Genomic DNA, 115,343 nt, shown 5'->3' on the forward strand with positions numbered 1-115,343 from the left:
AATTATGACAGGTTTTTCAAGGCCTCAACAACCTCATCTGGCTCGGAACGTATTCTATAATCAACATTAACATAGTTCCATTGTACGACTCCATCTTTTCCTAACACAAACGTAGCCGGTATTGGTAAAATATGACCATTACCATTATTTATTTTTTCTAAATCTAGCTCGCGATCTACACGCATATGTTCTGCTAAAAACTCAGGAACTTCCCAAGCTATACCATATTGCGAAGCAACTTTTGCATCTTGGTCAGACAATACAATAAAACCCATATCATTAATTTCATTTTTTGTCATAGATCCATCGGGTACTTGCGGACTTATGGCAACTAATGTAGCACCTAGTGCATGAATATCGTTTAATCGGGCTTGCAAGGCTCTAAGTTGTAAATTGCAATATGGACACCAATTACCACGATAAAAGGTGATAACAAGAGGACCTTTGTCTAATAAGCTATCTAGAGAAATCAGTTTTCCTTCAGGATTAGGTAGTTCAAAAATTGGAGCTTTTTCGCCAACTTTTATGGCATTATTTCCTTGTTGAAATTCTTTTGCTTTGTTAATAATAGCATCAACACCTTCCATGAACTCTGGATTAGCTTTTCGTCCAGCGGCAATTTTAGCATCAGTTTGTTCTCTTAAGTTTTTCATTATTTTGTATAATTATATAATGTTGTTCTTTACTGTTTTAATGTAAAATTCTATGACCTAATACATTAAGGGATTGTAGCCATAGGAGGCTAAATTTTAATCTTTATGATCAATTACGTGTTTGCTTTCGATAATTTTCAAAGGAAAACAGGGGCAATATAATAACACAAATTTTTCTAGGGGCGACTAAAGTAAACATTTTCGAAACATGTTATGGTTAAACGTTTCATACCCTAGAGTTCCAGTTCCTTAGTATTGTCCTTTTAAGATACGCGTAATTGTTCGCTAAACAGGTGTAGGTAAAATGTTTTTACAGTTTTATAAAGATCAGCGTAAATGCCTATTAGATAGTGCGCGTAAAAGTCCGTTTGGAATTTAAGGAGTATTTATTTTTTCTAATTCCTAATTAGGTTTAGAAGTTACCAAGTCAATTTTTAAAGAGATTATGTATTTTTGCTCCGGTTCTTAAGAATATATAATCTCTTACCGTTTATTTTTTATGGAAATTAAATAAAAACTATAAGCATCGTTTATTTTAAATGGTGTTTCAATTTTATTGGCGTAAGAGCCATGAAAATTAAGATTAATCACGTAAATGCTACTATTTTCATCTATTTTTTAGGGTACCAAGACACTTAAAATAAGCGTTATGCGGGGTTGAAATTCATAGAGTTTCCAACCTCGCACTTCGCATAATCTTTTATTATAATTTGTTCTTTAAAAAAATTAAATTCAATTTTTTTAAGGTTTAGCGTTACAGGCCAAACCCATTGGTTTAACACCTTAGGCTATCTTGTCTACAGCAATTAGCGGTAGTTTTTATGTATCGTTTTAATAAGCCCTTAGTATATGTTGAGAACTCTATTTCAACTATTTTTTAAGGTCTATTTTAGAATCATAAAGTCCTAATTGTTTTCCTTAAGAAAATAATCTTGTAATACAAAAAAGGCTTGCTTTTTCATTCCTTGTTCAGAAATTAATCCTTTTCTATTAAAGTCATCTTGAATTCTTTTTAAAGGGCGTCTTGCAGAACGGAAATCCATCAAAATCCATGGAGACAAACCGGCTATAAAATCAATATTCCGCATCATCTCAATATTGGTTCTGTAAACCTCTGCTTGGTATTCCTCCGTCCAACGTTCATTCTTTTCACCATGTAAACCAAAAAGGGCACCTCCACCAACTTCGCTCATAATCATAGGCTTATTATAGGCACTAGCCCATTTTATTGAAGCACAGCTTTCTGTAGTACCAGCATACCAACCACAATAGTTATTAATGCCGATAACATCAACAACTTCTCCAAGAGGATCTTCAATTAAATTACCCGCTTCACCGCGTCCTTGGGTATCCAAAGCTGCTGTGATGAGACGTGTATCATCAAATTTTCGCGCCTGTTCTGCCAAATTCCCTATGAAATTTAATCTAGATGTGCCTTCAGGTGTTTCGTTCGCCATAGACCACAATATTACTGCTGCTCGGTTTTTATCTCTTGAAATCATCTCTGTAAGCTGGTTTTTAGCATTCGCATAAGTGTCTTCATTATCAAACTGAATAGTCCAATATACAGGTATTTCAGACCAAATTAGAAAACCCATTTTCTCTGCCTCACGTACCATAGCTTCACTATGTGGATAGTGTGCTAAACGAATAAAATTACATCCCAATTCTTTAGCCCATTGTAATAATATTCTACATTCTTCTACAGAAACTACACGTCCGGTTTTAAACGGTGCTTCTTCGTGAATACTTATTCCTTTTAAGAAGATTTGTTTTCCGTTTAATAAGATTTTAGACCCTTCTGTAGCGATGGTTCTAAACCCAATCTGATCGGTAATTTCATCTGTTTCTGTTTTTACAACAACTTCATACGTTTTAGGACTGGTCGGGCTCCAAAGTTTAGGCTTCGCCTTAATCGAAAATTCAGCTTTACCGTCTTTTAGAACTGCACGTACAGTCTTTTTTAGTTCAGGAATAGCTATGCTTACCGCATCACCATTTTTTCCATTAGTAACAGAAACCCAACCTGTAATAACATTAGTAACCCCTTTTGGTAACTGAATTGAATAATCATCAATATGTGATTTAGGCGTGTTAATTAAATGTACAGCCCTTGTAATTCCACCATAATTCCACCAATCTTGGTTTACCGTAGGTAGATTCTCTGCTTTTCGTTTGTTATCTACTTTTACTACGACAAAATTATTACCTTCTTTTAATTTATCGGTAACTTCAAATTGAAAAGGAGTATACCCTCCAACGTGAGAACCTAGGCGTTCCCCATTAAGGTATACGATAGCCTCATAATTTACAGCTTCAAAATACAAGTAAGCTAGTTTATCGGTATCTATAGTATACTCGAAATCTTTTTTGTACCAAACAGTACCTTCGTAATAGTACAACTTATCTAGCTGTGTATTCCAATCTCCAGGAACCATTAACTGTTGGCTGGTCTCAAAATTATATTCTATAAGGTCTGACGGAGACTCCATTTGGGCATTCATGAAATAACCATTATCCATTGGTTTTAGCCTATGGTTGTAATATCCATTCTCAAGTGGATCAACAATCATATCCCACATACCATTTAATGACGTTTTTTCTCTTGAATCAATATTTTGTAATAGTTCAGAAAATCCGGTTTCTTGTGCCGTAAGAAGGGTACTTAAGCTTGTGAGTAAAACTAGTACTGCGTTTTTTATTAGTTTCATAGTTAGATTTAATTAATATTTATGTTTTTCGATGCCCACCCATTTCTGCTTCTTAGGTTGAACTAGAGATTCAATACGTTTTATGATGTTGAAAATAACAGTTTAACATTGAATAGTAGTCATGTGGTTCTTATATTTTTTTTTAATTGTAATTGTTTATAAAAAGAAGAGTGGGTTTTTTGGCTCCACGCTTCAAAAGATTTTCTAAACCTGTAATGGAGTAGGGGTTTAGCAAAATAAACGTTCAACTATATTTAAATTTTAAATACAAATATTTCTGAGCGTTACTACGCTCAGAAATATTGAATTGTTGTTCAAGAAAGGCGTTTACAATTTCAGTAGTCTAAAAGACTTTACAGAAAAGTTCCAGGAAACTATTCTAACATGGTAGGAACAATATCATACGTAAATGCTGTTGCATTAGAATTTATTAAGCCAAACCATCCTCTGTCATCCCATACGGTAAAAGACATGGATTGCCCCAATGTGGCATTCGCAAAGGTTTTATAATACCCTCTAACGATAGCTGTATTTCGTTCCTCAACATTTGTTTCTCTTCCAACACCAAACTCTCCATAGTTTACAGGAACATCTAATGTTGCTGCATGGACGCTTACCTCTTGTATACCTGTTTCGAAAAAAGAATTGCCAGGGAAAGCTGCATTACTACCAGTTTCACCACAAAAAGCCCAAGGAGAATAACTATGTACTTGTATCGCTAAAAAAGCATCTTCTCCTGCTCCTGGAAGACTAGCTTTATCAGGATACACTTCATCTATGTATAAGGCATTACCTTGACTATTTACTCCAACCATTACAAGACGGGTGGTATTATTGCTTCCCGTGCTTCTAATAGCATCGTAACCTATTTTATTTACTTTTCTAGTATACGCTAATGCTGTAGGATCTGTTGGGTCTGGAAATGGACCTGTACCATCATTTTCACCTAAATTACCTTCTGGTTCATTGAGCACTTCAAAAATTAAAAAACTTGGATAATCTTTGAAATAAGTAGCTATTCCAGTCCAAAGAGTTTCAAATTTAATATCAAAACTAGAAGATCCGTCATAATTATCTTTCAACCAAGATTCATGATGTGTATTTAGTACCACATACATTTCTTGACTAATAGCATAATCTATAACTTGAACAAGCTCTAAAAACCTTGGGTGATTAACATTAATATTCCCATCGGCATCAGCAAGATGATCACCCTCAAATCTATCCATCCAAGTCGTTGGGATTCTAACATGGTCCATACCCGCTTCCTTATAGAAGTCTATAATAGGTTTTACACTACTAAAAGTTGGATTGTTAACGTTGTTATCAAACGTATTCCCTACATTAAAGCCTGCATTCATTTCTAGAATTATCTTTTTTGCCGTAAGCAAATTAGAATTATTTGATGCTAGACTAGCTTCATCTCCATTTACAAAAACAATCTTTTCATCTTGAGAACAAGAGCAGGATGTTAATAGAAAAACTAAGCTTAAAAATTTTAACCAATGTGTCATTAATTATAGTATTTATTTGTTATTTATAGTTGTTTTTTTCGGGGAATTTAAATTCCTATTTCTGAATTAATAGCCAATATTAAATTGAGAAGCATTTTCTCCCATAATATCTATTTGGCTTTGTGGTACTGGACAATTGATAAAATGCGATTGCCATGGAGTAGCACTATTATTTTCATCATTTGCTTCTGCTCCTGTATTATCTCCATTGCGGTAATAAAGAGAAACACGTTCTCCCAGTTTACCAAGACGTTTTAGTAAAAACCAACGGTTATTTTCAAAAGCAAGTTCTCTTGCAGATTCCTCTAAATAGGTGTCAAGAGTCCAAGAAGTAAAATCTATACTTGGTGCAGCAGTATTAGGATCTAGACCATAACCTCTTCTTCTAATTTGGTTGATGTATGATAAAGCTACACCATCTTCGCCTAAATTATGATGTGCTTCTGAGGCAAGTAATAATGTTTCTGCAAACCTGTAATAGATTAAATCTTTATAGCTTTCATTTGAGTTAGGTAATTTTGTTTCAAAATCTGCGTATTTTTTTAGACTCCAATGAAACCTTCTATAGTTATCTTCTGGTTCCGTTATCGTTTGTCCAAAATTTGGATGCGCAGGATTATTCACCAAATAATCAGTATATTCTTTTGGCCAATAATACGTAGTGTATCTCAGGTCATTGTCTTTTTCATAAAGCGATTCTAAATAGCTATTTGGAAAAAACCATCCTAATGATTGTCCGCCATAAGCTACATCATTAATAATTTCACCCCCAGCAACAGCATCAGAGCCAGATTGTTTTTCATAAAGTCTTTGATTAAAGACACTCCCTAACCAAAAGCCACTACCACCAGCAAGATCATCTCCTTCTCCTAGAGATTGATTTTTTTGATATACAAATAGTGCCTCTGCGTGATTGGCATCTGCGCCAAATACTTGGTTTAAAGCGACCAAGCTATGTGTTCCATTACTTATTATAGCATCAAACTGAGTAGCAGCTTCTTCCCAATCATTAATCCACATAGCAGCTTTACCTTTTAAATGTCTTGCAACCCCTTGTTGGTATCTACCTGTTGGTTCTTGCCAATCTAAATGTGCAATTGCAAAATCAAGATCTTGATTTATAACACCGAAAATAGCATCTTCACTAGCTACTTCATAAACAATAGGATCATTAATATTTTGTGGAGTAGTAGGGGTTGTATCCAGAATAATACCTCCATACATACGTACTAAATCTAAATATAATTCTCCTCTAATTACTTTTGCTTGCGCAACTAATTTATTTTTTTCGGTTTCATCCATAGACACAGAACGTGCACTTGTAATAATAGCAGAAGCTCTATCTATGATATTGTAAGCGTTGTTCCATTTATCTGCAGGAAACCTCGCGGGGGTGTGTTCTGTACTTCCGTAGGGTGTAAACCATGTTCTGTGAAGCCCTAAATCTGTAGCGGCTAAGAAAAATACATTTGCTTGTAAATTGGTGCCATCGCCTTCAGGAGAATTGTACATTCTCATTCTATTGTAAAGTGCGTTTACTCCAACCTCTAAACCTTCTCCAGAGTTGTAAATATAATCTACAGAAACTTCATCCAGAATCTCTTCCTCTAGAAATGATTCACAGGAGACCATAGTAAAAGCAATTAGTACGAGTGATAAGATTAAATGCTTAACGTTTTTCATAATTTTTGATTTAAAATATTCTTTTTTTAACTTTTTTATTAAAATCCTACTTGTAAACCAATAGCCACCGTAACCGCTTCTGGATATTGATCAGGGTTTCTTTCTGGGCTATACGATTGAAAATCTGTAATCGTAATTAAATTACTACCGGTTACATATAGTCTTAATTTCGTTAAGCCAAATGTTGTTAGTAAATCTTCAGGTGGAGTATACCCTAAGGTTACATTTTGTAATCGTACATAAGAAGCATCTTGTAATCCTAATGAAAATATGTTGTTTGGATCATTACCTTCTCTTGGTCTTGGAAAATCACCTCCAGGATTTTCAGGAGTCCAATAATTTTGTTTGATTCCATTTTTAACTCCTCTAAGAGAACCCCCTTCTGAGTATCCATATAAAAAAGGATTGTTTCGTGTTACACCTTGCACGGCATATACATCTGCAGAAAAATCTAAGCCTTTATATTCTGCTCCAAGGGATATGGTTCCGTACCAGTCTGGTGTTTGGGATGTGATAACACGATCATCATCATTAATGACATTATCTCCATTTACATCTCGTAATTTGATATCTCCAGGCAACGCTAAAGGTTGTGCAGAGTTTACAATGTTTTCGCCTTCTTGAAAAATACCTGTAGGCTCATATTGATAGAAAACATTGATTGGCTCACCAATGAATCTTCGGTTTAAAACATCATCATCTTCAATACCATCATTATCAGCATCTTTACCATACAAGCTTATAATTTTATTATTATTTTTCGTGTAGGATAGGCCTAAATTTACTTTTAGATCTTCCTTTCTTATGATATCGGCATTGAAGGTTACTTCTATACCTGTGTTCTCTACTTCGCCAAGGTTGGTAAGTTTAGAGGCATAACCAGAAGAAGGATCTAATCTTTCTAAGACCAATAAATCGTTTGTTCTTGTATTGTAATATTCAACGGTAGACGTAATTCTATTTTTGAATAATCCAAAATCTATAGCGGCATTGAAAGTAGTTGAAGTCTCCCATTTTAAGTCTGGGTTAGGCAACACATCTCCTGGTATATATCCAGATACCTGGTTTCCATTAATGATATAATCTCTTTGGTCTGCGGTACTCTGACTCTGACCCGGATTAATACCTTCGTTACCAACACTACCGTAACTTAATCTTAATTTTAAATTACTTATTTCTTCCACCTCACTTAAGAAGTTTTCTTTGTAGATATTCCAACCAAAGTTTGTTGCAGGGAAAAATGCCCATTTATTATTTCTACCAAATACGGTAGAACCATCTGCTCTACCTGATGCTGTAAAATAGTATCGATTATCATAATTATATTCTACTCTACCTACGGCAGAAACGATACCTCTTTTATTTGCAGAAACTGCTTGAGTATTTAAAAAAGCACCTTCAAGGCCATTAATGCCTAAGATATCATTCGGAATTCTTTCTGAAGCATTTTCAAAACTATAATACTCCGTTTCAGAAATACTTTGCACAGCGGTAAAATCAAAATGATGTACATCTTTGATATCTAATTTATAGGTAAGTATGTTTTCTAGTTGCCATTCTACATTATCTTGAAATTGCACACTTCCGCTACCTTGCCCATTGTTTGCTATTCCAGATAAAGACTCCGTAGTATTGTATGATTTTCTTTTGTAATTCCAAGAGCGTCTACTTGCATTTAAACGGTAATTAAACCCTTGGAATGGACTCACATCTACAAATAGATTTAAGATATCATTTCTTTCATTTACTAAGTTTGTAGTTTCGTTTAAATCTATTAATGGGTTTTTGTTTTCTTCAAATCCGCCCGGTAAGTAACGTAAAGTACCATCAGCATTATAGGCATTACCTAGGGGAGCTGTGGTAATTGAATTTAAAATGACACCATCATTATTAGGATTGTTAGTTTCAGAAAATTGAAAAGATGTATTTAAGCCCACTTTAAGCCAATCATTAATTTTCTGATCGGCATTTAAACGCAATCCAATTTTATTATAATCTGAGTTAGGAACAACGCCCTCCGTGTTTATATAATTAATACTACTAAAAATGCTAAACTTATCCGTACCTGATGATACATTAATAGCATGGTTTTGAGTATGTCCTGTTCTTAGGATTAAATCTTCCCAATTTACATACGATCCTGTTTGAACACTTTCTAATTCTAAAGCAGAAAATATTTCATTATCAGGTCTAAATTCACCCCCATTATTGGTTCTAAAAGCTTCTCTTTTTAATTGAGCAAATTCAGCACCGCTATAGATATCAAAATTTCTATTAATCGTTTGTATTCCTGAAAAGCCATTATAAGAAAGACTTATTTTTCCTTCTTTTCCTCTTTTTGTAGTAATTAAAATAACTCCGTTAGAAGCTCTTGCACCATAAATAGCTTGTGCCGCAGCATCTTTTAATACCTCTAAAGAAGCTATGTCATTTGCATTGATATCATTTATACTACCTATTCGTACCCCATCTGCTATAACAATAGGCTCATTACCTCCAGTAATAGAACGTTGCCCTCTAATGGTAATAGAAGAAGAACCTCCGGGAGCTCCACTAGCTAAAGTAACTTGTACCCCAGCAGCTTTTCCTCTTAGCATTTCACCAACATCAGAAGTTGCTACTTTTACTAGATCTTCTGGAGCTACAGTAACTACAGAACTAATAATGTCACTTTTTTTCTTTGTTCCATAACCAACGACGACTACTGCATCTAATACCGCATAATCATCTTCTAGGGTAACATCTATGGTGCTTTGGCTCCCTACTAAAATACTTTTTTGTTTTAATCCAATATAGGAGAATACTAAGGTTTGAGTAGATCCTGCTTGTATGGTATATGCACCATCAAAGTCAGTTTGAGTTCCTGTGGCTGTGCCTTTTACTACAATATTAACTCCAGGAAGTGGTGTGCCTGTATTATCTAATACCTTTCCTGTTATTGAAGTTTCTTGTGCATTAGAAGTTGAAAATATAAAACACAAGCTTAATGCTAGAATTAATTTAGCATGTTCACTAAATCGTAAAACAGCGTTTTTCTGTTTGCTTTTTTTCATGGTGTAAAGAAAGTTTGTTAGTATTTATGTTACTGATGACACAAATATGCTTTAATAAATTGCACAGGAAGGGTTCAATATATTCGTATATAGGGGTATGAACGTATTTACGTTGTTAACCAGTTGCTTTACAAGTGTTTGTGTTGTGTGTATCGCTGTTTTTTACAATAATTTGTGTTTAATAAGGATGTTTTTTAAGGAAAGAAAACACCAAATTATCGTTAAGTAGGTTTAAATAATATAAATTTCAGTAGCCTATTTATACACTTGTTTAAGGTTGATGCAAATTTGCTTTGATGGGGTAAGGTTCCTATTTTAAGAACCTAAATTTAGTAAGGAGCTCTAGGAATCCGTTTTTTCTTTTGTAAAATCTGTAGGATTAATGTGGTATAGCTAATGCCTTGCATATTGCTTCTTAAATTTTTAAAAAACTAGTCTGTGGACGCTTTAGAATTTTTATAGGAAGTAGGGGAGAAGTTGTAGATTTTTTTAAATTCTCTACTAAAATGTTTTCTATCGTTAAAGCCCACCATAAAGGCAACTTCCGAAATAGGATATGTAGTTTTTAGAATAATATCTGCTGCTTTTTTTAACCTCATATGTTTAATTAAACTAGCAACGGAATGATTGGTAAGTGTATTTACTTTCTTGTATAAAATAGTTCTACTCATGCCTATTTTATCAATAAGCATATTTACATCAAAATCAGAATTTTCTAAATTCTCTTCTATAATTTTCATCAGTTTTTTTAGAAACAATTCTTCTGGGGTCGTTAAGGTATCAAGGTCAGAATCCACAATAAAATTACCACTGTATTTTTGACGAAATATCTCTTTAGTTTTTAAAAGGTTTTGTACGCTTAAGATTAAGACCTTAGTACTAAAGGGTTTTGAAATATATGCATCTGCCCCAATAGAAAGCCCTTCAATTTTATTATCTGTAGATGCTTTGGCGGTTAAAAGAATAACCGGAATATGATTGGTACTTTCATTAGTTTTCAGGTGCTTACAAAACTGAAATCCGTTCATTTCAGGCATCATAACATCACTAATAATGAGATCTGGAATTTCTTTTTCCATGTATAAAATGGCCTCCTTAGCATTAGAGAAATCTAAGATATTAAAGTCCACGTTTATAATATTGATAATGAAATTTCTAACTTCATCATTATCTTCTACGATTAATATGGTTTTTTTGTCAGGATCATATTCATTAGCACTAAACTCAATCTCACAATCATCATCAATAATTATTTTTGAAGGAATAGCATCAGCATCTATGAGGTTATCTTGGTCATTGGTCTCCTCTTCATTAATTTGATCTGCGGTTAAATGTTTTTTACCTTTTAATAACGCTATTTGGAAAACCGTGTTTGCCCAGCTTTCCTTTTCTTCTGGCATAGTAATCTCTCCTTTATGCAGTTCTACAATACTTTTAGAAAGTGCCAAGCCAACGCCACTTCCCATATTGTGAACGCCTCGGTCATCTACTTGAAAGAAGCGATTGAATATATTAACTTTACTAGCCTCGGGAATACCAATGCCGTTATCTTTTATTTTTATTAAAACCTTTTTACTATGATCGCTTTCTAGTTCTACAGCAAATACTATTTTACCATTTTTTTTAGTAAATTTAAATGCATTTGAAAGTAAATTAAAAATGACTTTTTCCATCTGGTTTTTGTCAAAATAGACGTGAATGGAATTAGAGTTTAGAACAAATTTATACTCAATATTTTTTTTAACAGCGAGTCCTTTAAAAGATTCAAAAATTTCAAAACAAAAAGCGACAATATCTTTTTTCTCACAGTAAATACGCATGTGTCCTTTTTCAGACTTTCTAAAATCTAGCAATTCATTTACTAATTTTAATAAGCGATCTGAGTTTTGTTGAATAGTCTTTAGCTTTCCTTCTGTTTTAGTATCATTAGGAGCTTCTAGAAGTTCTTCAACTGGCCCTTTTATTAATGTTAGCGGCGTTCTAATTTCGTGAGAGATATTTGTAAAAAAATTGAGTTGCATATTAAGAATCTCTTGCTTTCGCTCACTTTCTACGTGTTCTAAAAATAATTCTCTTTTTAATTTCACTCTGTTTTTTATAAACTTAGAAATTATATAGGTACTTAAAATGAATAAGAAAAGGTAGATAAGGTAAGCCCACCATGTTTTCCACCAAGGTGGCAATACCTTAATTTTTAATGTTTTTATTTTAGGATTCCAACCACTATCTTCATTGGTAGATTTTATGGATAAGATGTAATTTCCAGGATTTAAATTAGAGAGGTTTATTCTATTTTGTGTGCCTGTATTGTGCCAGTCATCATTACGTAAATCATCATCTAATTTATACGCATACCTGCTCTTTTTAGGGTTTACAAAGTTTAGACTGCTAAACTCCAGCCCTAAATAACCTTGGTCGTAGTTTATTGTAATTTCTGAGGTTTCTGAAATGGGCTTATTTAATATTCCGTTTTTTTGGTTAGAGGCTATAACTTCATTATTTATAATAAGGGTTGTAAATACTATTTGCCCGTCATTAGGTACTTTGTATATAGTAGAAGGATCAAATAGGGTGATCCCTTTTGTTGCTCCAAAAACAAGTTGTTTTTCATTAAGTAGTAGACTGGCATTGTAAGAGAATTGTTTTATAGAAACGCCATCTTTTTCTGAAAATTTAGTAATCCCAAAATCAGAGTTCTGCGCCGTTCTGCTATCATTTTTTATTTTTACTTTAAAAAGGAAACCTTCAGAACCTACCCATATATTGCCTTGTGCATCCTCATTAATGCTTTTAATAGTGGCATTTGTTAATCCATTTTCTTTATTTAAGACAAAGAATTTTTTAGCAACTTCATCAAAGTAAAATAATCCATCATAATCGCCTCCAATCCATAATCGTTTTTTAGAATCGGTAAATAAAACCGTTAGGCTATTGTTTAATATGGCAGGCTCACTTGTTGTTCGGTATGTTTTAGTTACTTTTTTTAAAGCTTTATCAAAATAATTCAGTCCGTTTTGCGTAGAAATCCAGATACCATCTTTTCTGTTTTCTAAATCCATAATAAAATTATCCGATAGCGAACTAGAAGATTTATCGGCTAAATAGTTTTCTACAGTACCATTTTTTAAAACACATTTTAAACCATTACCGTCTGTTCCTACCCATATATTTTCATGGTCTACTAATAGCGCGGTTATTGGGCGTTCATCTTCTATTAAACCATTAGCCGCTAAAGAAATTTGATTAAATTTTTTGGTGTTCTTATCAAAAGAAAACAAACCATTAAAAGTACCACAGATAAGGTTGTTTTTATCTTTTTGAGCTAAAGCTGTAATTAGATTTTTAGTCTTTTTTTCATCTATGGCATCTACCATAAAATAAGAAGCTGTGTTTTTCTTTAGATTCAAATACGTTAATCCGCCGCCATGAGTACCCACCCACAATGCATGATCATTTTCCTTTACAAGAGCACTGGCAATAGCATTGTTTAGTCCAAAATTGGGGGCTATAGTTTCACTTATGTTGGTGAAGTTTGAATTGGCTTTGTTGTAAAAATTAATTTCACCAGCTTTAGTTCCCAACCAAATACACCCATGCTTATCTTTTAAAAAACATTGTAAATTATTATCCGATAAGCTAAAATTATTTAGTGAATTGTGCTTATAGCGTTCAAACGTTTTTTTAGTTTTATTATACACATTCAACCCATCTTGACTCGCTATCCATAGGGTATTAGCATCAACAGCAATAATATCATTTATCCAATTAGAAGAAAGGGAGTTTGCATCGTTATAGTCGTGCTTAAACTGAGTTAAAGTATTCTCTGCTTTTGAGTACAAAAAAACACCCATAGTTTCAGTACCAAACCATAAATCGCCATTAGGTTCTTTTAATGTTTTCCATACCTTAGCTTTTAAAAATTCCTTATTTTCAGCTATGACCTTAGGGAATTTCTTTACTTCAGAAGTAATAGGATCAAAACTTTGTATTCCTGTAGCTGTACCTATAATTAGACCGTATTCTTCATCATAAAACAAGGACAACACCCTGCTTTTATTTAATATAAAGTTAGCATCACTTTTAATAGGTTCTAAAAGCTTACTTATCTTATTTATTTTTTTTACGCCACCAAATGTACCTACCCAAACGGTGTGGTCATGATCTTCTACTATGGAGCTTATATAATTCCGACCTCCTTTGGTACCCGAAACATCAATTTTTGTAAAATTATTTGCGTTTTTATTAAATAGATTTACTCCGTGGTTGGTACCAATCCATAGATTTCTTTGGCTATCTTCAAAAATTACATTAACATGGCTATTGCTAAGGCTGCCCTCATTTTTATCTCTTACATACCTATTAAAACTGTAGCCATCATATTTAAATAATCCATTTTCGGTACCTATCCATATAAAACCTTTATCACTTTGTACTAAACTGGAGATCATACTAGATGAAAAATCTTCATCATAGTTTATCTGGTCAAAATATAATTTAGATTCTTGGGCATTCAGAGTATAAAAAACGAAGGCAAAAGTTACTAAAAAGAGTATGTTTTTAATAGATTGCTGCATGTAATGTTGGTTCTTATTTTACAAGGAGCTAGGCAATAGAATGCTCCCTATAATTTCTTTTCTTCTAATCAAAATTGATTTCAAAACGCTCCAAATAGTTCGTAATACGTGGTTTGTAATATACTTATAAAATCTACTTAAAAGCATTGGTATTCTTTTTTTTTACAACCGTGATGCTATTTATCTTCGTTTAAATTAGCCTTAGATTTTAAAAAATTAAACGGTACTTACTTTGTTACAAAAATAGGGGGTAAAGACAAAAAAAAGTTCGTTCATACATACTTTTTTAGGGGTTAAAATGTCCCATAAAAATAGAAGAAAAGGCTGTATTTATATGTATAGTATTGGTTATTAGTGGTATATAATTGTGAATATTTTTTTTCAACCATCTTAGCTCATAAATATTGAAAACGTACATTTTACCCCCTAAAGAGAAATTATTAGCATCCTTTTTATCCTAGATAATATACATATTTGTGGTGTAGAACTAAAACCAAACTCCATGATGAATTTTAAAAGCAATATATTTTTAAGTAGCAGGTATTTAATTTTATTTTCTCTTGTGGTCTTTTCATCTTGTGATGAGGAAACTAGAGAAGTAACCCTATATGATAAAGGGCAAACGGAATCTAATGCATCTACTACTAGTATAGCATTTGGAGAAGCTGTTTCTTTTACCAGCTCATCTACAAAGGCCGTAACAACAGATTGGACTTTTCAAGGAGGAACACCGGCTACATCAATAAACTCAGATGTATCTGTAGTGTATAACACGCCGGGAACGTTTGAAGCGGTACTTGTTGTAAAATATATAGATAATAGCATTGAAACTAAAAATTTTACCATCATAGTTGATGGCGTAGATGAACCCTTACCATTTGGAGGCATTGCTGTAAGCTTAGAAGGAGTTATAGAAGCAGAGAATTATGATTTAGGAGGAGAAGGTATTGGATATCATGATGTGGAAGAAGAAAATCTTGCCGTGACTAATGGGAGTGCTGTATATCGTGATGATGATGGGATGGATATTGCAGTAGGAACAACAGTTACTAATGTTGGGTATATTAATGAAGGAGAGTGGGCAAATTATACTGTTTCTATTTCAGAAGCTGGCACATTTAATTTTGATTTTGTTGTTGCATCGGGCGCCACTACAGGAGGAAATTCTATAAAACTACAAGCTGTAGATCAAGAAACAGGAGAAATTACAGCTTTAGGCGAAACGGGTAATTTTGCGAATACTGGCGGATGGGGAACTTATACCACCATAACAGTTCCTCAAATTAGCTTAGAAGAAGGTTCCCATACGTTACGATTATATTTTACGGGAGGTGGTACTAATTTAGATAAAATAAACGTTTCGGCAATTACCCCAGCAGGCCCTATTGATGGATTAGCAATTTTCTCAGAGCAAGCTATTATCAATGCTAATTTAGGAGAGACTCCTGTAAATAATGGAAGTTTTGTGATTACAAAAGTCACCGAGAATGTATATGAAGGTACTGAAGCGTATTTGTATGAATTTGACCCTGTTAATTCAGGAAATACAGGAAATGGCTTTGCGTTGTCTATAATGGCGCCTACGACGTCTCCAATGGATGCTACTGGAAATAATTTTTATAATATAGCTCTTAAATCATCTTCAACTAAAAATTTAAGATTACGTATAAATACCAGTGCAGGTAATTATTGGGTAACCTTATCGGTAGCTACGCCTGAATATGGATTGTTAAGAGATGGTGAATGGCATCTCTTAAAAATACCATTTACAGATTTTAAATTAAATGGTTCAGGACCAGATGATATTACAGCAAATTTAGATAAAATAACAGGCTGCCTTGTGATGCGTTCAGACGATGGAGATTTTGCTACCTATAGCACAACTCCCGGAGCATTTAACTGGTATGTAGACAATGTATATATGTCTGTAGAATAAGTAAAGATTTTAAGTTGAGTAGTTAGGAAAGCCGTAAAGAAATATTCTTTGCGGTTTTTTAATGTAAAAAAGTCTAGGATGTTTTTTAGTTTCAATTACGTAATAGGTTATATTTTCACTATTGTATTGATGTTAAATTTTGAAATAGTCTCTTTCAGATAATGAGAATCATTGCTGTTTTTTCTTTGGAAATTCTGTAGCCATTATTCCCATATTACGTGTAGAAACCGATTAAAATGAACCACTTCGGTTACTGACTTATCCATTTTGGGGTTAGGGTTTCATTTCCTATGGAAATATTCTTGATAGTTCGTTGTGAGGCGTCAGTCTTTTTTTGTAATTTTTGTTTTGGGTTCAAAAACAAATTGAACAATTAAAATACTCAAAGATATTAGAAGGCCTAAAATAGAAACACCTTGCCAACCATAGTGTTGCCAAGCGTAAGCGCCTAAAAAAGTACCTAAAGCACCACCTATAAAAAAACCGACCATGTACACTGTATTCACTCGGTTTCTAGCTTCTGGATTCCTAGAAAAAATAGTCACTTGATTTGTAATGTGTAATACTTGCATCCCTAAATCTACTATAATTACCCCTAAGGCTAAACCGATTAGAGTGTATCCTGAAAAAAAGAGAATGACCCAAGAAATCATCAATAATAGAGTAGAAAAAATAATCATACTTTTTCTATCATATTTATCATTCATTTTACCGACTACTGTTGCGCCAAGGGCTCCAACAATACCAAAGACACCAAAAGCTCCAGCAATATCACTATCGTAATTAAAATGATCTTCCATCAAAAAAACAAAGGTGGTCCAAAAGACACTTAGTCCTGCAAAACCAAGACCACCACGTAAAGCAGCTAATCGCAATGAAGGTTCTGTTTTAAAATAATGTCCTATAGATTTTAATAAACTGCTGTAACTTCCTTTATAATTGGGTTTAATTTTCGGTAGTTTATATTGGAGTAGAATAAACAACAACACCATGAGTACCGTTGCAGCAGAAAACATAGAGCGCCACCCAAACCATTTTCCTATAAGACCACTGAGTACACGACTCCCTAAAATTCCAATTAGCAATCCGCTCATTACAATACCAATAGCGCGTCCTCGTCCTTTATCGTCGGATAATTGAGCAACCATAGGCACAAACAATTGTGGTAAGGCTGATGAAAAACCAATAAAAAAACTACTTATTATTAACAGATATAAAGTACTTGATACTGATGCGGCAATTAGTGATAATACCATTAAAGCAAAATCAAACTGTATTATTTTTTTATTGGAAACCTTGTCTCCCAAAGGAACAATAAATAACAAACCAAAAGCGTACCCCAATTGTGTCGCTAATGGTACATTACTAATAGCAGATTCACTAACTCCAAATTCTACCACCATTTGGTGTAAAAGAGGTTGGTTGTAATAAAGGTTGGCAACAACAAGTCCAGAAGATATACTCATTAAATAGAGTACGGAATTGGATAAATTTTTACTCATATTTTAAAACTTAACAAGACCTTTAAATAAAGGTAACAAAGGTATTAAACTATAAAAAGGTATAAGTGATTAAATGCTTCATTAATGTACCATTGGTTCCCTTTATTTCGAAATTGAGTAGCGGTAGCGCCTGTACTTGTTTAAAATAACGGTTAAAATTAACCACTTCATTAAAATCTAATCTTTGTTTCTCTATAAAAAAGTAAAAGAAAAAAGAACATTAAACACTTCAAATTAATGCTTTAGAAAAATTAATGAAATGCATACAGGCACTTTTAGAATGTACATCAACCACTAATTATACCCATGTGCTTACGTCTCAAAGCAATTTAGTATCAGTACAATTAGAAAGTAGAAGTAATTGACAACAAGAGCTGCGAGCAGTTATCTAGTTGTAGAGTAGTAGGAGTAGGGGGTAATTTTTTTTATGTTACAAAACATTAGTGTAGATAATAATGTTATTTTTAATGGAAAATTATAAGGTACAGAATGGCTTGGATTACATTAGAAGATCAAAATATATTTAAACCAATACTGTTAAAGAAAATTATAAGGCTTAATCCAAATAATATAAACTATACTATTGAAGCTGTTAAACCGAATAAAAATTTAGAAATCCAAGAAGCAAATGATTTGTTTTTTGTAGTAAATGTAAATGATTTTTCAGTTTTAAAAGCATTTTTTTTAATATGGTTTTTTTTAACATTGATGATCTATTTAATCACTTTCGATTTGTATATAACACTATTCACTTTACCGCTTTTGGTTTTTGTAGTATGGGGAGTAGCCTTTAATTATTTAAACCCTGTTCAAGAAATTGTATTAGATCGTTTAAACGGAACAATTACTTATCCCAAGCGGTTTTTTTATAAAACACCTCATACTGTTCTTTTTTTTGAGGTTCAGTTTTTTGAGAAATTAGATAGATTTGAGAGTACGGATAGTGATAGGGACCGGTCGCAGTTTTTATATTTAAAACATCCAAGCAATAAGAAAAAGTTAAATTTGGCTACTATAAATATTTACGATCGTAAAAATGACCCTTTTGGTAGTCGATTAAATGAAGTGATGTCTTTTTATATTTGGTATATGGATAAAAACAGGCCTTTACCTCCAGGTACAGCTTTTGATCCTTATCGGAAAAATGATTTTGATAGAAGGCGTGATGAAGGTTTTTTAGCTCCTTTATATCCTAGTAGTATTAAAACCAGCGAAGCAAATAGTTATCAAGCAAAAGTTAAGTCAGATTATATTAAAAATAATAATTCTTAATTAAAAAACCTCGTAAATATCACGATTACGAGGTTTTTTTGTGGAGCAATTTAAATAAACAGTCGAGATATTTATTGAAGAATTTTAACCAAATAACTCCTAGTATTTTAGATTGAAATCTGAGTGAATAGGACAGGATGCTTATAGTAGATTCCAGTTATTTAATAAGTTATTTAATAAAAAAATAATTTTCTTCATATCCGAGTAATATCGAGGCTTCTTAATTCAAGGTTTTGTCTATATTAATTATAGCAATCAGATCACTTAGGATATCTCAAAGTCCGTAGTACGAAGGAGTAATCTTGGTTGTAATTTTTTGTTACCTTTTATACTTTGGTTTCTCTAGTACAATTGGATTTGGATTAAGTAATACCCATTTTGTGGCTAATTCACATAAATAATTAAGATCATCAATCTCTGCATCTCCATTTTTACGAATATCTTTTATAAGAATCGCTGTTTTTTTAAGTTCATCATTAGGTAATGAAATACCTATGGATAAATAGTCGAAGAAGATGGCTAACATTTTTTTAAAATCAATATCCCAATTTCCACCACCATTTCTATATATTTCATCCCTAACTTTTCCCGAAATACGAACAACTTCTCCTTGTATTGTTTTAGCACTTCCGCTTGATGGAATTAAAAAATCCCATAATTCTTCATATTGCTTTTGCCAAGTAGTATGCTGAACAGTAATGATAGAAATGCCATCATGCAGTATGCGTTTATGAATAGGGGTAACATCAAACAGTTCATAAAGTGTGTTTAAAGCTTTATCGGTTTCAGGTAGAAATTCTTTGCTAAAATTCGCTCTATGAAATTCAAAATTTATACCTAACTGATGAATAGAATCTTTCATCGTCTGCGTTATTGTAGCATTTATTTCAAGAAATATCTTTGAGATTTCAGCTAATTTTATGAGGTTGATATTATTTGCTCTTTTTAACGCATAATCAAATGGCGTTTGCCCAGCTTTATTCAAAACATTTGGAGTAGCACCATGCTCAAGTAATTTTTTTACATTAATACTATTAAATCCGCCTCCTGCGGCATAATGAAGTGGGGTCTCACCGTTATTGTTTGGTGCATTAATCGTTGCTCCTAATTCTAAAAATACGGTAATATCACCACTGTGAAAACTTGCATGTCTATGAAGTGCTGTACAACCATAAATATCTACAGCATCTATATCTGCTCCTTTTTCTACTAACCAACGAACCAGTTCATTAGGAATATAATAGGTGCTAAGCGCGGTAGCTTTAGCGTAACCACCTCTGGCCTCAATTTCGCACGTATCAAATATTTTTTTAAGGTTTTCTATATCTTTAGCCTTAATTAAATCTTCAAAAATTTTAGGAAGAGTTTTTCTTTTTTTAGCCATTTTTAAAAGTATTTTTTTTGTGATGCATAGCACGGTAGTTTTGCCTAGTATTTTGGATTAAAAACAAAATATTTAATTGTAATCGGTCCCTTTTTCAGATAAGGTGTTTTTTTGTTTTTAAACCGATTTCCCTATGGCGGTATTATTCTTCTATTCGGTTTTATGGTCCTTATGTTTGTTTATGTATAAATAAATAGGAGTTCTTTACTACCTTAACAAGTATGCCATACCGGTGAAAAGATGTTAATTATACCTATTAAATAAACATACTTTCAATTATGGTAATAAGTATTTCATTCCCGTTTTTCCATTGAGTCCAACCGTCATAATTTTCTGATGCATCAAACATATTTTCTCTACCGGTTGCTTTTTTTAGTTTGATCCAGTCGCCCTTAACTTCCACCACATTAAAAGGTAAAAAGCTATGGTCATTATTTTTAAATATGATGTCTCCATTTGGTTTGTCATAAAGTATTAAGTTAGGTTTTTCTATATAGTGTACTCTTTTAAGATAGCGTTCCCAAGTTTCAAAAATAAACCACCTTGGATTGTAGTTCGAATCAGCACAATTTGAACAACTATTTTGAAAAAGCGCGCCCTTCGTCTTATAATAAACATGCTGCTTTTCTCTTTTTATAAAGAAAGCTTCGTTTGTTTCTTTATTGGTGACAACCTTAAAATAATATTCAGAGGCCTCTGTAACGATAAAATTTAATTGCTTGGATGTTGGTGCTAACCCAGATTTTATAAGTTTCCTATCCGCTTTATGAGTGCCTCCTTCTGATATTGAATTGGGTTTTAAATCCAATGCGGTGCTTATTGTAGTAGTTCCAGATTTGTGCTTTTTAAATACTATATCAGCGAAAGGAAGCGTGTCATTTATGCCTTTATAAAGATAAATAGGATAGGTTGTATTTACGTGCAATATTCCAATGCCTATAATTATTTCAGACGCTTTATTTTCTTGTCCGTATACATAGGGGAGTACTAAAAAAGAAAAAATAATAAAGGCTTTTTGCATGGTATCGTTTTAAATGTTTATTTGTTCACGTACCGCTCCTATTTCTACAAGGGATAGGTACAAGACATCACTTTTTTGTTACTAACTAAACCTGTAGCTTTTATTGAAATTTATTTTATTTCTGTTTCAGTTGCTCAATGAGCTCTAATCTTTTTACAATAGCGTTTTTCTTAAGAATAGTTCCGGGAGATAAAACTCCGTTTGCACCAATTCTAGAATTATCGCCCACTAATGCTCCGAATTTTTCGACGCCAGTAGCTATGATAGCATCATGATAGGTAACCCAAATTGTTTTGTCTTCTCTTTCATTATAATGGTTAGCCGCAATGGAGCCTGCCTCAAAATTAACCTGTTCTCCTATGATGCTATTGCCAATATAATTTAAATGCGCTATGGCAGTTTTAGTACCTATAATGCTACTTTTTATTTCAGAACATGGCCCTATTTTTACAGACCTATCTAAAAAAACACCCTCGCGAAAATAGGAGTTTGCTCCCAGGTGGCAGTTTTCCATTGCAATAAATGGACTTTTAATCGTAACACCGGTTTCTATAACAGTAGTTTTATGAATAGCAATTCCGTCTGCTATAGTAAAATCCGCACCTAATTTCGGTAGTATTTCCTCGATAATTGCTTTTAAGTTATTCGTTATATCCCAAGGAGCTAAGTGTTGTACTGCTTCAAAATGTTCAGAAATAGTAGCGATGAAATCCTTAATAGCTATTTTTTGTTCCATAGAGATGAACTTTATATATGTTGAAACTTAAATTTTGTAAGCTTAAATTTCGTCTTTTTTCTTTGCAAAAAAAAATCGACTTTATACAGCTATAAAAGCTTTGAGTTTATTATCAAATACCACAGTACTTCATTGGTTTTGGCGTAGTATTTTTTTTATTTCGTCATTTATTAAGAGACTAATCTCTTCTGCTTTGTCAACGATCATGAAATGCGCGCCATTTTTAATTACAAGAGTATTTTCTCCTTTTGGAGGAAGTAGTTTGTCTTTTGAGCCTCCTATTTTAATTAAGTTAGGTACTGTCGTTTGATTTTTCCAATGGAGCAATTCTCTAAGGGCCCATTTGGTAAAGTTCAAATCCGTTTCATCAAGGATAGACGCTAATAACTCTTTCTGATCAGTTCCGAACATATAATAAGCAATGGCCTTAGGTGGATTCAATAATTTTTTTGGGACGAATGATATTAGTTTGGTTCTTCCAACTATTTTTAGAATAACACTTAATTCTCTCCTAGTCTCAATGCTAGAAATTAAAATTGTAAATTTTGGATTCGTTATTTTACTAATCTCTGTTGCTATAAGTCCGCCAAAACTTACTCCTAAAATTCCAAAATTAGGCTCCTCTCCAATACCATATTTTTTAATTAACCGTTTGGCATAGGCTACAATAGATTCCTTTTTTTTAGGGGTAATCCATTCAATGGGGACTAATTCCTGGTCAAGCGTTAAGTAGTTAAAAACCCTTTCATCTGCTCCAAGTCCACTAATTCCATAAATTTTCATGTAGTATGATTTATCACTGTAAAATGAATTGTAGCACTAAGCTATATTTAATTCAGGAATTAAAAGGATACTATTTCAATGCTTTAATGTACTAAACGTATAACTGAAAAATCACCTTTTTTCTTTAAGCATTTCTGATAATTGAGGTACGCCTACAATATTTTCTATTTCGCCATTTTTTACCACAAATAGATCTTCACAAAGAAATTCTAAAGCTTCATTTTCTTGTAGTACAATCCCGCTATGCATGTTTAAAAAATCGCCAAAATCTTCATCAGAAATATTTTTTGAACACACAAAGATTAACCCTTTTCTAGGAATAGAGACCAGTAATTCGTCTACACCTAACTTCTTATGAGCTTCTTGCAGGTGTTTTTTACTTAGTATTTTTTCGGAAGAAAATTGAGATATAGCACAAGATAGCACCTGGAAATTTAGTTTATTATCTGAATAATTCCAATCAATAAAAGGGATTTCAAGAGCATCTAAATTTATTTCACCAGTCAATCTTAGCTCTTTATAATCCTCTTCATTTTTGTTTGAAGTCCGCACTTGATAAATTGCGGGTTCACCATCTTCTACATCCTTTTCATCGACCATAACATGACCAATTGCAATCGGAGCAAAAAGGCCTTCCCTTTCATGCATAATTGCAACAAGTTCATTTACCAAATCAAACGATTTTGTTTTTTGTGATAGTACCGTAGGATATATTTTTCTATGTTCAATATCAGATACATCAACGATGCTTTCTTTTCTTTTTGTTTGAGAAGGATTAGCTCTTGGTCTTACATTCACAAGTTCTTTGGGGCCTAAACCAAGTAATTTTCTAAAAAAATTCAACTCTATTTTTATATGAAAGCGTTATAATTCATTCTTAACGAATGTTTTGAGTATAAATGTATGACTTCTCTTTTTAAGAGAAATAAACTCTTAAAGAAGCTACTTCATCCTTTAAAACCTACTGTTTAATAATCGTTTTTGCGCTTACGCCATTCATCGCATGAAATTTAATAAAATAAACGCCTGTACTCAAATCAGATAGATCTATCGTCATTGTATCACCAGCCGTAGCCATACTTTTAATTAAACTACCCGAAGTACTGAATATTGAAATATTAATGACATCAGAAATATTTTGTACTATTAAGTCATCCTTTACAGGATTTGGGTACATATAAATACCTTCATTAGAACTATTGGTAACAAACAAAGCCATGGCTGCCGCAAGATCTGCAGTAGCCCTATCTACTTCGTTTTGGGTGGTAGCATGATCACGTGATGCTTCGGCCGCTGCCACTGCAGTATTGGCTGCAGCTACTACGCCTTTTGTATATTCGCCATCTGCATCACCAATAGTAACCGCTGCAATTGCCGTTTGTGATGAAGTAATAAGAGCGATAAGTTCATCGGTATTAATGGTAGGATCACTCGAGGAAGAATTAAACTCATAAGCACCAATATCCCAAGAACCAGCATTTGGTTTTATAACCCCATTAGCATCAATTTTTATGCTCAAACCATAATTAGTTTCAAATAGTTGGTACGTAGCATGTACCATTCCAGCATCTATCGCGGGTGAAGCTGCTTGTAGTCTAAAATCAATCTTTTCTGGGTAGATAAACAACGGGTCTTCTTCCATACTCCCAGCACCTTTGCCTGTATTGGTCATAAACTCCGCTACGTTATAAGAGTTAGACCCCCAATTAATCTTAACAGCACCATCTGGCTGATAAAAAAGGTTATTCTCAAAAACCGAATTAGCCATAGTAGATGAGCCGCTAATAGACATATGATAGCCATTTTCACTTATATTAGAAATAATATTGTTAGCAGCATATAATGCTGCGTTAGCATTATTAACATTAGAATTTATTCCATTATCTAGATCGTAAAAAGTATTATTTATCATATAAACTTTTTGACTAGACCAAGAAATATACCCTTTGGCAGTATGAGATGCGTTATGAATATCATGTATTAAGTTTCCAATTAAATAGACATCATAAACTTGATCTCCACCTACTTGAATAGCGGAAGAATTACAATCAAATATCTCATTGTTAATCAACCATACATTTTTAGGCGAAACGTTAGGTCCATAATGCATTACTACCCCAGCACCGTCACTACCAGAAGACCAACCTTCATAGTTGAACATTACATTTTCTGAAACAATTACTTTATCTACCTCTTTTATATCCACAGCATTTTCTCCGCAGGTATACATTATATTTCTTCCCACATAATAATTTTTTGCGGTATAATTTGCTGCATGGCCATTTCCTACAGCATCACCACCAGCTCTTGTGATGATATTATCTATAATCCATACCCCATTAGAGCGGCCATTGATACCAATTCCCATACCATCATCCTCGTCAAAATCTCCGTCTGCAGGATCAAATTGATCACGATTAACATAATTACCATAAAAAACTACATTATCGGCAGAGGCACCTTCATTGTAAGAAACTGCAGATAATGTTTTTGCTTCAAAATTTCTAATAGCAACATGGTGTGCTTTTTTTTCGGTATACGAACGAACCGTTAAGCTCATTTTTAAATTCTCCATGATCACATATTCACTATTTAGATAAAAAGCACTGCTCGTAATTTCTACCCGTTCATTTTCTGATGCACCTCGAATAAATATGGGCATTGCTACTGTACCTGTTAGTTTAAGAACCGTATGTCCTCTCTCATAGGTAACGCCATGAAATTCTATCACTGATCCTTCAGGAGTGTCTGTTGCACTAGGTAAGGAAATTCTCGGTTTGGCGGCAGTACCATATTTATTACTAGAATCGGTAGCATTAGGGTCTGTATTGTCTATGTAATGGGTATAATAGCCTCCTTCTGCATTCTGACTATAGGTAAGTGCCGTATTACGATTCGCAACAGCATCATACATCCGATAGGTTTCAAAAATTCCGAATTCAGGAACAGGGATCCCAGCAGCGGGCACCCATTTTTCAAAAACAGCAGTGACTGTTTTATTACTGGTCATAAGCACATCTGCAATAAGTCTTTTTCCTGTAGCATCTCCGGTCCAGTGAGAAAATTTATATCCTGCAGCAGGTCGGGTAATTAGCCTTACGGTTTCTCCTTCCTCGAAAGATGTTAGCGTAGATTCCTCATTATTAATTAATTTTATAACCGAGCCATGTGTAGCATTAATGCTAAGAGTGTATGTTGCGAATACAGTTGAAGCGGACGGTAGAGATTCATTTTTACTAGCATTTGAAAATAGGGGTATAGCAAAAAAACCTATTATAATGATTAAAAATACTTTTTTCATTGGTGTGTGTAATTTTTGATATGGATTCAGTTGTGGTATTCTGGTTATTATAAAAATATTGGGTGCTGTGATCCTAAAACCTATGGGTGATAGATTTGGGTATGCTCCCTGTGCACTATGAAAACATCAGAGAATCATGATCATTCTACATTTTCAGTTTGCCAATTATTCCTAAGGGTATAACTCCATTTATTTTGTATTAGTATACCATGGTTACGCAATCTGGAGTAGGGGAGTTAACGTGCATCTTAATGCTGTATTTATTTACTTCAACTCCATACTTTTTACAAATGTATAGGAGGTTTTATTGTCAAGAATTAGACATGTATTTTAGTACAACATACACTAATTTATACTTGCTTTAAGGCGATTTTAAACTGCTTTTAAGACAAAATATAGTATTTCTGTTTTTAAAGAAGGCAAATTAAATACGATAACAATTGTTCGGAAGTACCAAACAGTGCAATAAGAAGCAGTTATGATACTAACTAGAAATATGAATTTGTATAGGCTTTGTGAGTTCTGTAGCGCTATTTATCAGTTGTTTAGAGGTAATTGAATTGTAAGCGAGACTAACGGGAAAAGTTTTAAGCCTATTCAAGTCTCCTTTTTTGTAAAAATTGAGTTTTTAGATGCACATATACCTATAGTTTTCTATAATTATAGAAGCTCCTGGGTATTTCCCCATAACTTTTAATTAAATTTATAGCATAAATGCTTGATTCATTATGGTAAACATAGATAAAAAGATTATTCAATTATTATCAAAAGGCTATATCACTCCCGAGATATCAGCCTATTTTGTAGAAAATGGGTTGGCACCTAGTTCCGTATCGTCTATTGAAAAGAAAATAAAAATGATTAAGAAAAAATACGGCGCTAAAACACTTTTCCATTTAGCAGTGCTGGTAACTAAATCTAAATAAAGGTGCTTTTTCTAAAACAGTTTGGCTATTATTTTTAACGATTATTTCTTTTTATAAGATTTGCAATTATCTAATTTTATACTATTTAACGTGAATACTTTCAATAAAAAATACAATAGGATTAGACGATATAATTATACGAGTGTAAACTTTACATCTAAACAAAAAACGAGTGTAAATTTTACATATATGTACACTCGTTTACAATACAAACGTAACTGTTACCCTTGTATAAAATGACAAAATTCAATAGAAATATACCCTATAATGATCTTCCTGTGCTTCCTCCAAAGGATAGCTTAGAAACCATTAGAGTTTTACGTAAAACAATAATTGCAAGTAGAGCATTAGCACAATTAAATGGTATGCTCACTAATTTACCAAATCCAATTTTGTTTTTAGATACCATTCATTTACAAGAAGCCAAAGCAAGGTCTGAAATAGAGAACATTATTACGACCAATGATGATTTGTATAAATCATTAGTGGCAGACAAAAAAAATGATAACCCTGCTACAAAAGAAGTAATTAGCTATAAACAAGCTTTGTGGAATGGATTAGAAGATATAGAAAAACATCCTTTTATTTCTACAAACTTATGTATTGAAATAGTACAGAGTATAAAAAAAAATACGGCAAGCATAAGAACAACTCCTGGGATTGCATTAAAAAAATGCCAAAGGAGAAACAATTTATACCCCACCCACAGGAGCAGCTGTTATCAGAGAGAAAATGGCCAACCTTGAAGCCTTTATAAACGTAGAAGATACTATAGATCCATTAATAAAAATGGCTTTAATGCATTATCAATTTGAGGCTATACACCCTTTTAGTGACGGTAATGGTAGAACGGGTCGTATCTTACTCCTACTTTATCTTAAGCTTGCAAAATTGCTTGATACTCCTGCTATATATTTAAGCGAGTATATCATAAAAAATAAAGCCGACTATTATAAGAAATTGCGTGGGGTTACTGAAAATAATGATTGGGAATCTTGGATACTCTATATGTTAGAAATGGTAGAATTCACTGCTAAAAAAGGATTACAACGTTTGAAAGATGTAACCGATTTGATGCAAATAATGACTACTGAAATAAAAGAAACCCTGCCGAATGTCTACACAAAAGAGCTTGTAGAAATATTATTTAGATTGCCCTATACCAAACGACAATTTTTAATTGATGAAAAACTAGGAACCCCAAAAACGGTCGGGAATTATTTGATAGCATTAGAAGATGCTGGATTTCTAATTTCTGAAAAGGTAGGTAAAGAGAAACTATACCTCAATCATAGACTAATGGCTGTTTTAGAAGCGCTATAAACGTTGCGCTGGTTTGTCGCGTTTTAGTTCATTCTAACTAAATTTACTAGGTAGATATAAATTTGAGAAAAAAAATAATAAGTTCCGATAACAAGTATAATTTAAGTTATGATAAAGAGCATATTTTTAAATTTATTCTTACTAGTTTTTGTAAGTAGTTTTAGTAATGTGTCATCTAAATTTTTAACATCAATCGCTACTGTGACAGATTTCTTCTATCTTGATGAAAATGGGTAACGATTAAAAATTCAGTTGTTGCAAAATATGCGACAACTGCTATAGATGGAAAAAAAATATAAAAAACGCATTGTAATCTAGGCGTAATCTACAGAGGATAACAAACGTATAGCTGCCTTTATTTTTGTATGGTTCTTGGAACGTAACCATTTACTGTATGCTAAAAATGGTGAAAAATTGTGGCAGATACCACGGTAGTAGCCCTTACCGTAATGATAGCGCAAAGCCACCCTAACGATAAAGACATGATGGTTAAAGTGGTCGTAAACCTACTGGCTTAAAAACAATAAAATGTAGTATAAATAGCTATTTGATGTTCAATGAATACTTTAAAGCAACTGCTAAAGTTTTTGCTATTTTTACACAATTAAGATATAGTAGAATTAACTGGGTTTTTACGCTCAATTTCTCCATTATTTTATAAATTAATTTCAAAACTGCGGTTTTCCACATAGGGGTGTTATTTCTTTTTATGATATTTGGTTGTAAGTATTGATACTACTTTTGTAGTAAATAGATATCTTTAAATAATGATAGAAATCCCCTCGAAAATCTCTCACTGAAAGCGAAATATGATTACGATGCTAAATATGAAAGCATTCATAAACGATTAATGGAAAAAGACCCGTTAACCGATAGTGAACGCAAATTGTGTGACACTTTAAAAGTTCTAAAAGTAGCTGTAGTTGCAGAAATTCAGCAAAACGCTAAGCGTTTAGAAAACGAAAGTTATGTAGAAAGAATGGTAATGCGCTTGGTAATCAACCAATTTAAAACAGCGCAAAAAATAGACATTAATACTACCGACGTTAGGCGTATCAATAGTAGTATAGTTAAAGAATATAGGAACGAATACAACGGTAACGTTGCTTAATAATTATTAGAAAGTAACTGTCGCATATCTTGCGATAGTTGAAAATTTATGGAGATTAAAAATCAAATAGAAATTTATCAAGCTCAAGATGGCTCTACTCAAATTAATGTGCAATTTGAGGAAGAAATGGTTTGGCTTACACAAGCGCAAATGGCCGAACTCTTTAATAAAGGAAGGACGACCATAACAGAGCATATTAATAACATCTTTAAAGAAGGAGAGTTAATGGAAGATATGGTATGTCGGGATTTCCGACACACCACACAACATGGCGCTATTAAAGGAAAAACACAATCTAAAAACGTTAAATACTATAATTTAGATGTTATCATATCTGTGGGTTATAGAGTAAAGTCAAAACAAGGCACACAATTCCGTATTTGGGCAACTCAAACCTTAAAAGATCATTTGGTTCAAGGCTATACTATAAACCAAAAACGTTTAGAACAAAAGGAACAAGAGGTAAAGTTACTAAAAGACGGGATTCATATTCTAACCAGAACAGTAAGTAAAGCTATAGAAGATAAAGCATCAGACACTATAATTTTAGAAACCTTTGCTAAAGGTTTAAGCTTGTTAGATGATTATGATCATGAAGAGCTAGATGCTAAAGGTTTAACTACAAAAGAAGCCAATTACCCAAGTTTAAATGATTATCAGGAAATAATTAACCAAATGCTAACGGAGTTCGATTCGGATGTTTTTGGAAAAGAAAAAGATAAGAGTTTCGAGAGTTCCGTGGCGCAAATAGGAAAAGGGTTTGGAGCCGATGATTTTTACCCAAGTTTAGAAGAAAAAGCAACCATGCTTTTATATTTTGTAGTAAAAAACCACTCGTTTGTAGATGGCAACAAGCGTATCGCAGCGGCTTGTTTTTTAAAGTTTTTACAACAAAACAGCATGTTGTTTAATAGTGAGCAGCAACCCATAATTAGTAATGATACATTAGCCAGTTTAACATTATTCATAGCTTCTAGCAAACCAGAAGAAATGCAAATGGTAACACGTTTAGTAATTAGTGTTCTGAATAGAAATAAATAATTTAAACATAAACTTTTAAAGGGGTAGACCTGTATACAACTACTGAAGAAAAAGCGGAGCATTTGCTTTATTTTGTAGTCAAAAACCACTCGTTTACAGACGGTAATAAGAGTATAGCTGCCTTAATTTTTGTGTATGGTTTTTAGAGTGTAATCATTTATTGAATAAACCAAATGGCAAAAAAATAGTGGCAGATACTACCGTAGTTGCCCTTATCGTAATGATAGCGCAAAGCCACCCTAACGATAAAGACATGATGGTTAAAGTGGTCGTAAACTTACTGGCTTAGAAACAATAAGTGAACTTGAATTCTCTATAATGGATTGTAATGGCACAAATGCTGTTATAATATAAATTCGAGCGTTCGCATTCATGTCCAGCTTTTAAAACGCGCTTATTTTATAATTATTGAATTACAAACATAGACCAAAACAAGGCGAATAAGAATAACGTTTATTCGGTATACTCTAGTGACATGAAACTAATTGGGGCTGAAATATTTTCATAGCAATAGGATGGTGTCTGTGTAGGAATCTTTAATCAAGTTCTAATAGCACGTAAAATAGGGTTAATTAAAAAGACTGAGAATAAAACAGAGATTATAGTAAAAGAAACAAAGATTAGGTTTAAATAAAAAGCATTGAGAAGAGAAATGATATATTTGTTTGGTAACGAACTAATTTTATGACACATAAAAAAATAAAAGATTTTATTAATGAATATAAAGATTATCAAATTCTTTTCATTTTCATTTTTACATTATTAGGAGGACTTACTCAGGTTTTTGAATTAGCTTTAATTTCTACTTATTATATCAGGTTCTTTTCTATAACACAGGTAATTTCAGATGGTTTGCTTTTTGTTTTTCTATTGTCTCTTATAAGTTTAGTTGCATATTTATTCTATCCATTCCTTATAATCTTAGATAAAACCGAAATAAACAAAGGAGTAACACCCATTCAAAGAATCAGAAATGTTACTATAAGTGGGCTGAGTAAGTTTTTTATTTTGTTTACTTTAATATTATTAATTACAGGGGGAATTCTTCTTTTTAGCCAACCAGCAAAAGCTTTATTAAGTCATTTATGGATTTTAATAATTTCATGTGCAATACTGACTATATATTTTGTCCTATATTTTAGAATAGCTTCATATATAAATGGAAAACCATCTAAATCAAAAGATTTGTCTCGAAACACGATATTCAAGAAAATAAAAGGAAATCGATTAATAGTTGTGCTATGCTCTTTTTTTATTGTTATTCTTTTTTACATGTATAAAGCTACCTTGACTCAGCCTAAGGGTTTTACAAACAACAAATATATCAAGTGCTTTATTCAGGAGAAATATCCAGATACTAAATATGAAATTCGTTATTTTAATGATAAATATATTTTCATTGTTATAAAAAATATAGATAAAAATGAACTCACTAATGAAGAAACCTTAGTTTTAAAGTTTGATAAATTATTTGATTATAACGCTTGTAATTAATTATATGTTCAATGAATATTTCAAAGCAACTGCTAAAGTTTTTACTATTTCTCACACTGAAAACATAGTAGCATTACTAGGCCTTCACACTCAATTTCTCCCTTATTTTAAAAATTATTTGCCATACTGCGGTTTTCCACATAGGGGTGTTATTTCTTTTTATGATATTTGGTTGTAACTAATGATATGGTATTTCTAGTAAATAGATATCTTTAGAGCTTTACTTATTTTTACGAATAGTAATATGAACAAAAAAAATCTTTCAGAAAGAGATATTTGCTCCAAGTTTATAAATCCAGCAATAGAAAAAGCAGGGTGGAACATGAGAACCTAAGTAAGAGAAGAAGTTTCTTTTACAGATGGTAGAATTATAGTTCAAGGAAATTTATATACAAGAGGAAGAAACAAACGAGCGGATTACATTCTATATTATAAGTCTAATATTCCAATTGCAATTATTGAAGCTAAAGACAATAAAAAAGCAGTTGGTCATGGCATGCAGCAAGCCTTAGAGTATTCCGAAATTCTACAAATTCCGTTTGTGTTTACTTCCAATGGAAGTTCTTTTGTTTTCCATGATAAAACAAGAACAGACGCAATTTTAGAAGAAGAGTTGTCATTAGATAATTTTCCATCACCTGAAACTTTATGGCAGAAATATTTAAAGTTTACAAATATTGAAACTCCAGAAGCAAAAGAAATAGTTGAGAATGATTATTACGCTGATGATAGCGGAATGACGCCTAGATACTACCAACAAAACGCCGTTAACAGAACATTGGAGGCTGTAGCCAAAGGTCAAGATAGAATTATCTTGGTAATGGCAACTGGTACTGGTAAAACCTATACTGCTTTTAATATTATTTGGCGTTTGTGGAAAACAGGCGTAAAGAAACGCATCTTATTTCTTGCAGATAGAAATGCGTTACTTACACAAACTAAAAATGGAGATTTCTCGCCTTTCGGTAATGATATCATGCATATTATTAAAAACCGAAAGATTGATAAATCCTACCAAATATATTTTGCACTTTATCAAGGTCTTACAAGTACAGATGAAGATAAAAATGCATACAAAGAATTTAGTCCAGATTTTTTCGATTTAATTGTTATTGATGAGTGCCATAGGGGTAGCGCTTCTGAAGCTTCTGCTTGGCGAGCAGTTTTAGATTATTTTAAAGGAGCTACTCAAATCGGTCTAACAGCAACACCTAAAGAAACTAAGGATGTTTCTAATATGGACTATTTTGGAGAACCGGTTTATAATTACTCTTTAAAACAAGGTATTGATGATAGCTTCTTGGCACCTTATAAAGTAGTTAGGATTACTACAAGCGTAGATGACGGTTGGCGACCTACTGCAGGGTTAATAGATAAGTATGGTAATGAAGTAAAAGACCGTATTTATAACCTGAAAGATTACGATAGAACATTAGCGATAGATGAACGTACAGAAGTTGTAGCAAAAAAAATTACAGAATATCTTAAAGCAACAGACCGTTTTGCTAAAACTATTGTTTTTTGTACAGATATTGACCACGCAAACAGAATGCGACAAGCATTAATAAATGAAAATGCAGACTTAGTAGCTAAACATTGGAATTACTGTGTTAAGATAACGGGTGATGATGAAGTAGGTAAACAGGAGCTTGATAATTTTACAGATGTAGAAGAACGTTTTCCTGTAATAGCAACAACTTCTAAAATGCTGACTACGGGTATAGATACCAAAATGGTGAAGTTTATTGTTTTAGAATCTAACATACAATCGGTTACGGAATTTAAACAAATTATTGGTCGTGGTACTCGTATTCGTGAAGCAGAAGGCAAAGTCTTCTTCACTATTATGGATTTTAGAAAAGCAACAAATATATTTGCAAGACCTGATTTTGATGGTGATCCTGTTCAAATTTATGAACCAGAACCAGATGATCCAGTGGTGCCACCAGATGAAATAGTACCAGCAACAGAGGGTACAGAAACCAAAGGGGATCCGGGTGATTTTCCACCAACACCTCCGGATATAGGTCTAAAAGGAGAAGATGAAATTAAAAAGTTTTATGTTAACGATATTCCTGTATCTGTTGTTCATGAGCGTGTTCAGTATTACGGTAAAGATGGTAAGCTGATTACAGAATCTTTAAAAGATTATTCTAAAAAAAATATTGAAAAAGAGTTTTCGTCATTGGATGATTTTATTCAAAAATGGAATGATTCCGAAAAGAAAGAAGAATTAATAAAAGAATTGGCAGAACACGGTGTTTTATTAGAAGCACTTCGTGAAGATGTTGGTTTAGATTTAGACGATTTCGATTTAATATGTCATATTGCATTCGATCAACCTGCATTAACGCGACAAGAACGCGCAAACAACGTACGTAAACGCAACTACTTTACTAAATACAGCGAAACCGCACAAAAGGTTTTAAATAGTCTATTAGATAAATACGAAAAAGAAGGCATTACATCCATAGAACAAGGTTCTGTATTAAAAGTACAGCCTTTAAGCCAAATGGGTTCTCCTGTAGAATTGGTAAGAGCTTTTGGTAAAAAGAAAGATTTTGACCAAGCGATTAAAGAATTAGAAAACGAAATATATAATATAGCGTAATTGAGTATTCAAACCAAAATACAACAACCAGAAGGTAGGCGTCTTGAATTTAAAGAGATTATGCCAACGAATGCCGATTTAGCAAAAACTATAGTTTCTTTTGCTAACGATGCAGGAGGCGAGTTATATATTGGAATAAAAAATAACCCAAGAAATATTTTAGGTTTAGCCTATAATCAGCTAGATATTATTGAAAATCAAATTAGTAATATTGTAAACGACCAATGTACACCAACTGTTTTACCAGAAATCACTTTTATAGAAGAGAACGGTAAGCATATTATTAGAGTGTATATCCATAAAGGTAGTAAACCTCCTTATTTTATAACGTCTAAAGGAAAAGAAAAAGGAACGTTTATTAGAGTGGGTTCTTCAAATAGATTGGCTAGTACCGAAATTATTCAAGAATTAGAAAGACAAGGACAGCATATTTCTTTTGATTCCGAATTATACTTCAATAAAAACTATGAAGATTTAGATATTGATAGTTTTGAAAAGGTGTTTAAAGAAAAAACAAACGAAATATTATCGCCTCAAATATTTAAAAAACTAGAACTTGTAAAAGAAGAACAAGGTCAAACATTACCAACTAATGCTTTAATATTATTGTCCGAAGATAAAGTTCGAAATCAAATTTTCCCTAATGCTAAAGTAGAATGTGCACGATTTAAAGGCAGTATTCCTGGAACTTTTATAGATCAAAAAACAATTAAGACAAGTATCGCTTTACAACCAGAGCAAGCGTACCAATTTGTACTACGTCATATTTCACAAGGAACAGAAGATTATGAAGGTGTTTATAGAAACGATCGTTGGGAATATCCTATTATAGCCATTAGAGAAGTGATTAGAAATGCAGTTATACATAGAGATTATTCGCTTACAGGAAAAGATATTAAAATTGCTATTTTTGATGACAAATTAGAAATTACCAGTCCAGGAAAATTATTACCTACGGTTGATTTTAACGAAATGGATGCAGGCCAATCAGATGTTAGAAACAAAGTGCTGGCACCTGTTTTTAAGCGCTTAGGTATTATTGAGCAATGGGGAAACGGTTTGCAATTAATAGCAGATAATTTAAAAGAATATCCAGATATAGAATTAGCTTGGAAAGAACCAGGAATGGCTTTTAGAGTGTCTTTTGTTAAGAAAAATTATCAGTCACAACTAGAGTCACAGCTAGAGTTACAGCAGGAGTTACAGCAGGAGTTACAGCAGGAGTTACAGCAGGAGTTACAGCAGGAGTTGCAGCAGGAGAGTTTATATTCTAAAACATTACAAATAGTCGCAGTTAAAACAAGTGCCACCAAAGAAATAGCACTAGCTTTAGGTCAGAAAAGTATATCAGGACAACTCTATCAAATCATAAATCAACTTAAAGAGTCAGATTTAATAGCTTGGACAATTCCTGAAACTCCAAAAAGCTCTAAACAACAATATAAAATAACTAAAAGAGGTATTGCATTTTTGCAACTCCTTTCTAAAAAATAAAAATGAGTAACATAACAACAAACATAAAAGGCATACGCGATATTATGCGTAAAGACACAGGAGTAGATGGAGATGCACAACGTATCTCGCAAATGGTGTGGATGCTTTTTATGAAAATATTTGCCGATAAAGAAGAAGAATGGGAAATTACCATAGACGATTACCAATCGCCAATTCCAGAACACTTAAAATGGCAAAATTGGGCAGCAGATGATGAAGGTTTAACAGGCGATGCTTTAATGGAGTTTATAGAAACTGAACTTTTTCCTGCGTTAAAAGAACTAGATATTACACTAAGCCCACAAGCTAAAATTATACGTTCGGTTTTTGATGACACGTATAACTTTATGAAAAACGGAACACTCTTCCGTCAAGTCATAAACGTGATTAACCAAATAGATTTTAACGACTCTAAAGAAAGTCACGTATTTAACGATCTTTATGAAACCATATTAAAAGACCTACAATCTGCAGGTTCTTCTGGTGAGTATTACACACCAAGAGCCGTAACGCAGTTTATGGTAGATATTATTAATCCGCAATTAGGCGAAAGCGTATTAGATCCTGCATGTGGTACAGGTGGTTTTTTAACTTGTACGATTGACCATGTTAGAAATCAAGTAAAAGATTATACCCAAAGAGACGTATTACAAAAATCGATACGTGGTATTGAGAAAAAACCATTGCCACATTTATTATGTACCACCAATTTAATGCTACATGGTTTCGATTTACCAGTAGTGCGTAGAGATAATTTACTAAGCAAACCCTATGCAGATTGGGGAGCCAAAGACAAGCTAGATATTATACTCTCTAATCCGCCTTTTGGAGGTGTAGAAGAAGATGGTACAGAAACCAACTTCCCTAAAAAATTTAGAACCAAAGAAACAGCCGATTTATTTTTAGCCTTAATTATTAAGCTCTTAAAAGATAAAGGACGTTGTGCTATTGTATTACCAGATGGAACTTTGTTTGGCGAAGGGATGAAAACACGCCTAAAAGAAGAGTTGTTAGACAAATGTAACTTACATACTATTGTTCGTTTACCTAATGGCGTTTTTAACCCTTATACAAGTATTAAAACTAACTTGTTGTTTTTTGAAAAAGGCACACCTACCAAAGACGTTTGGTATTACGAACACCAATACCCAAAAGGAGCAAAAAGCTATAACAAAACTAAACCTATTAATATTAAAGAGTTTGATGTAGAAAAAAAATGGTGGAACAAACGTGTAGAGAATGAATACGCTTGGAAAGTATCTATTGAAGATATTAAAAAGCGTAATTACAATCTAGATATTAAAAACCCACACCAAGAAGTAGATAACTTAGAAAGCCCAGAAGTGATTTTAGAAAAATTTAGAACTACGGAACAAAAAATTTCTAGCATACAAGACGAAATTATTAATGTATTAACCGAAGCTTTAAAATAAACGTCATTGCACGCGTCCGTCATTGCGAGGGACGAAGCAATCTCATCACCATATGAAATTACTACAACACTTTAAAGAATTAACCATTCGTCCTAAAAATGCCAAAGAATTAAAAGGATTGATTTTGCAATTGGCAATTCAAGGGAAATTGACTGCAAATTGGAGAAAAGAAAATCCAGATATTGAACCTGCTAATGAATTATTAAAGGAAATAAAAAAGGAAAGAACTAAATTAATTAAAGAGAAAAAAATAAAAAAGGAAAAATCATTACCTAAAATAAGTAAAGATGAAATTCCTTATGAATTACCTGACAGTTGGGTTTGGTGTAGATTGAACGATATTTGTGAGTATATTCAAAGAGGTAAATCTCCAAAATATACAGAGATACCTAAGATTCCTGTTATATCTCAAAAATGTGTACAATGGTCTGGTTTTGATATTTCTAGAGCTAGATTTATAACAGAAGAATCACTTGAAAAATATGTTGAAGAAAGATTTTTACAAAAAGGGGATTTGTTATGGAACTCTACTGGCGATGGTACTATTGGGAGAGTAATATCATATCCAGGAACCAATTATGAAAAAGTTGTCGCAGACTCTCATGTTACAGTAGTTAGAGGTTTTAAAAACTTCATTATTACTGAATATTTATGGATTTTTACAGCAAGTCCATTAATTCAAGAGTTAGTTGTTGGAAGAGTAACAGGTAGTACAAAACAAACGGAACTTGGAACTGGTACTGTAAAATCTATGGAATTTTCTTTTCCTCCACTAGAAGAACAAAAAGAAATCGTAAAAGTAGTAGAAACCCTTTTTAAAGAAGTAGAACAATTAGAGCAATTAACCGTTGAGCGTATTAATTTAAAAGAGGACTTTGTAACATCTGCATTACACCAACTCACTACCAATAACGCTAACCAAGAATGGACTTTTTTACAAGACCATTTTAAAAGTTTCTTTAATGAAACTACAAACATTAAAAAGTTACGAGAAACGGTTTTGCAATTAGCAGTACAAGGAAAGTTAACTGCAGATTGGAGAGTAAACAATCCAGATACTGAAGATGCAAGCCAACTCTTAAAACGCCTACAAGAAGAGAAAGCACAACTTATAAAAGATAAAAAAATAAAAAAGGAAAAAGCCTTACCAAAAATTACTAAAGAGGAAATTCCTTATGAGTTACCTGAAGGTTGGGTTTGGTGTAGAATGATTGAACTATGTCAATATATTACAGATGGTACGCATCAAACACCAAAATATACTGAAGAAGGGAGAATGTTTCTTTCAGCTAAAAATGTAAAGCCTTTTAAGTTTATGCCAGAAAAGCATCGATTTGTTTCTGAGGAGGATTTTGAAGGTTATAGAAGAAATAGAAAACCAGAATTAAACGACATTTTACTTACCCGAGTTGGAGCTGGAATTGGAGAAGCTACATTAATTGACCAAGATTTAGAATTTGCTATTTATGTAAGTGTTGGATTATTGAAAATGTTTCCAAACAAATTAGAGCCTAATTATATTGTAATGTGGTTAAACTCACCTGAAGGAAGACAATATTCTTCAAAAAACACTTATGGAAAAGGTGTTTCTCAAGGTAACTTAAACTTATCATTAATTAGACAATTTGTTGTTTCACTTCCACCAATAGAAGAACAAAAAGCCATTGTAGAAAAAGTAAATGCTTTAATGGGTTTGTGTGATACTTTAGAGCATGAAGTACAACAAAGCCAAGAATATAGTGAGATGTTGATGCAGAGTGTTTTGCGTGAGGTTTTTGAGGGCAAAGAGCGTAAAGTAGAAATTTAGGATTAATAATGATGAAATACACAAAAGAGTTAAAGTCAAAACTTTTTAGAAAAATAAATAATTATCCTAATGCTTTTAACGCTAAAGACGATGGATGGTATAATGGAGTTATAAATTTTTTAAATAATATTTGGGACTTAAAAGCACTTCCAAGAGTATCTCCTGATGATAGATGGGATAATGCTTATGATGATGCTGTACAACATTTAGTTAACAACCCTGAAGATTGGACTTTTGAACAAACCTTTATAGATTATTTTAAATTATTAGAAAAAGACGAAGATTTTACTAAGTTTTTAGAAACTGTAGTTCATCCAGATTTTAGGAACGATTTACAGGAAATAGAATTTTATGTATCTGTAATTAATTCTGAATTATCAAGTATCAATTATACTTTAGCTGTTTCAGATTATAAAGAAGATTTACCTATTTATACTTTACGAGAAAGTAAGAAAAATGATAAAATTAATGTTTTAGAAAATTCAATTCCATTTATAGTAGGTAGTCATAGCCATACTAATGAATACCCATATTTTTATTTAAAAACTAATGATTGGGATGATTATGGAAGTGAAACTACGTTTAGATTATTTTACTACATAAATTCCCAAGAAGTTGAAAAAATTGGAGATGTAAAAATAACAAATGGAGAAAGCGATAAAACAAGAGAAGTAATTGAAAAACAATTTACATCTTTAAATGATTCTTTCTGTTCGTTAGGTCAGGAACAGGAATACTATGAAAACCTTCAAAGAATATTTAACACCAAATTAGCAAGTGTTTTATTTGCCTTAAAGGATGCTGCCTATTTTGTTGAAATAAATGATAAATTTTCCTCTAACACTATATATAGGGATTCTTTAACAAGAGGAGATGAGGCAGAACAGCTTTCAAGAAATATTAAGTTAATTTTACAAGGAATAAGTCTTGAAAATAAATACAATTTCATCTACACTTTTACACCTAACTATGCATCTACTCCTGTTGAGATTGATTTAGAATTTAATGATACTTTAGAATTTTCAGATAGAATTTTTGCAATTATAGGTAAAAATGGTGCAGGAAAGACTCAATTAATAACAAATTTACCCATAGATATATCTGAGTCTAAAGCCGAAGCTTTTATACCTCATAAACCAATATTTAGTAAAATTATAGCTGTCTCTTATAGTGTGTTTGATAGTTTTAAAAAACCTAATGAAAAAATAGATTTTAACTATGTATTTTGTGGCTTGTTGAATGATGATAAAACTCTTCCTTCAAAAGCAGAGAAGAATCAAAAACTTATTGAAGCTTGTAAAAAAATAACATATCATAAAAGGGTTAAGAAATGGAAAGATGTGTTATCAAAGTTTATTGACGAAGATGTTATAGAAGATGCTTTTATTATTAACGAGTTTTTATCAGGTTATAATAGTGATCAAGGTATTGAGATAAATGAAGCTAATTTGATTCATATTGTAGATAAATTAAGTTCTGGACAAAGCATTATGTTAGAAATAATGACTAAAATAATCGCTAATATTAGATATGACTCCTTAATATTATTTGATGAACCTGAAACCCATTTGCACCCAAATGCGATTTCTCAACTTATAAGTTCAATATATGAATTGGTTGAGTCATTTGATTCTTATTGTTTAATTACAACACATTCTCCAATAATAATTCAAAGCATATTTGGTAAAAACGTTTATGTTATGGAAAAAGAAAGTAATACTCCAATTTTAAGAAAAATTGGAGTTGAGAGTTTTGGAGAGAATTTAACGGTATTAACTGAAGATATTTTTTCTAATAGCGAGATAAATAAACAGTACAAAGTGATACTTGATAAGATGATTGAAAGGTATTACAATTACGAAACTATATTAGAAAAACTTGAAAATGATAACCTCCCTTTAAGTTTGAATGCTAAAATTTATCTTAAAAGTAAGTTATTATGAAGAATATAAAGTGCTTCCCTGGAGATGCTTTAACTTTTCATAAAAGTTTAGTGAATGATAGTCTTAATAAAGAGGATATTAAAAATAATTTAATTCAAAATGAGCATATTATAACCACTAAATATGCTGACTATAAGCTTAAATTTGATAATAATAATTTATTTGCTATTTCTGCTCATGGCTTTGATGGAGAGGATAAAATAAATCTTTTAAAGCTTTATTCTTCCCAAAGAAAATCAATAATTAATCTAAAAATAGAGTTAACAACTAACGAGTTTAATCAAAGAATAAACAACTGTCCTAATTGTACAATAGAAAAGGTAGCATCATTAGATCATTATATTCCTAAGGATGAGTTTCCTGAGTTTTCAGTTAATCCAATAAATCTAATTCCATGTTGTTCTACTTGCAATTCGAAAAAGAAGGAGAAATGGAAAGATGACCAAAACTTATTGTTTCTTAATCTATACTCTGATATTATTCCTTCGGCGCAATATTTATTTGTTAATATAGTATCGAAGACAGAATTTATATTTGAATTGAAAAATATGTCGCATATTGATTTAAACCTGTTTAAAGTTATAGAGAGTCATTATGATAAATTGAATTTGTTACAACGTTTCAGGGAAGATTCTGACGAAGTTATTTCAGAATTAGATATACTAATTTCAAGTTGTAGAGATTCAATTATTGATGATATAGAACTTCAAAGATTTATTGAAAACCATTATTCAAAAATTGAAGCTAGAGATGGTATGAATAATTGGAAAATTGTCTTAGTTAAAGCAATGATAAATAGTAGTATCTATTTTTAATTATAATAAAAAGAACTTATGTCTAGACCAAAAACCATACAGATATTTTTACCAGACGTTTCACCAACTAGTATATGTTAAATGGTCGCTATGTAGTATAGTTAAATTAAGAGAAATATGGATGAATTATTAATAGAAGTACGTGATCAATTAGAAATTTGCAATCTTGCAAGGGAAACCAGATTAAACCTAATGAACAGAAACAGTTCTAAGGCGTTTCTTGTTTGCTTCATGTTAGTGTCTGATAGATTTGAAAATTTAGATCAATTATTAATAGCTATTCAAAATTGTCTAAGTGATATGAATATTATAATAAGTAGAATTAAAGATAATAAGATTTCTATACTACCAGCTTAATCAAATAAAACACATGATTTTGACTATTATTAAATAATGTAAAACTGCTATAATTTGAAAGTAAAAGAAAAAATAATACAGGCAGAAATAAAAAAGGTAAATGCTGTATTGAGTCAAAATTTACAAATACCAGTGTATCAAAGACCTTATCGTTGGAAGCCTAAAAATGTCGCACAATTATTAGAAGATATTTATGGTAGTTGGAAACAAGTAAAAAGTGCTTATAGAATTGGTAGTGTTATTTTATTTGAAAATTTAAAGAATAAAGATGATGGCTTTAAAATTATTGATGGGCAACAACGTATTACAACATTACTTTTAATTTTATGCCAGTTAGACTCTCCAGAAGCTATAGCTTTATCTAAAAAACTAAAATTTAACCATAGCGATTCTGAAAAATGCATTCGTACCAATAACGAATTTATAACCTATTGGTTACAAGAAAATGTAGCGCAGGAAAAAGCAGACTTTCTAAACTATATTACTAAATTCTGCGAGTTTGTAGAGGTGAGAGTAACAAAACTTTCAGAATCTTTTCAAATGTTCGATTCTCAAAATAGTCGTGGTAAAACATTGGAACCTTATAATCTTTTAAAAGCCTATCATATTAGAGCAATGGAAGATGAACAAGCTACCAATGCAGATAAAATGAATAGCGACCGAAGATGGGAAAATGCGACGCGTTTTGTTATAGACCCATTAAACACTAAAGCCACACCACAAGATATTTTAAAGCAGCTCTTTAATGAGCAATTGTATAGAACAAGAATTTGGAGTAAAAAGCAAGCTGCTTTTGATTTCAGCAAAGATACTATAGACGAGTTTAAAGGGCACACCATTAGGTCAAAAGAAGAAATGGAATATCCGTTTCATAATAGTAATCTACTTCACTCCGTTGCGCTAAATTATTTTAATGGTTTACAAGTTCAGGTTAAAGGAATGAAATCTCGTTTTAACCAAAAACACTTAGCTAACGTTAATGATTTTGTATCTATAAATCAGCCCATTTTAAACGGGAAGTCTTTTTTTGATTACATAGAGTCTTATGTAGAAATATACAAGCAACTTTTTATCCATAATGAAGAAGTTTCTTTCTTAAAAGAATTTAAAGGCTTTTATGAGGTGCATTGCAATTATCCAAAAAGTTATAGAACAGGAGACCAGTACTTAAAAGAGCTTTATAAATCGCTTGTTATATTACTTTTTGATAAATACGGAGAAGATGGTGTAAACAAGTATCATAAAGAATTGTATGCCGTTGTGTATCGTTTACGTCTAGAAAAACAACAAGTAAAATATGCTGCGGTAGCGAAGTATCCATCAGAGATGGAAATTTTTACTATCATAGAACAAAGTAAAAACTATTTTGAATTAAGAACGCTAAATGAGATTGCAAAAAGGGATATTATCTGTACTAAAGAAGAAGATGTAATTATTCGTTTCTTTTTAGATTTTGGAGTTAAAATAAGCTCAGGTAAAAGTGAAATAGATTTATCAAAATTCAATCTTGATAACTAATGGAAGTAAAATATTTAAATAAGAGTATTCGCGAAATATTTCAATCTAATTATGTGGTGCCTTTATATCAAAGAAACTATGCTTGGGCAGATGATGAAATACACCTATTACTTAGAGATATTTACGAGAACTATAGTAAAAACCCAAAAGGATTTTATTTTATTGGTACACTAGTCGTTTTAAAAAGAAAAAATGGAGATTTTGAAGTTATAGATGGTCAGCAAAGACTAACAACACTCTCATTAATAGCTAAGAAACTAGATTCTAGTTTACATACCTCTAAGTTACAATACGATTCTAGACCAGAAGTAGAAAGCTTTCTAAGCACCTATTACCAAAGAGGAGAAGTCGCAACTACAACTACCAATCATTTAGTATCACACTTTAATGAAGCTATTGAGTATATAGAAACAGTAGATTTAAAAGTAAAAGAACCAAATGAAACACTGCGATTTATAGATTTCTTAAAAGAAGATGGTATAACAGGTTTTAAAGAATATTTTTTTAACCAAGTACAGTTAGTAAAAGTAGAAATACCTTCAGATATTGATGTAGCTCATTATTTTGAAGTGATGAATAATAGGGGAGAGCAATTAGAAGAACATGAAATAGTAAAAGCAAGGCTTTTAGACAAGATTAAAGACAATAAAAGCGGTACTGCTCAATTTGCAAAAATATGGGATGCTTGTTCACAAATGAATAAACCAATACAACGATTATTTAAAAAAGATAGAGCTCATTTTTTTGGAGAGAATTTTAATAGTTATCATTTTAAAGCTGATGAAGACATCAATGAAGATGATTATAAAGACACTTTCTTAAGTATCCATCAAATTTTATCTGGAGCATCTATTTTAGACATAGAGGAAAGCAAAGATGTAGATAAGAAAGAAGATTTTGAAGCTATTATTGATTTCCCTAATTTTTTAATGCACGTTTTAAAACTGTATTTTTCAGAAGTTAAAGACATTCCATTAAATGGTGATGAATTATTAAAACGGTTTGAAGGTTTAGAAGACGAAATAGATGCGTTAAAGTTTATTAATAAGCTTTTGTTTTACAGAGTTGTTTTTGACCGATTTATAGTAACCGTTATAGAAGATGAAAAATCTGAAGACAATACAAAATGGGTTTTACAGAAACCTAAAATGTATTATTACGAAAAGAAAAAAACTAAAAAGTTACAATACGAAAACACGTTTAAAGATTTGCAAGAGTCTATTATTAAATGTCTCTCCATGTTGCAAGTAACCTTTAGAACAAAGAAGTATAAAAATTATTTACAAGAGATTTTAAGTTGGTTTGGTGATGCAGAAGATTTAGAAATAGAGTCTAAAGAATTCTTAAAGAAATTAAATACTTTGGTGATTAATACGTTTAACGAGAATAGAAATTATGATGAAGTTGTAAAAGAGCCTCATTATAATAAAGGAACAAGTACACCTCACTTTCTTTTTAATTTTATAGATTATTTATACTGGACAGAAAATCAAAGCAATTATAGTTTTGAATTTAAATATAGAAACTCAGTAGAGCACCATTTACCACAATCCTATAGAAATGAATCTAATATAGATGTTTTGGACTGTTTAGGTAATTTATGTTTGGTTAGTAAAAGTGGAAATTCTAAAATGAACGATGAATCTCCAAAAGGAAAAGCTGACGAGACAGGAAAATATTACAAGGAAAGTTTACCTGCAAAACAGCTAATTATGTATAAAGAAACTAATCAAAAGCATAAATGGGAGCGAGGAGAAATTTTAAAGCATTATTATGATGTATTAGAGTTATTGGAAAGAAGAAATGAAATTTTAAGCCTATAGATTTTATGATTTCATTTAAAATAATTATGCTTAATTAAATTAAAAAAATGCGACCACAAACCATACAAATATTTCTACCAGACGGTTCACCAACGAGTATTCGTGAAGCAGAAATAACAAGCAGATTAGTTAAAGCTATATTATTTCCTAGGAATAAAATGCAAGAAGTAAGCCAACGTGAAATGGTGCATTTCACAGGGGTGTATTTTTTATTTGGTACCTCAGAAGATGGGACAAAACCAATGGTTTATATTGGAGAGGGTGAAGATTGTTTTAAGCGTATCCAATCGCATAATAGAAATAAAGATTTCTGGACCCATTGTGTTATTGTAGCTTCTAAAACAAATGATTACAATAAAGCAGATAGTAAGTTTTTAGAGCATTACTGCATAGATAAAAGTAAGGAAATTGATAGGTATAAATTAGATAACGATACCGGTTCTAATAGATTATACATTTCTGAAAGTAGAGAGCACGATTTACTTGATAACTTTGAAACTGCAAAAATTTTACTGGCTACTTTAGGATATCCAATATTTGAAGAAAAACGAAAAGCAAAAAGTAATAAAGAGTTGTTTTATTGTCAAGGTAAAGATGCATACGCAGTTGGTGAGCTAACAGATGATGGCTTTTTGGTGTATAAAGAAGGGAAAGTAAACCTAGAGCCAACCAAAGGCATGAATAAATGGATAGGGATATTAAGAAATCGCTTAATTGAAGAGGAAATTCTTAAAAGAGATAATAATGTTTATGTTTTCCAGCAAGATTTTATATTTAATTCCCCCAGTGCTGCGGCTGCAACAATTTTAGGGCGCTCGGCTAATGGTTGGACCTCTTGGAAAGACAAAAACGGCTTGACTTTGGATGAAATTAAAAGAAAATAATTTTTAATTAAGGCTAATAGAATTGAGTGATAATTTTGCAAACATTTAATAATCAAGTTAAATTTAGAAGAAGGAGGGATTCACTTCGTGCATCCCTTGATCTCCACACCTTACAATAAAGCTCAAATTGCTAACGCAATTTATGGGCTTTTTTATTTTAATTAATTTACAAAAACGATGTTTTTGACATTTCTTAAAATAAAAAAGCCCAATACCTTTCGGTATTGAGCTTTGCTCTAAGCGGAGAATGAGGGATTCGAACCCCCGGAGGTGTGACCCTCAACAGTTTTCAAGACTGCCGCATTCGACCACTCTGCCAATTCTCCTGAGTGCCTCATCAGGTATTCCCTGATTGCGGGTGCAAATATATAAACCTTTTTTAAATATTAACCCTGCTTTTGAAAATATTTTCACATTTTTTTCCTTTAAAATGCTAATGCAGCTTTAGCAGTCTATTTTTTAGCGAATTACGAAGGCGTATCATTTAAAAAAAGTAATTTTACAGCAAGGCATTGTACTATTTACGCTGCTTATATTTAAAATTAGTTAATGAATTCGAGTATAGACTCTCTACAATGGCGTTATGCCGTTAAAAAATTTGATGCCACTAAGCTTTTAAGTGAAACTAAAATAGACCTTCTAAAAGAGGCTTTTAACCTCACGGCAACTTCGTATGGCTTACAGCCTATAAAACTTGTGGTAGTACATAATAAAGAGCTTCAGGAGAACTTAGTGGCACATTCTTATAACCAACAGCAAGTAGCACAAGCTTCGCATCTTTTGGTTCTTTGTATTGAAACCGATATCTCTGAAGCCTACATTAGAAATTATTTCAACTTAATTAAAAAAATCCGAAACACCAGTGATGAAATTTTAATGCCGTTTCAAGACTCGTTAATTAGCTCATTTTCAAAAATGTCTGGAGAAGAGAAAAAAGCTTGGGCCATCAAACAAGCGTATTTAGCCCTAGGAAACTTATTGACGGTGTGTGCCTTAGAAAAAATAGATGCTTGCCCTATGGAAGGTTTTATTCCTTCTAAATATGATGAACTTTTAGGGATAGAGGATATGAACTTAACTTCAGTATTAGTACTGCCAGTAGGGTATAGGGCAGTAGATGATTTCTTTGCTACTTTACCAAAAGTTAGAAAGCCATTAGCAACGGTAATTATAGAACGCTAATTAGTTGCCATATTGGTTTGAAAAACGCTGCAAATCCGTTTAATTTGCAGCCGCAATTTATGTTAACTTAATAATAGAAAAAAATATGCCAGGATTTGAATTATTCGGAGATGCGGAACGTAAAGAAGTCAATGAAGTTTTAGATTCTGGAGTACTCATGCGGTATGGTTTTGACGGAGCCCGTAACGATTGGAAAGCTGTTAAGTTAGAAAAACTTTTAGCCGAGCGTATGCAAACGCAATATGCGCAATTGGTAAGTAGTGGTACTGCTGCTTTAAGCGTAGCACTAGTCAGTGCAGGTGTTGGTGCTGGTGATGAAGTGATTATACCTACATTCACCTTTGTAGCTACTTTTGAAGCGGTCTTGGCCGTTGGTGCTATTCCTGTTTTAGTAGATGTAGATGAAACACTAGGCCTAAACCCCAAAGCGGTTAGAAATGCCATTACAGAGCGTACAAAGGCCATTATGCCCGTACATATGTGTGGCTCTATGGTAGACCTAGATCCTTTGGTGGTATTGTGTAAAAAATACAGTTTAGTTTTAATAGAAGACGCCTGCCAAGCTATAGGAGGTTCTTATAACAACAAACCACTAGGGAGTATTGGAGATATTGGTTGTTTTTCTTTTGATTACGTAAAAACAATTACCTGTGGTGAAGGTGGCGGATTAATTACGAATAACAAGGATTATTATAGGCATGCCGATCATTATTCAGATCACGGACATGATCATATCGGAAAAGATAGGGGAGCAGAGGGGCATCCTTTTCTAGGGTATAATTATAGAATATCAGAATTACATGCTGCTGTTGGAGTAGCCCAAATTCAACGCTTGGATGAATTTCTAGCAACTCAGAAAAAATATTATTTAATTTTAGAGGAAGCCTTAAAAACGATTCCTGAAGTTACCTTCCGAAAAATTCCAGAGGGTGGTGTGCAAAACTACTCTTTTATTAGTTTCTTTCTTCCTACAGAGACCGAAGCAAAAGCTGCCCATACCTCGTTAGGGCAACATGGCGTAGATGCCTCTTTTTATTGGTTTGATAATAATTGGCATTACCACACTAAATGGGAGCATTTAAAAGAATTGAAGTCTTTAAATCAGTTTTCAGACAGCATAGAAAAAGCTGTTTTTAGTTCTGAAGAAAAAGATTTCTCTGCTTCTGACCAGGTAATCTCACGCACCATATCTTGCCTAATAAAATTAAGCTGGACGGAAGCGCAAGTACATGCCAGAGCAAAAGCTATGGTAGCTGCTATTAACGTAGTTTTGGGTTAGTACGAAACGTACTCCACAATTTCTAATCCGTAACCAATAATACCTACACGTTTAGATTGTACCGTATTGGTTAATAATTTTACTTTAGAAATATTAAGGTCATGTAATATCTGAGCGCCAACGCCAAAATCTTTGGCATCCATTTCTATTTTGGGTGCTTTAATTTCACCTTTAGCTTGTAGCGCTTTAAGGCTTGATATTCTGTTTAATAGATTCAAGGATTTACTTTCTTGATTGATAAATAGAAAGGCGCCTTTGCCTTCTTTGTTTATCGCATTAAACATATCTTCTAGCTTCTTATCAGGGTTGTTTGTTAAGGTGCCTAAGATATCGTTGTTGATTAACGTAGAGTTAATTCTAGTTAGAATTTTATCTTCCTTTTTCCAGTTCCCTTTAGTTAAGGCTATGTGTATTTGATCGTTTGTGGTTTGTTGGTAAGCACGCAATCTAAATTCTCCAAAACGTGTGGTAATCGTGAAATCTTCTTTTTTCTCGATCAAACTATCATGCTCCATACGATAGGCAATTAAAGACTCAATAGAAACAATTTTTAAATCGTGTTTCTTGGCTACTTCCATTAATTCTGGAAGGCGCGCCATAGAACCATCTTCGTTCATGATTTCTACAATTACACCCGCTGGTTCTAAACCTGCTAAGCGTGCAAAATCTATGGCTGCTTCGGTATGCCCTGTTCTGCGTAAAACACCACCTTCTTTAGCTACTAAAGGAAAAATATGACCAGGACGCGCTAAATCAAAAGGTTTGGTTTCGGGATCTGTTAATGCTAAAACCGTTTTAGCTCTATCTCCCGCAGAAATTCCGGTAGTAACGCCTTTACCTCGTAAATCTACAGAAACTGTAAAAGCGGTTTCCATATGGTCTGTATTGTTGCTTACCATCATAGGTAAACCTAACTCTTTGCATCGGCTTTCGGTTAAGGGAGTACAGATAAGTCCGCGACCTTGTGTAGCCATAAAATTGATTACTTCAGGAGTAGCCAATTCTGCCGCTGCTAAAAAATCGCCTTCATTCTCTCTATTCTCATCATCAACAACGATAATAACTTTTCCGTTCTTGATATCGATAATAGCTTCTTCTATAGAATTTAGATGCGTCATATTTTCCATACTTTTTTATTTTCTACTAGGCATTAGTTTTTTAAAGCCATTTTTAAACAGGTCTATCACCACTCCAAAACTGATTAAACCTTTGTCTTCTGTTGCTCTTTTTGTTAGAAAGACACCTAAGGGTAACATAATTAACGTGGAGGTCCAAGCGCCAATAATGGGGCTCATATTCCCATCTTTAGCGTAGTTTTCTGAAAATACGCCAATAAAATAATAGGTTAGAAATAAGAGAATAGCCACGACCATAGGTACTCCAAGTCCGCCTTTACGGATAATAGCTCCTAACGGTGCTCCTACAAAGAATAGAACGATACAAGATAATCCTAAAGCAAATTTCTTGTGTAAGGACACAATATGCATATTGTATATTTTGTAGCGTTTATCTAATTCGTCTTTCTTACTGCGTATAGAAGCTAAAATATTGGTAGTGGTATTTTTTGCTGCGTTTAAGATTTGACTTTTCTGATATTCTGGATAAAGACTAACAATATTCAAGGTATCAAACATTGCTTTTTGTAATAGCAATGCATCTTTACTCAAAGGTTTAAAATTAGCATTGTCTAGACTATCTTTTTTTGATAAAATGGCAAAAGCTCCCGCTCTGTTGTAAATACTTTTAGAAAAGGTTTCTACAATGATAAGGTTATTCTTTTTGATAGAATCGGCATCTTTTATCAACCGCATTACATTTTTCATCTTATCGGTTGTCACCGATCTATCTTCTTCTAAATTAACATCTAATTTAGAGATATCTTGGTTAATAGTATAGATTTCAAAACTAGACTTAGCAAAAGGATATTTGCGATTCTCTGTAGATTTCTTTTTGGTAATATCTTCATAGTAATGGCCATCTCTTAACACTAATTTTAAAATATCAGACCCTTCACTACTTACTAATTCTCCCGTTTTGGCTTTTATTACGGTATTATTTATGCTATTATCAGATTTTCTATGAATAATAACATTTTCTAAGAAACGATCATTATCTCCGTACTTACGGTCTACCTTCATATTCATATTAGTGCCTTCTAAATCACTAAAAGCACCTTCGACAATAGCGGTAGACGGTTTAACTTGACCTATATTTTTTCGAAGATTGTAAATTTTTTGCTCTGAAGCAGGGATAACACTATTGGCAAAATAAAATACGACTACGCCCAATATGCAAACAAAAATAATTAAAGGACGCATAGAACGTTGCAAGGAAATACCTGAGGCTTTCATCGCGGCAAACTCATAGTTTTCTGCAATAGAACCAAAGGTTAATATAGAGGCTAATAGCACAGTTAATGGAAGTACCTTCTCCATAAGATTAGGCATTATATAGAATAGAAATTTAAGGATAATCATGACATCCAGACCTCTACCAGCCAAATCGTCTATAAACAGCCAAATCGTTTGAAATACGAAGATGAGCATCAGTATTGCAAACGAGCTGAAGAAATTGTATAAGAATCTACTTAATAAATAACGGTCTAATATTCTCAATGCTTAGTTTCTTATGATGTAGTAGCCTTCTTTTTTGTACTTAGCTTCATCAAATGTAAATAAGCTTTTTGATAAAGGTTGGTTTGTTTTAAAAGAATTAACAGTGATGGTTGTTTTAGTCCCGTTTTTACCCGTTTCTATTAATTTATAGATATGTTTTGTTTCGGCATCAATACCTAATAAGATATTTTTAATTTCAGAATTAGTATCAATAGGTGTTAATTTCACGAATTGAATTTTTCTACCTTGAATATTCTGTAAAATATCCATTTCATAATTGTGTCCTTTTTTGTAGAAAGTCAACATTTTTGATGGCGTAATGGTATTTTCTTCTGCAGACTTGTCTTCAATGGTTACCTCTTCATTTTCAGGAACAATAGTGTATACTTTTGCCCCGTCAAACAATTGTTGAGATCCTAAATAATTAAATAAATATTTATCGCCTTGCATGGTAACATCACCACGCGTTTCTTGGTTGATATTCGCTTCTTTATTATTTAAAGCATATTTAAAATCTACGTAAATATTGTCATAACTTTTTACCTTGTTGTATACATCATCCAACAACGTTTTTGCTTTTGCTGAGTTTTGAGCCATAGATAGGGCAGAGGAAAAAAGTGCTACTAAAACAATAATCTTTTTCATAATCAAATTTTATTTTTTTTCGTTGTTAAAAATTACTTCAAGAGCGGCCATATCTGAAACATACACCTGTCTGGCTTTACTGCCTTCAAAAGGTCCTACAATTCCTGCGGCTTCTAATTGATCGATAATCCGACCTGCTCTATTGTAACCTAATTTCAATTTTCTTTGGATTAAAGAAGCTGATCCTTGTTGTGCAATAACTATAACTTCTGCAGCATCGCGGAATAAAGCATCTCTATCTGTAATGTTATTATCAAGACTTGTGCCAGATTCATCACCTTCATACTCTGGAAGTAAATGTGCATCCGGATATGCTCGCTGAGACCCTATGAATTCTACAATTTTAGCCACTTCAGGAGTATCAACAAAAGCACACTGAATACGTGTCACATCATTCCCTTGGGTATACAACATATCACCACGACCAATAAGCTGATCTGCGCCTTGTGCATCTAAAATAGTACGTGAATCTATCTTAGAGGTTACTCTAAAGGCAATACGCGCAGGGAAGTTAGCTTTTATAATCCCTGTAATTACGTTTACAGAGGGGCGTTGTGTGGCAATAATTAAGTGAATACCAATGGCACGCGCAAGTTGCGCTAAACGAGCAATAGGTGTTTCTACTTCTTTACCAGCCGTCATAATCAAATCTGCAAACTCATCAATCACTAAAACAATGTACGGTAAGAACATATGGCCATCATTCGGATTTAATTTACGCGCTTTAAACTTTACATTGTATTCTTTAATGTTACGTACCAATGCCATTTTTAGCAATTCATACCGATTATCCATTTCTATACAGAGGGAATTTAAGGTGTGAATAACCTTGGTATTGTCTGTAATGATAGCATCTTCTGAATTAGGTAGTTTCGCTAAAAAGTGACGTTCTATCTTATTAAAAAGTGTTAATTCCACCTTTTTTGGATCAATCAAAACAAATTTAACTTCCGCAGGATGCTTTTTGTATAATAAAGAAGTTAGTACCGCATTTAAACCTACAGATTTACCTTGACCGGTAGCTCCTGCCATAAGCAAGTGAGGCATTTTGGCTAAATCTACTACGAAGGTTTCATTACTAATGGTTTTACCAAAAGCAATAGGCAATTGCATTTCTGCTTTTTGGAATTTACTAGAGGTGATTACAGAACGCATAGAAACAATAGTTGCATTCTTATTGGGTACTTCTATACCTATAGTTCCTTTTCCTGGGATAGGTGCTATAATTCGAATCCCTAATGCAGCAAGAGATAATGCAATATCATCCTCTAAGTTTTTAATTTTAGAAATACGTACCCCTGCTTCTGGAACAATCTCATATAAAGTAACCGTAGGACCAATAGTAGCTTTAATTTGAGCTATTCCTATTTTGTAGTTTTTTAAAGTTTCTACAATTTTATTTTTATTCTCTTCTAACTCTTCTTGGTTGATGGTAATTCCTCCTGTTACTCCATGTTGATCTAATAAATCTATGGTTGGGAATTTATAATTACCTAACTCTAAAGTAGGATCAAATTCTCCGTAATCTTCTACCAACTTACTGGCTAAATTATCAGTTTCTTCTCCTTCCTCTACTATTTTTTCAACCTGCATTGGAAGTTCTTCCTCAATAACTTCTTCTTCAACAGGAATGGTAACCTCAAAATCTTTAGTTATAATAGTTTTAGTTTCTGGCTTAGCTTCTGCCTTGGTTTCTCTTTGGGTTTCCATTGCTGGAATATCCTTTTTATGGGTATAGGTATCTATTACTTTTTGTTTTTCTTCTTTTTTGATAAGCGCTTCTATTTCTTCATCAGAATAAGTTTCCGCAGCATCATCTTCAAACTCCTTTGAAAGAGAACTTTTCTTTTTCTGATAATATGCGGTAAGATGATCTGGTGTGAGTTTAAATAAACGTACCATAATTACAATAAGACCAAATAACAAGAGAAGAATTACGCCTAATTTACCGACATAATCTTGCATAAAATCATTCATTTCATAACCTACCAAGCCACCTAATAGCGGTCTTTTTTCGGCAAAGAAGCCTAAGGTTAAAGATATCCATATAATAAATACTAATCCCCATATCCATTTTCGGAGTAACCCTGTATCTTTTAAACTTAAAAACAGACGCAACCCACTTACAAAGAAAAGAAAGGTAAAAATTAAAGAAGCAATCCCGAAGCCTTTATAAACGAAGAAATGACTTATGCCCGCTCCAAATTTATTCAGTAAATTTTTTGCTTCTTGATTTCGGTTAGAAAATTCTGATAGCAAGCTTTGATCATCTTGCCAAGTAAAAAAGAAAGAGATGAAAGCAAAAAAAAGTGCTACACTAAAAAGCATGATTAAGCTTCCGAGTATAATTTTATTTTGTTTTGATAAATTTAAAGACACCTTTTTCTTAGGAGGCGTTGATTTTGAGCTTTTTGACTTTTTTGCCATTAAATCTTTTATTCTAGAGGGCTAAAATACAAATTTACCTTGTATGCGAAAGGTAATACTGTTCTAAAAAAACTTAGGGAGGTATATAATTAATCCAATAATGGTAGAAGCTATAGAAACTAGCATTACAGCACCAGCAGCAATATCTTTTATAAACCCAATTTTTTCATCAAATTCTGGTTGAATATAGTCTGATATTTTTTCAACAGCGGTATTCATCCCCTCAACACCAAGCACTAAAGCAATAGCGAATATTTGTAAAATCCATTCTGTTTTGGTAATCTCAAAATAGAAACCAGCACTCGTCATTACAATAGCAATAAAAACTTGAATTTTTATACTTGCTTCTGTTCGGATTAAAAGCATGGCTCCACGTAATGCGAAGCCAACACTTTTTATTCTATTTACTAAAAAAGATTCTTTTTTAGGCATTTACTAAGGCTTCAAGTGCAGCTTTGTAATTAGGCTCTTCTGTTGTTTCTGCAACCTGCTCTGTGTAGATTACTTTTCCTTCTTCATCTAAAACAACTACTGATCTAGAAAGTAAAGGCGCTAATGGTCCGTCTGCAAAAGATACTCCATAATGAGTACCAAAATTACCATCTTTAAAATCAGATAACATTTCTACATTATTTAAGCCTTCTGCACCACAAAAACGAGCTTGTGCAAAGGGTAAATCTTTAGATACACATAAAACTACAGTGTTCTTTAATTCTGATGCTTCTGTATTAAACTGACGTACAGATTGTGCACAAGTACCCGTATCTACACTTGGGAATATGTTTAAAACTACTTTTTTTCCTTTGTACTGTGCTAAATCTGCACTTGATAGATCGTTTTTAGTAAGTGTAAAACTTGGAGCAGAAGAACCAACTGTTGGTAAACTTCCTATAGTATTTAATTTATTTCCTTTTAAGGTTACAATAGCCATAATTATATTTGTGTTTAATTCTGTGTGAAATTATAAAATTTATCTTTTAAATGTTAAAATTGCTTTGAAAAATTTTAAATAAAAAAAAGCCCATTCGGAGTACAAATGGACTTTATAATTTTAAGAGGTTTTATTATTTATCTATTGACCCCATTACTCTTTGCATGAAACTATTTAAAGCCTCTTTTTGAGTAGCTCCGTTTTTAATGGTTTTATGTACTTCAAGTGCACCGTACATGTTAGAGATTAATTCTCCGATTACATCAAGTTCTTCATCTTTTAGAGAAGAAACTTCTGTAAGTGCTTCAAGTGTTTCTATAGTTTCTAAAACGTAATCTTCATCATTTTCCTGTATGAAGTTCGTTAAATGTTTAATTACTGGTAACTTCACTGATCAATTCTTTTAATACATCATACTTATTCGTTTGTACCTGCTTTTTTAATTTCCCGCCAGAGAAAGCAGCAAATGTTGGAAGGTTATCCACATTAGCTAATTTCCTAGATTCCGGAAATTTCTCAGCATCAGCGATTACAAACGTGATGTTTTCGTTTGTAGTTGCTTCTTTTTTAAATTTAGGCTTCATAATACGACAATTACCGCACCAAGTAGCAGAATACTGAACCACAACATTTTCATTCTGGTCAATAATTTCTTGTAAATTATCTTGTTCTAGTTCTAAAATCATAAGACAGATTTTTAAATTAACCCCAGAACCATAAGTAATGGGGTTTTTAAATTTAGTTAATGTGATTTGCTAAATAATCTTTAGTTCCTTTAGCATTAGCTTGCATAGCATCTTTACCTTCTTCCCAGTTTGCAGGACAAACTTCGCCGTGTTTCTGTACGTGTGCATATGCGTCAATCAAACGTAAAAATTCATTCACGTTTCTACCTACTGGCATATGGTTAACGCCTTCATGGAATACAGTACCTTCTTCATCGATTAGGTAAGTAGCTCTATAGGTTACATTATCACCTTCTACAGTAACAACACCTGTTTCATCGTTGTATTGCTCGTTAGTGATATCTAAAATACCTAATGTAGAAGATAAATTTCTGTTGCTATCTGCTAATATTGGGTACGTTACCCCTTCAATACCTCCATTGTCTTTTGCCGTACTTAACCAAGCAAAGTGTACTTCAGGAGTATCACAAGAAGCACCAATTACTATAGTGTTTCTTTTTTCAAATTCTCCTATTGCAGCTTGAAAAGCATGTAATTCTGTAGGGCAAACAAAAGTAAAATCTTTTGGGTACCAGAAAAGAACAACTTTCTTGTTATTTTTTTGAGCCTCTTCTAAAACATTTATTTTAAAAGTATCTCCTAAATCATTCATTGCATTTACGCTTAGACTTGGAAATTTTTTACCTACTATTGACATATTCTATATAATTTTATGTGTTATTATCTACGGTAAAATTAAGATTAGAAAAGGAGAATAGGCGCAATAAATATTTAAAAAATTGATAGGTCTATACTATTTATTGATGGTGGAAACCACATCCAACAAATAGTACGGAGTTGCTATATTTAAGCGTGGAATTTTACGATATTAGTAAAAAGGAGCTTATTATACGGCGATTATCACAGCATGGTAGTGTTCTGGTTTTGAAGAATTTTTATTTCGTAGTATTTTCTTTCTTCTCTCCGGTTACTAATCGTTTGATTTTGATGTTGAAACCAGCAAAGATTAAGGTCATAATAGGACTCAACCAGTTAAAGATGGCAAACACGAGGTAATCTACGACAGGAACTCCTAAAACACTACTGTGGTAAGCACCACAAGTATTCCAAGGGATTAATACAGAAGTAACCGTTCCAGAATCTTCTAGAGTTCTACTTAAATTTTCAGGAGCTAAACCTTTATCTTTATAAGCTTTAGCGAACATTTTTCCAGGGACTACAAGAGCTAAATATTGATCTGATGCAGTTACGTTTAGTGCGATACAGCTTGCTACCGTACTAGCGAATAAACTAAAAGTAGATTGTGCTAAGCTTAGTAAAGACCTGCTTATTCTTGCAAGAGCACCAATCCCATCCATAATACCCCCAAATACCATGGCACAAATAATTAACCATATGGTTCCTAACATACCCGCCATTCCTTTTGACGCAAATAAATCGCTCAAAGCAGCATTTTCTGTTGCAATAGCTGTTTTTACCGTGATAGCATTTAAAATACCTTTGTAAGCGGACTCAAAAGTTAATGAGGTTGCCCCCGTAAGATTCATTACAATCTCTGGCTGAAAAATAATAGCAAAAACGCCCCCTAATAAGGTGCCTACTAATAAGGCTAAAAGAGGTGGTGCTTTTTTTAATATCAATACAATAACAACGACAGGAACTAAAAAAAGCCATCCTGTAATATTAAAGGTAGCGTCTATGGAATTTAAAATAGATTGTGTATCTGCTGTTCCTGTAGTGTCAATATTAAACCCAAGAATTATAAAAACGATAAGTGTAACGGTTATGGTGGGTACCGTTGTGTAAAACATATATTTAATATGCGTAAACAACTCTCCTCCGGCCATAGCAGGCGCTAGGTTAGTGGTATCACTTAAGGGAGACATTTTATCCCCGAAGTAAGCTCCTGAAAGTATAGCGCCGGCAGTCATCCCTAAAGGAATCCCTAAGGTATTACCAATACCGATTAGTGCAATACCTACAGTTGCAGAGGTCGTCCAAGAACTACCTGTAGCCACCGAGATTACCGAACAAATAATGACACATGCCGCCAAAAATATAGTTGGATTTAATACTTGTAATCCGTAATAAATCATTGATGGGATGATACCACTCACCAACCAAGTACCAGAAAGAGCGCCCACCATAAGTAATATAAGTAGTGCCCCTGAAGTCGATTTTAGATTTTCGGCAACTTCAGCCATCATCTGTTCGTAGCTAACTTTATTAAAAAAACCTACAATAGCTGCGACTGCACCTCCTAATAACAAGATAAACTGATTAGAGCCACTCAGCGCATCATCACCAAAAACAAAAACATTATAAGCTAACATGCCTACTAATATGAATACCGGGATTAAAGCTTCCCAAATGCTTAACTCTTTATTTTCTACAATGTGTTCATTTTCAGGCCCCGAAGGATTCAAGCTTTGATTTTGCATTAAAAATGTGATTTGTTATTCCGTAATAATACGATTTTGACGGTATTCCTGCAAGTGTGTTAAACGGTATTTTATGCGATTACATTTTCTGAAGTTAGAATGTTAAGTTCTTCCATGCATGCTTTCATAATTTTATAGGTGCGCGTAATATCATCATCTAAACCAATGGAAAAACGAATTAAGCCTTCGCCTAGTCCCATTTCCTTCTGTTCCTCCATAGGAATTTCTGAAGAAGTAGAGCTGCCAGGAGCACTAAAGAGGGTTTTGTAAAAGCCAAGGCTTACCGCTAAATAGCCTAGGTTTTTATGTTGCATTAATTCCATTAAGCTGTTCGCCTTTTCTAGGGTGCCAACATTTAAAGTAAGCAGGCCACCATACCCATAAGCACTATTCATTTGTTTGTTCATGGTTTTATGACCGGGATGCGATGCTAAACCAGGATACGAAACGGTTAACCCATCTTCCTGAAACTTTTGGGCTAAATAAAGTGCATTCTCCGCATGTTTTTTCATTCTAATGTGTAGCGTCCGCATGTTTTTCAAAATAGAAGCAGCGCGTAAACTATCTAAAGTACTACCTAATAACATGGCAGCGCCGCTATTTACATCTTTTAAACTCGTACAGAAATCTGTAGTACCACAAACAACACCAGCAACACAATCACTAGTCCCATTAATAAATTTTGTTAAACTATGAATCACCACATCGGCACCTAATGTACCAGGTGTAATCGCTAACGGAGAGAAGGTATTGTCTACGATTAAAGGGAGCTTATATTTTTTTGCTAATTTTGATAGCGCTGCAATATCTGCTACTTCTAATAACGGATTGCTTACTGCTTCACAATAAATCATTTTGGTATTGGCGGTAATTGCTTTTTCTACAGCCTCAAGACTTGTGGTGTCTACAAAAGAGGTTTTTATATTGAATTTTTTAAGGAAATTCTTCATAAAAGCATAAGTCCCTCCATAGATGGTTCTACTGCTTACAATATGGTCTCCAGCATCGCATAGTTGTAGGATCACGGAAGTAATTGCGCCCATACCGCTAGCATATACATTAGCGGTTTCTGTACTTTCTAATGCGGCTAAAGCCTCGCCCAAGTACAAATTAGAAGGAGTGGAGTGTCTGCTGTATAAGTAACAACCTTCCGTATTTCCTTCAAAGGTATCAGACATGGTTTTTGCTGACATAAACGTATAGGTAGAAGAATCTGATATAGATGGATTTACTCCTCCAAACTCTCCAAAATACTGTACATCTTGTAAACGATCTGCTGCTTTGTGGCTCATAGCTAATTTTTTATGTGGTTATTATAAAATTGTAATCCGCCAATCCAAATAGTAACAAACAATAAAAAAAAACAGTCTTGGCGGATATATCAACATTCTAATCTTTTATAAAATTAGTCATACCCATAAAATATATCAACGTTTACTGTTATTTACAGATTATAAAACTATAAATAATATATTTTGTAGATTTATAGTTTAAATAAGATGTCAAAATTCTTAAAATGGTGAAAATATATCCGTATGAAATTAGATGAAATTGATGCAAAACTGCTCAACCTACTTCAGGCAAACAGTAAAAAAACAACTAAGGAGTATGCAAACAATCTAAATCTATCTGTTACAGCAGTTTATGAGCGGATTAAACGCTTAGAGAAATATGGTGCTATAGAAAAATATGTAGCCTTAGTTAGTAAGAAAAAGGTGAATAAGGAATTTACGGTGCTATGCCATGTAAAATTGGCACAGCATACCAAGGACTATGTTACCGATTTTGAAAAGGAAGTTGTAAAATTAAAAGAAGTGGTAGAATGTTACCATATAAGTGGTGATTATGATTATATATTAAAAGTACACGTTACCAATATGGAAGCGTATAGAGATTTTATGGTTTCTAAATTAACAGCCATTAGTCATATCGGGAGTACACAAAGTTCATTTGTTATTACAGAAGTTAAGCATACCACAGCAATTGCCATATACTAGTTTAATATAACAGAAGTTTAGTGTTTTGAAGGCTTCTATGCCAGAAATTAATACTAATTTTGTTATGTTTATAAAAATTAATTCAAAATTATGAGTTTATACGATGTAGCCATTATTGGTTCTGGTCCAGGTGGATATGTTGCAGCTATACGCTGTGCGCAATTAGGAATGAAAACTGCGATTATTGAAAAATATAGCACTTTAGGAGGAACTTGCTTAAATGTAGGGTGTATTCCTTCTAAGGCTTTATTAGATTCTTCGCATCACTATGAGGATGCTATAAAGCATTTTGAAGAGCATGGAATTGAGATTTCTGGTGAAATAAAACTGAATCTTGAAAAAATGATTTCTCGCAAGCAAAGCGTTGTTGATATGACAACAAAGGGTATTGAATTTTTGATGAGTAAAAATAAAATTGATGTTTTTACAGGAACAGGAAGTTTCAAAGATGCTACTCATATTAACGTTGCTAAGAATGATGGTACTACGGAAACGATAGAAGCAAAAAATACGATTATTGCTACAGGTTCTAAACCGTCTACATTACCATTTATCAAATTAGATAAAGAGCGTGTTATTACCTCTACAGAAGCGCTTGAGCTAAAAGAAGTGCCTAAACACATGATTGTTATCGGTGGTGGTGTTATAGGTTTAGAGCTAGGGCAAGTATATAAAAGACTTGGAGCAGAAGTTACGGTTGTTGAGTTTATGGATCGTATAATTCCAGGAATGGATGGTGCATTATCTAAAGAATTGATGAAAGTGCTTAAAAAGCAAAAAATTAAATTCCAACTTTCTCACAAGGTAAAATCTGTAGAGCGTAATGGGAATGAAATTATTGTAAAAGCTGATAATAAAAAAGGGGAAGAAATTACCTTTACAGGAGATTATTGTTTAGTTGCAGTAGGTCGTCATGCCTATACTGATGGATTAAACCTTGAAGCTGCTGGTGTTAAATTAGAAGAAAGAGGTAGAGTAGCGGTAAATGGGCAGCTACAGACGAATGTTTCTAATATATATGCTATTGGAGATGTTATTAAAGGTGCAATGCTAGCGCACAAGGCAGAGGAAGAAGGAACTTTAGTTGCTGAAGTATTAGCGGGTCAGAAACCACATATTGATTATAACTTAATTCCAGGTGTTGTTTACACATGGCCAGAAGTTGCAGCCGTAGGGCAAACAGAAGAGCAATTAAAAGAAGCTGGTATTGAATACAAAGCAGGTTCTTTTCCTATGCGTGCTTTAGGACGTTCTAGAGCAAGTGGTGATACAGACGGATTTGTGAAGATCCTTGCAGACAAAAAAACAGATGAAGTTTTAGGAGTGCATATGATTGGTGCTCGTGTTGCAGATTTAATTGCTGAAGGTGTTACAGCAATGGAGTTTAGAGCTTCTGCTGAAGATATCGCAAGAATGAGTCATGCACACCCAACTTATGCTGAAGCGGTAAAAGAAGCTGCACTTGCAGCGACTGAAGATAGAGCGCTACACGTGTAATCTAAAATAGAATTCATATAGGCCTATCGAAATTTATATACTCGTTTTATCAGTATTTAAATTTGATAGGCTTTTTTATTTTTAATAAAGTGCTTAATTTCTTTAAAAGAATGTTGAGTTCATAGAATAAAAAAATAATAGGAAGGAATATTTAAAATCTCATAGATGCAGATAAATGACAAAACAGGAATAAAAAACTACCTAGCTCAGCCCAATAGGTATGATTCTATGACGTATAATCGGGCAGGTAAAAGTGGTGTTTTGCTTCCTGCAATATCATTAGGCTTATGGCATAATTTTGGTTTTGTAGATAACATTCAGAACGGACGTGAGGTTTTAAGAACGGCCTTCGATTTGGGAATAACCCATTTTGATTTAGCTAATAATTACGGACCACCTTATGGTTCTGCAGAAGAAAACTTTGGAACAATCTTTAAAAAAGATTTTCAATCGTATCGCGATGAGTTGTTTATTGCCTCTAAAGCAGGTTACGATATGTGGCCTGGCCCATATGGTAATTTAGGATCACGTAAATATTTAATCGCCAGTTTAGATAAAAGTCTAAAAAGAATGGGATTAGATTATGTAGATATTTTTTATCATCATAGACCAGATCCAGATACTCCTTTAGAAGAGACAATGGGAGCTCTTGCAGATATTGTACGTCAAGGAAAAGCACTTTACGTTGGTATTTCTAATTACGAACCAAAAGAGACTAAAGAAGCTGCCAAATTATTAAAAGAAATGAAAGTTCCTTTTATACTGCACCAAGCTAAGTATTCTATTTTTGATAAATGGGTAGAAGATGGGCTGCTAGATACTTTAGATGATGCTGGCGTTGGTTGTATTGCTTTTTCTCCGTTAGCGCAAGGAATGCTTACCAATAAATATGTAAATGGTATTCCAAAAGATTCTAGAGCAGCTAAAAACTTTACGTATTTAGAAACTACGCAAGTACAAGAGAATCTTGAGAAAATAAAAGGATTAGCAAAAATAGCTGACGAACGTGGCCAAAAATTATCGCAAATGGCGATTGCTTGGTTATTAAAAAGACCAACAGTTGCATCAGTACTTGTAGGAGCTAGTTCTTCCAATCAATTAAAGGAAAATGTTGCAGCCTTAAATAATCTTGAGTTTTCAGATAAGGAAATAGAAAAGATTAATCAGTTTTCTTAAACTTAGATAAAAATCATAATTAAGCATAAAAAAAACCATCTAATTAGATGGTTTTTTTATACTATAAATTTTTGTGAGTACCATCGCAATACGGAGGGTTACTTGTTTTTTTACACGTACACAAATAAGCTTTTTTGTCTTCTTCTACTGAAAATCTCAGAGAAGGTGTTGCATTATGTGCTTTATGAGAACCATCACAAAATGGTTGATTACTACTATGGCTGCAGGTACACCATCCGTAATTTTTATCTTTTTCTAGATCTACTGCAATAGGAGAATATGTCTCTTCACTCATATATTTTTTTTTTATAAAAAAGTGAAGATAATAGAAATTGTTATGCGAAAAAAAATGTGAGATTAATCTTTAACCAGTCTAAATAACTTAAGGGTAGCCGTTCTTAATTTTACAAAAAGATGCTTACTCAATTTTAAACCAAAAGAAGTCCATGGTGCTGCTATAGCGCCTACTTGTTTTGCTTTAGTGCCTATCGCAGCTTTAATAACTACTTTACGCTTTTCATATTGCAATGCTAAAAAGGTACAGGCAATCATAAAAGCAATAGCACCTGGTATAATAATAGTAGGTGAGAGCGTATGATTTAAAAAGTAGTACAAACCTAATCCTATAAAACTACCGTACAGTATTATATAATGAACAACATATATAGACAAGGTACTCTGTCCCATTTTAAGTAACGTACTATTGGTCATAAATTTTCGCAGTATCATAAATATTGCAAAGACTAGAAATACATCTCCTAAACGAATAAATAAATAATTATTAAAGAATACATCTGCAAATAACTGAACTTTAGTTGTTTCAGCGAGGTATAAAAATACAGGAGAAGAACCAAATAGTAATCCAAAACCAAGAAGTACCGCTATGGTTATAGCCCCTGGATATAAATACTTTGCCTTTTTAAATTTAGCGAATAGTAAAGATAAAAATGCCCCACATGTAGCGTAACCAAACCATGGGAAGATTGTAAATACAGAACCATTTGATCTCGTAAAGTAATTTGCAAAGGTTTCTGGTAAATAGGCGTGTGTCCATTTGCTATAATTAGGTTCAAAAATAAAAAGCAAGATGGTTATAGTCATTAATGCTACTGGGAATAGGAATTTTCTCTTTTCGGTTACAACATAAAGCGCTATAATTCCTAATAGCGATAAACCAATGCAGTGTAGTACATCAATTAAATAAAATGCATCATAAATATGACCTATTAATAAACCCCAAAAATTTAATCGCAACAAATACCCAATAAAGAGTAATTGCAGACCACGCTTAATTCCTTTGGCAACTCTAGGATTACTAAAGCCTGTTTTATCGCCTTTAGTTAAAAGAAAAGTAAAAATAAAACCTGATACCGTAAAGAATACAGGGGCTGTGATACCTCTAAAATAAAGCCAAATAGTGTAGCCTAAGTGAGAAGTGTCTCTAAAAGCATTATCTAGTAAACCATCTACAAAATGTCCTTGTAGCATCATTAATATTGCCCATGCGCGCATGGCATCAATAAAGTAAAGTCTATCTGGTTTATTTATCATTTCATAAATAATTTACTGTATATACTTGTTAAACAGTAATTTTAGATGTTTAGTGCCGCAAAATTAGCTAATTTTTAGACATGTTGGTACTATTTACTTTATTTTCGTTGTAATAACCCTAAAATAAAATGCATGTCGACAATTTTAGCTTTTGCAGGAAGTAATTCATCTTCGTCTATAAATTATAAATTAGTACAGTATACTGCTAGTTTAGTAGAAGATAAAGAGGTACAACTTATTAATTTAGCCAATTATCCTTTTCCTTTATATAGTGTTGATGAAGAAAAAAATAATGGATTTATCAATTCACTTGTAGAATTTAATAGTGAAATTAAATCTGCCGCTGGTTTAATTATTTCTGTGAACGAGCATAACAGTAATCCTTCTGCTTATTTTAAAAATCTTTTGGATTGGTTGTCTAGAGTTGACAAAACGTTTTTGACTGAAACTGAAATATTCCTAATGGCTACTTCTCCAGGAAAAAGAGGAGGGATGAGTGCTTTAGAAATTATAACGAATCTATTGCCACGCTTTGGAGCTACGGTTGCAGCTACATTTTCTCTTCCTTCATTTCAAGAAAATTTTGATGAAGTAAAAGGAATTGTTGATGCTGACCTAGCAAAACAACACCAAGAAGCCTTAAACCAATTTTTAGCTAAACTATCTTAAGTATTGCGAAAAAAAATTACGTACTCCTTTAAGGATTTACCTTTTCTAAAAGATTCCATGTTACAATGGGCGCAACAGTATTATGAAGTTGTTTGGCTAGATAGTAATACGCACAAACAGAAGTATGATTCTTTTGATGCGCTTATCGCTGTTGATGCATTAACCTCTATAAAAACAGATCATAAAAATGCTTTTGAAGATTTAAAAACCTATCAAGAGCAAACCAAAGATTGGATTTTTGGATATTTGACGTACGATCTAAAAAATAATGTAGAAAAGCTAGAATCTACGAACTTTGATGGTGTTGAGTTTCCTGAGTTATATTTTTTTCAACCCAAGAAAATAATAAAAATTAAGGGTGATTCCTTAGAGTTTGATTATTTGAATATGGTGGATGATGAGATTGAAGAAGATTATCAGACAATCATTAAAAAACTACCTAGTCTAGAGGATAATTTGCAGCGTTCTGTAAAAGATATCCATATTAAAATGCGAATTTTTAAGGATGAGTATTTTAGTAAAGTAACTAAAATGCTTGACCATATTAAACGTGGAGCTATTTATGAAGCTAATTTCTGTCAAGAATTCTATGCCGAGAATTATGCGATTAATCCCGTAAAAGTCTATCAGAAACTAAATGACATCTCAAAGGCACCTTTTGCCACATTCCTAAAATTAGATGATAAGTATCTTATGTGTGCCTCTCCTGAGCGGTATTTAAAGAAAATGGGGTCTAAACTTATTTCTCAGCCTATAAAAGGTACGGCTAAAAGAGCTATAAATAAAGAGGAAGATGATAAACTCAAAGAGCGTTTAGCGCAGGATGAGAAAGAAAGGGCAGAAAATATAATGATTGTAGATTTGGTCCGCAATGATTTGTCTAAGAGCGCAATTAAAGGAACAGTAACGGTAGAGGAACTCTGCAAAGTGTATACTTTTGATCAAGTACATCAAATGATATCTACCGTAATTGCACATGTAGATACAGCTAAGAGTCCGGTAGCTATTATTAAAGACAGTTTTCCTATGGGAAGCATGACAGGTGCCCCTAAAGTATCTGCTATGAAAATTATTGAAGAATTAGAAGCTTTTAAAAGAGGATTGTATAGTGGTTCGGTAGGCTATTTTACTCCTGAGGGAGATTTTGATTTTAATGTAGTCATCCGTAGTATTCTTTACAACCAATCTAAAAAATATATTTCTTTTTCTGTGGGTAGTGCTATTACGGCAAAAGCAACTCCTGAAAATGAATACCAAGAGTGTTTACTTAAAGCAAAAGCAATGCGTCAAGTGCTTGAAGATAATTGATGCTAGAGAACCTATAGACTTCGTTTTTCTTATGTACTTTTGTAACTGTGCAAGAACAATTTAAATCACATATTAACGAGCGTTTTCCTGAGCTAAAAAATAAACATTTTTTATTGGCATGCAGTGGGGGTATTGATAGTGTAATACTTGTTCATTTATGTAAAGCCATAGGTCTAGAATTTTCTTTAGCTCATTGTAATTTTAACTTAAGAGGTCTGGAAAGTGATGCAGATGAAGCTTTTGTAAAATTACTTGCGGCAGATTTTAAAATTCCTTTTTATGTGACTAGTTTTGATACTGCACAGTATATGAATACGCATAAGGTATCCTTACAAATTGCTGCACGAGAACTGAGGTATGCTTGGTTCTCTGAGCTACAATCAAAACATAAAATACCAACGCTAGTTACTGCACACCATGCAGATGATAGCTTAGAGACATTTTTAATCAACCTTTCTAGAGGAACAGGTATTGATGGTTTGACGGGTATTCCTGAAAGAACACCTACTATTGCTAGACCGCTTTTACTATTTTCTAGGGAACAGATCTTGGACTATGCACATCGCTTTACTATTTCTTGGAGGGAAGATAAAAGTAATCAAGAAACCAAGTATTTACGGAATAAAATAAGGCATAAAATTGTTCCGCATTTAAAAGAATTACATCCTTCCTTCTTACCTAATTTTTTGCAAAGTCAACAGCATTTAGCTGAAACGGCAAGTCTATTAAACCATCATATACAAGAGCTACGTGCCACTCTTTTCAAAAAAGATGGGGATGGTTTTGTAGTGTCTATTGCTGCGCTTAAAAAGCAGAATGCCTTAGAGTCTTTGGTGTATCACTTATTTAAACCATTTGGGTTTTCAGATGCTGAAGCACTTATAGCTTTATTATCGGCTATGAGTGGAAAAGAATTGCACTCGGTTAGCCACCGCCTGCTTAAAGATAGAGATAATCTGTATTTAAAGGGGGTGCAATCTATTTCAAGCGATATTTTTGAAATCGAAGAAGAATGTAATTCGGTTACAGAACCTGTGTCTATTAAAATTGAAGTGGTGTCAGAAATAACAACTACGGGCATAGATACGTTATACGTAGATAAGAACCACTTAAAGTTTCCGTTAACTGTAAGAAAATATAAAACGGGCGACTATTTTTATCCTTTCGGAATGAAAGGAGTAAAGAAGTTGAGCAAATACTTTAAAGACGAGAAGTTCAGTCAATTTCAAAAAGAACAACAATGGTTACTTTGCAGTGAAGATGCTATAGTTTGGGTGATTGGTAAAAGAGCGGATGATCGATTTAAAGTATCAAAAAAGACAGATAAAATATTAAAATTCAGCCTAGTACAATGATTAAAAATATAATAGTTTTCCTGACATTTTTCAATGTTTTTTTAGGATTTTCTCAGACAGACGAAGAGCCTGTTTTATGGGAACAAGAGTTAAACAAAATCTCTGACACAGAATTTGAATTAATAATAAAAGCTGATATTTTTAAAGATTGGCATGTGTATTCTCAACATACAGCAGAAGGAGGTTCGCAACCCAGTGAATTTGTTTTTGAGAAGGCTAATCAAGATTATGAACTTATAGGTGCAGTAACCGAAAGTGAAACAACTACCGAGTATAGTGATATTTTTGAAGTTGATGAAACGTATTTCAAAGAGAAACTTGTTTTCACACAAAAAATTAAACTTTTAAATCCAACAGTAACTCAGGTAAATGTACTCTTATATTACCAAGTATGTAAGGATGTTTGTATTCCAGGGGAACAAGATTTTATTTTTGCCTTAGATGGTGGACCCGTAAATTTAGAAGAAAAAACGGTAGATGAACGCAGTGTAATACTGAGCGAAGAATTAATTTTAGACCTTAAGAATAAAGAGAAATTAACAGAAGGTACTGTAGATAGTGTGAGTGGTCCTTCAGGCTTATTAATGATTTTTGGACTTGGTTTTTTAGGCGGATTAATTGCTTTGCTTACGCCTTGCGTATTTCCTATGATACCGCTAACAGTATCATTTTTTACAAAACAATCGGGAACTAAAAGCAAAGGGATTACCAATGCTATTTTATATGGTTTTTTTATTGTTCTAATCTATTTTTTACTGAGCTTGCCTTTTCATTTGTTTGACTCGGTAGACTCTCAAATACTAAATACCATAGCAACCAATGTTTGGCTTAACATCGTATTCTTCGCAATCTTTGTATTTTTTGCTTTTTCATTCTTTGGGTATTATGAATTAACCTTACCAAGTTCATGGGCTAATAAAATGGATAATGCTTCTTCTAAAGCAGGAGGAGTATTAGGGATATTTTTCATGGCGGTAACTTTAGCTATCGTTTCTTTTTCGTGTACAGGGCCTATTTTAGGCGGACTCCTAGGAAGTACCGCTTTGGCAGATGGTGATGTTGCAACAAACCTATCTACCGGTATGTTAGGATTTGGAACCGCATTAGCCTTACCGTTTGCTTTATTTGCCTTATTCCCTGCATGGTTAAATTCGCTACCTAAATCGGGCGGATGGATGACTACCGTTAAAGTAGTTCTTGGCTTTCTTGAGTTAGCTTTGGCATTAAAATTCTTATCAAACGCAGATTTGGTAGGCAATTGGGGATTTCTTAAGCGCGAACTTTTTATTGGAATCTGGATTGTATTATTTATCTTATTAACACTATATCTATTTGGTATTTTACGTTTCCCTCATGATGGTCCAAAACAAAAACTATCAGGCCTCCGTAAAATGTTAGCTTTTGTGAGCGCTGCCTTTGTTCTTTATTTAGGGTTAGGAGTAACAAAAACAACCAATTTAAAATTATTAAGCGGATTTCCGCCACCAGAATTTTATAGCGTTTTTGAACAAGAAAGCGATTGCCCTTTAGGGATAAATTGTTTTAAAGATTTTGAGGATGGTTTAGCTTATGCTAAAGAGGTGAATAAGCCAATTTTATTAGATTTTACCGGTTGGGCTTGTGTCAACTGCCGTAAAATGGAAGAAAATGTATGGAGTAATCCAGAAGTGTTTAAACTTATAAATGATAATTATGTATTAATATCATTATATATAGATGATCGTAAAGCCTTACCAGATTTGGAACAGTTTGATTTCAAGTATGAAACCGGACGTGTAAAACATATTGAAACAGTAGGGCAAAAATGGGGGACTTTCCAAACCCTAAATTTTAATGCAGCATCACAGCCATATTATGTATTATTGTCGCCGGAATTAGAGGTTTTAAATACTGCTATCCAGTATACCGATACAGAAACCTATAAATTCTGGCTTCAAGAAGGCTTAGATAATTTGAAATAAACTTGACAAATACTTAAAAATGGAACAGCTAATCTTACTTGAAAATCCAAAAGTAGCATTAGTTTTTGAGGCGTATCCAGACCATATTAGACCTAAGATGCTTGCCTTGAGAAAGCTTATTTTAGAAACTGCAAATGAGCTAGAAGATGTGCAGGAATTAGAAGAAACGCTAAAATGGGGAGAACCAAGTTATATCGCTAAGAAAGGAAGTACTATTCGTATGGACTGGAAAGAGAAAACTCCAGAACACTATGCCCTATATTTTAAATGCACGAGCCTATTAGTAACTACATTTAAAGACGTATTTCCAGATCAATTTACCTATGAAGGGAATAGGGCTTTAATTTTTAAATTAGAGGAAAAGATACCGGTAAGGGAATTAAAATCTTGTATTAAGGCTGCGCTGCACTATCATAAAGTTAAACAGCTACCGAGTTTAGGGATGTAAGGAAAATATGAAATGGATAGATTAAATTTTAATTAACCCATTTTATAAATTATCTACGAATGAAACTTTTATTGGACTACCATTGAGAAATATTTATTTTGCTTTGGACCAATAGCCGCTTTAAGAATTTCTAAAAATGATACATGCACAGCTTCTGCGTCTAAAATAGGACCTTTCTCTTTAGTACTTAGCGCTAAGACATACCCTTTTTTGCCGCTTCCATACATTGGGCGGGTGTTCTAAAATAATCATCACTGGTAAAACTACAGTGACCAATATTAAAAATAGGATTTAAAAAGCTTTTGTTTTTTTCCAATTGTAAGTGCCAACTATTTTATGTGTTAAGTGATATCCTGTAGAGAAATCAACTTATAGTTCTAGGTGCTTTCTAGCATTATCTGTAGCACCATTTGGACCCCAATTACAATTATGATAAACTAAAGTTGTTATTGTTTTAATAATTAGCAAGAATAATAGAGAAGATAGATCTCCTTTCTAATTAAATAATTGTAAGTATTTTATGTATATATTTGAGGTATAATCGTTTCTCGCAGTGTTTATAATATCAACTATCGAATAATAAAGATTGTTAAAAGTAGTTTATTGTAATTGCTAAGATTGAAAAAAGAAGAAATCCCCGATTGTAAAAAAAATAAGTTTATAATATACCTTATTAGCCTAATAACTAACCATAATAGTACTGTTTATTGAAAAAGCTAGAAAAAAAAATTATAAGTAGGTATTTATTTTTCATGATTACGATCGGAGTTCTTATTGTTTCAGGAGTTTTAGTGGTTAGTCATATTATTAGTTTACTAGATGCTGAAACAGAAAATATTGATTTAGTTGGTAAGCAACATATGATGAGTAAAAGTATCGTAAATGACGCTCTTCATATTGGTAATGCTCCAAATAGTATGTCAACTAAAGACATTAGCAGGCTAAAAAATCTGACAAATGAATTGAAGAATTCCCAAGTAAATTTATTAGAACATTATTCTGAAAATAATAAAACTATTGATTCTTTATTAAAAAAAAACGAATCCTCTTACAATCAAATGTTAAGCTCCAGTAGCGCAATAACAATTGATTTAGACCCAAATAGATTAAAAAATCAACTTGAAAAAATTTACGAGGCTCAAAGTAGCTATAGTGTTAACTTAGATTTGATAAGAGATACATTTCAAGAAGAAGTTCATAGTAAACTTCAATTATTAATGAATATATTATGGATTTTTGCGAGTTGTATACTACTGATAATAGTTGGCGAATCTGCGTTTATTATGAGGCCTATATTTAAACAGCTACTTTATAAAAATAAAGAATTGCAGGCTATTAATGAAGAATTAGAATTGTCCAAAGTCGTGATAAGCAAGAATATGCTAGCGCTTACAAAGCTTAAAATAGATTTAGAAACTAAAGAAGCATATAACAGAATTTTTATTGAGCAAGCACCCATGGCTATTGCTATGGTAGATAATGATATGTGTTACTTGGCGGTTTCTAAGCGGTGGATTACAGATTACAAGATGGAAGGAAAAGAGTTTATTGGTCGCTCTCATTATGACTTGTTTCCTGAAATAAGCGAAGATTGGAAAAAAATGCACCAAAGATGCTTAGGGGGAGCCATTGATATCAATAATGAAGAGCCTTTTATACGTGCCGATGGATCTTTGCAATGGCTGTATTGGGATGTTCGACCATGGTATGACTTAGATGGAAAAATTGGAGGTATTCTCATGCAAACTGGTGATATCACTGCGGTTAAAGAGAATGAGCTTGAAAGTAAAAGAACTGACGAAATTATAGAAAAAACGAACGAAATTTCTCGAATAGGAACATGGGAATTAGACTTGTTGAAAAATGAAGTTTATTGGAGTACTATAGTCTGCGAAATACATGAGGTTCCTCATGATTTTGAACCGCAATTAACGTCCAGTATCCATTTTTATAAGGAAGGTAAAAGTAGAAATCTTGTTGTAAAATCTGTCAAAGAAGCAATTTCAGATGGTAAATCTTTTGATATAGAAGTAGAATTAGTAACTCAAAATAATGCAAATATTTGGGTTAGAGCCATTGGGCAAACTGAACTTGTTGAGGGTAAGTGCACTAGATTATTCGGGATATTTCAAGATATTTCAGTAATTAAAAAATCAGAAGGAGAGTTGCTGCGAAAAAACAAATTATTGAATTTTGCGGAAGAGATTACGTTAATGGGAAATTGGCAATGGGATACAGTTGCAGATGTGGTACTATGGTCTAATAATTTGTATAACATTTTTAAACTGGATAAAAATATAGAGATTATTAAATTTGACACTTATTTTAGCTTTGTACATCCTGATGATAGAGAAATTGTTACAGAATATTTTAAAAAATCAGTAAATAAAAAAAGTCTTGTTAAATTTACACATCGCATTATTGCTGGTGATGGAAAAGTAAAAACTATTCAGCTTCTTGGAGAAGTTATTAGAGATAATTTAGGGAATATTATTGAAATGATAGGTACTTGCCAAGATATTACCGAACAAAAAAAATCGGAGGTAGCGCTCATACGTAAAAATCAACTATTAACTTTAGGAGAAGAAATTGCGCAGATGGGCCATTGGCAATGGGATACCGTTGTAGATAAGGTCATATGGTCTAATAATTTGTATCGAATTTTTGAGCTTGATAACTCAAAAATTGATTTGAAATTTGAAACTTACTTAAGTTTTGTACATCCTGAAGACTCCTTAAATGTTATTGAATATTTTGAAAAAGCTGCAAAAGAAAAAATATTTGATAGTTTCTCACATCGTATTATAACGGTTACTGGTATTATAAAGACGGTTCAACTTATGGGAGAGGTATTCACAAATGAAAAAGGTGAAATTATTGAAATGATAGGTACGGGACAAGATGTTACCGAACAAAAAATGGTGGAACAAAAGATCGTAGCAGCCAAGGAAAACTTAGAAGCATTCTCTAAAAAGTTAATTGCTCAAAATACCCAATTAGCAGATTTTACACATATTACTTCACATAACTTGCGAGCGCCTGTAAGTAATTTAAATACGTTATTAGATTTTTATAAGGAATCTGAAAGTGAAAGTGAAAAACTGGATTTGTTCAAAAAAATAGAAACCGTAATTTACCATCTTACTTCAACACTCAATACCTTAATAGAGGCTTTACAAACCAAAAATGACACGACAAAAGAACTTGAAAAAGTGTCATTTAATGAAATATTGAATAAAACTAAAGAAATTTTAACTGCTGAAATTCTTAAATCAGAAATTACAATCCAAGTTGATTTTTCTGAAATTGAAAATATAAATTACAACAAAATATATTTAGAGAGTATATTTCTTAATTTAGTGAGTAATGCTATGAAATACAAAGCTGAAGACCGCACTCCAAAACTTACTATTATATCAGTAATTACAAATGGAAAAATAGAATTAAAATTCCAAGATAACGGTTTAGGTATTGATTTAAAAAAGCATGGTCATAAATTGTTCGGTTTAAATAAAGTTTTCCATAGACATCCTGATGCTAGAGGAGTGGGGTTGTTTATGACTAAAACCCAAGTTGAAGCAATGGGAGGTACTATCTGGGCAGAAAGCACTGTAAATGAAGGCACAACGTTCATTATAAATTTTAATTTAAATGAGTAATCCAATTAATATATGTATTGTTGATGACGATAATATATACCAATATACTATTGTAAAAACGATTAAATCATTAGATTTTGCATCTAAAATAATTACTTTTTCTGATGGAGAAGAAGCATTAAATTTTGTGCTAAAGAACTTAAATGATAAAATAGAACTTCCTGATATTATTTTATTAGATATAAATATGCCCATAATGGACGGATTTCAATTTATGGAAGAGTTTGTGAAAATAAAACCTAAGCTTGGTAAAAAAATAGTCATTTATATGGTCTCTTCTTCAGTAGACCCTAAGGATATAGAAAGAACAAAAAAAATTAGTGCTATTTCAGACTACATTATAAAACCTATTGAAATAGAAAAATTAAAAACCATAATTCAAGTATTACAGTAAAGAGGTGGGGTGTAAGTTACTCTAAAGTAATATCCTAAGTTTACATATTAAAGCTTTGGTCTACTTTTGAAGTTATATTTTCTACTTAATTTAAGAGCGAAAGAAATAGTGCCTTACTCTTTAAGCTTAAAAAAATCTTACCAGAGAATTAAAATCCTGTATTAAAGTTATATTATTTTTTTTCGGATAAAACATTTACCAACTTCAGGGCTTTAAATCATACAGAATAACACGATTTTTGATCAATTTGACTATTATAATTTTAAAAATTACTTCCAAAGATTAAATTCATTCCTTAATCTATCGTAAATTTTGGAAAAGCTAAAAAAAGTATTTCTTATTGTAATCACACTACTGTTACTTGTTGTAATCGGAATCGTTATTTTTATTATAACTCTTAAACCTAATTACAGTGGTGAACAAGAGCTGAAAAATTTAAAATCAGCTGTGAGTGTATATTATGATACCTATGGTATTCCACATATTTATGGAGAATCTGAAACAGATGCTTTTAGAACTTTAGGGTACGTACATGCGCAAGATCGCTTATGGCAAATGGAACTTTTACGTAGAATAGGTCCCGGAAGACTGTCTGAAGTATTTGGTAAAGACATGATTCCTACAGATAAGTTTCTTATTTCTTTAGGGATTGATGAAGCTTCAGAAAAGACAGCAGCTAGTTTAGACGAAAATTCTGAAACTATTCGTCTAACAAGAGCCTATTTAGAAGGGGTAAACTCTTTTATTGAAAACGGACCTACTCCTGTAGAATTCTATTTGACAGGAATTGAAAAAACACCTTTTGTGGTTAAAGACGTGTATAATACCATTGGTTATATGGCATTTAGTTTTGCGATGGCGCATAAGACCGACCCTCTGCTTACAAATATCAAAGAAAAATTAGGGTCAGAATATCTAAAAGATTTAGAGGTTAATGCAGACCCATCGTTAACCACGATTGCTAACTATCCAAAAAATGATTTTATTCTAAAAAATACCATTTCGGAAATAGCTTTTCAAGCGCTTAAAAAACTACCTGTACCCATGTTTGAAGGAAGTAACAGTTGGGTGCTTTCTCCTGAGAAAACAAAAAATGGGAAAGTTATTTTTGCTAATGATCCACATATTGGATTTTCTCAACCCTCAGTTTGGTATGAAGCGCATGTGAGTACACCAACTTATGAAAAATACGGCTATCATCTAGCAGGCGTACCCTTTCCGTTACTGGGGCACGACAGAAATTTGGCCTACGGATTAACGATGTTTGAGAATGATGATATTGATTTTTATTACGAAGAAGAACATCCTACAGATAAAACTAAATACTCTTATAAAGGTGCTTGGAAAACCTATGAAACGGTAACAAAGACCATAAAAGTTAAAGATGCGGATGCTGTAGCATTTACCTATAAAAAAACCATCCATGGCCCCGTATTAAACGGAATTGCAGATCAGATTGTGGGAGATAAGCCTATTGCCATGTCTTGGGTTTATACCAGAGTAGAAAATAAGACTCTAAATGCTTTTAATAGTATTGTTCATGCCAATGCGTTAAATGATTTTAAAAAAGCGCTAGCTGGGATTCACGCTCCTGGTTTAAATATTATGTATGGTGATGCCAAAGGGAATATAGCCTGGTTTGCAACAGCTAAGTTATACCAAATGCCGGATAGTATAAATACCAAATTTGTATTGGAGGGTAGTTCTGGCGCACAAGAACCATTACGATACTTAGATTTTGAAGAAAATCCACATGCTATTAACCCGCCTTGGAATTATGTGTACTCCGCAAACAACCAACCAGATTCTATTTTGGGTAAAATATATCCTGGATATTATTTGCCAGAAAATAGGGCAAAGAGAATTACACAATTACTAGCTCCAAAAAATGATTGGGATAAGGATGCTGTAAGCAAAATGATTACAGATGTTACCTCTGCTATTAACCCATCTGTTGTGCGTAATTTAATAAATGAAATTGATGTATCAGCACTTTCTGAAAATCAAAAGCAGTTAATCCATCAATTAAAAGAATGGCAAGGCGAAGCTACTCTTGAAAATGTAGAAACGACAATGTATCATCGGTGGATTTATTTCTTTATGAAAAATACGTTTAGTGATGAGTTAAGTGAAGAACAATTTACAGCCTTTCTAGGAACACACTTTTTTAAAAGAACAATTGCTCCAATGGCAGAAAAACGGGAATCTATTTGGTGGGATGATATTGGTACTCCTGAAAAAGAAACAAAAAAAGTAATGGTAAATAAATCCTTTCAACAAGCCTACGCAGCCTTAGAAAAATCCTTGGGTGAGGATACTCAATATTGGACTTGGAATAAAGTACATTCTATAGAGCATCCACATCCTATTGGACAGGTAGAAGCATTACGTAACTTCTTCAATGTAGGTCCTTTTGAGGTGAATGGAACTAGAGAAGTGATAAATAATTTATCCTTTGCTTACACAGAAGACGGCTTATATAAAGTGTTATCGGGGCCATCTACACGGAGAATTATAGATTTTTCAGATGTAGAAAACAGCATTAGTATTCTACCAACAGGGCAGTCGGGTAATATGCTTAGTAATCATTATCAAGATCAAGCTAAAATGTATGTAAACGGAGAGTTTCGTAAGATGATGATGAATAAGGAAGAGATTACCGCTACTGCGGAATCTGTTTTAATTTTTAAACCTTTATAGTTTTTTATGCTGGTCATTTAAAGTATTTTTTTTAATTAAAATTATTATTACTTAAATGTTAAATAAATTATAAATTAGATTTTTGAAGTCATTTTTGTTAAATTTAAATATTTTTGTAAAACTTTATGTTAATTCATTTTATGAATATATTTTTTTTTCGTGTTTTATTAAAAACTTCAAATATTAAATATTTTATATTTTCAATATTTCTATTTAGTCTTACGTATAACTATTCCCAAGATAATTTTAAAAAATCAATAATTTATGATGCATATGATTCAATTTTAGGTAAAGAAAACCTAAAGTTGTATCAAGGTCCTTTATTTATTGATGAATATGCAGTAAATAACGAAAAACATAGGTTCTTTGAATCATCAGATCTGGCTTTAGGTAATGTTACCTATGACGGAAATGTTTTTTATAATCAAAAAATTAAATATGATTTATTTGAAGATAAATTAATTTTAAACCCTAAGAATTCATCTGAATCTCTTTTAATTGAGTTGATTAAAAATAACGTAGATAGTTTTACCTACAAAAAAAAAGTTTTTAAAATTTTTAAGAATACTGAACATTCTTTAACCGTTGGTTATTTAGAAGTATTATCTAAAAAAAGTAATATACAATTGCTTAAAAAGCACTTTAAATCCAATCAAGGAAAAACGAATAAAAACATATATTATGAATTTAAATTAAAAAATAAGTTTTATATATTTTATCAAAATTCATTAATTCCTTTCAACACTAAACAAGAAGTAATTTCTATTTATCCTGATAGAAAAATCTTCATAAAACAGTTTTTTCAAGCGAATAACACCTTAAAAAAAAATTACAAAGAACTTTTTATTTATAACCTATTTCTAGAACTAACCAGTAAAATCAACTAATTTTCATGCACACTAAGAGATTAAAAATTATTCTTTTATTATCTTTTTGCTGGACTGTTGCAGTTTTTTCTCAAAAAAATGAAGGGAAATTAAGCTTAGAAATAAGTAAACTTAGTCTTGAGGAAATTATAATAGAAATTGAAAAAACAACAGATTACAAATTTTATTATGTTAAAGATTGGTTAGCTGTAGAAAAATATTCTTATTCTTTTCAATCAAAAAATATAACAACTATTTTAAACAGTGTATTAGAAGGGACCAATCTAAATTTTTTTCTATTTGAAGGGAATAAAATTATTCTTTCTCAAAATAATCTGATCTATTCAACATTACCGAATAATTTTTTTGAAGCACTAGAAAATAATAGTGAGGAAAAACAAATTACATTTCAGAATCTCAGGAATAACGCTAAAAATATTGGGAAGAAAGAGATAGAAACAATCAAAATAGGGAAACAGAATTATAGCTCAAGGAATAAAATATTCACAATTAGTGGTGTAATATTAAACAGTACTACTCTTGAACCTATCCCTAATTTGACTATTACTGAAGATAAATCTTCGGTTATTGTAATTACAGATATTGATGGTTTTTATAATTTAAAACTTCCAATAGGTGAACATATATTAGAGTTTAGATCAATGGGTGTTCAAAACATTAAGAAACGAATACTAGTCTATAATGATGGTACCTTAAATCTAAGTTTAAACGAAGGGTTTGAACAGTTAAATGAAGTAGTCGTAGAAGCTAATGCCCATGTCAATATAGAAGAAACAATTAGTGGAACTGTGGGTATAGATATTGAAGACTCAAAAAATATACCTATAATTTTAGGAGAGAGAGATGTTTTAAAGGTTGCAACAACAATCCCAGGTATTTCTACAACAGGAGAGGGATCTACCGGTTTCAACGTTAGAGGAGGTAAAACTGACCAGAATCTAATTTTGTTTGATGACGCTGTAATTTATAACCCACAACACTTTTTTGGAATTTTCTCAGCATTGAATCCTTTTGCCATTGGTAGTATTAAAATATATAAAGGAAATATTCCTTCTGAATTTGGAGGTCGATTATCTTCTGTGTTTGACATTAAAACAAAGAATGGGAATTCAAATAAATTTTCAGGAGAAGGATCTATAGGACCTGTGACCAGTAACGTTTTGTTAGAAATTCCTGTTCTTAAAGAAAAATCTTCTCTTTTAATCGGCGGGCGTGGGGCTTATTCTAATTGGATTTTAAAATCTCTAGACGATATTTCCTTGAAAAATAGTAGTGCCTCTTTCTATGATTTTGTTGCTAGCTATAATCATAAAATAAACGATAATAACAATATAAAAGTTACAGGTTATACAAGTAAAGATGATTATAGCATAACCACTGATTCTATTTACACCTATAAAAATAGATTAGGTTCTTTAAAATGGGACCATAAATTCAGTAAAAAAAGTTCTGGAAAACTTATTATTAATACAAGTAATTATACATTTAATATAGGTTTTGAAGGGGACGCCAACAATGATTTTATTTTGAATTATGACTTAAATGAAACAGAAGTGAAGCTTAAGGCTAACTATTTGTTCAAACCCAAATTTAAATTAGATTTTGGAATATCAAGCAAATTATACAGAATTAACCCTGGTAGTATCAAACCTATAAATAATTCGAATATTGAATTATTAGAAATTGCTCAAGATAAAGGGGTGGAATCTAGTCTATTTATATCAAGAAATTTTGATTTATCAGATGACTTATCCATAGATGCGGGATTGAGGTATTCCATGTTTGCATCTCTTGGAAAAAGTATCCAACGAGAATATGAAAACAATCAACCAAGAAATGAAGAAACGGTGGTTAAAGAGATAAACTATGGCAATAATGAAGTCATAAAAACTTATGGTTTTCCTGAATTTAGAATTTCTAGTAGATATAAATTTTCGGAAGAAATGTCATTAAAAGCAGGCTATTCTAGCTCTGTACAATATATACATCGTTTATCTAATAATACAACAGTTTCTCCTGTAGATACTTGGAAATTATCTGATTTAAATATTAAACCACAAACAGGTCAACAATTATCTCTTGGATTATTTAAAAACTTTAACTCTAATAACTATGAAGCAAGTATTGAAGGTTTTTATAAAAAATCGAAAAATATTTTAGATTTTAAAACGGGAGCCCAATTATTAATGAATGAAAATATTGAAACAGAAGTTTTACAGGGAGATGGGAAGTCTTATGGTGTAGAAATTCTTATTTCTAAAAATATAGGTAGATTAAATGGCTGGCTAGGGTATACCTACTCTAGGTCTTTTAATAGATTAGATAGTAGTTTTGAGGAAGAGAAAATAAATAATGGAGATTTTTTTCCTTCAAATTTTGATAAACCTCATGATATCAGTTTTGTTGCAAACTATAAATTTACAAAGCGCTTTAGTTTCTCATCAAACTTTGTGTATCAAACAGGAAGACCAATTACTATTCCTGTAGGTAATTTTGTTTATGATGATAACGAATATGTTGTGTTTAGTGATCGGAATAGTTATAGAATTCCTGATTTTATTAGGTTGGATATCGGATTAAATATTGAAGGAAATCATCGAATTAAAAAGTTTGCACATAGTTTTTGGACAATTTCAGTTTATAATGTTTTAGGAAGAAGTAATCCTTTTTCTGTTTATTTTACAAATCAAGATGATAAAATAAAAGCTGTTCAAACATCAATTTTTTCTATACCTGTTCCTTCAATAACTTATAACTTCAAATTCTAGAATATTATGAAATCAAGAAGCTATATATTCTTATTAATCACCATACTTTTATTAAATTATGGCTGTACAGAAATTATTGAGGTCAATACTCAGGATTTTGAAAATATATTAGTGATAAATGCTAATATCACTGATAAAAATACTAAACATGAAATTACATTAACGAGAACATATGAGGCAGGGTCAACAAATTTAAATGAAACTGGAGCATCTGTGTTCGTTATAGATAATCTAGATAATTTATTTCAATTTATTGAAGAAACTTCTGGTAATTATATTTCAAATGAGCCTTTTAATGTGATTCAAGGAAGAAGTTATCAATTAAATGTAACAACAAAGGATGGCAATCAGTATTACTCTGATTTTGTTGCTCCTATAGCTAATGCTAAGATTGAAGATTTAAGAGCAGAGTTTAGCGTAGATGAATTAGGAAACGAAGGTGTTGCAATAAAGATTGATGGTTATGATCCTGAGAATAAAGCAAAATATTTTAGATTTGAATATGAGGAAACTTATTTGATCGAATCTGCAATTGTAAGTTATTCTAAACTAAATATTATTTCAGAAAATCCTCCTGAAGTAGAAATTATTACTGAAAGTATTCAAAATACATTATGTTACAATACGTTATTTTCAAATGAAATTCTAACAATTAGTACTGAACAAGAAGTAGAAAGTAGGTTTACTAATTATCAACTAAAATTTATTTCAAAAAATGACTTTCGTATTAGAAACAGGTATAGTCTTTTAGTACATCAATATGTTCAATCTAGAGAAGCTAATAGTTTTTACAGTACATTGAAAGATTTTGCAAGTAGTGATAATTTATTATCACAGACACAACCAGGTTTTATTACAGGAAATATAAAATCTAAAAATAGTGCTGAAAAAGTTATTGGTTTCTTTGAAGTTTCCACAGTAAATTCTAAGAGAATATTTTTTAATTATGATGATGTGATTCCACCTGGAGCGAGAGCTAATTATCCGTTTGATTGTACTCCTTTAAAATTTACACCCAATGAGATTGGAGACATGATAAATTTATTGAAAACTAATAATTATGTGTTTACAAGTTTCAATTATGTAGGAAGTGTTTATTCAATTGTGAATAGACCATGTATTGATTGTACAGTCTTAGGAGTAAAAGAAAAACCAGAATTTTGGATTGATTAAAAAGTGTCATATGTTAAATAAATTGAAATTGCAATATTTGGTATTTTTTCTAATTTCAATGCCTATTAATGCCCAAGTAATTGGTGATAATAATACCCCAGAAAGTATAGCGGTTCTAAAGTCTATTGGGGAAGAAAAAGTAACACTTCACTATAGTAATTCTACGTTATTATCTGGAGAGAATTTTTTCTTTAAGTTTTACTGTAAGAACGATAAAAATTTACCTAGCGATGCTAGTAAGATAGGTTATGTTGAATTAGTAAATGAAGATTTGAATGTCGTTATTAAGCAAAAAATACTTTTAAAAGATGGTACTGGATACAGTGATTTTTTTATACCAACAAATCTGACAACAGGAGGCTATAAGCTAATTGCGTATACAAATTGGATGAAAAATTGGGGAATTGATAATTTTTTTCAAGATGATATTTTTATTATTAATCCTTTTAAAAGTCAAAAAAATATTTTAGAATTAGCTGATAATATGGAGCATACCGATCTTTTAGTTATAAAAGACACTGAATACTTAACTAAAAATTTAATTATTTCTTTAGATGAAAATATAATTAAAGAACGTCAAAAAGTAAATGTAAAAGTAAGCACTACTAATTTTGATTTAGACTCTGGTTCTTATTCTGTTTTTGTACAAAAAGTAGAAAATTTAAAATTTAAAAAATATAAATCTTCTGCTATTGAAAAGAAAGAAGTACAAAGTACTCAGTTTTATATTCCTGAATTGAGAGGGGAATTAATTAGTGGTTTTTTAACAAATAATCAGAGTAAAGAAAAAATTACTAATCAAATTTTTACATTTAATATACCAGGAAAAAACTATCAACTTCAAACTCTTAAAACAGATAATCAAGGGAAGTTTATAATAGATTTTGATAACAACTCAGAAGTAAATTTTGGATTGATTGAACTTATAAATGAATTTGATATAGACTTTAATGTAACTATTGATAATAAAGAAACTATTGATTATGGAAAGTTAAACTTTATTAAAATTAAATTAGACGCTATGCTGAAAGATGATATAGTAAATAGAAGTATTCATAATCAAATTGAAAATGCTTACTATAATGTAAGGCCAGACACCATAATATTATCTCAGAAAAAGAAGCCTTTTTATGGTGATTTAGGGGCTAAATATTATCTGGATGATTTTACGAGGTTCCCTAGTTTTAAAGAAACTATAGTAGAAATAATTGATGATGTTTGGATAAGTAATGATCAAAATGGTTACGAAGTATTAAAAATCAAAAGCTATGGCGAGCAATATTCAGATGGTAGCTACAAGCCACTTCTAATAGTAGATGGTATTCGTTTAAATACGATTAAAGATTTGATAAATTATAATACTCAAAATATAAAAAGTATAACTATAGTGCGAGAGAAATATATTTTAGGAGCAAATATTTTTTCTGGAATTCTTGATATTGAAACTTTTAATGGGGATTTTGGAAAAAGTACAAATTATTCTGATGCTATTAAATTTACTATTAATCCTACTTCTCCTAAGAAAAAATATTTTAGACAAGCCTATTATAGTGACTCCATTCGTATTCCTGATTATAGACATATATTGTACTGGAATCCTGAATTTATTATAAATAAAAAAGATACTCATTTTGATTTCTACACATCAGACGTAAAAGGAGAATTTATAATAAGTATAAAAGGTTTTACTTTTTCAGGTAAACCTGTTGACATAGAGAAAGAATTCATTGTACAATAAAGAGATAGTACCTGTGGTTATTGCAATATTTCTAAATATTTCCCTACTTTTAAGGAAAATAATCTAAATGCTTACAAAGGTTTACGGTAGTGCTGTTTTTGGTGTAGAGGCTACAACTATTACGGTAGAAGTCAATGTGGATAAAGGAATAGGATATCATCTAGTTGGGCTCCCAGACAATGCCATTAAAGAAAGTAATTATAGAATTGCTGCGGCATTACAGAATAATGGATACAAAATTCCAGGAAAGAAATTAACCATTAATATGGCACCTGCAGATTTGCGTAAAGAAGGTTCAGCTTATGACCTTACTTTAGCATTAGGGATATTAACAGCCTCAGGACAAATAAAATCTGATAATATAGAGAAATATATCATCATGGGAGAAATCTCATTAGATGGTAGCTTACAACCCATAAAAGGAGCTTTACCAATAGCAATAAAAGCGAAAGAAGAGGGGTATAAAGGGTTTATCCTTCCAAAAGATAATGCACGGGAAGCTGCCATAGTAAGTGATTTAGAAGTTTATGGAGTGGAGAATATCAAAGAAGTTATTGAATTTTTTGATCTAGGAAAACCATTAGAACAAACAATCATTGATACCCGAAAAGAGTTTTACAAATCCTTAGATTTCCCTGAATTTGATTTCTCTGATGTAAAAGGGCAAGAAAGTATAAAACGCTGTATGGAAATTGCTGCTGCTGGCGGGCATAATATAATTCTTATAGGTCCTCCTGGTGCAGGAAAAACAATGTTAGCAAAACGTTTACCATCTATTTTGCCACCGATGACGCTTCATGAAGCACTAGAAACTACGAAAATACATAGTGTGGTTGGAAAAACTAAGAATATGGGATTAATGAATCAACGTCCGTTTAGGAGTCCTCATCATACTATTTCAGATGTTGCCCTTGTAGGCGGAGGATCATATCCTCAGCCAGGTGAAATATCATTGTCTCACAATGGAGTTTTATTTTTAGATGAATTGCCAGAATTTAAACGTGGCGTTTTAGAAGTCATGCGCCAGCCCTTAGAAGATAGAGAAGTGACAATTTCAAGAGCTCGTTTTACGGTTACGTATCCGAGTAGTTTTATGTTGGTGGCTAGTATGAATCCTAGTCCTGGTGGCTATTTTAATGATCCAGATGCTCCAGTGACGTCTTCACCAGCAGAAATGCAACGGTATTTAAGTAAAATTTCTGGACCACTTTTAGATCGTATTGACATTCATATAGAAGTGACTCCTGTGCCTTTTGATAAATTATCGGAAGAACGAAAAGGAGAGGGGAGTGTAGAAATTAGAAAACGTGTAACTGCGGCTAGAGAGTTGCAAACTTTACGTTTTGAAGAAATGGACAATGTACATTACAACGCACAAATGAACACCAAGCATATCCGCAAGTATTGTAAAATGGATGATGCCTCAAAAGAATTATTGAAGAATGCTATGGAACGTCTAAATCTTTCAGCGAGAGCTTATGATAGGATTCTGAAAGTAGCAAGAACCATTGCAGATTTAGATGCTGCAGAAGCCGTTTCTGGAACACATATAGCAGAAGCCATACAATACCGAAGTTTAGATAGAGAAGGTTGGTTGGGGTAATGATGCAGTAGGAATAGAGAATCTTAAGTTAAGAGCTTAAGGATGAGTATGTTTTGGAACCTCACTCTTGCTATAACTACAGATAATCAATCCCATACCAATTTTTTAATTTATCTTTTACCTATAAAAATAAGAAATGTACAACTATTTTATAATTCTCGTATGCTTAATAGGAATACAAACTTCAAAAGCACAAAGCCTTACAGCTTCTGAATTGTTGGAGAAATCAATAGGGTATCACGACCCAGGCAACCTTTGGAATGTTTTTCAAGGAAAATTATTTATCACCATGAACTATCCAGATGGCAAAGAAAGACATAGCGAAGTAGAAATTGATTTACCAAAACAACACTTTGAGATAACGTCAACTACAGCAGATAATACCATTAAACAGACCATAGACAAAGAAGATTATACTTTAAAGTTAAACGGAAGTACTACACTATCAGAAGAGAATATTAAAAAGCATCAGTTGAGCTGCGATCGCACAAAAATGATGAAGAATTATTACACTTATTTATATGGCTTGCCTATGAAATTAAAAGATAAAGGAACAAATCTAGATCCTAAAGTACATACAAAAACATTTAAAGGTAAAGAATACTTGGTACTTAAAGTTACGTATGATGAAAGTGTAGGTAAAGATGTTTGGTATTTCTATTTTGATCCTATTAATTATGCCATGGAGATGTATCAATTTTTTCATGATGAGTCTAAAAATGATGGGGAATACATCCTTTTAAGCGGATTAGAAAATGTTGGGACTATCAAGATGCCAAAAGTCCGAGCGTGGTATTACAATAAAGATGATAAACATTTAGGTACAGACACGCTTACTGAAACCTTGGTACTATATTAATTATATATAGAAGTAAATAATAAGATTTACTTGAATTTTGTTTATCAATTTTTAAGAATTGAAAGTCTATATTTTTTTATTTAATGTAGTAAACAGTATTTCAAGTGAATTTTTTATATTAGTTATTTTGAATAAATGAAAAAGAGATATTATTTCTACTAATTATTACGATAGTAATTCTAGAATTCCAATTATTAATAATATTTTTATAGAAACAAAATATTTTGATAATAAAAATCTTGATACTAAATACCTTCTAGATAAAAATAATATACAAGCAATCGTAGAACTTTTTAAGGAATTCAATAAGTTTGATTTAATTTCGAATGAAACAAAAATTGATTATTTAGAAAATCAATAACAATTTTAAATTTTATTAATTTTAGATGAAAGCATATATATCAGACATTATTCCTAAAATACAGACTTACAGTAAGAAACTTGATGATCTTTCTTTTTTATTAAACCAGAATTGGATTTCATTAAACGAGCTAGAATCAAAAAAGATTGTTTATATATTTAGGGAGAATAGTGAGCTATTAATAATCGAAAATGGAGTAGTGAATAATGGTTCATGGGATTATATTAATAGTCAGAGTATTATTATAAATTTTAAAAATCAACCTCTACTATTTAAACATGGTTTTCTTGATGAGAATATTATGGCACTTAAAATTGATGGTACAGACGGATTTGTTTTTTTTATTAACGAATCTAAATCAAATTATGATTTAAATAATATAAATAGTGTTAATCAATTTCTGTATGATAAATATATAGCAATTAAGAAGTCCGAAGAAAAATATTATTGCGTTAATCCTGAAAATTGGAAGGAATATGGACCTTATACAATAAAGGAAATAAGATGGGGGAAATTATCAAAAAAATTTTATATTAGAAATGAAGATTCACCAAATTATATGGATCTAGTTAGAGTTTACGAAATACTTGAAGTTAAATAATACTGTTTTAAAATGCTTACAAGTGAAATCTCTATACATAGTGTAAAAGAAAAATATATGAAGTTATATAGGGTGAACTATGAATTTAAGCTATTTTCTATTAAGGTAATTCTAAAAAAAAATCAATTAAGTTGTAATACCCAATTGATTTTTTTTCAATATAATTTATTTAAAAGAGATATTATAATTGACCTTACTGCATACCTTTAAGCTACTAACTAAAGTGTTTTAATATTTACTTTAAGGCCTTCAACAATTCCTTCTATATTTTTTACCGTTTCTTTAAGGTAATATTTTATGACGACATCGGGTATTCTAATCGTTGTGAATCCGTTTTTAAAAGAATGCATCGCTTCTTCTAAATCCATTATCGCTTGTTCATGGGTAATGGTATTGTATTCTGTATCAATCTCGATGTTTAATTTTACACGCGAAATAGCTAAATCCACAGATTTTTTTCCATCCCACCATTCAAGCATAGAGGAGATTCCAATTTCTTTTAAGCCGTAGTATAGTTTAATAGCTTCTGCTGGAGTTTTGTTGGAATTTACCAATTTATCCATACGTCCTTTATGTTGCTTACAAAGTTCTACTCCGTAAATATCAAAAGAATTTTTATGATCTATATAACTAAGTTCTTTATTACATTCTAAACAGTTCATTTAATTAAGTAGGTTAAGTAGGTATTCGGGACTATTATAACAGTAACTTTTTTTAAATAGTATAAAGTCTTTTTATCTTTTAGACGAACGACACTTTTTTAGACGAACTACACAAACTAAGAACCATTCAACGATTTATTTAATGCAGCAATAGCCTAAATTTTGACTTTAAGTCTTTATATTTACTTTCAATCCACACCCTAATTGATAAAAAATTTTAAATGACCTCAAAATTTCAATTACTTGCAATCGCTATTTTAGTAGTGGTCTCGTGTAAACAAGAACCAAAAGAAAAAATAGAAGAAGTAAAATCTGCAACATTACCAGAATTATCATTTAAACAAGCCAATAGATTAGCGAATTTACCTTTAGCGTGTGTGCAGGTAGAATATCCTAATAAACTCAATCAATCGCTTTCAGACGCTCTACAGCTTCAAGGACCCAAAGTATTACACCCTGCATTTTATGGTTGTTATGACTGGCATTCTGCTGTTCATGGTCACTGGTCATTAGTTTCTTTGATAAAGCAATTCCCGACCTTACATCAGGCTGCGACTATTAGAGAAAAACTAATCGCTAATATCTCCAAGGAACATATAGAAGCAGAAATTGCATATTTTAAAATGGAAGGTAATAGCACGTATGAGCGCACCTATGGTTGGGCTTGGATTTTAAAATTAGCAGAAGAAATACATACCTGGAACGATCCTTTAGCGCGTGATTTAGAAAAGAATTTGCAACCTTTAACAAATTTAATTATTGATTCTTATTCAGAATTTCTTCCTAAACTTAATTACCCTATTCGAGTAGGGGAACATAACAATACTGCTTTTGGTCTTTCATTAGCTTATGATTATGCCAATACGGTAGAGAATGAAGTTTTTATGGATGCGATTAAAGAGGCTGCTATTCGTTTTTATGAAGATGATAGTGATTGTCCTTTAAGCTGGGAGCCTAGTGGTTTCGATTTTTTATCTCCTTGTTTAGAAGAAGCCAATCTAATGCGTAAAATTTATGCCGCAGACGAATTTAAAATATGGTTTGATACCTTTTTGCCAGAACTTACTGATCCAGATTTTGAATTAGAACCAGGCCTAGTGTCAGATAGAACAGATGGGAAATTGGTACATTTAGACGGACTCAATTTTAGCAGGGCTTGGTGCTTGTATGGTATTTCTGAAAGCTTACCAGAATATACACATTTAAAAAATATCGCAACAAAACATATAGAACATTCCTTGCCTGCTATCGTAGATGATAATTATAGTGGAACACATTGGTTAGGTAGTTTTGCCTTATATGCATTAAACCACGCAAAATAATCATGTTTAAAAAAATAGGCCCAGGAGTTTTAGTAGCTGCGGCTTTTATTGGACCTGGAACGGTAACCGCATGTACCCTTGCTGGAGCAAGCTTTGGGTATGCATTACTTTGGGCCATGTTACTCTCAGTAATTGCAACTATCGTGTTACAAGAAATGGCCGCAAGGTTAGGGGTCATCACACAACGAGGATTGGCAGATGTAATAAAATCAGAACTTCAAATAACTTGGGTTAAGTATTTGGTTTTAGGAGTTATACTATCTGCAATTGTTATTGGAAACGCAGCTTATGAAGGAGGTAATATTGGAGGAGCAACCTTAGGCTTAGAAGCCATTTTTGGGGGAGAAAACACCAAATTATATGCTTTAATTATTGGGACTATAGCCTTTGCATTACTTTATTTTGGTAATTATAAAACCTTAGAAAAAGCATTTGTCTCCTTGGTCATCATAATGAGTTTATCATTCCTACTCACAGCAATAATTACAAAACCAGATATCGTTGCTATTGCAAAAGGTTTATTTGTTCCTAGCATTCCTGAAAACAGTATTTTGAGTATTATCGCTCTAGTGGGTACCACAGTTGTTCCTTATAATTTATTTTTACATGCTTCTTTGGTCAGTGAGAAATGGAAATCTAAAAGTGATTTAAAATCCGCAAGACGCGACACAATTATAGCAATTGCTTTAGGAGGTATCGTTTCTATGGCAATCATGATTGCGGCCACCAGTATTTCTAATAACACTATTTCTAGTGTAATGGATTTAGCTAAAGGACTAGAGCCTTTATTTGGCGCTACCGCTAAATATTTTATGGGAGTGGGCCTCTTTGCTGCCGGAATAACCTCTGCAATCACTGCACCTTTAGCTGCTGCTTATGTGGTTAATAGTATTTTTGGTTGGAAGGCTGGTTTAGATGATAAACGATTTAAGGCTGTTTGGATGTCTATTATTGTAATCGGTTTATCTTTTCTAATTTTTGGGTTAAAACCAATCGAAATTATAAAATTTGCACAAATCGCTAATGGAATTCTTTTACCTGTTATTGCTATTTTTTTATTGTGGGTTGTGAATAGAAAACAGGTTTTAGGGACCTATAGAAATACCCTATTTCAGAATATACTTGGTGTGCTAATTGTAGTATTGACGATTATACTTGGCATTAAAAGTATTTTAAAAGTTTTTGGTTATTAAGTGAAGGCTAGCATGAAGATAGATATTAATAGTGATGTTGGAGAAGGAGTAGGGAATGAAAAAGAGCTCTTGCCGTTAATTTCATCTTGCAATATAGCTTGTGGTGGTCATGCAGGAGATGAAAATAGCATTCGTGAAGTAATAAAAATTGCCAAGAAGAATAAAGTACTCATTGGCGCACATCCTTCCTATCCTGATAAAGTAAATTTTGGGAGAAAAACTATAGTTTTATCTAAAGAAATTTTAATACAGAGCCTTCAAAAACAATTACAATTATTTTTTTCTGTTGCAAACCAAGAAAATGTAACTGTTCATCATATAAAAGCACACGGAGCCTTATATAATGATTGTGCGGTAAATATAGATGTAGCCCATGCTTTTCTGGAAGCCATTATTCCGTTTTCGAACACCTTGAAGTTGTATGTCCCTTATAATTCTATTCTTGCGCAAGAAGCAGTAAAAAAAGGTATTTCTGTAGCTTATGAGGCTTTTCTAGATCGCAATTATAATGATGATGGGAGTTTAGTCTCTAGAACGCAAGAAAATGCACTGATTGAAAACCCTCAAGAAGTATTGCGCCATCTTCTTTGTATGTTAGAAGAAGGTAAAATTAAAACAGTCCATAATAAACTAATTAATTGTTCTTCAGATACGTTCTGTATTCATGGAGATACTGTTTCAGCATTAAAAATTTTAATGTATCTTCATAATGAATTACCAAATTATAACATTCAAATAAACCCGTGAAAAATTTCCCTATTTCAATCCGACCTTTCGGTATTCATGCCGTTTTAATAGAGTGGCCTCAAGAAGTTAATGATAAAATATTGAATGATATTTTATTTTTTAGTGCTCATTTAAAAAAAGAATGTCTCCATGAGGGTCTTTGGGAGCTTGTTCCTGCTTATAATTCTCTCACGCTAATCTTACGTAACGATGCCATAGAATTTGATGCTTTTAAACTACAGTTAGCGCAATGGTATGGTGAAAAGCAGGAAATTATGCTGGAGCAAAAATACCTTTGGCGATTGCCTGTTTGTTATGAAAATGAATTTGCTTTGGATTTAAATGAAATTGGAGAAAAATTAAATAAAACACCTCAAGAGATTATAGCGCTACATACTGCAAATCCTTATACCGTTTATGGTATCGGTTTTCTACCCGGTTTTATGTACTTGGGAGGTTTGCCAACCGAACTAGAGATACCAAGAAGAAGCACGCCTAGACCAAAAGTAAATAAAGGTGCCGTAGGTTTAGCAGGTAAACAAACGGGTGTTTATCCGCAAGAATCTCCAGGTGGCTGGAATATAATTGGTAATTGCTCTGTACCCATTTTTAATCCTAAAAATGAAAATCCTTGTTTGGTTAAAGTAGGAGATAAAGTTCAGTTTTATGCTATTTCTAAAGCAGAATATGATTTACACAAAATTGAAGCTGAAGTAGGTATTTATCAATTTGAAAAAATAAAAATCGATGCTTAAAGTATTAAAATCTGGGTTTTTTACAACGATTCAAGATATAGGTCGTTTTGGTTTTAGAGATAAAGGCGTTCCCGTTTCTGGAGTTATGGATACCGTAACAGTCTATAAATTAAACATGCTTTTAGAAAATGAAAGTGATGCTGCTGTTTTAGAAATTACGATGACTGGACCTACTTTAGAATTTGAAGAAGATTCCTATATTAGTTTGGGAGGAGCAGAATTTTCTGTAACCTTAAATAATGAACCTATAAATAATTACAAAGTTTTAAAAATAAATGCAGGAGATATCTTGTCTTATGGACGATTAAAAACAGGTTTTAGAGCCTATTTGGCTATAAAAAAAGGGTTTCAATCGCCTAAAATTTTAGGAAGTAGATCTTATTACGGGATCATTACTCCTAAAGCATTATTAAAAGATAAGTCAGAAGTACCGTATGTAAAAACGGAAGATTTTAAACCTAAAATAACGGGCTTGAAAGTAGACTCTATTTTAGAAGAAGATACCTTGCACGTTGCTAAAGGGCCCGAGTTTGAGTTGTTAGATGATAAACAATTAGAACATCTTTTTTCACAGCAATTTACGGTAGCTAATGAAAATAATAGAATGGCTTATCAACTTAATGAAACCATATCAGGACATGCTATTTCTATGCTTACCTCTGCAACGCTCCCAGGAACTATACAGTTTACGCCAGCAGGAAAACTTATTATTCTGATGAAAGATGGTCAGACCACAGGAGGTTATCCGCGAATCCTGCAACTTACAGATAAAGGGATCTCTATATTAGCACAAAAAAAAGCAGGTGATACTTTCTCGTTTAAATTAATGTAATTAAAACATTTTTTTAAGCTTTTTAGCAAAATCTAAAGACAACTTATAAGGAGGGTAACGTAATGGAATATCTAACCAAGTCCCTTTTTTGAGGATAGCTTTTGAGTGTGAAAATGTATCAAAGGATATTTTACCATGATAGGCTCCAATGCCACTTGCGCCAACACCCCCAAAAGGAAGGTTTTTATTTGCAATATGGATTACAGTATCATTGATAGCGCCACCACCAAAACTATACTTGCTTAAAATTGTATCCTGAAATTTTTTATCGGCACTAAATACATAGGTCGCTAAAGGTTTCTCATAATTTGACATATAAGTATCAATATCTGCTAGGGTTTCATAGGATATTATAGGTAGTATAGGGCCAAATATTTCTCCTTCCATCACCTTACTCTCCATTTTTGATTCGTCTAAAAGAGTAGGTGCTAGGTAGTTATCTACTGGATTATTTTCTCCTCCAAAAATAATTTTCTCGCCTTCTAACATGGCTAATAATCCTTCAAAATGCTTAGCACTAACGGTCCGCGCAAAATCTGGAGAAGATGCAATTTCTGAACTATAGAAGCTTTTTATCGTTTCAATCAATTCGTGGATAAGTTTTTCTTTTACTGTCTTATGTACCAAAATATAATCAGTGGCAATACATGTTTGTCCTGCGTTTAAAAATTTACCCCATGCAATTCTTCGTGCTGCTACCGCAATGTTAGCTGTTGCATCTACTATAGTGGGGTTTTTTCCTCCTAATTCTAAAGTTACTGGAGTCAAGTATTTTGCTGCGCTTTTATAGACAATCTGCCCTACCTTAGAACTTCCTGTAAAGAAAATATAATCCCATTTTTGTGCGAGTAAATTTTGAGAAGCTTCAACGCCACCTTCTACGACTGTAACATAATTTTCAGGAAACACTTCGGTAATAATTTTAACTATAATTTCTGAAGTATTAGGAGTAATTTCTGAGGGTTTAATAACCGCAGTATTTCCTGCAGCTAGTGCACCAATTAATGGGGCAATAGCTAATTGAAAAGGATAATTCCACGGTGCAATTATCAATACCGTACCATAGGGTTCTTTATAAATATAATCTGAAGAAGGCCAATTGGCCCATGAAGTACTTTTACGGGCAGGTTTGGCCCATGAATTCAATTTTTTTATAGCTGTATTTAATTCTGCTAAAACAAATTGAGTTTCCGTAAGTATGGTTTCAAACTTTGGTTTTTTAAAATCTAAAAAGATTGCATCACAAATTTCATCCTCATATTTTTCAATAGCACTCATCAACTTCTTTAAATACTCTTTTCTAAAAGAAATGGACTTGGTGTGTTGCGTATGGAAAAATTCTCGTTGATTTTCTACTATTTGTTGCATTTATCAAAATTACGGATTTCTAAGGCTGTTTATCTCTAATTTTATTTACATTTACTTTATGTTAGAAATAAAAAACAATATTTACGTCATTATTATTCTCCTAAAAGAATGATATAGACTTTTGTTGTTTAAAAAAGCCTGTATCTATACGTAAAGATACAGGTTTTTTTTATGGAAAATACCGAAAAAATTAGCCTTTAAAAATAACTTTATTGTATTGAATATGGGAGAAATTACCGTTATAATAGATTGATTTTCAGTATCTTAAATATATAATGTTAAAATTGACTTTGAACCAATAAGATTTGTTAAAAAACTAAGGAATTATAAACATTTATCTTTGATTTAATAGCGCATACACACAAGGAATAAAAACAGACAAGCCTATCGTTGAATGGAATTAAATAAATATAGTAAAAACGTAACTCAAGATCCTACACAACCAGCAGCACAAGCAATGTTGTATGGTATAGGTTTTAAAGATGAAGATTTTGAAAAGCCAATTATTGGTGTCGCAAGTACAGGTTACGAGGGAAATCCTTGTAATATGCATTTGAATGATTTGGCCAAATTGGTAAAAGAAGGTGTAAATTCAAAAGCATCTGTTGGTTTAATTTTTAATACCATTGGTGTTAGTGATGGCATTTCCATGGGAACTCCTGGAATGCGTTTTTCATTACCCTCTAGAGATATTATTGCCGATTCTATGGAAACGGTAGTGCAAGGAATGTCATATGATGGTTTGGTCACTGTAGTAGGCTGTGATAAAAACATGCCTGGTGCATTAATGGCTATGATTCGTCTTAATCGTCCCTCTATTTTAGTGTATGGAGGTACCATTGCTTCCGGTTGCTATCAAGAGAAAAAATTAGATATCGTTTCTGCTTTTGAAGCCTGGGGAGAAAAAGTAGCAGGTACCATGAAAGAAGAAGATTTTCAGTGTATCATAAAAAAAGCAATTCCTGGTGCAGGTGCTTGTGGGGGAATGTATACAGCAAACACTATGGCTTCTGCAATTGAAGCTTTAGGAATGTCTTTACCTTATAACTCATCAAACCCAGCAGTGGGTAATGATAAAAAAGCGGAATGTATTGAAGCAGGTAAAAAGATGTTTTACCTTTTAGAGCATGATATTAAACCGCTAGATATTGTTACTAGAAAATCTATAGAAAATGCTATTCGTCTTGTAATTATTATGGGTGGTTCTACAAATGCAGTACTTCACTTTTTAGCGATTGCAAGGGCTGCGGATATCGATTTTACCTTACAAGATTTTCAACATATTAGTGATACTACGCCATTTATTGCAGATTTAAAACCTAGTGGAAAATATTTAATGGAAGATGTACACCGCATTGGTGGTATTCCTGCAGTATTAAAATATTTATTAAAGAACGGATTACTACATGGAGATTGTTTGACTGTGACAGGAAAAACATTAGCAGAGAATTTAGAGCATGTTCCTGATTTACAAGAAGGTCAAGATGTTATTCGCTCTTTAGATAATCCTATTAAAGCAACAGGGCATTTACGTATGCTTTATGGAAACCTTGCTGAAAATGGTTCTGTAGCAAAAATCACAGGAAAAGAAGGCTTACTATTCAAAGGAACAGCTAAAGTTTTTGATAGTGAATATGCGGCAAATGATGGGATCAGTGCTGGTCAAGTTAAAAAAGGTGATGTTGTGGTCATTCGTTATGAAGGTCCTAAAGGTGGTCCTGGAATGCCAGAAATGTTAAAACCTACAGCCGCAATTATGGGTGCTGGTTTAGGAAAAGAGGTTGCCTTGATTACCGATGGTCGTTTTTCAGGGGGTACACATGGTTTTGTGGTAGGTCATATTTCGCCAGAAGCACAAGAAGGTGGTACTATTGCCTTAGTAAAAGATGGTGATATTATTACCATTGATGCAGAAACAAATGCTATAAATGTAGAAGTTTCTGATGAAGAACTAGCAAAGCGTAAGGAATCGTGGGTTGCTCCAGCCTTGAAGTTCAAAAAAGGAGTTTTATACAAATATGCACGTTCCGTATCCTCTGCAGCACAAGGGTGTGTTACGGATGAATTTTAAAAAGCTATTTATTATTTCCTGTGAAAAGGAGATCTAGAAAGTAAAGCGTATGAATACAGAGACAATAAGAGAAAAATCAAAATCGACGAATATGAAGACTGCTATAAAAATTAGTGGTGCCGAAGCAATAATACAATGTTTATTGGCTGAGGGAGTCGATTTAATTTATGGCTACCCTGGTGGTGCCATAATGCCTGTTTATGATGAATTATATAAATTTCAGGATAAACTAACACATATATTAACACGTCACGAGCAAGGTGCTACGCATGCTGCTCAAGGCTATGCAAGAGTTTCTGGCAAAGTAGGTGTTGCTTTGGCTACCTCTGGTCCTGGAGCAACTAATCTAGTGACTGGGTTAGCAGATGCGCAAATAGATTCTACACCATTGGTCTGTATAACAGGCCAAGTAATTAGTCAATTATTGGGTTCAGATGCTTTTCAAGAAACTGATATTGTAGGAATATCTACACCCGTTACAAAATGGAATTATCAAATAACAAAAGCTTCTGAAATTCCAGAAATATTGGCAAAGGCATTTTACATAGCAAAATCTGGTCGTCCAGGTCCTGTCTTAATTGACATTACTAAAGATGCTCAATTTGAAATGTTTGATTTTTTATATGAAAAATGTACAGGTGTCCGCAGTTATAATCCTGTACCTAAGCCAAATATAAATGCAATCACACAAGCAGCCAAATTAATTAACGAAGCTAAAAAACCTATGATCGTTTTTGGTCAGGGTGTTATTTTAGGTCAGGCAGAAGGCGAATTAAAGCAATTGGTAGAAAAAGCAGGTATTCCTGCCGCTTGGACCATTTTAGGGCTTTCTGCGATGGATACAGATCATCCTTTAAACGTAGGAATGGTAGGTATGCATGGGAACTATGCGCCTAATGTTTTGACCAATGAATGCGATTTATTAATTGCTATTGGAATGCGTTTTGATGATCGTGTTACGGGTAATTTACAAACCTATGCGAAACAAGCAAAAGTTATTCATTTTGAAATTGACCCAGCAGAGATTAATAAAAATGTGATATCAGAAGTTGCCGTTTTAGGGAACTCTAAAGAAACACTACAATTATTACTTCCAATGATTGCTAAAAACAGTCATGAAGCTTGGCATAATGAATTTAAGAAAAGATACGAAATTGAATACAACGAAGTAATCAAACATGATATTAAACCTACGAAAGATGGTTTAACCATGGGTGAAGTTATTGAAGAGATTAATATCGCTTCAAATAATAGTGCTATTATCGTTACAGACGTTGGGCAACATCAAATGATTGCCTGTAGGTATGCAAAGTTTAACCAATCTAAAAGTAATGTTACTTCGGGTGGTTTAGGAACCATGGGCTTCGCTTTACCAGCGGCTATTGGTGCTAAGCAAGGTGCTATGGATCGTGAGGTTGTGGCAATTATTGGTGATGGTGGCTTTCAAATGACCATACAAGAACTAGGCGTTATTTTTCAACACAAAATTCCGGTTAAGATTGTGGTCTTAAATAATGATCATCTAGGAATGGTACGCCAATGGCAAGAATTGTTCTTTGAAAGAAGATATGCTTCTACAGTTATGGTTAATCCTGATTTTGTAAAAATAGCTGAAGGGTATAGTATTGCATCAAAACGTGTGAGTGAAAGAAAAGATTTAAAAGCAACTATTCATGAAATGATTGCTTCTAAAGAACCTTATTTCTTAGAAGTAAAAGTTGAAAAAGAAGGTAATGTATTTCCAATGATTCCTACAGGAGCATCAGTTTCAGATATCAGATTAAAATAAAATGGTAGATATAATATCCAAGAACAAGCCTAAAATTCATTCTAAAATAGAAGCCAAATCTAAGGCTATCGGGTTTACGATGCCTTCTGATTTATATATAGGGAGTTTACTAAAGACCTTAATTGCTTCTAAACCTAACGCTCATATTTTAGAATTGGGTACAGGAATAGGATTATCACTTTCATGGATGATTGATGGAATGGATGCTGATTCACGTTTAATATCGGTTGACAATGACCCTGAATTAATTAAAATTTCTACGGAGTTTTTTGGTACGGATAAAAGAGTGCAACTCATCTGTGAAGACGGATCGGTATGGCTTAAGAACTATAAGGGAGAAAAATTCGATGTAATTTTTGCAGATGCCTGGCCAGGAAAATACAGTGAAATAGAAGAAGTTTTAAATCTTGTGAAAGTTGGCGGGTTTTATATTATTGACGACATGGCAAAACAAGAAAATTGGCCAGAAGGGCATGAAAAGCATGTTACTGATTTAGTGTGTTACTTAGATGCTAGAGAAGACTTTAAATTAACAAAATTAAATTGGTCTACCGGATTAATAATCGCCGTTAGAAGTAACTAATATATTAATATCCCTTTTAAAATTAAATAGGGAATTAGGGTAAAAGGATGGAAAAAAAGTGGTTTACAATATCAATTTATTCTGAAAATAACATCGGGTTATTAAACAGAATTTCAGGAATTTTCTTAAAGAGACATATTAATATTGAGAGTTTAAACGTCTCTAAGTCAGAGATTGAGAGCGTATCAAAGTTTACAGTAGTTGTCTTTACTGAAGATGAAGTTGCACGTAAAATTGTAGGGCAAATTGAAAAACAAATAGAAGTTATAAAAGCATTTTATCATTTAGATGATGATACCATATATCAAGAATCTGTAATCTTTAAAATAGCCTCTAACCTTTTATTTGATGAACGTCAAATACAGAATATTATAAAAGATTGTAACGCAACAATCGTCACCGTATCTAGAGATTTCTTTGTTCTTGCAAAAACAGGAAGAAAGCATGAAGTGGATGATATGTACGAACAATTAAAACCTTTTGGAATCATGCAGTTTGTACGTTCTGGAAGAATAGCAGTTACAAAAGCACAGATGCCTATTTCTGTTATGCTATCAAAATTTAAGAAACAACAATAAATCAATTTTAAATAAACGAGTTTATAAAATGGCAAATTATTTCAATACACTATCACTGAGAGAACAATTAACCCAACTAGGGAAATGTAGATTCATGGATACAAGTGAATTTTCTGATGGTGTAGACGCTTTAAAAGGGAAAAAAATAGTAATCATAGGTTGTGGAGCACAAGGTTTAAATCAAGGTTTAAACATGCGTGATTCTGGTTTAGATATCTCTTATACATTACGTGATGCTGCAATAAAAGAACAAAGACAGTCTTATAAGAATGCTAAAGAAAACGGGTTTACGGTTGGTACATACCAAGAATTGATTCCAATAGCAGATTTAGTAATTAACCTAACGCCAGATAAGCAACATACGAATGTAGTAGAAACGGTAATGCCTTTAATGAAAAAAGGAGCAACCTTATCTTACTCACATGGTTTTAATATTGTTGAAGAAGGTATGCAGGTTCGTAAAGATTTAACGGTAATCATGGTTGCCCCTAAATCTCCGGGTTCTGAAGTTCGTGAAGAATATAAAAGAGGTTTTGGAGTGCCAACACTTATTGCGGTGCACCCAGAGAATGACCCAGAAGGTAAAGGTTTAGCAGAAGCAAAAGCCTATGCGGTAGCAACCGGTGGAGATAAAGCAGGTGTTTTAGAATCTTCTTTTGTGGCTGAAGTAAAATCAGATTTAATGGGAGAGCAAACTATTCTTTGTGGTTTGTTACAAACTGGATCTATTTTATGTTTTGATAAGATGATTGCTAAAGGTTTGGATGCTGGTTATGCTTCTAGACTTATTCAATATGGTTGGGAAACGGTTACAGAAGGTCTTAAATATGGTGGAATTACACATATGATGGACCGTTTGTCTAATCCTGCGAAAATTAAAGCTTTTGAACTTTCAGAAGAATTAAAAGAAATTATGCGTCCATTGTTTCAAAAACATATGGATGATATTATTGAAGGTGAGTTTTCTAAAACGATGATGGAAGACTGGGCTAATGATGATAAAAACCTATTAACATGGAGAGCGGAAACAGGAGAAACTGCTTTTGAAAAAACACCAGCAGGTAGCGATAAAATTTCTGAACAAGAATTTTATGATCATGGTGTGTTAATGGTGGCTATGGTTAGAGCAGGAGTAGAGCTTGCTTTTGAAGCGATGACAGATTCTGGAATTATAGCAGAATCTGCTTACTACGAGTCATTACATGAAACTCCATTAATTGCGAACACTATTGCTCGTAAAAAATTATTCGAAATGAATCGTGTAATTTCTGATACAGCAGAATACGGTTGTTATTTATTTGATCATGCTTGTAAGCCTTTATTAAAAGACTTCATGTCTAAAATTGATACTGATGTGATCGGTAAAAAATTCGGAGAAGGAAAAGGCAATGGTGTAGATAATGCTAAATTAATTGAAGTGAATAAAGCGTTAAGAGAGCATCCAGTAGAAATTGTTGGAGCTAGATTAAGAGCTTCAATGACAGCAATGAAACCTATCGTATAAATTTTCTATATAATTACAAAACGTATTTAACGCAACTGGTATATGGTTGTGTTAAATACGTTTTTTTTTGTGCTAATTTTTACTTGTTAATTACAAATTCTAGAATTAAGCTTTCCACTAGGCGTGTATACACGAATCCAATCTACTTTCATTTTCGTATCTATTCCAGATTTTGTGTCTGTACTATTCCAAAACTGGGTAGTGCCACCATACCTCCACACTTGAGCAGCTTGGCTGATCAGCATATACATTTCTTTTGTAAGACCATCACCACACGTCGTATAACTTTCGGGATCAATACCATCTTCTAGACGTAAACCAGATACGATCTTAACTCTTTTTCCATCTACAAAATACTCAATCCTATTAGGGCTTACCCATTTTACAGCAAAAGTATGATAGTCTTCATTCCAAATTACATCATTAGCTCTATCACAGTTAGACGCATCCTTTTTTCGCGACATCCAGGTCTCTTTTTGTGGTTGGTAGTCTAATCTTTCGCCTCCCTCATTTTTAAAAGTATGGTGACTTAAATGTAATCTATCCGCAAAATATGGCTTGTCACATTCCTCGCCGTCAAGTCTAATTCTTGGTCCGTAAGTTTCTAAATTATCTATTTCTTCGAATTGACCAGGTTCACTACTAATCATCCATACAGCATTTGCCAATTGTGAATTACTCACCTTAACTCTTGCTTCTTGAAATAAGGGGTAACTACTAGTGGCTTTTGTAGATATCATTCCGCATTCTAAAGTTCTAGTACTACCTGCACCATTTTCTTCGGCAATTAAGGTAAGTGCACGGTTTCCATTGGCTCCTTCGTCTTCAAAACCAATAGAATTTCCGGTCCATACGGTGGGAAGCGGACCTGAATAACTATTCACATAGCCTAAATTCCATTTTTTAGTAAACGCAGGTGCCATTTTACCTCCAGGATAATTAAATTCATCAGAAAGTTCTTCTACTATTTTCCAAGCGCTCATGCCATAGGTACTCCTATTTACGGCATCTGTAGAATTGTTAACAGGGGCATCAAATAATTTAGTGTCATTGAGGTTGCAATTCGATTTCGTAGAAATTATGGCATTGGCAATGTCTGATTCAGTAATTTCTGAGGCTTCATTTTCTAAATCAGCGGACTCTATCTCTTTAGAGCTACAACTTATAAGTAGACAAATTAGTAAGAAATTTAAAAATTTAAAGTTTTTCATAATACAATACTTAGGGTTTTTTATAATCAATTCAATATTTTACTATTGATTTAATTAAGAATTATTAATTAATACTAGAGTAAAATTAAATTTTTAATAAAGCGGCATATTTTTTAGAACTAGATAAAAAATAGACAGAGTTAAATTAAGTTAAAAAAATTGTTAAATTGAGTATAATTTATTATTATGTTCTACATATTAACCAGTATGTGTAATAAAATTCGTAATTCTTTGTATATGAACTATACTAAGTAGATTTGTTGGTGTTATTATCTATGTTTAAAACATTAAAATTCTGTTAGCTTATGCTGAACTATAGTGACTCTTATAAAAGATACAATTCGAGTAAATTTTACCAAATTATTTAAAGTATAACTTGGTAGGTTTTTTACTTTTACAGGATGAAGTATTTCCCGAAAATAGAAGATATATATACTGCTGCTACAACGATCAAGCAAGTAGTAGCAGATTATACCCCATTGCAAGAAAGCATCCGATATACCAAACAATACGATGCGAATATTCTTTTAAAACGAGAAGATTTGCACCGAGTTCGCTCTTATAAGATTAGAGGAGCATTTAATAAAATATATAGTTTAAGTCCTGAAGAAAGGAAAAAAGGCGTTGTTTGTGCGAGTGCTGGTAATCATGCACAGGGGGTAGCTTTTGCATGTAATCACCTCAAAATAAAAGGTACTATTTATATGCCTTCGGTAACGCCTCAACAAAAAATTGAGCAAACCCAACTTTTTGGAGGAGATTGGGTTACCATAGTTATGAAGGGAGATACGTTTGACGATTCTTATAAAGCTTCTATGGCGTTTTGCCTTGAGAATGATAAGGTTTTTGTTCATCCTTTTGATGATCCTAAAACAATAGAAGGTCAGGCAACTGTTGGGCTTGAAATTATACAGCAAACTACAGCACCTATAGATTATGTTTTTGTAGCTATTGGTGGTGGTGGTTTAGCAGCGGGTTTATGTGGTGTATTTCATCAGTTATCTCCCAGTACTAAAATTATAGGAGTAGAACCCGAAGGAGCCGCTTCTATGAAAACGTCTATTGAGAATGGTATCAATACGGAATTGGAGCATATTGATAAATTTGTTGATGGTGCTGCAGTTCAGAAAGTAGGCGATTTAACCTTTGAAATCTGTAAAAAATATTTACATGATGTTATTACGGTTCCTGAAGGAAAAGTGTGTCAGACTATTTTAGACCTGTATAATCGTGATGCCATTGTTGTAGAACCCGCAGGAGCATTAACCTTATCAGTTTTAGACCTTTATAGTGAAGAAATTAAAGGAAAAAATGTAGTGTGCATTGTGAGTGGTAGTAATAATGATATTACCAGAACTGCTGAAATTAAGGAACGTGCTTTATTGTATCGAAATTTAAAACACTATTTTATTGTACGTTTTCCGCAACGTCCTGGGGCATTAAAAGAATTTGTTGTAAATATATTGGGACCTACAGATGATATTACTCATTTTGAATACTCTAAAAAATCGAGCAAAGAGAATGCTCCTGCTGTTGTGGGAATCGAACTTAAAAGCGCGACAGATTTACAGCCTTTAATAGCACGAATGAAAGCCAATAATTTCTTTGGAGATTATTTAAATGATAAACCAGATTTATTTCAATACCTAGTGTAAAACAAATTGATGAATACATATGGAGGAATAGGTTTACGCGGCTTTGCTTTCCGAAAACGTTTGATTTGTATCTTATCCTATTTTTATGTTAAGATTATGCTATTCTTCCTATTTATACCGGTAATTTATTGAAGTTTTAACGACATATTAAGTAACTTTATGTTCAAGTAAGAATAAAATGAATAAAATGAAAACTATAATTCCTGAGGAATTTCAGATTAAAGAAACAATTGATTACAAAACATATTTAGTAGATGGCGAATTAAAGAAATGGAGTGGTAATACCACACAAGTATTTTCTACGATATCTTCTACAGAAGACTACAAACCTACTTTATTAGGTTCTATCCCAGATATGGGAGAGCCAGAAGCTATGGATGCTTTAAATGCAGCCACAAAAGCGTATGGTAGAGGACAAGGAGTTTGGCCCACCATGCATGTGAAAGATAGAATTGGCTGCATGGAAGCTTTTGTTAAAAAGATGGAAACGAAACGTGAGGTGATTGTAAAATTATTGATGTGGGAAATCGGCAAATCTTTACCAGATTCTCAAAAAGAATTTGATAGAACTGTAGAGTACATTTATGATACTATCGAGGATTATAAGCAACTAGACCGTAATGCTGCAAAATTCCAGAAACATGATGGCGTATATGCGCATGTAAAAAGGGGGCCACTAGGGGTTGTTCTTTGTTTAGGCCCTTATAATTATCCTTTAAATGAAACTTTTGCTTTATTAATTCCCGCAATTATCATGGGTAATACGGCTATTTTTAAACCTGCAAAACATGGTGTATTATTAATTACTCCTTTGTTAGAAGCGTTTCAATCTTGTTTTCCAAAAGGTGTTATCAATATTCTTTTTGGTAGAGGTAGAGCTGTTGCTGCACCAATTATGCAGACTGGTAAGGTTGACGTATTGGCATTAATAGGAAATAGTAAATCTGCTAATGCATTGCAGAATCAACACCCTAAAAGCAACCGTTTGCGTTTGGTACTGGGTTTAGAAGCTAAAAATCCGGCGATTATACTTCCTGATGCCGATTTAGATTTGACGATAGACGAATGTATTGCTGGTACCTTATCATTTAATGGTCAGCGTTGTACGGCTTTAAAAGTAGTTTATGTTCATGAAGATATTGCTGAAGAATTCAACAAACGATTTTCAAAACGTGTAGATGAACTTAAATTTGGTAACCCTTGGGATGATGGTGCAAAATTAACTCCGTTGCCAGAGCCAGAAAAACCTGCTTATATTCAAGGTTTAATTGATGATGCTCTTCTTAAAGGGGCTAAAATATTGAATAAAAAAGGAGGAGAACATGCGGATAATTATATCTGGCCAGCAGTGTTGTATCCTGTAACAAAAGATATGAACGTATATCAAGAAGAGCAATTTGGACCAGTAATCCCTATTGTTCCTTTTAAAGATATAGAAGAACCTTTAGATGATATGGCAGAATCTAATTACGGCCAGCAAGTAAGTTTATTTGGAAAAGATGTGTATGCACTTGCGCCATTAATAGACTCTTTAGTAAACCTAGTATGCCGTGTAAACTTAAATAGCTCTTGCCAACGTGGACCAGATGTGTACCCGTTTACAGGACGAAAAGATTCTGCACAAGCTACCTTGAGTGTGCATGATGCACTCCGTTCTTTCTCTATTAGGACTTTTGTCGCTTTTAAAGATAATGACTTGAATACAGAGATTATAGAACAATTATTAGATGCTAAACTATCTAATTTTGTAAGTACTGATTATATTTTATAACTCTATAGCGATACTAAATAACTTGAAACCTTTCCCTTATTCGGGAGAGGTTTCTTTTTTGCACGATGTATAAATTGCTTCTGCACGTTCTATGCCACTATAGGGGTAAAACGGAATCGTTTGTTGCTCTTCCTTGAATAATTCTATTGCACGAGTTATATCTTTACAAAATGGAGTTAACGACTTTCCAAAAAACTTAGCAGACCCCATATCCCATTCAGCTTTACTTAATACCACTCTTGGATTTTCTGGGGCTATTTCTAATGCTTTATTGTAAAGTACCGCGTTTTCTGCAGATAAAGTCATGCCGTACTTTTGTCCGTCAAAAGTAATATAGGCGGTATTTAATAAGGCATAACTTATGATGATTTCTGGATTATCTTCGGATAAGGTGTCAGCCTGATCTAAATATTTTTTTGCGCGTGTTAGTTTTGCGGTAAGCATATCTTCTTCTTGAATACCAAAACTGCTCACTATTTCAACAGTGGCTAAATAGTAGGGTGGTAGCCAATTTTCTTTTTCCGCAGTTGCAATTCGTTCAAATAGCTGTGATGCTTCTATATTTTTTTGTTCTTGCCATAATTGGAAGGCTTTGCTCATTCCTTTTTCATAAGAGGTCTGTGCGGTTAGATGTAAGGTGAATATAAAGGTGAATACAAATACAAAAGTTTTCATGAGATTGGTTTTTATAGATTATTTATTTGAATCAAATATCATAGTATTCTTAGCCTTAAAAGAATTTAGAGTACCGAGTTGTTGTTTTTGGGGATTCAAATGTCAGTTTTATAGATTATTAAGTTGATTGTCTTTTTTATTCTCGCTAATGGTCCAAAATAAACCTACGAAGAAAAAGCTATCCGTATTGGGTGTTAAGGCGCTACAATCAAATGTTCCGGTACTATTTACTTGATTAGCATATTGATATCCATTGATATTCTGTGTACCTAGCACATTGCTTACCGAGAAGTAAAGTATTTTTTGTGGACTAATTAGATACGCCCAATTCGCATTTAAGGCGTTGTAGTTTTTAGTTTTTTCAGCTAAAAAAGCATCCGTATTCGGGTTGGTGTAGGAACGACCAGATGCAAAGTTATAACTCCATCCAAACTGACTCTTCCAAGGCGCTATCCAATGTTTTAGAACTAAGGAAGCGTTATGGGTAGAAGCAAAATTAGGAGTAGCCGTAGTTGGGTAATTTTTATACTTCCTTTGAGTATCTAAATAAGAATAAGAAACCCAATATTCGGTATTTTGTATACTCTTATTATCCCGCCAAAAAATATCTAATCCCTTAGCAAAACCACTTCCATTATTAGCGTAGTTAGAGATAGGAAGCGCAATAGGAGTATCATACTTTACGAGATTAGAATACTCTTTGTAGTATACTTCCGCTCTCAATATCTGTTTGTTTTTAACATATTGATAGTTGGCAATTAGATGAGTTGTATGTTCAGCTGAGAAATCCGTATCAAATTTTAGATAGTCATTCTTTGGATTTTGGAAAAATTGACCATAGGCCAAAGATATTTGAGAGTTTGCACCTGATTTATACGCTAATGAAACTCTTGGAGACACATTAAATTCTTTTAATAATTGAGAATACTCCCCTCTAAAACCAATTTTAGTAGCCAAGTCCTTAGAAAAGAATAGGTCTGTTTCTACAAAACTACTCAGGAGATTATTGTCAAAACCGTAGTCGTTGCTTTCAGTTATGGAGTTTGTATAGTTTTCTTTAAAGTTTGTGATAAAGTATGCTGCACCAAAATTTAATTTGTACCTGCTAGAAAAATATTTATTGAGGACCAATTTAATATGGGCTGAATTCTCCACATCTTTAATATTTACATCACCCAATTTTAAGGTAGATAGATCATTGGAGAAGGATACCCCTGTTAGAATACTCCAATCTTTGTCTAAAAAATCTTTATAAGAGGTGTTGATATATAAGTTTCTATTCTCCAAAGCAAATCTAACTCCTAGTGGTTCATTAATGTCTTCTTGGGTAAGATCCAAATTTAAAGTACTAAAAGCGCCATATACTTTTAACAAACCCTCATTTTTAAATTTATGTCGATATACCGCTTCTCCACCTAAAGTTTCTATGGGTTTATGCCAAATGTTATTACCTGGAAATAATTTCTGGTACGGTTCCAAATTCATATAAGAGGCGTTTACACTCAAAGAATTAGCCTTCCATTTTTGGGTATTACCAACTCCTAAACCTACCGTCATTATAGATACTTCTGTTTTTTCTTTTAAAGGTTCATCTATACTACTCAATAACAAAACACTAGATAAAGCTTGACCGTATTCCGCAGAATATCCACCAGTAGAAAATGTGATTCCTTTAAATAAAAAAGGAGAAAATCTACCTCTGGTAGGAATGTTATTCGCAGAAGGGGCGTAAGGGGTAAATACGCGCATACCATCTACGAAGATTTGCGTTTCATCGGCATCACCACCACGAACAAATAACCTACCATCTTCTGCGACGGTACTCGTTCCAGGTAAGGTTTGAAGGGCTCCTATAACATCTCCTAATGCACCTGCAGTAGTAACGATATCTATTGGTTTCAATGCGGTTACTTTTGCATTATCACCAGCTTTAAACGTTCCTGCATTTACCGTTACGGCATCTAAGGTATTGACATCATCTTTTAATTTTAGAATACAGTTTTTAAAATTGGATATATCTGCAGTTTTAGAATAGGTTTCATATGAAATTGAAGAAATTACCAAAGTCTGTTCTCCGGTCTCTTCTGTTTGGAATGAATATAAGCCTTTTTCATTGGTAGCTGTTCCATCATAAGTACCTTTCAAATAAACATTAGCGCCCATAACCACTACGCCATGATAATCAATAATTTTCCCTGATATGGTTTCTTGTGCTATTAAATTAAAATGGATTAGTATAAATAAGGAAGTTAATAAAATCTTCATGGTACCATTATATTTTTGATTGATGTCACAAATATGTAGTGTTAATGGAGTTATAAAGAAACTGATCTCCTGAGTTGTGCATTTTGTAAACTGAATTGTAAATAACACCTGTTAAGATCTTTTGACAAGGGTAATAATTAACATAAATATGGTAATTATTGATAGAAATAAGCTGGTTATTGGTTTTACCTTTGTGCTTTTAATTAGACTATTTTTTTTAGTTAGTAGAGCAGTGTTGCTTGTTAAAATGATGACGAATATGATGACTATCAAATCAAATAAAAAAGCATTATTAGCTTTGGCCATTGGAGGTTTTGGAATAGGAATGACAGAATTTGTAATTATGGGTATTTTACCTGATGTTGCAAATGCATTGAAAATTACGATTCCACAAGCGGGACATTTTATAGCAGCTTACGCATTAGGAGTAGTGGTAGGGGCTCCGCTTTTAACAGGTCTTGGTAGTAAGTGGTCTGCCCATAAAGTTTTGTTGGCATTGATGCTTTGGTTTACCGTCTTTAATACCTTATCTGCTTTTGCCGAAAACTATACAAGTCTTTTGATCTTTAGATTTTTATCAGGGCTTCCACACGGGGCATTTTTTGGCATTGGAGCCGTAGTTGCCGGAAAATTAGTCCCCAAGGGAAAATCTGCTCAAGGCATGGCTATTATGTTTTCTGGACTAACTTTAGCCAATGTACTTGGCGTTCCTTTAGGAACTTATTTGGGACATCATTTTAGTTGGAACCTTTCCTTTATGCTAGTTGGAGTCATCGGAATTTTAGCAATGTTAAGCGTCTATTTTTGGATGCCTGCTTTTCCTAAATCTTCTTCTGAAGGGTTACGAAAAGATTTACAAGTCTTTAAAAGAGCAGAACTATGGGTTCTAATTTTATTAACAACAGTAGGTACGGGGGGCTTTTTTGCTTGGTACAGCTATATAGCACCTTTAATTACAGATGTTTCGGGGTATCCGGAAAGTATGGTTGGTTATGCTATGATATTAGCGGGTCTAGGAATGGTTGTTGGTAATTTTTTAGGAGCAAAAATGGCAGAGAAATTTAGCCCTATGAAAGCTATAGTTTTAAGTTTGGGGATGATGGTTTTGGTGTTGCTCATAAATACTGTGGTTGCTCAAAATCCAATTGCGATATTAGTATTAACTTTTATTATTGGAATGATTTCTTTTACAGTAGCAACACCAATACAAATGGCTATTATCAATGCCTCAAAAGGATCAGAAATGTTAGGTTCATCAATGAACCAAAGTGCATTTAATATGGGAAATGCTTCTGGAGCATATTTAGCAGGATTACCAATTGCAATGGGTTACGGAATAACCGCAGCAAGTATTGTTGGGGCAGCATTAGCAGGTTCAGGAGTACTAATTGCTATTGGTATTCTAATCAACAGAAAAAAACATACTATTAAAGATAAAATAAAACGCTTTGCTTTTAAGTAAGCTATTTTTTAACTTCATTAGCAATTAAATATTCAAGATATGTTAGTGTATTTAGCAAATACTTTCTATCGTCTGTTATGGTTGCCATAGCAATGGCACCTTGAATCATGGTATATAATTGTTTCGCAAATTGTAAAGGGGTAACGGGTAATTTTATTTCCGCAGCATTAATTCCGTTTTCTAAAATCAAGGCTATTTTACCTTCAATTGTTTTAGCTACCTCTTTTGCTGCTGCTGCTAGCAATTTATTATTATACTTTGCATCAACGCCAACATTTAATACGGGACATCCTCCCATGGGTAATGTAAATTCATCATAATGTCTATAAAAATCAAGTAAAGCAGTTAATTTCTCAAGGGCTGTTCCTTCAGAATTTACGCGCTCATCAATAGCATTTAAAAGTAATTTACTATTGTATTCAAACGCCGCTATTGCAAGTGCTTCTTTGTTTTCAAAATTACCATATAATGCACCTTTAGTAAGACCTGTAGCTTCTGTTAAATCGCTCATACTAGTACCAACATATCCTAGTTTGTTAAATATAGGAGCAACAGTTTGTATAATGTATAGCGTAGTTCTTTTGGCTTTGGTTGTCATATAAAAGCTATTTTATACGAATATAAAAAATTATATACTGTGCGGTATGTAAAATGCAAAAAAAAACATCCTTTTATATGTTAAATAAAAGGATGCCTATGAAAATCTGTTTTTGAAAGGTATTAAACCATTTCTTCTTGATTTCTAAATACCAATTGATCATCAAAAGAATCGATCAAAACGACACTATCCGTGGTAATTTTTCCACTTAAAATCTCTTTAGAGAGTGTATTCAACACCTCTTTCTGAATCACACGTTTTATTGGTCGTGCTCCATATTGTGGATCATATCCTTTTTCGGCCAAATATTTTATGGTCTCATCAGTTGCATCAACCGTTATATGCTGTTTTGCTAACATTTTTTTCAAACCATCCAATTGTAAACGTACAATCTTAACAATATCTTTTTTGCTTAAAGGTGTAAACATGATAATATCATCAATACGATTTAAAAACTCTGGTCTGATCGTTTTCTTTAATAGCCCTAAAACTTCAACACGTGCTGCTTCTGTAGCACTATAAGCGTCAGGATTGGTTTCAAATTTATCCTGAATAATATGGCTTCCCATATTACTGGTCATAATAATAATAGTATTCTTGAAATCTGCTACACGTCCTTTGTTATCAGTAAGCCTACCTTCATCTAATACTTGTAGCAATACATTAAAAGTATCTGGATGCGCTTTTTCTATCTCATCTAACAATACCACAGAATAAGGTCTACGACGCACGGCTTCCGTTAATTGCCCTCCTTCATCATAACCAACATATCCTGGAGGTGCTCCTACTAATCTACTTACCGAATGACGCTCTTGGTATTCACTCATGTCTATTCTGGTCATTGCACTTTCATCATCAAACAAATAGCTCGCTAATGTTTTAGCCAATTCTGTTTTACCAACACCTGTGGTTCCTAAAAACAAGAAAGAACCAATTGGTCTCTTAGTATCTTGTAAACCAGCTCTACTGCGGCGTATAGCATCAGAAACAGCTTCAATAGCCTCTTCTTGCCCCACCACGCGTTTGTGTAAGACCGCTTCTAATTGTAATAGTTTTTCACGTTCACTTTGCAACATTTTTGTTACAGGAATACCAGTCCATTTCGCCACAACTTGAGCAATATCTTCACTAGTTACCTCTTCCTTAATCATGGTATCTCCTTGCTGTTGCTCGTCTAATACATGCTGTAAGCTTTCTAATTTCTCTTGAGCTTCTTTTATTTTCCCATAGCGTAGCTCAGCCACTTTACCATAATCCCCATTACGCTCTGCACGCTCTGCCTCAAGTTTAAAATCCTCAATGTCTTGTTTTGTTTTCTGAATATCATCAACAACTCTTTTTTCACTTTCCCATTTTGCGAAAATCTCGTTGCGGTCTTCTTTTATGTTTGCTAAATCTAGATTTAAGGCTTGTAGTTTAGTTTTATCATTCTCACGTTTGATTGCTTCAACTTCAATTTCAAGCTGCATAATTTTACGGTCTAGAACATCTAACTCCTCTGGCTTAGAATTGATTTCCATTCGTAATTTTGCTGCTGCTTCATCAATTAAATCAATAGCTTTATCTGGTAAAAAACGATTGGTAATATAGCGTTGAGATAATTCTACCGCAGAAATAACCGCTTCATCTTTGATACGTACTTTGTGGTGCGCCTCATATTTATCTTTGATACCACGGAGAATGGAAATAGCACTTTCCGTATCGGGTTCATCCACGATAATTTTTTGAAATCTACGCTCTAATGCCTTGTCTTTTTCAAAATATTTCTGATATTCATCAAGAGTTGTAGCTCCTATAGCTCTAAGTTCTCCTCTAGCTAAAGCTGGTTTAAGAATGTTAGCAGCATCCATAGCACCATCTCCACCACCGGCACCAACTAATGTGTGTATTTCATCTATGAATAAAACCACATTACCATCTGAAGACGTTACTTCCTTTATCACAGATTTTAAACGTTCTTCAAATTCACCTTTATATTTTGCACCCGCAATTAGTGCACCCATATCTAAAGAAAAAATTACTTTATCCTTTAAGTTTTCAGGAACATCACCTTGAACAATTCTACGTGCTAAACCTTCTGCTATTGCAGTTTTACCAACACCTGGTTCTCCTACTAACATTGGATTATTCTTTGTTCTACGCGATAATATTTGAAGTACCCTACGAATTTCTTCATCGCGCCCAATCACTGGATCTAATTTGCCTTTATCGGCTAAATCATTTAAATTTTTCGCATATTTATTTAATGAATTATACGTGTCTTCTGCGCCTTGAGAAGTAACTTTAGCACCTTTACGTAATTCTTGAATTGCTGCTTTAAAATTTTTCTCAGTTACCCCTTGATCTTTTAAAATTTGACCAATTTTACTTTTAGAATTAAAAATAGCTAAAAGCAAATGTTCGATAGATACATACTCATCTTCCATAACCTTAGCAATAGAAGAAGCATCATTCAACGTTTTTCCTGTTTCACGAGAAAAGACTAAATCTCCTCCAGTGACTTTAGGAAAACTTTCTAACTGCTTGTCTACCATTTGAAATAACAAATCGGTATTTACATTCAGTTTCTTTAAAATAAAGGGAGTTACATTTTCATCAACCTGGCTAATCGCTTTAAAAATGTGTTCATTTTCAATTTGCTGATGTCCCATCTCTTGCGCAAGTTGCTGTGCGAGTTGCACCGCCTCCTGCGATTTTGTAGTGAAATTATTTATATTCATACTAGTGTTATTTTATGTTATTGTTTACTTTTACAAGTTAAAATCAAATTTCTTACCAAGACATGATAAATGTCATTCTGACGGTAAAAAACTAGTTTAACAGGACAATACGGCAGCTTGTAAGGTTATAAATGCCTTACGACTGACTATATAAAATTAAGAATATATGGGATTATTTGATAGTCTATTTGGAAATAATAAAGATGCTACCCCTAAAGAGGAGAAAGCAGCATTACCATGGATTGCTTTAGCTTCATTGGAGCAATTAGAAGAAATTAAGGAAAAATCTAAAACAAAACCACAAATAATATTTAAACATTCTACCACGTGCGGAATTAGCCGTATGGTGATGAATACTTTTAAAAATACATATGCTTTAGATACAAACCAGGCAGATTTATATTATTTAGATTTATTAAATAATAGAGAAGTTTCTAATGAAACAGGATATAAATTTCAGGTAATACACCAATCTCCTCAATTATTAGTAATTAAGAATGGGGTAGCAGTAGCGAATGCTTCTCATGGAAGTATTAATGAAGTTGCGCTAGAGCAATTTGTTTAGTTACATTGTAATTCAAAATAAAAAAACCATCATTTGAAATTTCAAATGATGGTTTTTTTATTCTTATTATTAGTTTTAATTGAACTGATGCCTCGTAATAATTCCTTTAAGATTCGCTTTTAAATCTTCTCCAGCGTCATAGACCATTTGCTCATTAGAAGGAAAAGATACTGCAGCTAAACTCAATAAAGAAATTAACTCATTATCTAGCGCCAATTTATCACCACTATACTTTGCGTAGCTATGTTCAAAAACAAATGTACTTGCTAATGGGTAGGTGTTTATTTGTTGCTTAGTTTTTAAATCTAAAAAATTAACTTGACCAGCAACTTCTGCTGATTTAAACTGTGTAAACTGATAAAAATCGCACTTAACAGTTTTAAATTTATCAATTTTGATTCTGTTTCCTAAACTATCTTTAACCTGATTACCGCTACGATCTAATGCATAAGTATACCCGTCTTTAATTTGTTTTTCTTTACTTATTTGTTTTTCCTTAATTTGTTCAGGAGAAATAGAAATATTTTTAAAAACTACATCCATTTCATAATCATAGGGTATGTTGTCAATAGCATTGGTATGGTATTCTGTCCATAAATTATTTAAGCCAAACGTATTAAAATTCAGCAAATCTTCTTCTAATCTACTAGGGATAATTTGTTGGGTATCATTAAACAAACGCACCTGTACATAATCGATTCCTTTTAGGTGTGCTTCTTTAATTTTAGCACTTGTGTTTTTATATCCTGGATTCAGTTTCTCTAAATATAACAAGTCATCATACGCTTTTCTAAAATCATTTTTTTCTAAAGACTGATCTAGAAGCTTGGAAGCGTTGGTATATAAATAAGCTGATAATTGATCTTTTGTGGCAATTATCTTAGCATCATAATCTTTAAACGAAAATTTGGCTTCACGGCCTTCCTCATAAATTGTCAAAGGCAATAGCGGCTGGATTCGTTCTTCAATTTGTTTTAGCTGTACATAGCTCGTATAAATCTGCTCATAATTTGCAGCATTATTACTTTTTTGTAAGAAGGCAATTTGCTTCAATTCCCGCGCTGTATTTTTTTTAAAAGCTTCTTCTAATAATAAGATATAAGGTTGATTTCCTTTCTTTGTTTTATTATCGACCAAATTATCTAGTGCCTTGTTAATGGCACTAGAATAATTTCCCGAATTTAATGCTTCTTGTGTTTTTTTTACACCTCCACAGGATATAAAAAAAAGTATACTGGTTGCAAGTAGAATTTTTTTCATAATAATTATTTATGGGTTTCATGGAACTATTTTCAATAGCCATGCCATATTTTAATATGAAAACGTTAATGATACACTTCTAGTATGTAAAAATGCTACTTAACCTAAATGGTTACTACTTTTTCTTAGCTTGAAAAACTGGTAATAATTTTGTTGATACTTCA

At 32.7% G+C, this 115,343-nt stretch carries 88 protein-coding genes, 1 tRNA gene and 1 pseudogene (1 of these 90 cut by a window edge); 53 read left to right on the top strand and 37 right to left on the bottom strand.

Annotated elements, in window-relative coordinates:
* Positions 1-2: 2 nt before the first annotated feature.
* The 6 genes from CELAL_RS17865 to CELAL_RS17890 form a co-directional block, all read right to left on the bottom strand.
* Complete coding sequence (locus CELAL_RS17865) at positions 3-653, bottom strand: peroxiredoxin-like family protein (protein ID WP_013552294.1); 651 nt, start codon at positions 651-653, stop codon at positions 3-5.
* A gap of 905 nt (positions 654-1,558) precedes the next feature.
* Entirely contained in the window at positions 1,559-3,364 is a 1,806-nt protein-coding gene (locus CELAL_RS17870; RefSeq protein ID WP_013552295.1) for a glycoside hydrolase family 2 protein, read from the bottom strand.
* A 374-nt stretch (positions 3,365-3,738) separates the two neighbouring features.
* Positions 3,739-4,878, bottom strand: coding sequence for a glycoside hydrolase family 5 protein (locus CELAL_RS17875; RefSeq protein ID WP_013552296.1), 1,140 nt, complete (start codon positions 4,876-4,878; stop codon positions 3,739-3,741).
* Positions 4,879-4,944: 66 nt separating this feature from the next.
* Entirely contained in the window at positions 4,945-6,561 is a 1,617-nt protein-coding gene (locus tag CELAL_RS17880) for a RagB/SusD family nutrient uptake outer membrane protein (RefSeq protein ID WP_013552297.1), read from the bottom strand.
* Positions 6,562-6,599: 38 nt separating this feature from the next.
* Positions 6,600-9,614: a SusC/RagA family TonB-linked outer membrane protein gene (locus tag CELAL_RS17885; RefSeq protein WP_013552298.1), complete on the bottom strand. Its 3,015-nt coding sequence runs from the start codon at positions 9,612-9,614 to the stop codon at positions 6,600-6,602.
* Between the two features lie 431 nt (positions 9,615-10,045).
* Positions 10,046-14,188, bottom strand: a complete 4,143-nt coding sequence (locus tag CELAL_RS17890; protein WP_013552299.1) for a hybrid sensor histidine kinase/response regulator transcription factor — start codon at positions 14,186-14,188, stop codon at positions 10,046-10,048.
* Positions 14,189-14,690: 502 nt separating this feature from the next.
* Between CELAL_RS17890 and CELAL_RS17895 the strand changes: the two genes are divergently transcribed.
* A complete protein-coding gene (locus CELAL_RS17895; protein WP_013552300.1) occupies positions 14,691-16,124 on the top strand; it encodes a carbohydrate-binding protein in 1,434 nt (477 codons plus the stop codon).
* 323 nt (positions 16,125-16,447) lie between these two features.
* Here the strand turns inward: CELAL_RS17895 and CELAL_RS17900 are convergent, their stop codons facing one another.
* The gene (locus CELAL_RS17900; protein ID WP_013552301.1) at positions 16,448-17,626 is read right to left on the bottom strand and encodes an MFS transporter; all 1,179 of its coding nucleotides are present in this window, start codon (positions 17,624-17,626) and stop codon (positions 16,448-16,450) included.
* 489 nt (positions 17,627-18,115) lie between these two features.
* Here CELAL_RS17900 and CELAL_RS17905 point away from each other — a divergent pair, with 489 nt between their 5' ends.
* Complete coding sequence (locus CELAL_RS17905; protein ID WP_013552302.1) at positions 18,116-18,898, top strand: hypothetical protein; 783 nt, start codon at positions 18,116-18,118, stop codon at positions 18,896-18,898.
* Between the two features lie 319 nt (positions 18,899-19,217).
* Here CELAL_RS17905 and CELAL_RS17910 read toward each other — a convergent pair whose 3' ends face one another.
* From CELAL_RS17910 to CELAL_RS17935, 6 genes are all read right to left on the bottom strand, one after another.
* Positions 19,218-20,282: an ankyrin repeat domain-containing protein gene (locus CELAL_RS17910; RefSeq protein WP_013552303.1), complete on the bottom strand. Its 1,065-nt coding sequence runs from the start codon at positions 20,280-20,282 to the stop codon at positions 19,218-19,220.
* A gap of 256 nt (positions 20,283-20,538) precedes the next feature.
* On the bottom strand, positions 20,539-21,303 hold the full coding sequence (locus CELAL_RS17915) for a hypothetical protein (RefSeq protein ID WP_013552304.1): 765 nt from the start codon (positions 21,301-21,303) through the stop codon (positions 20,539-20,541).
* Positions 21,304-21,418: 115 nt separating this feature from the next.
* A complete protein-coding gene (locus CELAL_RS17920) occupies positions 21,419-22,039 on the bottom strand; it encodes a DapH/DapD/GlmU-related protein (protein ID WP_013552305.1) in 621 nt (206 codons plus the stop codon).
* Positions 22,040-22,168: 129 nt separating this feature from the next.
* Entirely contained in the window at positions 22,169-22,822 is a 654-nt protein-coding gene (locus CELAL_RS17925; RefSeq protein WP_013552306.1) for an alpha/beta hydrolase, read from the bottom strand.
* A 111-nt stretch (positions 22,823-22,933) separates the two neighbouring features.
* Positions 22,934-23,665 carry a hypothetical protein gene (locus CELAL_RS17930; RefSeq protein WP_013552307.1) on the bottom strand — a complete coding sequence of 244 codons (732 nt, stop codon included), beginning with the start codon at positions 23,663-23,665 and terminating at the stop codon, positions 22,934-22,936.
* 118 nt (positions 23,666-23,783) lie between these two features.
* Positions 23,784-26,123, bottom strand: coding sequence for a T9SS type A sorting domain-containing protein (locus CELAL_RS17935; RefSeq protein WP_013552308.1), 2,340 nt, complete (start codon positions 26,121-26,123; stop codon positions 23,784-23,786).
* A 728-nt stretch (positions 26,124-26,851) separates the two neighbouring features.
* Here CELAL_RS17935 and CELAL_RS17940 point away from each other — a divergent pair.
* The 17 genes and pseudogenes from CELAL_RS17940 (at position 26,852) to CELAL_RS18015 (ending at position 46,703) form a co-directional block, all read left to right on the top strand.
* A complete protein-coding gene (locus tag CELAL_RS17940; RefSeq protein WP_013552309.1) occupies positions 26,852-27,049 on the top strand; it encodes a hypothetical protein in 198 nt (65 codons plus the stop codon).
* A 236-nt stretch (positions 27,050-27,285) separates the two neighbouring features.
* The gene (locus tag CELAL_RS22665; RefSeq protein WP_245529651.1) at positions 27,286-27,795 is read left to right on the top strand and encodes a Fic/DOC family N-terminal domain-containing protein; all 510 of its coding nucleotides are present in this window, start codon (positions 27,286-27,288) and stop codon (positions 27,793-27,795) included.
* On the top strand, positions 27,782-28,372 hold the full coding sequence (locus CELAL_RS22670) for a Fic family protein (RefSeq protein WP_245529653.1): 591 nt from the start codon (positions 27,782-27,784) through the stop codon (positions 28,370-28,372). Before CELAL_RS22665 ends, CELAL_RS22670 begins: the two co-directional genes overlap by 14 nt.
* An 850-nt stretch (positions 28,373-29,222) precedes the next feature.
* A complete protein-coding gene (locus CELAL_RS17950) occupies positions 29,223-29,483 on the top strand; it encodes a PTS sugar transporter subunit IIB (protein ID WP_041557798.1) in 261 nt (86 codons plus the stop codon).
* Positions 29,484-29,531: 48 nt separating this feature from the next.
* Positions 29,532-30,524, top strand: coding sequence for a virulence protein RhuM/Fic/DOC family protein (gene rhuM, locus CELAL_RS17955; RefSeq protein WP_013552311.1), 993 nt, complete (start codon positions 29,532-29,534; stop codon positions 30,522-30,524).
* Positions 30,525-30,586: 62 nt separating this feature from the next.
* Positions 30,587-30,670 carry a hypothetical protein gene (locus tag CELAL_RS22885; RefSeq protein ID WP_407636754.1) on the top strand — a complete coding sequence of 28 codons (84 nt, stop codon included), beginning with the start codon at positions 30,587-30,589 and terminating at the stop codon, positions 30,668-30,670.
* Between the two features lie 14 nt (positions 30,671-30,684).
* Positions 30,685-30,813 (top strand): hypothetical protein, encoded by a 129-nt coding sequence (locus CELAL_RS22740; RefSeq protein WP_262481801.1) that lies wholly within the window; start codon positions 30,685-30,687, stop codon positions 30,811-30,813.
* 395 nt (positions 30,814-31,208) lie between these two features.
* Positions 31,209-32,018 (top strand): hypothetical protein, encoded by an 810-nt coding sequence (locus CELAL_RS17965; RefSeq protein ID WP_013552313.1) that lies wholly within the window; start codon positions 31,209-31,211, stop codon positions 32,016-32,018.
* 244 nt (positions 32,019-32,262) lie between these two features.
* A pseudogene (hsdR, locus tag CELAL_RS22890) lies at positions 32,263-34,629 on the top strand (EcoAI/FtnUII family type I restriction enzme subunit R).
* Complete coding sequence (locus tag CELAL_RS17975) at positions 34,630-36,123, top strand: ATP-binding protein (protein WP_013552315.1); 1,494 nt, start codon at positions 34,630-34,632, stop codon at positions 36,121-36,123.
* Between the two features lie 2 nt (positions 36,124-36,125).
* Positions 36,126-37,556, top strand: coding sequence for a class I SAM-dependent DNA methyltransferase (locus tag CELAL_RS17980; RefSeq protein WP_013552316.1), 1,431 nt, complete (start codon positions 36,126-36,128; stop codon positions 37,554-37,556).
* Positions 37,557-37,608: 52 nt separating this feature from the next.
* Positions 37,609-39,363, top strand: coding sequence for a restriction endonuclease subunit S (locus tag CELAL_RS17985; protein WP_013552317.1), 1,755 nt, complete (start codon positions 37,609-37,611; stop codon positions 39,361-39,363).
* Between the two features lie 8 nt (positions 39,364-39,371).
* Positions 39,372-41,306, top strand: a complete 1,935-nt coding sequence (locus CELAL_RS17990; RefSeq protein WP_083807807.1) for an AbiJ-related protein — start codon at positions 39,372-39,374, stop codon at positions 41,304-41,306.
* Positions 41,303-42,121 (top strand): hypothetical protein, encoded by an 819-nt coding sequence (locus CELAL_RS17995; RefSeq protein WP_013552319.1) that lies wholly within the window; start codon positions 41,303-41,305, stop codon positions 42,119-42,121. The genes CELAL_RS17990 and CELAL_RS17995 overlap by 4 nt, the downstream gene beginning before the upstream one ends.
* Before the next feature lie 411 nt (positions 42,122-42,532).
* Complete coding sequence (locus CELAL_RS18005) at positions 42,533-43,996, top strand: DUF262 domain-containing protein (RefSeq protein WP_013552321.1); 1,464 nt, start codon at positions 42,533-42,535, stop codon at positions 43,994-43,996.
* Positions 43,996-45,819 carry a DUF262 domain-containing protein gene (locus tag CELAL_RS18010; RefSeq protein ID WP_013552322.1) on the top strand — a complete coding sequence of 608 codons (1,824 nt, stop codon included), beginning with the start codon at positions 43,996-43,998 and terminating at the stop codon, positions 45,817-45,819. Before CELAL_RS18005 ends, CELAL_RS18010 begins: the two co-directional genes overlap by 1 nt.
* A gap of 47 nt (positions 45,820-45,866) precedes the next feature.
* Positions 45,867-46,703, top strand: coding sequence for a GIY-YIG nuclease family protein (locus tag CELAL_RS18015; protein WP_013552323.1), 837 nt, complete (start codon positions 45,867-45,869; stop codon positions 46,701-46,703).
* A 241-nt stretch (positions 46,704-46,944) separates the two neighbouring features.
* On the opposite strand, the gene CELAL_RS18020 is transcribed toward CELAL_RS18015, so the two are convergent.
* Positions 46,945-47,029 (bottom strand) — tRNA-Ser (locus CELAL_RS18020).
* Between the two features lie 223 nt (positions 47,030-47,252).
* Between CELAL_RS18020 and CELAL_RS18025 the strand changes: the two genes are divergently transcribed.
* On the top strand, positions 47,253-47,885 hold the full coding sequence (locus CELAL_RS18025) for an NAD(P)H-dependent oxidoreductase (RefSeq protein ID WP_013552324.1): 633 nt from the start codon (positions 47,253-47,255) through the stop codon (positions 47,883-47,885).
* An 85-nt stretch (positions 47,886-47,970) separates the two neighbouring features.
* Positions 47,971-49,164 carry a DegT/DnrJ/EryC1/StrS family aminotransferase gene (locus tag CELAL_RS18030; RefSeq protein WP_013552325.1) on the top strand — a complete coding sequence of 398 codons (1,194 nt, stop codon included), beginning with the start codon at positions 47,971-47,973 and terminating at the stop codon, positions 49,162-49,164.
* On the opposite strand, the gene ribB is transcribed toward CELAL_RS18030, so the two are convergent.
* The 11 genes from ribB to CELAL_RS18085 all read right to left on the bottom strand — a co-directional run bounded on the left by ribB (position 49,161) and on the right by CELAL_RS18085 (position 60,201).
* On the bottom strand, positions 49,161-50,282 hold the full coding sequence (gene ribB / locus CELAL_RS18035; RefSeq protein WP_013552326.1) for a 3,4-dihydroxy-2-butanone-4-phosphate synthase: 1,122 nt from the start codon (positions 50,280-50,282) through the stop codon (positions 49,161-49,163). The two genes, CELAL_RS18030 and ribB, sit on opposite strands and share 4 nt — an antisense overlap.
* 15 nt (positions 50,283-50,297) lie before the next feature.
* Positions 50,298-51,710: an LptF/LptG family permease gene (locus CELAL_RS18040; RefSeq protein ID WP_041557800.1), complete on the bottom strand. Its 1,413-nt coding sequence runs from the start codon at positions 51,708-51,710 to the stop codon at positions 50,298-50,300.
* A gap of 72 nt (positions 51,711-51,782) precedes the next feature.
* On the bottom strand, positions 51,783-52,424 hold the full coding sequence (locus CELAL_RS18045; protein ID WP_013552328.1) for a LolA family protein: 642 nt from the start codon (positions 52,422-52,424) through the stop codon (positions 51,783-51,785).
* Positions 52,425-52,433: 9 nt separating this feature from the next.
* Positions 52,434-54,851 (bottom strand): FtsK/SpoIIIE family DNA translocase, encoded by a 2,418-nt coding sequence (locus CELAL_RS18050; RefSeq protein WP_013552329.1) that lies wholly within the window; start codon positions 54,849-54,851, stop codon positions 52,434-52,436.
* A gap of 63 nt (positions 54,852-54,914) precedes the next feature.
* A complete protein-coding gene (locus tag CELAL_RS18055; protein ID WP_013552330.1) occupies positions 54,915-55,283 on the bottom strand; it encodes a diacylglycerol kinase in 369 nt (122 codons plus the stop codon).
* Positions 55,276-55,782 carry a thiol peroxidase gene (gene tpx / locus CELAL_RS18060; RefSeq protein WP_013552331.1) on the bottom strand — a complete coding sequence of 169 codons (507 nt, stop codon included), beginning with the start codon at positions 55,780-55,782 and terminating at the stop codon, positions 55,276-55,278. Before tpx ends, CELAL_RS18055 begins: the two co-directional genes overlap by 8 nt.
* A gap of 133 nt (positions 55,783-55,915) precedes the next feature.
* Complete coding sequence (locus CELAL_RS18065; protein WP_013552332.1) at positions 55,916-56,173, bottom strand: DUF6952 family protein; 258 nt, start codon at positions 56,171-56,173, stop codon at positions 55,916-55,918.
* Positions 56,154-56,468: a thioredoxin family protein gene (locus CELAL_RS18070; protein ID WP_013552333.1), complete on the bottom strand. Its 315-nt coding sequence runs from the start codon at positions 56,466-56,468 to the stop codon at positions 56,154-56,156. The genes CELAL_RS18065 and CELAL_RS18070 overlap by 20 nt, the downstream gene beginning before the upstream one ends.
* Positions 56,469-56,520: 52 nt before the next feature.
* On the bottom strand, positions 56,521-57,165 hold the full coding sequence (locus CELAL_RS18075) for a peroxiredoxin (protein WP_013552334.1): 645 nt from the start codon (positions 57,163-57,165) through the stop codon (positions 56,521-56,523).
* 238 nt (positions 57,166-57,403) lie between these two features.
* Complete coding sequence (nhaC, locus tag CELAL_RS18080) at positions 57,404-58,909, bottom strand: Na+/H+ antiporter NhaC (RefSeq protein ID WP_013552335.1); 1,506 nt, start codon at positions 58,907-58,909, stop codon at positions 57,404-57,406.
* 71 nt (positions 58,910-58,980) lie between these two features.
* On the bottom strand, positions 58,981-60,201 hold the full coding sequence (locus CELAL_RS18085; RefSeq protein ID WP_013552336.1) for an aminotransferase class I/II-fold pyridoxal phosphate-dependent enzyme: 1,221 nt from the start codon (positions 60,199-60,201) through the stop codon (positions 58,981-58,983).
* Positions 60,202-60,444: 243 nt separating this feature from the next.
* Here CELAL_RS18085 and CELAL_RS18090 point away from each other — a divergent pair, with 243 nt between their 5' ends.
* From CELAL_RS18090 to mgrA, 3 genes are all read left to right on the top strand, one after another.
* Positions 60,445-60,906, top strand: a complete 462-nt coding sequence (locus CELAL_RS18090; protein WP_013552337.1) for an Lrp/AsnC family transcriptional regulator — start codon at positions 60,445-60,447, stop codon at positions 60,904-60,906.
* A gap of 90 nt (positions 60,907-60,996) precedes the next feature.
* Positions 60,997-62,403, top strand: a complete 1,407-nt coding sequence (lpdA, locus tag CELAL_RS18095; protein WP_013552338.1) for a dihydrolipoyl dehydrogenase — start codon at positions 60,997-60,999, stop codon at positions 62,401-62,403.
* 165 nt (positions 62,404-62,568) lie between these two features.
* Entirely contained in the window at positions 62,569-63,579 is a 1,011-nt protein-coding gene (mgrA, locus tag CELAL_RS18100) for an L-glyceraldehyde 3-phosphate reductase (RefSeq protein ID WP_013552339.1), read from the top strand.
* A 61-nt stretch (positions 63,580-63,640) separates the two neighbouring features.
* On the opposite strand, the gene CELAL_RS18105 is transcribed toward mgrA, so the two are convergent.
* Positions 63,641-63,874, bottom strand: coding sequence for a CDGSH iron-sulfur domain-containing protein (locus CELAL_RS18105; protein ID WP_013552340.1), 234 nt, complete (start codon positions 63,872-63,874; stop codon positions 63,641-63,643).
* A gap of 62 nt (positions 63,875-63,936) precedes the next feature.
* The gene (locus CELAL_RS18110) at positions 63,937-65,130 is read right to left on the bottom strand and encodes a heparan-alpha-glucosaminide N-acetyltransferase domain-containing protein (protein WP_013552341.1); all 1,194 of its coding nucleotides are present in this window, start codon (positions 65,128-65,130) and stop codon (positions 63,937-63,939) included.
* A 132-nt stretch (positions 65,131-65,262) separates the two neighbouring features.
* On the opposite strand from CELAL_RS18110, the gene CELAL_RS18115 reads away from it, so the two are divergent.
* Genes CELAL_RS18115 through CELAL_RS18135 form a run of 5 tightly spaced genes read left to right on the top strand, consistent with a single transcriptional unit; the run spans position 65,263 to position 70,871 of the window.
* Positions 65,263-65,799 carry an NADPH-dependent FMN reductase gene (locus tag CELAL_RS18115; RefSeq protein ID WP_013552342.1) on the top strand — a complete coding sequence of 179 codons (537 nt, stop codon included), beginning with the start codon at positions 65,263-65,265 and terminating at the stop codon, positions 65,797-65,799.
* A 3-nt stretch (positions 65,800-65,802) separates the two neighbouring features.
* Complete coding sequence (locus CELAL_RS18120; protein WP_013552343.1) at positions 65,803-67,107, top strand: anthranilate synthase component I family protein; 1,305 nt, start codon at positions 65,803-65,805, stop codon at positions 67,105-67,107.
* Positions 67,108-67,154: 47 nt separating this feature from the next.
* Positions 67,155-68,462 (top strand): tRNA lysidine(34) synthetase TilS, encoded by a 1,308-nt coding sequence (gene tilS, locus CELAL_RS18125; RefSeq protein ID WP_013552344.1) that lies wholly within the window; start codon positions 67,155-67,157, stop codon positions 68,460-68,462.
* Positions 68,459-70,423, top strand: coding sequence for a protein-disulfide reductase DsbD family protein (locus CELAL_RS18130; protein ID WP_013552345.1), 1,965 nt, complete (start codon positions 68,459-68,461; stop codon positions 70,421-70,423). Before tilS ends, CELAL_RS18130 begins: the two co-directional genes overlap by 4 nt.
* A gap of 19 nt (positions 70,424-70,442) precedes the next feature.
* Complete coding sequence (locus CELAL_RS18135; RefSeq protein WP_013552346.1) at positions 70,443-70,871, top strand: DUF1801 domain-containing protein; 429 nt, start codon at positions 70,443-70,445, stop codon at positions 70,869-70,871.
* A 68-nt stretch (positions 70,872-70,939) separates the two neighbouring features.
* Here CELAL_RS18135 and CELAL_RS22410 read toward each other — a convergent pair whose 3' ends face one another.
* On the bottom strand, positions 70,940-71,098 hold the full coding sequence (locus CELAL_RS22410) for a hypothetical protein (RefSeq protein ID WP_013552347.1): 159 nt from the start codon (positions 71,096-71,098) through the stop codon (positions 70,940-70,942).
* 480 nt (positions 71,099-71,578) lie between these two features.
* On the opposite strand from CELAL_RS22410, the gene CELAL_RS18140 reads away from it, so the two are divergent.
* The 10 genes from CELAL_RS18140 (at position 71,579) to CELAL_RS21655 (ending at position 87,614) form a co-directional block, all read left to right on the top strand.
* Positions 71,579-74,530, top strand: a complete 2,952-nt coding sequence (locus tag CELAL_RS18140; RefSeq protein ID WP_041557801.1) for a PAS domain-containing sensor histidine kinase — start codon at positions 71,579-71,581, stop codon at positions 74,528-74,530.
* The gene (locus CELAL_RS18145) at positions 74,523-74,924 is read left to right on the top strand and encodes a response regulator (protein WP_013552349.1); all 402 of its coding nucleotides are present in this window, start codon (positions 74,523-74,525) and stop codon (positions 74,922-74,924) included. The genes CELAL_RS18140 and CELAL_RS18145 overlap by 8 nt, the downstream gene beginning before the upstream one ends.
* A gap of 312 nt (positions 74,925-75,236) precedes the next feature.
* Positions 75,237-77,624, top strand: coding sequence for a penicillin acylase family protein (locus tag CELAL_RS18150; RefSeq protein WP_013552350.1), 2,388 nt, complete (start codon positions 75,237-75,239; stop codon positions 77,622-77,624).
* A gap of 140 nt (positions 77,625-77,764) precedes the next feature.
* Positions 77,765-78,511 carry a hypothetical protein gene (locus tag CELAL_RS18155; RefSeq protein WP_148229705.1) on the top strand — a complete coding sequence of 249 codons (747 nt, stop codon included), beginning with the start codon at positions 77,765-77,767 and terminating at the stop codon, positions 78,509-78,511.
* A gap of 5 nt (positions 78,512-78,516) precedes the next feature.
* On the top strand, positions 78,517-81,279 hold the full coding sequence (locus tag CELAL_RS18160; protein WP_013552352.1) for a TonB-dependent receptor: 2,763 nt from the start codon (positions 78,517-78,519) through the stop codon (positions 81,277-81,279).
* Positions 81,280-81,285: 6 nt separating this feature from the next.
* Positions 81,286-82,452 (top strand): DUF4249 domain-containing protein, encoded by a 1,167-nt coding sequence (locus CELAL_RS18165; RefSeq protein WP_013552353.1) that lies wholly within the window; start codon positions 81,286-81,288, stop codon positions 82,450-82,452.
* Positions 82,453-82,462: 10 nt separating this feature from the next.
* A complete protein-coding gene (locus CELAL_RS18170) occupies positions 82,463-84,190 on the top strand; it encodes a hypothetical protein (RefSeq protein ID WP_013552354.1) in 1,728 nt (575 codons plus the stop codon).
* 67 nt (positions 84,191-84,257) lie between these two features.
* Positions 84,258-85,793 carry a YifB family Mg chelatase-like AAA ATPase gene (locus CELAL_RS18175; RefSeq protein WP_013552355.1) on the top strand — a complete coding sequence of 512 codons (1,536 nt, stop codon included), beginning with the start codon at positions 84,258-84,260 and terminating at the stop codon, positions 85,791-85,793.
* 136 nt (positions 85,794-85,929) lie between these two features.
* On the top strand, positions 85,930-86,652 hold the full coding sequence (locus tag CELAL_RS18180; RefSeq protein WP_013552356.1) for a DUF6503 family protein: 723 nt from the start codon (positions 85,930-85,932) through the stop codon (positions 86,650-86,652).
* A gap of 386 nt (positions 86,653-87,038) precedes the next feature.
* A complete protein-coding gene (locus CELAL_RS21655) occupies positions 87,039-87,614 on the top strand; it encodes a hypothetical protein (protein WP_013552357.1) in 576 nt (191 codons plus the stop codon).
* 218 nt (positions 87,615-87,832) lie between these two features.
* Here the strand turns inward: CELAL_RS21655 and CELAL_RS18195 are convergent, their stop codons facing one another.
* A complete protein-coding gene (locus CELAL_RS18195) occupies positions 87,833-88,276 on the bottom strand; it encodes a hypothetical protein (RefSeq protein ID WP_013552359.1) in 444 nt (147 codons plus the stop codon).
* Positions 88,277-88,497: 221 nt separating this feature from the next.
* On the opposite strand from CELAL_RS18195, the gene CELAL_RS18200 reads away from it, so the two are divergent.
* Genes CELAL_RS18200 through CELAL_RS18220 form a run of 5 tightly spaced genes read left to right on the top strand, consistent with a single transcriptional unit; the run spans position 88,498 to position 93,104 of the window.
* Positions 88,498-89,598: a DUF2891 domain-containing protein gene (locus tag CELAL_RS18200; protein ID WP_013552360.1), complete on the top strand. Its 1,101-nt coding sequence runs from the start codon at positions 88,498-88,500 to the stop codon at positions 89,596-89,598.
* 2 nt (positions 89,599-89,600) lie between these two features.
* Positions 89,601-90,791: an Nramp family divalent metal transporter gene (locus tag CELAL_RS18205; RefSeq protein ID WP_013552361.1), complete on the top strand. Its 1,191-nt coding sequence runs from the start codon at positions 89,601-89,603 to the stop codon at positions 90,789-90,791.
* 12 nt (positions 90,792-90,803) lie between these two features.
* Positions 90,804-91,538 (top strand): 5-oxoprolinase subunit PxpA, encoded by a 735-nt coding sequence (gene pxpA / locus CELAL_RS18210; protein WP_013552362.1) that lies wholly within the window; start codon positions 90,804-90,806, stop codon positions 91,536-91,538.
* Entirely contained in the window at positions 91,535-92,272 is a 738-nt protein-coding gene (pxpB, locus tag CELAL_RS18215; protein ID WP_013552363.1) for a 5-oxoprolinase subunit PxpB, read from the top strand. Before pxpA ends, pxpB begins: the two co-directional genes overlap by 4 nt.
* Positions 92,265-93,104: a 5-oxoprolinase subunit C family protein gene (locus CELAL_RS18220; protein WP_013552364.1), complete on the top strand. Its 840-nt coding sequence runs from the start codon at positions 92,265-92,267 to the stop codon at positions 93,102-93,104. The genes pxpB and CELAL_RS18220 overlap by 8 nt, the downstream gene beginning before the upstream one ends.
* Here CELAL_RS18220 and CELAL_RS18225 read toward each other — a convergent pair whose 3' ends face one another.
* Positions 93,105-94,472, bottom strand: coding sequence for an aldehyde dehydrogenase (locus CELAL_RS18225; protein ID WP_013552365.1), 1,368 nt, complete (start codon positions 94,470-94,472; stop codon positions 93,105-93,107).
* A 394-nt stretch (positions 94,473-94,866) separates the two neighbouring features.
* On the opposite strand from CELAL_RS18225, the gene ilvD reads away from it, so the two are divergent.
* Genes ilvD through ilvC form a run of 5 tightly spaced genes read left to right on the top strand, consistent with a single transcriptional unit; the run spans position 94,867 to position 100,997 of the window.
* A complete protein-coding gene (gene ilvD / locus CELAL_RS18230) occupies positions 94,867-96,543 on the top strand; it encodes a dihydroxy-acid dehydratase (protein ID WP_013552366.1) in 1,677 nt (558 codons plus the stop codon).
* Positions 96,544-96,592: 49 nt separating this feature from the next.
* Complete coding sequence (ilvB, locus tag CELAL_RS18235; protein ID WP_013552367.1) at positions 96,593-98,332, top strand: biosynthetic-type acetolactate synthase large subunit; 1,740 nt, start codon at positions 96,593-96,595, stop codon at positions 98,330-98,332.
* Between the two features lies 1 nt (position 98,333).
* Positions 98,334-98,915 carry an O-methyltransferase gene (locus CELAL_RS18240; protein ID WP_013552368.1) on the top strand — a complete coding sequence of 194 codons (582 nt, stop codon included), beginning with the start codon at positions 98,334-98,336 and terminating at the stop codon, positions 98,913-98,915.
* Positions 98,916-98,962: 47 nt separating this feature from the next.
* On the top strand, positions 98,963-99,493 hold the full coding sequence (ilvN, locus tag CELAL_RS18245) for an acetolactate synthase small subunit (protein WP_013552369.1): 531 nt from the start codon (positions 98,963-98,965) through the stop codon (positions 99,491-99,493).
* A gap of 28 nt (positions 99,494-99,521) precedes the next feature.
* Positions 99,522-100,997, top strand: a complete 1,476-nt coding sequence (ilvC, locus tag CELAL_RS18250; protein WP_013552370.1) for a ketol-acid reductoisomerase — start codon at positions 99,522-99,524, stop codon at positions 100,995-100,997.
* A gap of 86 nt (positions 100,998-101,083) precedes the next feature.
* On the opposite strand, the gene CELAL_RS18255 is transcribed toward ilvC, so the two are convergent.
* Positions 101,084-102,208, bottom strand: coding sequence for a LamG domain-containing protein (locus CELAL_RS18255; protein ID WP_041557802.1), 1,125 nt, complete (start codon positions 102,206-102,208; stop codon positions 101,084-101,086).
* A gap of 401 nt (positions 102,209-102,609) precedes the next feature.
* On the opposite strand from CELAL_RS18255, the gene ilvA reads away from it, so the two are divergent.
* Both ilvA and CELAL_RS18265 read left to right on the top strand, forming a co-directional pair.
* Positions 102,610-103,863 (top strand): threonine ammonia-lyase IlvA, encoded by a 1,254-nt coding sequence (ilvA, locus tag CELAL_RS18260; RefSeq protein WP_013552372.1) that lies wholly within the window; start codon positions 102,610-102,612, stop codon positions 103,861-103,863.
* A gap of 187 nt (positions 103,864-104,050) precedes the next feature.
* A complete protein-coding gene (locus tag CELAL_RS18265; protein ID WP_013552373.1) occupies positions 104,051-105,634 on the top strand; it encodes an NADP-dependent glyceraldehyde-3-phosphate dehydrogenase in 1,584 nt (527 codons plus the stop codon).
* A gap of 36 nt (positions 105,635-105,670) precedes the next feature.
* On the opposite strand, the gene CELAL_RS18270 is transcribed toward CELAL_RS18265, so the two are convergent.
* Both CELAL_RS18270 and CELAL_RS18275 read right to left on the bottom strand, forming a co-directional pair.
* On the bottom strand, positions 105,671-106,309 hold the full coding sequence (locus tag CELAL_RS18270; RefSeq protein WP_013552374.1) for a hypothetical protein: 639 nt from the start codon (positions 106,307-106,309) through the stop codon (positions 105,671-105,673).
* Positions 106,310-106,417: 108 nt separating this feature from the next.
* A complete protein-coding gene (locus CELAL_RS18275; RefSeq protein WP_013552375.1) occupies positions 106,418-108,574 on the bottom strand; it encodes a TonB-dependent receptor in 2,157 nt (718 codons plus the stop codon).
* A 259-nt stretch (positions 108,575-108,833) separates the two neighbouring features.
* On the opposite strand from CELAL_RS18275, the gene CELAL_RS18280 reads away from it, so the two are divergent.
* The gene (locus CELAL_RS18280) at positions 108,834-110,036 is read left to right on the top strand and encodes an MFS transporter (protein ID WP_041558320.1); all 1,203 of its coding nucleotides are present in this window, start codon (positions 108,834-108,836) and stop codon (positions 110,034-110,036) included.
* Between the two features lies 1 nt (position 110,037).
* Here the strand turns inward: CELAL_RS18280 and CELAL_RS18285 are convergent, their stop codons facing one another.
* Positions 110,038-110,634 carry a TetR/AcrR family transcriptional regulator gene (locus CELAL_RS18285; RefSeq protein WP_013552377.1) on the bottom strand — a complete coding sequence of 199 codons (597 nt, stop codon included), beginning with the start codon at positions 110,632-110,634 and terminating at the stop codon, positions 110,038-110,040.
* Between the two features lie 122 nt (positions 110,635-110,756).
* Positions 110,757-113,354 (bottom strand): ATP-dependent chaperone ClpB, encoded by a 2,598-nt coding sequence (gene clpB, locus CELAL_RS18290; RefSeq protein ID WP_013552378.1) that lies wholly within the window; start codon positions 113,352-113,354, stop codon positions 110,757-110,759.
* Between the two features lie 166 nt (positions 113,355-113,520).
* On the opposite strand from clpB, the gene ytxJ reads away from it, so the two are divergent.
* Positions 113,521-113,919: a bacillithiol system redox-active protein YtxJ gene (gene ytxJ, locus CELAL_RS18295; RefSeq protein WP_013552379.1), complete on the top strand. Its 399-nt coding sequence runs from the start codon at positions 113,521-113,523 to the stop codon at positions 113,917-113,919.
* 75 nt (positions 113,920-113,994) lie between these two features.
* Here ytxJ and CELAL_RS18300 read toward each other — a convergent pair whose 3' ends face one another.
* Together CELAL_RS18300 and fahA are read right to left on the bottom strand one after the other, a co-directional pair.
* Positions 113,995-115,179, bottom strand: a complete 1,185-nt coding sequence (locus CELAL_RS18300) for a hypothetical protein (protein WP_013552380.1) — start codon at positions 115,177-115,179, stop codon at positions 113,995-113,997.
* A gap of 115 nt (positions 115,180-115,294) precedes the next feature.
* Positions 115,295-115,343 carry the end of a fumarylacetoacetase gene (fahA, locus tag CELAL_RS18305; RefSeq protein WP_013552381.1) on the bottom strand. It continues 1,244 nt past the right edge of the window, so 49 of the gene's 1,293 nt are visible here — the last part of the coding sequence; its start codon lies off the right edge, out of view; its stop codon occupies positions 115,295-115,297.

Origin of the sequence: Cellulophaga algicola DSM 14237 (genome assembly GCF_000186265.1) — a bacterium.
GTDB lineage: Bacteria > Bacteroidota > Bacteroidia > Flavobacteriales > Flavobacteriaceae > Cellulophaga > Cellulophaga algicola.

What these genes read in the sequence shown, in the direction of transcription:
- CELAL_RS18130 (WP_013552345.1), top strand. Translation starts at nt 68,459, where the DNA reads ATGATTAAAAATATAATAGTTTTCCTGACATTTTTCAATGTTTTTTTA.
- CELAL_RS18155 (WP_148229705.1), top strand. Translation starts at nt 77,765, where the DNA reads ATGAATATATTTTTTTTTCGTGTTTTATTAAAAACTTCAAATATTAAA.
- CELAL_RS18115 (WP_013552342.1), top strand. Translation starts at nt 65,263, where the DNA reads ATGTCGACAATTTTAGCTTTTGCAGGAAGTAATTCATCTTCGTCTATA.
- clpB (WP_013552378.1), bottom strand. Translation starts at nt 113,354, where the DNA reads ATGAATATAAATAATTTCACTACAAAATCGCAGGAGGCGGTGCAACTC.
- CELAL_RS17935 (WP_013552308.1), bottom strand. Translation starts at nt 26,123, where the DNA reads ATGAAAAAAGTATTTTTAATCATTATAATAGGTTTTTTTGCTATACCC.
- CELAL_RS18055 (WP_013552330.1), bottom strand. Translation starts at nt 55,283, where the DNA reads ATGCCTAAAAAAGAATCTTTTTTAGTAAATAGAATAAAAAGTGTTGGC.
- CELAL_RS18205 (WP_013552361.1), top strand. Translation starts at nt 89,601, where the DNA reads ATGTTTAAAAAAATAGGCCCAGGAGTTTTAGTAGCTGCGGCTTTTATT.
- pxpA (WP_013552362.1), top strand. Translation starts at nt 90,804, where the DNA reads ATGAAGATAGATATTAATAGTGATGTTGGAGAAGGAGTAGGGAATGAA.
- CELAL_RS18285 (WP_013552377.1), bottom strand. Translation starts at nt 110,634, where the DNA reads ATGACAACCAAAGCCAAAAGAACTACGCTATACATTATACAAACTGTT.
- CELAL_RS17980 (WP_013552316.1), top strand. Translation starts at nt 36,126, where the DNA reads ATGAGTAACATAACAACAAACATAAAAGGCATACGCGATATTATGCGT.
- CELAL_RS18085 (WP_013552336.1), bottom strand. Translation starts at nt 60,201, where the DNA reads ATGAGCCACAAAGCAGCAGATCGTTTACAAGATGTACAGTATTTTGGA.
- CELAL_RS22670 (WP_245529653.1), top strand. Translation starts at nt 27,782, where the DNA reads ATGGCCAACCTTGAAGCCTTTATAAACGTAGAAGATACTATAGATCCA.
- CELAL_RS17950 (WP_041557798.1), top strand. Translation starts at nt 29,223, where the DNA reads ATGGAAAAAGACCCGTTAACCGATAGTGAACGCAAATTGTGTGACACT.
- ribB (WP_013552326.1), bottom strand. Translation starts at nt 50,282, where the DNA reads ATGACGCATCTAAATTCTATAGAAGAAGCTATTATCGATATCAAGAAC.
- CELAL_RS21655 (WP_013552357.1), top strand. Translation starts at nt 87,039, where the DNA reads ATGAAAGCATATATATCAGACATTATTCCTAAAATACAGACTTACAGT.
- CELAL_RS17990 (WP_083807807.1), top strand. Translation starts at nt 39,372, where the DNA reads ATGATGAAATACACAAAAGAGTTAAAGTCAAAACTTTTTAGAAAAATA.
- CELAL_RS18240 (WP_013552368.1), top strand. Translation starts at nt 98,334, where the DNA reads ATGGTAGATATAATATCCAAGAACAAGCCTAAAATTCATTCTAAAATA.
- CELAL_RS17995 (WP_013552319.1), top strand. Translation starts at nt 41,303, where the DNA reads ATGAAGAATATAAAGTGCTTCCCTGGAGATGCTTTAACTTTTCATAAA.
- CELAL_RS18030 (WP_013552325.1), top strand. Translation starts at nt 47,971, where the DNA reads ATGCCAGGATTTGAATTATTCGGAGATGCGGAACGTAAAGAAGTCAAT.
- rhuM (WP_013552311.1), top strand. Translation starts at nt 29,532, where the DNA reads ATGGAGATTAAAAATCAAATAGAAATTTATCAAGCTCAAGATGGCTCT.
- CELAL_RS18135 (WP_013552346.1), top strand. Translation starts at nt 70,443, where the DNA reads ATGGAACAGCTAATCTTACTTGAAAATCCAAAAGTAGCATTAGTTTTT.
- mgrA (WP_013552339.1), top strand. Translation starts at nt 62,569, where the DNA reads ATGCAGATAAATGACAAAACAGGAATAAAAAACTACCTAGCTCAGCCC.
- lpdA (WP_013552338.1), top strand. Translation starts at nt 60,997, where the DNA reads ATGAGTTTATACGATGTAGCCATTATTGGTTCTGGTCCAGGTGGATAT.
- CELAL_RS17890 (WP_013552299.1), bottom strand. Translation starts at nt 14,188, where the DNA reads ATGCAGCAATCTATTAAAAACATACTCTTTTTAGTAACTTTTGCCTTC.
- nhaC (WP_013552335.1), bottom strand. Translation starts at nt 58,909, where the DNA reads ATGCAAAATCAAAGCTTGAATCCTTCGGGGCCTGAAAATGAACACATT.
- CELAL_RS17940 (WP_013552309.1), top strand. Translation starts at nt 26,852, where the DNA reads ATGGTAAACATAGATAAAAAGATTATTCAATTATTATCAAAAGGCTAT.
- CELAL_RS17875 (WP_013552296.1), bottom strand. Translation starts at nt 4,878, where the DNA reads ATGACACATTGGTTAAAATTTTTAAGCTTAGTTTTTCTATTAACATCC.
- CELAL_RS18265 (WP_013552373.1), top strand. Translation starts at nt 104,051, where the DNA reads ATGAAAACTATAATTCCTGAGGAATTTCAGATTAAAGAAACAATTGAT.
- ytxJ (WP_013552379.1), top strand. Translation starts at nt 113,521, where the DNA reads ATGGGATTATTTGATAGTCTATTTGGAAATAATAAAGATGCTACCCCT.
- ilvB (WP_013552367.1), top strand. Translation starts at nt 96,593, where the DNA reads ATGAATACAGAGACAATAAGAGAAAAATCAAAATCGACGAATATGAAG.
- CELAL_RS17925 (WP_013552306.1), bottom strand. Translation starts at nt 22,822, where the DNA reads ATGAAAATTTATGGAATTAGTGGACTTGGAGCAGATGAAAGGGTTTTT.
- CELAL_RS18220 (WP_013552364.1), top strand. Translation starts at nt 92,265, where the DNA reads ATGCTTAAAGTATTAAAATCTGGGTTTTTTACAACGATTCAAGATATA.
- CELAL_RS18045 (WP_013552328.1), bottom strand. Translation starts at nt 52,424, where the DNA reads ATGAAAAAGATTATTGTTTTAGTAGCACTTTTTTCCTCTGCCCTATCT.
- CELAL_RS18090 (WP_013552337.1), top strand. Translation starts at nt 60,445, where the DNA reads ATGAAATTAGATGAAATTGATGCAAAACTGCTCAACCTACTTCAGGCA.
- CELAL_RS18225 (WP_013552365.1), bottom strand. Translation starts at nt 94,472, where the DNA reads ATGCAACAAATAGTAGAAAATCAACGAGAATTTTTCCATACGCAACAC.
- CELAL_RS18170 (WP_013552354.1), top strand. Translation starts at nt 82,463, where the DNA reads ATGTTAAATAAATTGAAATTGCAATATTTGGTATTTTTTCTAATTTCA.
- ilvA (WP_013552372.1), top strand. Translation starts at nt 102,610, where the DNA reads ATGAAGTATTTCCCGAAAATAGAAGATATATATACTGCTGCTACAACG.
- CELAL_RS18175 (WP_013552355.1), top strand. Translation starts at nt 84,258, where the DNA reads ATGCTTACAAAGGTTTACGGTAGTGCTGTTTTTGGTGTAGAGGCTACA.
- CELAL_RS17985 (WP_013552317.1), top strand. Translation starts at nt 37,609, where the DNA reads ATGAAATTACTACAACACTTTAAAGAATTAACCATTCGTCCTAAAAAT.
- CELAL_RS18275 (WP_013552375.1), bottom strand. Translation starts at nt 108,574, where the DNA reads ATGAAGATTTTATTAACTTCCTTATTTATACTAATCCATTTTAATTTA.
- CELAL_RS22665 (WP_245529651.1), top strand. Translation starts at nt 27,286, where the DNA reads ATGACAAAATTCAATAGAAATATACCCTATAATGATCTTCCTGTGCTT.
- CELAL_RS18180 (WP_013552356.1), top strand. Translation starts at nt 85,930, where the DNA reads ATGTACAACTATTTTATAATTCTCGTATGCTTAATAGGAATACAAACT.
- CELAL_RS18070 (WP_013552333.1), bottom strand. Translation starts at nt 56,468, where the DNA reads ATGATTTTAGAACTAGAACAAGATAATTTACAAGAAATTATTGACCAG.
- CELAL_RS18025 (WP_013552324.1), top strand. Translation starts at nt 47,253, where the DNA reads ATGAATTCGAGTATAGACTCTCTACAATGGCGTTATGCCGTTAAAAAA.
- CELAL_RS18075 (WP_013552334.1), bottom strand. Translation starts at nt 57,165, where the DNA reads ATGTCAATAGTAGGTAAAAAATTTCCAAGTCTAAGCGTAAATGCAATG.
- CELAL_RS17910 (WP_013552303.1), bottom strand. Translation starts at nt 20,282, where the DNA reads ATGGCTAAAAAAAGAAAAACTCTTCCTAAAATTTTTGAAGATTTAATT.
- CELAL_RS18165 (WP_013552353.1), top strand. Translation starts at nt 81,286, where the DNA reads ATGAAATCAAGAAGCTATATATTCTTATTAATCACCATACTTTTATTA.
- CELAL_RS17905 (WP_013552302.1), top strand. Translation starts at nt 18,116, where the DNA reads ATGGCTTGGATTACATTAGAAGATCAAAATATATTTAAACCAATACTG.
- ilvN (WP_013552369.1), top strand. Translation starts at nt 98,963, where the DNA reads ATGGAAAAAAAGTGGTTTACAATATCAATTTATTCTGAAAATAACATC.
- tpx (WP_013552331.1), bottom strand. Translation starts at nt 55,782, where the DNA reads ATGGCTATTGTAACCTTAAAAGGAAATAAATTAAATACTATAGGAAGT.
- CELAL_RS18195 (WP_013552359.1), bottom strand. Translation starts at nt 88,276, where the DNA reads ATGAACTGTTTAGAATGTAATAAAGAACTTAGTTATATAGATCATAAA.
- CELAL_RS18270 (WP_013552374.1), bottom strand. Translation starts at nt 106,309, where the DNA reads ATGAAAACTTTTGTATTTGTATTCACCTTTATATTCACCTTACATCTA.
- CELAL_RS18015 (WP_013552323.1), top strand. Translation starts at nt 45,867, where the DNA reads ATGCGACCACAAACCATACAAATATTTCTACCAGACGGTTCACCAACG.
- ilvD (WP_013552366.1), top strand. Translation starts at nt 94,867, where the DNA reads ATGGAATTAAATAAATATAGTAAAAACGTAACTCAAGATCCTACACAA.
- CELAL_RS18145 (WP_013552349.1), top strand. Translation starts at nt 74,523, where the DNA reads ATGAGTAATCCAATTAATATATGTATTGTTGATGACGATAATATATAC.
- CELAL_RS17880 (WP_013552297.1), bottom strand. Translation starts at nt 6,561, where the DNA reads ATGAAAAACGTTAAGCATTTAATCTTATCACTCGTACTAATTGCTTTT.
- CELAL_RS18280 (WP_041558320.1), top strand. Translation starts at nt 108,834, where the DNA reads ATGATGACTATCAAATCAAATAAAAAAGCATTATTAGCTTTGGCCATT.
- CELAL_RS18110 (WP_013552341.1), bottom strand. Translation starts at nt 65,130, where the DNA reads ATGATAAATAAACCAGATAGACTTTACTTTATTGATGCCATGCGCGCA.
- CELAL_RS18255 (WP_041557802.1), bottom strand. Translation starts at nt 102,208, where the DNA reads ATGAAAAACTTTAAATTTTTAAATTTCTTACTAATTTGTCTACTTATA.
- CELAL_RS18105 (WP_013552340.1), bottom strand. Translation starts at nt 63,874, where the DNA reads ATGAGTGAAGAGACATATTCTCCTATTGCAGTAGATCTAGAAAAAGAT.
- CELAL_RS18040 (WP_041557800.1), bottom strand. Translation starts at nt 51,710, where the DNA reads ATGCTCATCTTCGTATTTCAAACGATTTGGCTGTTTATAGACGATTTG.
- CELAL_RS18010 (WP_013552322.1), top strand. Translation starts at nt 43,996, where the DNA reads ATGGAAGTAAAATATTTAAATAAGAGTATTCGCGAAATATTTCAATCT.
- CELAL_RS17915 (WP_013552304.1), bottom strand. Translation starts at nt 21,303, where the DNA reads ATGCAAAAAGCCTTTATTATTTTTTCTTTTTTAGTACTCCCCTATGTA.
- CELAL_RS17900 (WP_013552301.1), bottom strand. Translation starts at nt 17,626, where the DNA reads ATGAGTAAAAATTTATCCAATTCCGTACTCTATTTAATGAGTATATCT.
- CELAL_RS18300 (WP_013552380.1), bottom strand. Translation starts at nt 115,179, where the DNA reads ATGAAAAAAATTCTACTTGCAACCAGTATACTTTTTTTTATATCCTGT.
- CELAL_RS17965 (WP_013552313.1), top strand. Translation starts at nt 31,209, where the DNA reads ATGACACATAAAAAAATAAAAGATTTTATTAATGAATATAAAGATTAT.
- CELAL_RS17870 (WP_013552295.1), bottom strand. Translation starts at nt 3,364, where the DNA reads ATGAAACTAATAAAAAACGCAGTACTAGTTTTACTCACAAGCTTAAGT.
- CELAL_RS22410 (WP_013552347.1), bottom strand. Translation starts at nt 71,098, where the DNA reads ATGTATGGAAGCGGCAAAAAAGGGTATGTCTTAGCGCTAAGTACTAAA.
- CELAL_RS18160 (WP_013552352.1), top strand. Translation starts at nt 78,517, where the DNA reads ATGCACACTAAGAGATTAAAAATTATTCTTTTATTATCTTTTTGCTGG.
- CELAL_RS17895 (WP_013552300.1), top strand. Translation starts at nt 14,691, where the DNA reads ATGATGAATTTTAAAAGCAATATATTTTTAAGTAGCAGGTATTTAATT.
- CELAL_RS17920 (WP_013552305.1), bottom strand. Translation starts at nt 22,039, where the DNA reads ATGGAACAAAAAATAGCTATTAAGGATTTCATCGCTACTATTTCTGAA.
- CELAL_RS18050 (WP_013552329.1), bottom strand. Translation starts at nt 54,851, where the DNA reads ATGGCAAAAAAGTCAAAAAGCTCAAAATCAACGCCTCCTAAGAAAAAG.
- ilvC (WP_013552370.1), top strand. Translation starts at nt 99,522, where the DNA reads ATGGCAAATTATTTCAATACACTATCACTGAGAGAACAATTAACCCAA.
- CELAL_RS18200 (WP_013552360.1), top strand. Translation starts at nt 88,498, where the DNA reads ATGACCTCAAAATTTCAATTACTTGCAATCGCTATTTTAGTAGTGGTC.
- CELAL_RS17885 (WP_013552298.1), bottom strand. Translation starts at nt 9,614, where the DNA reads ATGAAAAAAAGCAAACAGAAAAACGCTGTTTTACGATTTAGTGAACAT.
- CELAL_RS17865 (WP_013552294.1), bottom strand. Translation starts at nt 653, where the DNA reads ATGAAAAACTTAAGAGAACAAACTGATGCTAAAATTGCCGCTGGACGA.